Origin of the sequence: Mucilaginibacter sp. OK268, from assembly GCF_900103125.1 — a bacterium.
In the GTDB taxonomy this organism is placed as follows: Bacteria; Bacteroidota; Bacteroidia; order Sphingobacteriales; family Sphingobacteriaceae; genus Mucilaginibacter.
In genome coordinates this window covers 519042-634384 of the sequence record NZ_FNJV01000002.1, presented here as the reverse complement: position 1 = coordinate 634384, position 115343 = coordinate 519042, and the positions used below count along the sequence as shown (strand labels likewise).

The window sequence follows — 115343 nt, the reverse complement described above, 5'->3', positions numbered from 1 at the left end:
GTCGTGGGTTCGAGCCCCATCATTTACCCCATTTCTAAAAAGTCTTTTTACAGTAGTAAAAGGGCTTTTTTTATGCCCTGAGGGCTGTTTTTTCGATAAGATTCTAATTCGTCAGTTGAATAGACATTCCAGGGAGCTTGATCACCGCGTTCCAGAAATACAGGGAAAGCAATTCCTCTACACTTTGATCATATTAAAGGATTGAAGTTAAAGATGCTTTTAGATTCGACATTACACAAACTGGTGCTCCGAGTGGCCCGGAATTACCTGGCCAAGGCCTTCGGAACCTCCAATCAACTGTTAATACCTTTGTTTTATGTAGTATTGCACAAAGGCCCCTTTATAACCAACATGGCAAGTGAGGGGCAATTTGCTTTGGAATCAATTGTTTTGGCAATTACAACAGGTTTTACCTGGCAATGGAGTTCAATAGTTAATTAGTTTTATTTTTTGTTTAATATAGTTGTGAATGAGTTTTTGTTGATCCCACACTGCACGGGATTTAAGCGCTCGGAGGAACAATTAAGTCTTTTAATGGCTACGCCTCAACGGCAAGGAGATGCAAAAAAAACTTATGCCCGCATTCAAAACCTGGGCCGTGTGCGGGTGGTAGTAAGATAGCAGTAAGAACGACTCAAAATCAATTAGCAAAACATGAAACCTATCAAATTAAAAGTAAAATAATGAAAACAAGACTAATGCTAGTTACGCTAGTTGTATTAAGTATTATACTGGCAACACACATTATGGCTTCTGGACAAACAATTGCCAAACATCGCCTGATTGTCATTACAGACATCGGAAACGAGCCTGATGATTTTATGTCGATGGTCCGGTTAATGCTATATACAAATCAAATCGACGTTGTAGGACTCATCGCTTCAACATCCATTCATCAATCAAAAAAGGTTAGCCCAGAACTCATTGAAAAAGTCATTCGTAGTTATGAGAAGGTGCAACCTAATCTTCTAAAACATGAACCCGGATTTCCGACAGCGCAAAAATTATTAAGCCTGGTAAAAAAAGGCCTTCCGGTTTATGGGATGGAAGGCGTAGGAAAAGGCAAAGATTCGGAAGGTTCGGACTGGGTGATCAAGATGCTTGAAACGAATGACAGCCGCCCCTTATGGGTGACTGTTTGGGGCGGCCCGAATATACTGGCGCAAGCACTCTGGAAAATCAGGGAGACTAAAAGTGAAGGGGAAGTAAAAAGATTGATAAGTAAGCTCAGAGTATACACGATTTCGGACCAGGATAATTCGGGGCCATGGATACGCAAGAATTTCCCTGATCTGTTCTACATTGCAAGCCCGGGAAATTATTATGCGGCTACATGGTCGGCCATCTTAAGTGTATTTCCCGGCGCCAACAACGAAGTGGTCAGCAATGATTGGCTTATGCGAAATGTCCAGCAGGGACATGGGCCGCTCGGGGCAATCTATCCGGATGTGTCCTTTGGCATGGAGGGTGATACCCCATCCTGGCTCTCGCTGATTCCCAATGGACTGAACAACCCGGAGCATCCAAACTGGGGAGGTTGGGGCGGACGTTATGAATTTTACAAACCACCCTTTGACCCCAAGATGAAATGGATTGTTCCGCTGGAAGAAGAGACGAGACCATTTTGGACAAATGCCGAAGACGAATATACACCTTGGGTGCAGGGCAAATGGGGAAGAGCCGTTGTAAAAGACACAGGTACATACAAAGACAATCATGTAACGATTTGGAGATGGAGAGAAGAAATCCAGAATGATTTTGCGGCAAGAATGGCTTGGTGCAATACGGATTATAAAGCTGTCAATCACCCACCGGTTGCGAAACTCAATATGCCTGAACAGCTCACGGTAAAATCCGGCGAGACATTTAGTCTTGACGGCAGCGCATCCTATGACCCTGACGGAGATGCCCTGAGTTTTCATTGGTTTCAATACAGGGAAGCGGGAACATTGCATAATACAATAGCGGTCACTCCGGCAGAAAACATGTCTGTCATTACAGAATTAAAAGCGCCAGAGGTAGGTAGTCTCCAAACTACTCACTTCATCTTGAAGGTTACCGATAAAGGAACGCCCCGGCTAACCCGATATAAAAGAGTAATTGTAACCATTCTTCCAAAGCAATGAACGATAACAACATGGTATTTTTTACAGCCAATAACAGTCGAAAAGGTGAGGGTGAAAAATTTCATTTCAACTTGGGGTCTCAAAATGTTCGGAAATGTTTATTTCTATTACTATAACCCATTTGATCATTCGGTTAACCAAGTAACTAATGGGCACCTGGAAACGGGTTCGTTGATTAGCGGAAACTGGGTTTTAACTGAATTTAGATTTAATTTAGAGTTTAATATTTTTCTCGCCTAAACTTCCAATTCGTCGTAATTTTTCAATGAATTGGTTCGAAAAAACGCCACTGTGGGGAGCAACTGAAAAAGCACTTACATCACGTTCGATGTAGGTGCTTTTCGCTTTTAAGGCCATTTTGATTGGTAAACACATCGCTCCAACCGTATTTAAAAAAACCTCGTCATAGACGGTGACCGCCAAAACGGTCCAGCCCCTGGCATATGTAATTGGCTAGGGCCTGTCGGAATACGTCCGCAATGTAACACGATGTATGTATGAGGAGGAACGCACGGATAAGAGGATACACATATTCCACTATACAGTTCAACACACGCGGCACACGTGCGCTAGCAATGGGGCATTAATTCATTGACGGTATTGCTCCTATTTGTTGTAACAAATTTAGCAAATCAGGCTGACCAAATTCTTCAATGATTTGATCATTATGAAATCTGTAGAAATTTACTGCTTTTACTTCAATAGTTCTGAACGTAGCTGGCACACCAAAGAACGGCCCATTGTGTGTGCCACGCATGATAAAACGTGCGGCTATCTTATTATTTTCCGCTACCATATCTTCAAGTTCCCATTGAATATCAGAAAAACCTGAACGCATCATGTTGATTATATTCAGATATCCAGTTGGTCCATATAGTGGCTCTGTTTGGCTCGGTACAAAGAATTTTGCCTCTGCTGATATGAGTTCTTTACTTAAAACCTCGCTGGCTGTATTGATGAATTCCACAAAGAATTTCATCAACCGTTTATTGTTTTCTGTTGACATTTAATTTTTTATTTCGGAACAAATATCGGCTGTTCTTTATAAAACAACCAATAAGATATCTTAAGAAATACTCTTAAAGTACTTTAAGAATTTTTACGGGCAAGTCCCTTTCTGATCGTGCTTAGGAATTCGGGGGTAATACCTAAATATGATGCGATTTGCGTATTTGGAAGTATTTTAGAAAGACCCTGGTATTGATCCAGAAACAACAAATACCGATCTTCGGCTGTAGAGCTAATATTTTGTAGTACTCTATTTTCCAGTTCGATATACCTTTGCTCTATAATTACTCGAAAGTTATGGTCGATAGTGTGATATTTTACATATAACTTTAGTAGATCGCCATGTTTAATCTGCAATATAACGGTTGACTCTATTGCTTCAATATATAATTTACTGGGCTGCTCTGCATAAAAGCTACTTAAATCTGTAATCCAAATTTACCTATAAGCATGGGTAACATAATTATTGAACTTAAGGTTCGGGCATGACTTCGGGAAAATTTATAGACAGGCAAAAGAGATTTTAGAACGGAATTATCCGTTTTTGAAATGCTTGTTAACTGAGATTTGAGCACAGTCAGAGTCCTTTAAACTATTCAAGATCGAAGCCAATTTATCACCTTTAGGGTTTAGAAGTTCGCTTAACTAACGTGCATTTATCAGCATTGATCTAACAAAGGATAGTATATTTACGGGAAATCATACCATATTGTATCTATGAATCCTTTTATACTTGCTCTTAAAGCCCGAAACCTGATGGTAGAGATTCACCATCATTCGGCCTATCAGATCGTCTTGTCGAACGACACGCCTTTCAATTCGACGATCAGCGGCATGCTTTACGAGCGTATCCACGGCTTTCTCATTAAACCGCAGGTGCCGCATTTTTGCGCAGCTGAAAAAGGCACATTGAACGTTTTAAATATAGAGCCTTACTCGAATATTGGTTTAGAACTGGCCGGCAGATTTAAAAAAAATGAGGAATATATTGTATTTGATTCACCATCTGAAACCAATGCTTTTTTTCAGACGCCCAAAGTCAGTTTAGCTATCAGCCAAATAGTTGATGCGTTGCTCGCTAAATTACCGGCTACGGCTTATGATGAAAGAGTTGCCAAAATAGTGGACCATATCAAATCCAACTATTACGAGCAAAACATCACGCCGCAAACATTTGCCGATATCGTTTTTCTTTCGCCCTCGCGTTTAGCGTCACTTTTTAAACTACAGACTGGCAGTAGCCTATCCAAGTATTTATTATGGACAAGGTTGCGCCAGGCTATTTATCTTACGCTTTCTGACAAAGAAAGAAGCCTCACCGAGATCGCTTATGATACTGGCTTTTACGATTTACCTCAATTCAATAAGTATATGTATGAGATGTTTGGCATGCCACCTAAAGCTTTGAAGAACAATAGTGACCTGATCGAAATTTATTAGTCTTAATTTGCTAATACTCGATTGTTATCTGTGGCACCTTCATTTGGAGGTGCCACAGGCATTTCCAACAACAGTGATTTGATACAAGTTTCCTGATCAGGCTGTTCGCAACTTTGTGATATCATTTTAAACAATTAAAAATAATATCATGAAAGCAATAGTGTATCAAAAGTTTGGAACCGCGGATGTGTTGCAAGCTGTAGAACAACCAAAGCCTATTATAAAAGCAGATCAGGTACTGGTCAAAGTAAACGCATTTTCTATCAATCCAATGGATTGGAAGATTCGCAAAGGCGAAATGACCCTGATGTCCGGTTCAAAATTTCCAAAGCACACCGGCACGGATTTCTCCGGTATCGTTGAAGAATTTGGATCTGCTGTCATTGGCCTAAAAAAAGGCGATGAAGTTTTTGGGGTAGTAAAAAACATGATGAAAGAAGGTGTATCAGCCGAGTATGTTGCCGTAACAGCTTCACTTGTCTGGAAAAAGCCCGCTAACATCAGTTTTGCCCAGGCCGCCTCCATTCCGGTGGTTGGAACTGCTGCCGTTACCGCATTAGAAAAAATGGGTAATATCAGTTCACAAACCAGCATTTTGGTCAACGGCGCTACGGGAGGGTTTGGTATGTTCGTACTGCAATTATTAAAACACCGGGGCGCAAACCTAACCGCAGTGACCAGCAGCCAGGGAGCAGCATATGCGAAAAAATGGGGCGCAAACTCCGTGAAAGATTACAAAAAAGAAAATGTGCTTTCTCAGAAAGCCACTTATGACATAGTTATCGACTTATCAGGCAAAATGGGTTACAAAACGGCTAAACAAATCATGAAGCCTAAAGCCATTTTTTTGAATCCTACACCAAAGCCAATTGAAATACCGCTTTCGCTATTAGGTAATATATTTAGGGGTAAAAAACATGTAGTTATTCTTTCGAGCCCAGCTACTAAATACACCGATGTTCTGCTAAGTGCCGTGAAAAATGGGCTGGAGATCGAAGTGAACAAAGTATTTCCATTTGCGCAGTACAAAGAAGCTTATGAATATGCTGAGCGTGGTGGTTACATTGGTAAAGTAGTTATTGAGATCGATTAAGATGCTGACCAAGATAGATAACACCATCAAGTATGGTAAGCAGCACGGTGGCTTTGGCATTCAGATTTTATATCCCGGGCTTATCCGGCCTGAATTACACGATACCGGCTTGTCAACTATAGGAAGAATAGACCATGCTCGGATCAACCCGGGAACGCTGATTCCCATGCACCCGCACAGGGATGACGAAATACTTACCTATTTACGTAGTGGCCGGGTGAAACACTTAGATTCCGAAGGTCACACTGGTACCATTTCCAATCAAAATTTAATGTTGATGAATGCGGGTGCCAGTTTCTATCACGAAGAGCGGGTGCTGGAGGAAGGCGGCGTTTTAGAAGGCCTGCAAATATTTATCCGGCCGGAAACTACCGGTTTACCATCCCGGGTTCAATTTTACAATTTGCCGGAAATTTACAGTGAAAACACTTGGCGTACAATAGCCGGCAAAGGCGATGATTACCCATTGCAAATCAGAAGCAATACCTGGCTCATGGATATGCGATTGGAAAAGGGCGAAGAGATCATTTTGCCAGAAGCACCAGCTGAAAATTGCACCTTCCTGCTTTATGTATTTGACGGCAAAATTAACATCAATGATACGACCCTGGCCACCGGGGAAAGTGCTTTGATCGAAAACGAAAGCCCAACATTCCGTGCAGCGGAAACCAGTGACATCCTCTTATTCGTTATCCAAACATATGCGGTTCATTTTGACGGAGGCATGTACAGCGGCAATCTCCACGGATAATCAGAACAGTGATTTGATACAAGTTTGTCACGCGCGATCAGCGCACCTTTGTATCGCAATCAAATAAAACATCATCAAATGACAACGCAACAAAACCCTGAAATAACGGTGGTCGTGATCATCGACTCACCCATTGATCAAGCTTTTAATTATATCGCCCCGGTCAATTTAGTGCACATCTTTCGCGGGAACGCGATAATCCCGGCGATCATTGACACCAGTGTCAAACAAGGCTGGAATAAAGCCGGGCTGCGAAGAACAGTTTATTTTGCTGACGGGTCAACCTCCCAAGAAAGCCTGCTCACTATAAACGCGCCAATGTCATTTTCCTACAAGAATGAGCACTTCACTTCGAAAGTTCTTTCGGCTCTCCTGAAACGACTGGAAGGTGCATGGCTGTTCACCGATCTGGGAGATAACAAAACCAAAATCGAATGGACCTACCGGGCCGTACCTACCAATTTTTTTGCCAGGATGTTCGTAAAATTAGTGCTGATGAAAGCAGTGCATGCTATGCTGAAAGACGCCTTGGCGATCATTAAAAATGATTTGGAGAGCGGCCAACTGGAAAACGGAACCACCTGGAAGCAGAATTAAGAACAGTGATTTGATACAAGTTTTAGGTTTTCAATCACGACATCTTTGTATAGTAATTAAACAAAAACAACATTTAATCATACTACCATGAAAAAGAAAATAGTCATACTCGGCGCCACCGGAACAGTAGGCAGTAAAATATCCGAGATCCTTTTAAACGAAGGACATCAGGTAACCCTGATCGCCAGGCACACAGACAAGTTAGAAAAACATCGCGCTTTGGGTGCGGAAATTATTGCTGGCGACATTACAGATGTGCAAACACTAACCAACGCATTCAGTAACGCCGATAGCGCATTCATCTTATTGCCTGACAATGTTAAGGCGGAGAATACCAGGGCTTACCAACGGATGGTTACCGGTACGCTGATCAAAGCCATCGAAGATTCCGGCATCAAACACATTGTCAACATGAGCAGTCTTGGCTCGCATATGCACGAGGGCAACGGGATCATGGCGGGTACCGGCGAACAGGAAGTCAGGTTAAATCAGTTGGACGGTGTTAATGTATTGCATATCCGTTCTGCCTATTTTATGGAAAATTTCCTGAGAACAATAGGCCTCGTTAAGAATAAGGGTATCAATGGTACAGCAGCGGCCGGTGATCATGCCATACCGATGGTGGCTACTCAGGACGTGGCAAAGATAGCAGCCGGACATTTAGCCAGCCTCGACTTCAGTGGTAAAAGTGTGCAGGCGGTGATGGGGCCAAGAGATTATACCTACAGGGAGTTTACCACCTTGATAGGCAAAGCTATTGGCCAGCCTGAGCTGCCTTATGTGCAGGTACCCGTTCAGCAGATCAAGCAAACCTTTTTAAGCAACGGCTTTTCAGAAGATTTTGTCGATAACCTGCTTGAAATGGGCACCGCGATTAAAACCGGCTTCATGAATTATCAAAAAAGAGAGGTTTCAACGACTACGCCAACAACGGCAGAAGATTTTGTCAACCAGGTTTATCTGCCTGCCTACAATTTATAAAACAATACATAATTAGTAACATAAAAAATTAAAATCATGAAATTATTGGGAAAAGCAACTTTAGGAAAACTAACCTTAAAGAACAGCATGGTGATGTCGGCTATGACCAGGAGCCGGGCTGACTTAAACGGTGTGGTAGGCGATACGACCGTTCAATACTATACGCAAAGAGCCAGTGCCGGGATGATGTTTACTGAGGCCATCCGGATCAGTGAGGAAGCTACCGGCAGTCCATTAACGCCGGGGATCTATGCCCCTGAACAGATCACTGCCTGGAAGAAAGTTACCCAAGCCGTTCATGCGCATGGCGGCCTGATCGTTGCCCAACTGTGGCATACCGGTCGTGCAGGTCATTCTATTGACCGGAATGGCAAATTACCGCTGGCTCCTTCTGCACGACCGATCACAGGCGCGCAGCATTTCACGTCACAAGGTGCGAAGGACTATGAAACGCCTCAGGAAATCACCGTTGCAGAGATCCAACAAACGATCAGGGATTATGGGCAGGCTGCCAAAAACGCGATCGAGGCCGGCTTTGATGGAGTAGAATTGCATGCAGCAAACGGTTATTTACCGAGCCAGTTCCTGGCAGAAAGCGCCAACCAAAGAACCGATGACTACGGAGGCAGCATTCCCAATAAGGTCCGTTTCGTGCTGGAGGTGATGCAGGAACTGATCGATGTGGTTGGCGGCGATAAAGTTGGCATAAAACTTTCACCTTTCCACCCATATGGTGATATGGTTTTGGATGATCCCACCGGAACCTACACTTATTTAATTGAGGAATTGAATAAACTCAACTTCGCTTATGTGGAGCTGATGAAGCGCAGCCCATACTTTCCATCGCCTGCTCACTATCCGGCGGATGATGAAATTGCTTTATTCGGCAGTAGAATAAAGCAAACCGTTATTGCCAATGCAGGTTATGACAAAGCATCTGCTGAAACAGAATTGGAAAAAGACATCGCCAAACTCGTTTCATTTGGCACGCTATTTTTAGCCAATCCTGACTTGCCGAAACGTTTTGAGTTAGATGCCGAACTCAATCAGCCTGACAGGGCGACAATGTTTGGCGGCGGCGCGCAAGGTTATATTGATTATCCATCTTTGAATAATTAAGACATGAAAACAGCATTAGTTAGTATTGTAGAACTGATCAGCCAGACCCCGGTTATAAAAACGATCATCATGATTCAGAATCCGGTAATGGCTGGCTGGTATTGATCACACGGGAGGAACTTGAAGAGTTTATCAGACGAATAGGGGGCAGCTCGTTGTTTCACTACAAAAGGATCCAGCCTCATCTACTGTTTCGGCAAACGCAGTATAATACTTACATAGATGAGGATGACATGAAATTTCTTGCCGAGGAATTTAAACTCCCTGATTTAGCTTAATGATAGTCAATATAACAGTACTTTCAAGAAAATCTCTAACACCTCATTTAAAACAGAGGCATTAGAGATTTTGACAATTAGTGAAATGACTTAATTGCTTTATATTTATCTTATATTTTCACAAATCCCCATTGCTGATTACGGCCTCCAGAGTAGGTCCATTGTTCAAGTGCACCGCCATTATTGAGCGAAGATGCTGCAACATCCAAAACTATTCCGCTGTTTGCATTGATAATTTTATAATATCCGTTGTCGGTTATCTGAATCGACCATTTTTGGTTTGCACCGCCGTTGTAATCCCATAAATCTACCTGCCCTCCATTACCTGTGCCAAAGCCATACATTTCCAAACATTTTCCGGTGGCATGCATAGGGGTTAACCGGTAGTAACCGCCTCCCGCATCTTCAATTTTAAATTGCTGGTTTGCGCCGGCTAAATATTCCCATTGGCCGGCCGGCGATTGATTTGCAGTACCCCAGCCAGCAATTTCCAGGGCTTTAAAGCTGTTCCTGTTATAAATCTGGTAAACTTGCCCAACCTGGATGGTTGATGATGTACCGTTTTGCGCGCCTTGTGCCACCGCGGCTAAACCTTGCTGGTCGGCAACTCCGTTGGTTTGCCTGTTAATAAGTCTGAACGCATTATTTCCCTGCGATCCATCATCAAAATAAAATGGAAGCAAGCCATATTTCAACGCCTGATGTGTAATGTAATTAATATAATAAGCCCTGCCGGCCTGATGTAAAGTTAATGCATCGCCCGTAAGCGTTTGAAACCTGCGGATAGCGCCATATTCTCCCAATATTACCGGGATACCTTTATCAATGAACTTTGTCTTCATGAGCGGAAATTCCGCGGGGGCATCTGACTCGTCGCCTGAGGTGGCATTTCGTGAAGCATCGGTTGTAGAGTGGTATCCATTGCCCCAATAATAGGCCATATTGCCCCAGCTTGCGTCGGCGGTTAAACCGGCAAAATTAAAGGGAGTGTAATAGTGTACTTCAACCATCAGGCGGTTGGCGGCTGGATCGGTGGGAAGGGTATTCATTAAAGTATTTGAGTAGTCGATATTTGTAGATGGACCCTGGATAAGCAGCACCCGGTAACTGTTGTGGCCACCGGTTGATCTTACCGCATTAACAAATGTTTGATGATAAGAAAGCAGCACCCCCATCCCTGTAGCATCTGATACAGCGGGTTCATTGGCGCTAGCAAAAATCACATGCTCGTCAAAACCACGCATTTGGGTCGCTATCTGTTCCCAAAAAGCCTTTTGTTTGGCATTAACTGCTGCCTGTGCGCTGGTAGTACAATTGTTCTCCAGCCACCCGCCATCCCAGTGTATATTTAATATTACGTACAAATCATCGTTAACGCAATACTGAACAACCTGCTTAACCCTATCAAGCCAGGTTTGCTGAATTTGGGCCGTGGTTTGATTAGCATACTGGTCCCAGCTGCAGGGGATACGAACGGCGGTGAAACCGCTTCTTTTAACCTGATCAATTAGCGCCTGGGTTACCGTAGGGTTGCCCCAGGCGGTTTCGCCGCCTATTGCCTCCAATGTGTTACCAATGTTCCAACCTAACTGGAACTTTGCAGCAAGCTGAGTTGCCGTACTGGAAACGCCGGTTTGATCGGGTGGTAGTGGTGAAATGTTGTAACTCGGATAACTGGTGGCTGTCAGCGTTTTGGTGCTCGTTTTAGCAAGCGGTTTAACGTCCGGAGAAGCGATTTGTTGCTTCGTGCATCTTGTCAATGCCGGGATTGCAAGAATGCATAAAAAATAGCTTAAAGTTTTCTTCATAAAAAAATTGGTTAGGTTGGCGATATTTAAATCTGCCGCTATTAATAAATTGGTTAATTGCGTGTGAAAGTGTCAGACAGCGAGGCAGAACGAGGATATATTTGTCATTACCTTTGAGGTTTATATAGCTATTGGTATAGGCAGTTGTGTTGATAACTGCCTTTAGCCAACGAGGTATAAAAAAAAATAATAATAAGGCAGTAGCCATTCCGCATAAGGCGGAGTTTAACATTAGTTTCATTTTTCGATAGGATAAAACGGGCCTGAACCGGTTTATTAGTTTAATTGGTTAATCTTGTTTTTCGATGCAGAAGGACAATTAATGAAATCAATGCAATTAAAGTCAACATAATACAGCGGTTGGAGCAACGGGCATGTTTTAGTTAGCAATAGTTGAATTGGTACCAGGTTTATTAATTGATTAGTAAAACTACAGAAGAGATAATTTAATGATGGGAGATAAAAGTTAGAAAATAGGGTGTTAAATGTTAATTTATCAAAAAAACATGGAATCTATAAGGTTTTATATAAACAGCCACCTTATTTGAAATAAATTGATAAAAATGGTGTCGGAAATAAATGTTAATCATTTCAAAAACTGTGACTAAGGGCGTGTCGCTGCTTTTTTTAACCGGATGATCCGGATATCCTCCTAAACGACAACCTGTAACAAGCTTTATTTTACTGTAAGTTCAGGCATGGCCCGTACCATAGCATCGGCAGCTCGTTTGCTTCAGAGGCCGGTTATTTATCTTCTGGTGATTAGATAAGGAATTGCCACTTTTATCTCTTTAATTAGGAATTTATCTTACTTTTATGCTATCTAGGTGTACCGGCTTGCCAAGGGCCAGGCTCCTGATTTCGAAGATCTCAACTAAATTTTAATGCGTGTAAAACTTTATATTGTCGTTTCAGTGTTGTTTTTTGCTTACACGAACAATTTTGCGCAAAACAGCCAGTACCAGTTTTCACGGCTCAATATAAGCAACGGGTTATCTCACAACAAGGTTAATTGCATATTTAAAGATCCCAAAGGCTTCATGTGGTTCGGCACGGCTTCGGGCCTTAACCGTTATGACGGTTATACTTTTAAAGTATTTAAGCACGATGTAAATAATAAAAACTCCGTTAATGATGATTACATAACTAATATTTGTGAAGGCCCCGACAAAAAATTATGGGTAATAACCCCAGCTGGATATTCCTTTTATGACCCCGAAACGGAGCAGTTTAACAATGACGTATCGTCAGTGCTCCATGCTTGCAAACTTCCGGAGAATCCGTTCGTTTCCAAAATGCTCCACAACGGGAAAGGCGACTTCTGGTTTTTGTGTCCCGATTCAGGCCTTTACAGGTATAATGAGCTAAAAAAAACTGCCACGCGTTATTATCATCACCATAATTCCAACCCATCATTATATTCAAGTTCTATTACAGACATGGTGCAGGATGCAAGCGGCAATTTATGGCTTGCTTATGACGACGGCGTAGTAGAGCTATTGGATGTAAAACGTAATGCAATTACGTACCATACCGATATTTTTAAAAAAGCTGCCAATAGCAGGGGTAGAGACTACTCGATAACTATTGACAGTGAAGGCGATCTCTGGGTGTTTAACCCCAATATGGATTCCGGCATCTATTATTACAGCCGCCGTACGGGGCGGTTTCGGTACATCACAAAAGAATCGTCAGAAACACCGCTTACATCGAACAACATCACTGACATTATTCAGGCCGACGACGGTCTTATGTGGATCTCCACTGATCATGGCGGAATAAATTTATTGGATAAAAAAAGCGGAAAAATTACTTATCTACTGAACAGGGAAGATGACGCAAAATCGTTAGGACAGAACACTGTTGCGCTTTACAAAGACAACAAAGGCATTATGTGGGCCCGTACGCTTAGAGAGGGGGTAAGTTATTATCATAAAAATATTATCAGGTTCCCGCTGTACAGGCACTTTGCCTCAGATCCCCGGAGTCTTAGTTTTGAAGATGTTAATCAATTCGCTGAGGATAAAAACGGTAATTTATGGATTGGGACCAATGGAGGCGGTTTAATTTATTTTGATCGCAAAACAGGCAAGTTTACCCAGTATAAACACGATCCGGGAAACCCGAACAGCCTCAGCAGTGATATTATTGTAAGCTTATGTATCGACCATGATCAACAACTATGGATAGGCACCTATTTTGGGGGGCTGGATCATTTTGACGGAAGGAAATTTATTCACTACAAACATAATGGCAAGGTGCCCACGAGCATTGCTGATGACCGGGTGTGGAATATTCTGGAAGATTCATCAAACCGGTTATGGATAGGTACTTTTGCGGCAGGTTTGCAAATATTTGACAGAGACAAAAAAATATTTTCGCCTCCCTTTAAGCAAACGGATATCAGGTCGCTATATATATCCGCACTCTTTGAAGACACCAAAGGTAATCTCTGGGTAGGAGGATATTTGGGGATAGATAAAATATTAAAAAATGGACGTCGCGTTATACATTATAGTAAAAAGAAAAGCGACCCTAACAGTTTGATCAATGATGACATCCATAATATCACGCAGGACAGCCGCGGCCTGATGTGGATAGCAACAAGAGACGGACTGAGCATATTAAACCCTGAAACCAATCGTTTTATCTCGCTGACAAAAAAGGACGGGTTGCCCGACAACCAGGTTTTGAATGTATTGGAAGATAACAGGGGGGCCATGTGGCTAAGTACATCAAAAGGGCTGGGCCGGATAACATTGACACCAGGCAATGGCACCTATAAGTTTCAATTTGAAAGCTTTGATGAAACAGATGGCCTGCAGGGCAGAGAGTTCACTGTAAATGCAGCTTTAAAAACCAGTAAAGAGGAATTGGTATTTGGTGGCTCGCACGGCTTCAATATTTTTGACCCACAGAGTATACATACGAATATAGATGAGCCTAAATTAATTTTCACCGATTTTCAGCTATTCAACAAAAGTATAGCAGCCAATGAAGAAGTTGACGGCCATGTCGTATTATCTAAAGCAATTTCGGCCACACAGGAAATAACGCTGAACCACAGCGAAAATGTGTTCACCATTGAATTTGCCGCCTTAAATTTCTTTAACCCCAATAAAATAACGCATCAGTATATGATGGAAGGTTTTGATAAAGGGTGGCTTACTGCAAATAATGCTACCCGGAAAGCTACCTATACTAACCTTGACGGAGGCGATTATACTTTTAAGGTACGGGCTATTGGCCAGGAGGGAAAATGGAAACCCAGCTATATAAAATTAAAAATTAAAGTATTGCCCCCGTTCTGGAAATCTACTTTAGCTTATGTTATTTACCTGTTGCTGATAACCGGGACTCTCTTTTTTATACGCCGGCGCGGAATACAAAAAATAAGAAGGCAATTCATAGCAGAGAAAGAAAAATTCATAGCAGAGAAAGAGAAACAGGAAGCAAAATTGATAATTGAACAAGAGCGGCAGGAGATTAAGCGAATGCAAGATCTTGATCAACTGAAAACTAAATTTTTGACCAACGTAAGTCACGAGTTCAGGACACCGATTTCGCTGATCATGGCACCGGTCGAAAAAATGCTTACCCGCGCTGATCAGGAACAGAAACAACAGTTGGGCATGATTGGAAAAAACGCCAGGCGATTGCTGAACATGGTAAACCAGTTGCTTGATTTTAGGAAGATGGAAGTTCAGGAGTTGAAACTACATAGCCAGCCGGGAGATATTGTGAAGTTCATCAACGAGATATATCTTTCATTTACTGATATCGCTGAACAAAAAGAGATTAATTTTATTTTTGATACAACGATTGATTCGCTGTTTACTGATTTTGACCATGATAAGATAGAAAGGATATTGTTTAACCTGCTATCAAATGCCTTTAAATTTACACTGCCCGGCGGGCAGGTAAGCGTCTTGCTTAATGTAGATAGCGAAACTGGAGACACCCCATTTGAAATTAAGGTGATTGATACCGGTATTGGTATTCCGCATGAAAAACAAGATAAAATTTTCGAACGTTTTTTTCAACACGATATTCCGGAGTCGATGATTAACCAGGGCAGCGGCATCGGCCTTGCAATTACGCATGAGTTTGTGAAGATGCATGGGGGAGAAATAAAGGTTGAGAGTGAGCCTGATCACGGCAGTTGTTTTATCATCAAACTGCCGTTTGTTATCTATAATGATCGGGATATGGACTTGCCATCAGACGATGATATTGATTGCGATAGCGCAAACGAAATTACTCATAATGTGGGTAAAACTATCGTCAAACAGCCGCTATCAAATAAAAGGCAGGTAGTTCTTTTAGTGGAGGATAACGATGACTTTCGCTTTTACCTGAAAGACAATTTAAAAGATGTATTTTTTTTAATCGAAGCTTCGAACGGGAGGGAAGGCTGGCAAAAGGCGTTATCGCAACACCCGGATATTATTGTAAGTGATATCAGCATGCCTGAAATGACAGGAATTGAATTGTGCAAAAAACTAAAGAATGACAAACGTACCTCGCACATTCCCGTTGTACTGTTAACCGCGTTAACGGGTGACGAAGACCAGATAAAGGGCTTGGAAATTGGCGCGAATGATTACATGACAAAACCATTTAATTTTGAAATATTGCTTTCAAAAATCAAAAATATCTTAACCCTTCGGGACACCTATAAACGCACGTACAAAAAGCAGATAGATGTGCAATTGCAGGAAACTCCTTTACAAAATGAAGATGAAAAACTGTTAAGGTGTATTGTTGAATATATAGAATCCAATATAATAAACGAAAGCCTTTCGGTAAAAGAATTAAGCCGCAAGATGAATATGAGCCGGGTATCGCTTTATAAAAAAGTTTTAATGCTTACGGGAAAGTCGCCTGTTGACTTTATCCGTTCTATAAGACTTAAAAAAGCCGTGTATTTGCTTGAAACCAGCCAAATGACGATCAGTCAGATTGGCTATGAAGTTGGCTTTAATTCGCCCAAGTATTTTACAAAAGCATTTAAGGATGAGTATAACATCCCTCCCTCCACCTATGTCAGTTCAATTCGCCAACAGAAACTGGAAGAAAAGAACAGTTAATTAAATTTAACCAATTTATTGATAACCCCTTCTTGTCCGCGTTACCACAGCCAATTAGTTCCGATTTGTTGTCATTTAAGTCAGAACTTCGCGAAAAAAATAAATAAATATGAAAGCGGAGTAGTTTTTAATATGTTAAAATACTGATTTTGAGATTGTTGTAAATTGGTTAACATTTTGGGCTGTATTCATTATCAAATTCGGTATTCCTTTCTTTTTAACAATCATAGTTTCATTCCCCAGAATATAAGTTCAAAGTAATGTGTTTAAAGATGTTGCTTTTAAACAATGTTCCACCAATAACCAATTGGACCAACAGTTAACTTTTTTGAATTAATAAACATGTGTCTGACTGCAACTGAAGTTTTTTAACTGATTGTTCGGGTAGTCGTTTCATGTGAAGAAACTAACAGTAAGTAGTTTCCAAAGACTGTTTTTGGGTATCGGGCGATCTAAAAAGATATGATAACAAAATAAATTATGAATGAGAGAAAAACCAATTAATTACTAACCAAACCAATGAACCAATTATCAAACCTTAAAATCCTTTTAAAAGATGGATAAAAATTTACAAAGAAGAATGAAATACCAGATTTCATTATTTATCACGGGCATGTTTCTTTATTTTTCTGCCCATGCACAAACCGTAAATATTACGGGCAAAATAACAAGCTCCGACGATGGTGCGCCAATACCCGGAGCAAGCATTAAAATTAAAGGGACGGGCCTCGGGTCTATATCCAGTATTGACGGTAGTTATTCCATAGCGGCCGAACCCGGCAAGGTGCTGGTTTTTAACTTTTTAGGCTATTCGCCACAGGAAATAACTGTTAAGCAAGCTGGCGCAATTAATGTCACCCTCAAATCAACATCCAGCAACTTAGACGAGGTTGTTGTTGTTGGCTTTGCTAAGCGAGCAAGAAAAGATATTACTGGCTCAATAAGTTCCATATCGGGTAAAGAATTGAACAAAACCCAACCCACCACGTTTGACCAGGCCCTGCAGGGTAAAGTTGCAGGTGTAGTGGTCCAGCAGGTATCGGGCCAGCCCGGTGGCGGCGTATCTATCCAGATACGTGGCGTGTCTTCAATAAGCGGCTCAAATTCGCCATTGTACGTCATAGATGGTATCATTATTCCACCAGTGGGTGATCCTGGTAGTGGTTCTAATCCATTAAATGCCATCAATCCTTCCGAAATTGAATCAATAGATGTATTGAAAGATGCTTCAGCAACAGCCATATATGGTTCGCAGGCAACCAATGGCGTAGTTGTTATCACTACAAAAAGGGGGAAAGCCGGAGCGCCGCAGATAACTTATGATTTCTATGCCGGTTACCAGGAAATACTAAAGCGGATGCCTACAGTGAATTTGCAGCAGTTTGCTACTATCATTAATGCCCGGGGTATTGTCTGGGGCTTTGATACCAGGCCCCAATTTGCCAACCCTCAATACCTGGGCCCCGGTACCGACTGGCAAAAAGAATTATTCCGGAAGGCTCCGCAGATGAATCACACACTTACAATAAGCGGCGGAGATGCCAGAACCCAATATTTATTATCAACCTCGTATTTTGACCAGGACGGGATAGCCATTGGATCTAATTTTAAAAGATACTCGTTAAGGCTGAATTTAGATAACAAAACCACTAATTGGCTAAAAATAGGTACCAGCCTTCAGTTGGCGCATGTTGATGAAAGTGTAAATTCAACCTCAGGTAATGTAATTGCCACCGCGCTAAGCATTAGCCCTGATGTTCTGGTAAAAAACCCTGATGGTTCCTATGGCGGCGTTACAGACCCCGCCGGTTGGGTAGCACCCATTGCCAACCCGGTGGCATTAGCCCAAATTGTAAAAGACCAGAGAAAGAACAATCAGATATTCGGCAATCTGTACTCCGAAATACAGTTTACCAGAGATATAAACCTGCGAAGTGAACTATCCGGTAATTTCGAATTTAATACGGAAAATAGGTATTCACCAACTTATAGTTTTGGCAAAGGTAGTGTCAGCCGTAATAACGGTTCCTCAAATGCCGGCCAAAATTTTTATATAGCAATACGCAATTTTTTAACTTATAACCATAATTTCAAAAAACTTCATGTTGATGCCTTAGCGGGGCATGAATCGCAGGAGGGAACTTTTGAATATCTTTACGGTGCGCGAAGGAATTTTGCTTCAGACAATGTGCAAGCCCTTAATGGCGGGGATGCCAGCACGGCCACAAACTCGGGCGATAATTCACAATCAACCCCCAATGGCGGCAATGCACAGGAATCCTGGTTCGGCCGTCTCAATTTTTCCTGGGATGACAGGTACCTGCTCACCGGCAATATACGGAATGATGGTTCTTCAAAATTCTCCCCCAATAATCGTTGGGTTACTACCTATTCGGGTGGGTTTGCCTGGAAAATTAACAACGAGGCTTTTTTAAAAGGCGTAAAATCTATCAATGAATTGAAGCTGAGGCTTGGTTATGGGCTTACTAACAATCAAGGTATAGACGGCAATAGTTTTGTAACCCAACTTACATCGGTGCCTAACAGCCTGTCGGGTACAGCGCAGTTTCAAAGCAATCTGGCAAATCCGGATGTGAAGTGGGAAAAAACTGATTATTACAATGCCGGGATCGACGCATCGTTCTGGAATGGGCGGTTAGGTTTTTCAGTAGACGTTTACGACCGCGAAACACACGGCCTTTTATTACGGGTGCCGCTTCCGGAATACTCTGGTACCGTAGATGGTTGGGGGCCGGGGGCTATGAAATCGCCTTTTGCCAATGTCGGCTCGCTAAGTAACAAAGGGGTTGATTTCCAAATCAATTCTACCAATATTATTTCTAAAAATTTCAGTTGGAAATCTACTTTTACCATATCGCGGAACATTAATAAAGTGACCAGTTTAGGTGCAGGTGGAGACATGGCCAACTTAAGCCAAAAATCGTATACAATTAATGATATAATCGAAAAAACAGTAGTAGGCCAGCCCATTGGCGAATTTTATGGCTATATATTTGACGGGATATTTTCAAAGCCAAGTGATTTTCTAACACATGCCCGGCCTACCGACGCTAATGGTAACCCTTATCCAATTTCTTCGGCAGGTGGGGGGATCTGGTACGGCGACCGTATGTTCAAGGATTTGAACGGCGACGGTGTTATCGACTCAAAAGATCAAACCTTTTTGGGCTCCCCCATCCCCAAATTCCAGTATGGTATCAATAATACATTTAACTACAAAAATTTTGACCTGAATATTTTCTTCAGCGGCAGTTATGGCAACAAGGTATTCAATCAAATAGCCATACAGGAAACCGATCCGAGAGGTCAGGCCACTTTTTTCACATCGATGTTAAATTATGCGAAATTGGCTCTGGTAGATCCCAAAGGCTCTGCAACCGATGTTAACAATGTATATGTTACCAACCCCAATACAACGGTTGTAGGACTGAGAAATGATAATACCAATACCAATAACCGACCTAATAGTTTAATGATTGAGGATGGTTCATTCCTGCGATGCAAAAATATCACCTTAGGATATCGCATACCAGAAAGCCTTTTATCCAAAATATCTGTGCGGTCTGTTAGGGTATATGCCAATGTATCCAACTTATTTATAATTACAAAATATAAAGGCATGGATCCTGAGATAGGTTCGTGGAACCCGCTCCAGGCAGGTTGGGACAACGGTTATTACCCGCAGCCAAGAGTATTCACTTTAGGTGCAAACATAACCTTGAAATAATAAAACGATTATCGATTTAAAATATTTGTTTATGAAATCAATTCACAAAATTATCACCATCCTGCTATGTGTTGCCGCAATAGCCGGATGTAAAAAGAGTTTTTTGGACCGCCCGTCCAACTCGCAGATCAGTGCTAATACTTTTTACAAAACCACTTCCGAATTACGGCTGGCTACGGCAAGCCTGTACGCCGGTTCAGAGTGGTTTCAATGGAACACTCAGGGCTACATACCACTTGGCGACGTATTGGCTGGTTCCGCCAGCTTTCCGTATAATGGCGATTTGGTACAGCTTTTTACACGCACTATTACCGCCCAAAATGGCCTTGTAACAAATGGTTGGGTTGGGTTGTACAATGTTATAGCGCAATGTAATACCGTTATCAGTGCCATACAGCAACAGGCATCTTCGTCAATTTCGGCAACAGACAAAAATGCTGCCATAGCTGAGGCAAAATTTATTCGTGCCGTTGCTTATTATCACCTGGCGGTGTATTGGGGGGCTGTGCCCATTGTTGAAGATAACAGTAAACTAATAAAAGATCCGCTGCTTCCTCGCAACATTGTTTCGGATGTGTATAAATTTGTTACTAAAGACCTGACTTACGCAGCGCAAAACCTTCCAAAAACAGATGAAAAAGGCCGGGTAACTACCTGGTCGGCGCAGGGAATGCTGGGCAAAGTATATTTGACGATGGCAGGTTTAGGCAAAAGTGGCAGCCGCGACCAGGCCTTGTTGGACAGTGCCAAAAAGTATGCAGGCAATGTGTGTAAAAATAGCGGGCTAAATTTGTTTCCCAGCTATTATGACCTTTTCAAGGTGCAAAACAACGATAGCCCTGAATCATTGTTCGCGCTCCAGTGGGCCGGAGGTGTGGGTTATGGTATTGGCAATGCCCTGCAACAATATTTTGCGCCAGATGGTAAAGTTACTCCTCAACAACAAGGTGGATGGGAGGGCATAGCGCCAAGCTATGATTTATACCAGATGTATTCGGCTAAGGATACGGTAAGGCGTAAAGCTACTATTGTGCTTACCGGAGATTTTTATCCCGAATTGAATCAAGCCGGTGGTGGTTATACGGCAAAAAATACAGGCCTGAAAAAACACATTGTTGGCACCGAAAAAGATAACAACTTGCCAACAATGGATTCTTGGTCATCTCCCGAACATAATGCAATTCTTAGATTGGCCGATGTGTATTTGGTATATGCCGAAGCTATTTTGGGTAACGATGGTACTACAAGCAATGGTGATGCTCTAAAGTATTTCAATGCTGTGCGGGCAAGGGCCGGCGTGGATATTGTGACTGCAATAACCCCGACTTTACTACGCACGGAAAGAAGGGTTGAACTTGCTTTTGAAGGGCAATATTGGATAGACCTGGTTAGGTATTCTTATTATGATCCAACTAATGCGGTGAAGTTTCTTAATGATCAGGATCTTAATCACGGTCGGATTTCGTTTACTTATGATCCTAAAACGAAGATAGCCAGAAGGGATACTATTGCTCCGCCAGTTACGCTTCCGGCAACTATCGCTTCATTTACGTTGCCAATTCCGTCATCTGAGTTAACCACTGACCCTAAATTGGCGCAGCCGCCGGTACCCTATTATTAATTAAAATATTAAAAATATATTGTTATGAAAAAGAAATCATACTTAAGCTTGTATTTTTTGTCACTTCTTTTGATGATAGTGGCCTTACTGCCAGCTTGTAAAAAGAATGCAGATGTCGGCAGCAGTGCTCCTCCGGTTATTACGTCTATTAAAAGTTATGTAGCCTCACCAAATGACACGGTTTTACACAGCGCCGTGGCAATGGGCCAATGGATAGTAATAACCGGGCAAAATTTGCAAAATGCAACACAAATTTATTTTGATGGAGTTTCCGCCTCTTTTAATGGTGCTTTATTTGCCCCCGGCAGTGCTGTTGTGCAAATACCTAACATACAGTATGCAAAAATTGATACTGCTAAGCTATATACTGTAGACTATAAAACAACAGCCGGCTCAACAACGTTTTCTTTTAAATTAGGCCCGGCGGCACCTGCTGTTTGGACAATTTCCAATATATATGCCAACCCGGGTGATTCTGTTTATGTTTATGGCGCAAATCTGTTTTTCGTTCGAAACTTTTCATATAGGGGTACAGCAATCCCGTCGTTTAAAACAGACACTAACGGGACTTTTATTGGATTTTTGATGCCGGCTGCAACGACCAATGATCGGGTATTGGTAACCACCAAAATCGGTGCGGTGAATTTTAAACTAATTGCGACCCCGGTCATAGCAGGTATTTCCAATGAAAATGCCAACCCGGGTGATTCGGTTTATATTTATGGTAGCTATCTTAAAGGTGTTCAAAAGCTAACTTTTGCCGGTACGCCGGTTACTTCTTATAGTTCATCAAAAAATGGGAGTTATGTTGGCTTCGTTTTACCAACGCTAACGCAAAGTGGGCCGGTATCTGTTACTACAGAGTTTGGCACAGGTACTACCGTGTACAATGTGCACGATCTTGTGCATGGTATAATTGCCAATATGGAAAATGATAAGTGGGGTATGATAGGCTGGGATGGGGGAACCCAAAGTACTGGCAACCCTGCTAATGCTCAATCGTGGCTGCCATACAATCCTGATTTTCCCGGAAATACTTCAAACTTTGCTGTGCTAAAAACCAATATTTTGCAGCCTGGAGAAGGCTATGGTGATGGTTGGCCGCCTGATTATCAACTTGCCTTTGATAAGGAGCAATGGATACCGCAAGCTAATTTGGGCGATTCTATTCAGAATTATGCATTAAAATTTGAAATAAGTATTCCGAAAGCATGGAATGGAGGTGCACTTAATATTAAAGTTAACGGCAAAAATACATTTATTTATCGTTGGGAACCATGGCAAAGATCCGGGACTACTACTACGGTAGCCTACACTACAAAAGGTTGGATGACGCTGACGGTTCCTTTTACGGAGTTCCGTAAAACAGATCTTGATCTGGGCGATGGCAAAGGTGTTGCAATGACACAATTTTCAGATATACTGGATAGTTCAGGAAATGGTACATGCTTTATATGGTTACATAACTATGGCGGTTTCAATACAGCAACCGGCTTTTATGGCGCTGTTGATAACTTGAGAGTTGTAAAAATTAAATAAGCTAAAGCCCCACGGCAGCATATCGGCGTGGGGCTTTTCAACTGATTAAAAAGATTAAGACAAAAATGAAAAAAAACAAATTTTTTAAATCCTTAGTATTTCTTACTACGATTATTGCCCTTTTAGCATGCAAAAAGGCGAAAACTCCGGACCCGCAACTAACAGTTAGTGCACCCACCATAAATTTTACAGGGGATGGTGGAAGCCAGGACATAACCGTTGCAGTTAATGCCGATTGGAGCGTCGACAACCCTGCTTTTTCTTGGTTGCAATTAAGTACAACATCAGGCAAAAGCGGCAGCACTGTTATTCATTTGACAACATTATCACAAAATGCTACAACGGCATCCCGCTCTGGTATTTTATTCATAAGTTCTTCCAATGGCCAGGCAAGGAGGGTGATAGTTTCTCAGGCCCCCACCATATACCCAAGTTATAATACAATCCCGATAGCGCCAGATATGACTGGAGTGACCAGTACTGCCGTGCAACTGGCTGCAAAAATGAGTACTGGAATGGGAATGAATTTTGGCAATACCATGGACTCCCCGAACGACGGTGATTGGGTGTCTGGTAAAATTACCGATGCGCAGGTGAAATTTGTAAAACAAATAGGTTTCAGTGCTGTACGGATTCCCATGAACTGGGTTTGGACCCATTTAAGCGATCGGAAAACGGCAAGAATTGACCCTGCATGGCTTGCGAGGGTGAAAGAAGTGGTTGGATATTGTGTGAATAATGGTGTGTATGTGATAGTAAATGCTCACGCGGATCTTGGCTGGCTGGAAGATAATGTCAATGCCATAAAGAAAGATTCCGTTAATGCAATGCAAAAGGCGATTTGGGAGCAGATTGCTACAACCTTGCGTGATTTTGACGAGCACCTTATATTTGCCGGCACGAATGAAGCCAAGGCTGATAATGCCGAGCAGATGACCATACTCAATGGTTATCACGAAACATTCATCAAAGCAGTTCGCTCTACCGGAGGCAGGAACGCCTATCGGGTGCTGGTTGTTCAGGGGCCTCACACTGATATTACTGACACCCATGCTTTGATGACTACTATGCCTCACGACCCGGTACCTAACAAGTTGATGCTCGAGGTGCACGACTATACGCCTTTTCAATTTACTCTAATGGATGCAGATGCAAGCTGGGGCAAGATGGTTTACTACTGGGGGGCTGGGAATCATTCAACTATTGAGCCAGACCGCAACGCCACCGGTGAAGAGGAGGACGTGATCGCTGCTCGAGACCAATTGATGAAACAGGATTTTGTTGATAAAGGTATCCCTGTGGTGCTGGGTGAATATTCAACCGCGAGGAGAACTGACCCCAACAAGCCTATGCCTAAGGATACGTTGATGCACAACAGGTCTGTGGATTACTGGACAAAATATGTGACCAAAACGGCTAAAACGAATGGTATGCTGCCATTTTTTTGGGAGGTAGGGCAAATGTTAGACAGGGCTAATAATGTGGTAAAGGACCAGCGTATGTTTAATGCCCTCGTAGCTGGATATAAAAAGTAATGTTGGATTAAAAGCATTACTGGAACTGCGGTACTGTGAACGGGTTAGACAGTACCGCTTTCTGCTTGACGTATGTGATTGGTATTGATTGTGAAAAGATAAATTAAAATAACAAAAATGAACAATGTAATAATATGAAAAAGGGTCACGGTATATTTTTAGGCTTACTATTGTTGGCCCCATTGCTTTCTTTTTCCTGTAAGAAGAAAGGGATTGAGCCTCAATTCACTGTTTCTTCTGTGCAAATTGTTTTTGAGTCGGAAGGAAGTAATTCTGATGTTTCTATCACTACAAATGGTAATTGGACAGCGACAGCCAACGTCTCATCTCCATGGTTCACCATAAGTCAGTCATCGGGAGGCCCGGGAAATGTTACGCTTAAATTAATTGCGAACGCTAACAACACGGGGGCTGGCCGCGAGGCGATAGTGACTATCACAGCTTCGAATGGTGATACCAGGCAAATTCAAGTTTCACAGCCAGATAATCAAGATCTGGAAGCAAAATTCGCAAAAGTTTCGCCGAAACTTCTCACCAATAATGGGAATCCTTTATTAGATTTTATGTTTACCGCCGACCCAACAGCTATAGTATACAATGGAAGAGTTTATGTGTATGCCACAAATGATAATCAACAGTTTGAGAAGGTAGGAAAGGATGGGAAAAATACTTACGCGTATATCCGTTCACTGGTCATGATGTCTTCCGCTGATATGGTTAACTGGACTTATCATGGCGTCATAAATACTGCAAAGCTGGCGCCATGGACTTTTACGTCCTGGGCGCCTTCCATTACATCCAGACTGGAAGTAGATGGTAAGACGCACTTCTATTTGTATTACTCCAATAGCGGTGCTGGCTCAGCCGTGCTTACTTCCACCTCTCCCGTTGGCCCTTGGAAAGACCCATTAGGAAAGAACATAGTCGACCACTCTGTCCCCGGTGTGGATGTCGATGTTCCATTCGATCCAGGAGTTGTGATTGACGGTCAAGGTACAGGCTGGCTGGTTTTTGGAGCCGGAACGCCTAAAACAACATATATGCCGGATAATGCCAGAATCGTCAAATTAGGAGCAGATATGATCAGTTTGGCAGGCAATATTTCTAAGATACCCGCTCCTTATTTTAATGAGGCCAGCGACCTTAACTTTATCAATGGAACCTGGGTTTATAGCTATTGTACAAATTGGGATGCACGCACTGTATGGCCTTATAGCAATATTGCTAAACCAACCGCATGCAACATATCTTATGTGACGAGTAAAACACCCTTAGATCCAAATAGTTGGCAATATCGCGATAATTACTTTAAGAATCCTGGCGAAAACGTGGGTGATAACGTGGGGCCTTTGACAAACAATCACTCTCACTTATTCAAGTTTAACCAGAAATATTATTTTGCTTACCATGCCATGTATTTACAGGATTATTTTAACACTACGGGTGGTTTTCGTAATGTGGGTATCGAAGAAGCACCGGTGGAAGAAGGCAATGGTGTGAATATCCCCATGGTCAACGCAACTTTTAAAGGTGCGTCACAAACTAACCTATTAAATCCATTCGTTCTGCAGCAAGCAGAAACCACTGCAGGCACTTCGGGGCACGTCCAGTTCGATACTACTAGTGTTGTGGGTAATATGGTTGCCAAAGGACAAATTGATAAACAATGTCTCATGGTTCGGGGAGCCGATTTTAACAAACAGATTCCTGCCAAATTCGAAGCTCGGGTGAAAGGAACAGGTACTATTGATGTTTATGTAAATAATCTTAAAGGCCCTGCTCTTGTTTCCCTTATGTGTGATGTGAAGGACTGGACTACGCTCTCAAAGAAAATAGAACTGAACATACCTAAAGGAGTGGGGAATATCTATTTTGTATTTTATGGAGAGGGTTTTTTGTTTGATGAATGGAAATTTTATTAAGTCCGGTTGCTGGTTTATTGATGCTATTTATAAGTAGATGTTCGATCCAAACGGGCTGTTACTGCCGATTCGGTGAAACCGTTAATCCTTTCTTGGGGGAGCCAGGTAAGGTGCTTGATCAGCGTATGATGGATGCCCTTAAAGCAGGATATAAACAGTAATGTTGGATTAAAGCTTTTTCTGGAATAGCGGTACTGTGAACATATTAGACAGTACCTTTTTCTGATGAGCTAAACTTTAAAAAATTAAATAAGAGAGAGTTTAGTTGTTTATAAGTAGATGCCTGGGGCCCTTACCGAGAGGTCCCGGCATTTTTTAACTCTGACAATTCTGTTTTCAACATGACGGAAATCAACAGTGATCTATTTGAACACATGACGGTTGCCGCGGCAAATGATACCTGGCTAAAAAAGACGATATGGGAAATCAAATTATTTCAAAAGCGCCGGAATTAGATGAAAGTGAAATTAAAGCTTTGATAGAGAATTTTGATACGATTGGGGTGTTGCTTAAGGAGCACATTACCATCTTCAGTAACCCTATCGTAACGCAGGAATCTAAAAAAATGTGTAACGAGGGCCTGGTTCTTATTAAGAAGTTCACTCAAAAATGTTTAGAACATTATGGGATGCGTTACCTTTCAAAATAAGATTTCAACTACATGCTATGTGGAATATAGGCAGGCTCGCTCAGTTAAACAGGGAACAAGTTGAAAAATTAAAACAAGAAAATGGCTCGCCTTAAAGCAGGGCCTGTTGAAAATTACAGCCGCAAATAAAAAGCATCGATAAAAAGAAAAGAAATAATATTTATATGAAATATACCATTGCCTGTTTTATGGCATTTTGCGTGGCCGGCGGAGTTTCGGCACAAAATAAAAGTGAGGTTGCGCTTAAAGCGAAGATCAATGGCATCGTCAGCAAAATGACACTGGAAGAAAAAATAGAAATGCTTCATGGAAACGCGCTATTTTCTTCCGCAGGTGTAAGTCGTTTGGGTATCCCGGAGCTTACGTGCGATGATGGCCCCTTGGGCGTACGCGAAGAGATAAAGCGTTTTGATTGGGCGTCGGCTAACTGGACAACCGATTCTGCTACATTTTTACCAAATGGTTCGGCAATAGCGGCCACCTGGAATCCCGTAATGGCCAACCGGTATGGCGTAGTTATAGGGGAGGAAGCCAATGCCCGTAAAAAGAATGTGATGCTTGCACCGGCATTCAATATTTGCAGGATGCCCCTTTGCGGCCGTACCTATGAATATTATTCGGAAGATCCCTATTTAAACAGCCAATTGGCCGTTCAATCTGTAAAAGGAATTCAAAGCCAGCATGTAGCAGCCTGTATAAAACATTTTGCCGCCAATAACCAGGAACTTAACCGCGATAGCGTAAATACGATAGTTGATGAAAGAGCTTTGCGCGAAATTTATTTTCCGGCATTTAAAGCAGCCGTACAGCAGGGTAATGCTTACACCATTATGTCGGCCTACAATAAGCTGAATGGTTATTGGTGTTCCGAGAATGACTATTTATTGAATAAAGTGCTGAAAAACGAATGGGGCTTTAAAGGGGCTGTCATTTCAGACTGGGGCGGTGTACACCATACCGTTGCAGCGGCCAACAACGGGCTGGACATTGAAATGGGATCAAGCGGACCGTATGATCAATGGTATTTTGCCCAACCCTTACTAAAAGCTGTTAAAGAAGGCCGGGTTCCGGTAAAAACAATTGACGATAAGGTACGCAGGATTTTGTGGGTAATCTACCACACCTCCATGAGTACCAATCATCCCAAAGGATCAATTGCTACGGCGGCGCATGCCAAAGCCGCCTATGATATCGCCTCAGAATCCATTGTTTTGCTTAAAAACGACAACCATTTGTTGCCTTTAAAAGCGGGTAACATTAAAAGCATCGCCGTCATCGGCGATAATGCCGTCCGCACATTTGCTTTGGGCGGGTATGGCGCCGGTGTAAAAGCTAAATATGAGGTTACCGCGTTGGCGGGCATAAAATCAAGGTTCGGCAAAATAGCCAGTATTAGCTTTGCCCAGGGCTATAAAGCAAACTACCTGGCAAGTAATAGTGACGAACAAAATCGTGGTTATGACCAACCTGATCAAAAACTGATTGACGAGGCGGTGGCGCGTGCAAAAACCAGCGATGTTGCCATTTTATGTATCGGTTCCAATCGTGAATATGAAAGTGAAGGTCATGACCGTAAAAGCCTGGAACTGCCTTTTGGGGAGCAGGCATTAGTTAACGCGGTTAGTGCAGTTAACCCGAATACCATTATTGTGATAATGGCCGGCGCACCGTATGATCTGAATGACATCAAAAAAAACAACCATGCGGTTGTTTGGTCGTGGTTTAACGGTTCAGAAGCCGGTAATGCACTGGCCGACGTATTAAAAGGTGTTGTAAACCCATCAGGCAAATTGCCATTTACTTTTCCAGTATCGTTAAAAGATTCTCCCGCTTTCGCTTTAAATACTTATCCGGGTAAAGGCGCTACGGCCGAATATAAAGAGGGCATACTGGTTGGATACCGCTGGTACGATACCAAGAAGATTCAACCGGAATTTCCTTTTGGTTACGGGCTCTCCTATACTGATTTTTCTGTCAATCATTTTTCCGCTGATAAAACAACTTATGGGAAAAATGAAACCATCCGAGCGAAATTCACCATCAAAAATACAGGCAGCCGTTACGGTGCCGAGGTTGTGCAATTGTATGTAAGTGATCCGGTTTGTTCTGTTTTGCGGCCTGAAAAAGAGCTTAAAGGATTCAAAAAGATATTTTTAAATCCCGATGAAACAAAAATAGTAGAACTGGATGTAAAGGTTAGTGATCTGGCATTTTATGATGAAGGAAAAAAATCATGGAATACCGAAGCCGGTGAATACATTCTTCAGTTAGGTAATTCATCACGCAATATTTCAAAAACAGTAAAAATCCGGGTTAAATAAACCCATTTCAGCAGTGTGAAGTTTATGGAAAATCTGTGAACTGGACATACAGGTTATCAGGAATACCGATAAACTCAGAAATAGTTTTCAGTGGAAATGGCCTGTTGGCCTTGTAAATAAGTGTAAGAAAACAATTAATAATATTGACTTTGACGAAGAAAAAAATATTACCCATTTCAGGTTTGTGCCTGTTCCTGTTCACAGCAACAAATTTGAAAGCGCAAAACCCAATTATCCAAACCAGGTTTACTGCCGATCCGGCACCCATGGTGTACCACGACACCGTATTTTTGTATACAGGCCACGACGAGGATAAAGCTACAACGTTCACGATGAATGATTGGCACTTATTTTCAACCATAGATATGGTGAATTGGACCGACAGGGGCGCACCGTTATCGTTAAAAACATTTTCATGGATAAAAACAGATGCCTGGGCCGGCCAGTGTATTTTTCGTAATGGTAAATTTTACTGGTATGTGCCAATGAACCGGGCTGACGGCAAAGGTATGGCTATTGGGGTAGCCGTTGGCACAACACCCGAAGGGCCATTTATTGATGCCATTGGTCATCCCTTAACTTATACTGGCCTTGGCGATATTGACCCTACGGTATTTATAGATACCGATGGCCAGGCTTATCTGTATTGGGGAAACCCACAGTTGTTTTATGTGAAATTAAATCAGGATATGATCTCTTATTCAGGAGAGATACAAAAAGTCCTGCTTACAGAGCAAGGGTTTGGGAAACGTACCGGGGATTCCAACCGTTTAACCCAATACGAGGAAGGGCCCTGGTTTTATAAACGAAAAAAAATGTACTATATGGTATATCCTGCCGGTGGTGTGCCGGAGCATATAGCTTATTCTACCAGTACCGGGCCAACTGGTCCGTGGGTATACCGGGATACACTTATGCGCATTATTAAGAAAGGCGGCACATTTACAAACCACCCTGGGATGATAGATTACCATGGTAAATCATACTTTTTTTATCATAACGGAGCTTTACCGGGCGGAGGGGGCTTTACAAGGTCGGTTTGTGTTGATCAATTTACTTATCAACCTGACGGTACAATTCCTATGATCACCCCTACTACCGAAGGCGTGATCAAAGCAGTAAGGAACCTGGATCCTTTTGTTCGTCAGGAGGCTGAAACAATAGCCTGGGAATCGGGTGTTAATACCGCAACAGGTAATAATGGAATGTACGTAACAAATATAGATAGTGGTGATTATATTAAAGTGCGAAGTGTGGATTTTAAAAGTGACCCAAATGCATTTTATGCGAATGTGGCAGCAAATACTGATGGAGGTATAATAGAGATACGCATTGACAGGTCTGACGGTTTCTTACTGGGCACTTTATCCATAAAAAACACAGGCGGTTTGGAAATATGGGGAACCCAATCTGTTGCGGTAAACAAAGCAAGGGGTATTCATGATGTATACTTTGTGTTTAAAGGTGGCCAGGGGCATTTGTTTAATTTCAACTGGTGGAAATTCAATTAGAAATAAATAAGGGGGCTTAAGAATTCAATTAATGTAAAGAATAATCGAAGTCGATGGATTTCGGCTTCTGTGGCACGATGGGACGGGACAAAATCTTAAAATAACTATGTTTTTAAAAAAGGAGAGTCTTTTAGTCATGGTCGTGCTTTTAGCAGGTCAATATTCTACCATTGACAATTTTAATAAAGCATGATGACGCAATGTTGGTACAGATGGATTAATGAATTTGATAAAGTTAGGCTACCCCGTGAAAAAAACGATGCGCCGGAGAAAATACTGGATTTCAGGTGTTTTATTTCAGACGAAGTTAACCAGTTTGCCAATGTTTGAGTGCATTACGAATAATGCAAATACCCCGTTGGCTCTATAAAATAAGTGTAAAAAACACAATAAATAATATTAAATTTCACAATGAAAAAGTTATTACCCATTTCAAGTTTGTGCCTGTTCCTGTTCACTGCAACAAGCTTAAAAGCGCAAAACCCTAAGCTTACGCTTGATTTAACTAAACCCGGCGCAAATGTAAGTCCGCAACTGTATGGGTTGATGACAGAGGAGATCAACCATTCGTACGATGGGGGCTTGTATGCCGAGCTGATCAAAAACAGGATATTTAAGGACAACCCAAATACGCCGGAAGCCTGGAGTGTAATCAAGGAAGGTAGTGCGAAGGCCACAATTCAATTAGTTGCCGCAAACCCCAACTATGTACCTGCAGATGAGCGGCGCCATGCAATTAATGGCGCGTTAACAACCTGTTTAAGACTATTGGTGGATACAGGCGGTGGCCGTGCCGGTATTGCAAATGAAGGTTATTGGGGCATACCTGTTTTGCCTAATACAACTTATAACGCTTCTTTTTATATTAAAGGTATGGAAAGCAAGCCGTTGACCGAGCAATGGGCTCCCGCGCCTAAAACTGCAGTTCCGGTAATTGCTGATAACACGGCCGGGCCTATAACCGTAAGTATAGAAAGTAATGACGGTAAAACAATATATGCTTCGGGGACTATTAATTTGGTAAAAAGCGCCTTTTGGAAAAAATATGAACTTAAATTAACAACCGGCGCTGGCGTTAAACCAACAACTGACGCCCGTTTTGTTATTTCAACAAACCGTACCGGGGTTTATTATTTTAACCTCGTCTCGTTATTTCCGCCAACTTATCATAATCGCCCGAATGGGAACCGGATAGACCTCATGAAATTATTGGCTGATATGAAACCCCGCTTTTTACGTTTCCCCGGTGGTAATTTCCTTGAAGGCCCAAAATTGACCGATGCATTTCCGTGGAAGACTACTTTGGGACCGCTTGAGGGGCGGCCCGGTCATACCGGCTCATGGGGTTACCGCCCGACTGACGGAATGGGCTTACTTGAATTTTTAGAATGGTGCGAAGACCTGAAAATGGAACCGCTGCTTGCCGTTTATGCCGGCTATTCACTCGATGGCGACCATGTAGACGCAGGCCCGCTTTTAAAGCCATATGTAGACGATGCGCTTGATGAAATTGAATATGTTACGGGCGATGTAAGCACGTACTGGGGCGCTAAGCGTGCGGCAGATGGGCACCCGGCGCCCTTTAAACTCAGCTATGTGGAGATTGGTAACGAAGACGGGTTTGACGCGTCTGGCAGTTACGACGGACGTTTTGCCCAGTTTTATGATGCCATTAAAGTCAAATATCCTAACCTTCACTGTATTGCAAGCATCGGCGGTAAGGACTGGCTTGGGACCAGGGGTAAATTAACCATTCGCAAGCCCGAAATTGTAGATGAACATTACTACCGCAATGCCTGGGGGATGGAAGAGGATGCAGCACATTATGATAACTACGACCGCAATGGATATAAAGTGTTTGTAGGTGAATGGGCAACAACGGAAGGCATGCCCACCACCACTTTGAATGCCGCCCTCGGTGATGCCGCCTGGATGACGGGCATGGAACGTAACTCAGACCTCGTTATCCGCTCATGCTACGCGCCTTTATTTGCAAATGTAAATAAGGCTACCGCAACCGCGCCGAAAGCATGGCAATGGGAGTCAAACCTGATAGGTTATGATGCTTTAAAAAGCTTTGGTTCACCCTCGTACTATGTACAAGTAATGTTTAACAGCTATATCGGCAATAAAGTAGTGCCAATAGCGGGCGCCAATATACCAACCCAAACGCGGCCTGCCACCAAGCAGGACAGCGCGGCGAACAACATGCCCAAACCTATACCAGGCATGTTTTATGTAGCTACCCAGGACACCAAAACGGGGAAACTTTTTCTTAAAGTAGTAAATGCAACAGGAAAGCGGCAAAAGGTTGATATTGATTTAAAGGGGGCCGGAAATTTATCATCAGAGGGTACCCTGGTAGTCATAAAAGGTGACAAACCCGAAGATACGAACACGATCAGCGACCCCAAAAAAATAGTTCCGGTTACCTCCAAAATAAAAGTGGCCGGCGCCAAATTTACAAGGACTTTCGATCCATATTCAGTAAGCATGCTTCAAATAAATACATTAACTAAATAATTAAAACCAGGTAAGAATACCAGGACAAAAAAAACAAATGTCAATATGAGAAATGCGATATACAGGTTATGGATGACGACCTTAATTATCACGCTTTTTGCGCCGTGTTTATACGCACAAAAAGCCACTAATCCTATTATTTATGCAGATGTACCAGACATATCAATAGAACGTGTAGGCAATAGCTATTACATGAGCAGCACAACGATGCACATGAGTCCCGGTGTACCGATTATGAAGTCGAACGACCTGGTGAACTGGAAGACAGTGGGTTATGCTTATGATACATTAGCAAACATTGACGCAATGAATCTCACAAATGGAAAAAATGCATATGGGGAGGGTTCGTGGGCAAGTTCTATTCGTTTCCATAATGGCACCTATTATGTAAGCACATTTTCTGCAAATACCAATAAAACGCACATTTACAGCACTAAAAATATCGAAAAAGGCCAGTGGAAAGCCAGTTCATTTACCCCCGACCTGGGTGATCACTCCTTGTTTTTTGATGATGACGGAAAAGCGTATATGATTAGCGGGAGCGGAGATTTAAGGTTAGTTGAATTAAAGGACGATCTTTCCGGTATAAAACTCGGCGGAACGGACAAAATTATCATTAAAAAAGCAAACGTGCCTTCGGGCGGTACCGGCCTCGGTCCGGAGGGCTCTCAGCTGTTTAAGATAAAAGGCAAATATTATCTTTTCAATATTACATGGCCACCGGGCCACGTACGCACTGTTATCATACACCGGGCAGATAAAATCACCGGCCCGTACGAAGGGCGAATTGGCCTCCAGGATCTGGGTGTGGCGCAAGGCGGATTGGTTGAAGCGCCAAATGGAGCCTGGTATTCTTATTTGTTCCGTGATTATGGCTCGGTGGGCCGTATTCCCTATTTGGTACCTGTAAAGTGGGTGGATGGATGGCCCGTTTTGGGCACCAATGGCAAAGTGACCGATACACTCGACCTGCCGGCCGGTAAAGGTTTGATCCCGGGCATTGTTGCTTCAGACGATTTTACCCGTAAAAAAGGCGAACGTACATTACCGCTGGTTTGGCAATGGAACCATAACCCGGATAATAGCTTGTGGTCTGTTACCGCGCGGAAAGGGTATTTACGACTCACCACCGGCAGGATCGACACCAATTTCCTGACGGCACGAAATTCATTGACACAACGTACTATCGGCCCGGTATGCTCCGGGACAGTTTCGCTCGACATTTCTAACATGAAAGATGGTGATTTTGCGGGTTTGGGCCTTTTGCAAAAAAATTACGGATTGGCTGGTGTCAAAATAACCGGGGATAGCAAAGCTGTCGTCATGATCAATGCAAGCACTGGAAAACCTGTAGAAGCACAAAAAATCCCCTTAAACCAAAAAGTAGTATACTTTAAGGCGGAATGCAATTTTACGAACAGAAAAGACGTGGCCAATTTTTTTTATAGCCTGGACGGGAAAACGTGGATACCATTGGGTACACAATTAAAAATGGCCTATACCTTCCCGCATTTCATGGGCTATCGTTTTGCTTTGTTTAATTATGCTACAAAAAGTATAGGGGGATCGGCTGAATTTGACTTTTTTCATATAACAGATTCCATTTGATATCAATATTTTTTTTAATGGGAAGGTAGTTCACTATTGGGCGGGAAAACCAGCCTGTTCGACCGGTACATCATATATAATGTACACACACACATAAATTTAGAATAATAATGAAAATCAGAAAGAAAGTATTGCAGGTAACAGATCTTTTTGCTGCAGCGGGGGCACAGGCTCATAACCCGAATATACAAGCCATTTATACAATCGAGCAGCGCATCCTATCAATAATAAATTAAAAATGAATACAGCAAGTAAAAGCATATTTACTCTTGTCTTCGTTATTGTCTTCAGCTTAGTAAGCACGGGTACTCTTTCCGCACAAACTGTTTGGTTAGATCAACTGGATCTCAGTACAGCTTCACAGGGCTGGGGCATACCTAAAAAAAACAGGTCGGTTGATGGCAACATTATGACCATTGCAGGCAAAACTTTTGAGCATGGCTTCGGCACACACGCAGAAAGTTCTCTTTTTATTCAGCTCGATGGTAAGGCAAATTCGTTTACCGCGCAGGTTGGCATTGATGATGAAGTGAAACAACATCAGCCCGCCGTAGAGTTTATTGTATATGGCGATGGAGCGAAGCTTTGGTCGAGCGGTGTAATGCATGCAGGCGATACTGCCCGGCCATGTAATGTGAAACTTTCGGGTGTGAAAAAACTTGAGCTGCGCGTGACAGAGATAGGACATAACAATCATGCCGACTGGGTGGATGCAAAATTTGAGGCGGGTGGTGTAGAAAGTTTTGCTACTTATTATCCTGTCCCAAGTGAGCCCTACATTCTTACCCCTAAGCCATCGGCAAAACCGAAGATCAATAGCGCAAGCGTTTTCGGCGTGCGCCCGGGCTCGCCGTTTCAGTTCAGGATACCTGCCACCGGAGACCGGCCAATGACCTTTATGGTTACCGGCTTGCCTCAGGGACTAAAGCTGGATCAAAAAACAGGACTTATCACCGGTAAGCTTGTAACAGCCGGCACTTACGTTATTCAATTGAAGGCAAAGAATGCGAAAGGTATAGCCGAAAAAAGTTTACGCATTATCTGTGGTGATAAAATTGCACTTACCCCGCCAATGGGTTGGAACAGTTGGAATTGTTTTGCTGGAGAAGTTTCTGCTGAGAAAGTTAAGCGCGCTGCGGAAGTAATGGTGAAAACCGGACTTGTAAATTACGGATGGAATTACGTAAATATTGACGACTACTGGCAAAATAACCGCGATTCGAAAGATCCTTCCCAGCAAGGTAAGTTCCGGGACGAAGCTGGTAATATAGTTCCTAATAAAAGGTTTGGAGATATGAAATTTCTGACAGACTATGTGCATGGCTTAGGTTTAAAGATCGGCATTTATTCCAGTCCTGGGCCCTGGACCTGTGATGGCGGTGCCGGCAGCTATGGTTATGAGAGGCAAGATGCCGAAAGTTATGCCAAATGGGGTTTCGATTACCTGAAATACGATTGGTGCAGCTATGGAGGAGTGCTAAATGGAATACCTGATAACGACCCAAACAAAGTAGTCTCTATATCTTACAATGGAGGTTATCAATTGTCTACCGCCGTCAAACCATACAAACTAATGGGAGATTATATCCGTCAGCAACCCCGAGACATTGTTTTCAGCTTGTGTCAGTACGGAATGTCGGATGTTTGGAAATGGGGCGATTCGGTAGGTGGAAACACCTGGCGTACAACGAATGATATAACAGACAACTGGTCCAACGTTAAAAGTATTGCATTGGCTCAGGATCAGTCTGCAGCCTGGGCTAAACCCGGTAACTGGAACGATCCGGACATGCTGGTTGTAGGAACAGTAGGCTGGGGTAGCCCGCATCCCACCTCACTTAAACCAGATGAGCAGTATCTTCACTTCAGCCTTTGGAGCCTTTTCTCTGCGCCTCTGCTAATTGGTTGCGATATGGAAAAGCTGGATGCTTTTACCCTGAATTTATTAACAAACGATGAAGTGATTGCTGTTAATCAGGATGCTCTTGGCAAACAGGCTACCTGTGTTCAGACTATCGGAGATCTGCGCATTTATGTAAAAGAATTGGAGGATGGCAGCCGTGTAGCAGGCTTTTGCAATTTCGGTCTGGAGAAAGTGGATATCTCTTACAAGGATCTGAATAAACTTGGCATTTCAGGAAAGCAAAAGGTACGTGATCTTTGGCGTCAGAAAGATATTACAACAATCCATGCGGACAAAGAGGCTCTTTCGGTGAAGGTTCCGATGCATGGAGTAGCTCTGTACAAATTTACGCCGATTAAATAGCAGGATAATGTCTCTTAACCTGAGCTCGATTAATAACTATGTGGCCGAATTTGACTTTTTTCATATAACAGGTTCCATTTCCCCGGAAAAATAAAGCGCATTAAATTAACACTTAACCATTTTTTATGAAAAACTCTAAATTATTTATTAGGCATCCTGACATTAACAAGATGCAGTAAGCAAGAAATTAATGATTTAAGCGTAAAACCAGTTATTACAAACACTAATAAGTCGTTCGACGCAACCAGTTACGTATTATTTACAATATAAATCTCCGATCGATGACCATAACTTGGAAAATTTTAACTTTTTTAATAGTATTTAGTTTTTGTACATCTGTAAAGGCGCAAAACACGAGTGTTGCGCTAACCCCCCCCATGGGATGGAACAGTTACAATTGTTACGGTATGACGGTTCATGAGGATGAGGTAAAAGCAAATGCTGAATACGTTGCGCAAAACCTGAAGGCGCATGGCTGGCAATATATAGTGGTGGATTTTTTATGGTCCTTTGATAGCCGAAGTGGCGACCCGTTTCAAAAAAGACTTAAAGATGGCTCATATAGCCCCTGGCTGGCAATGGACCAATGGGGGCGTCTAACCCCTGATACAAATAAGTTTCCGTCGGCATTGGGCGGTAAAGGGTTTAAGCCATTGGCTGACTATGTCCATTCGCTGGGGTTGAAATTTGGTATTCATGTAATGCGTGGCATCCCACGCCAGGCAGTATGGGCAAAATCACTCGTAATGGGCACTAATGGCATAACTGCTGATATGATAGCCGATACTAATTCAAAATGCACCTGGAATAACCACATGTATGGCCTGAATATGGCTAAACCCGGTGCGCAGGCATACCTTAATTCAATATTGAACTTATATGCCGGTTGGGGCGTTGATTTTATTAAGGTCGATGACTTATCAAGGCCTTATAGCACTGCGGAGGTTGAGGGCTACCGCAAGGCAATAGATAATTGCGGAAGGGCCATCGTGTTCAGTACATCACCGGGGGCTACGCCTGTTGATAAAGCTGATAACGTAAAACAAAATGCTAATATGTGGCGGGTGGCCGATGACTTTTGGGACGAGTGGAACGCCGTATTGCAAATGTTTAATTATGGCAAACAATGGGAAAGCGTTGGCGGGCCCGGCCATTGGCCCGATTGTGATATGATACAAATAGGCAAGTTGTCAAAACGGGGTCCTGTAGGTGACGAGCGTTATAGCCGTTTTACAAAAGACGAGGAGTATTCGCATATGACATTTTGGACCATCTTCCGCTCCCCGTTAATTTTAGGCGGCAACCTGCCCGAAAACAGGGAACAGGAATTGAAACTATTTACAAACGATGAGGTGATAGCCGTTAACCAACATGGGACCGAACCGCGCCAGTTATACCAAACCACTGATGCAATGGTTTGGTATTCGCACGTGCCCGATAGCAAGGATATTTATGTCGCTTTATTCAATCTGGCGGCACAGCCGCAGGATGTGGATGTAAACTTTGCCCAACTTGGCCTGGAAGGAAGGGTAGCCGTTCGGGACCTTTGGGAAAAAGTAGGTGTAGGTACCTTTAAAAAAGGATATAAAAAAACAATCAATACCCATGGGGCCGCTTTGTTAAAACTATCGTTGCTTAATTAAAATTATCTTAGCGGTAATACATGCTCCTGCATTGGGTGCTGGCATTATGATATAGGGTTGTATGAGCGTAATGGGCTATCGTTTTGCTTTGTTTAATTATGCTACAAAAAATATAGGGGGCGGCTGACTTTGACTTTTTTCATATAACAATAACAGGTTCCATTTCCCCGGGAAAAATAAAGCCTATTAAATTAACGAACAACAATATCAGAGTTCAAGCTATTCGAATAAAACAATGAAAATAAACAAACGGATATTATTAGCGTTTTTTACACTGTTCCACTTTTTTCAAACATCCGGTTATGCCCAGGTAACTTTGCCAAAAGTGTTTGGCGATAATATGGTTTTGCAAAGAGACATAAAAATTCCTGTTTGGGGTAACGCAACTCCAGGTTCCTTGATTGTTGCAACGCTTGGTAAAGTAGGTGCAAAAGCAAAAACTGATAAAGACGGCAAATGGATGTTGCATTTTTCGAAGTTTAAGGCAGGTGGCCCTTATGATCTCAAAATTTCTGAATCAGGAAAGCCGGAATCCACGATCAAACTAAAAGGGCTCCTTATCGGAGATGTTTGGCTGGCATCGGGCCAATCCAATATGGAATGGCAGGTACAGCAGGCGCGGGATGCTCCAAACGAAATCGCCAAAGCCGATTTTTCGCAAATTCGCTTTCTTTTGGTAGAACATGATATTAAGTTTGCTCCTCAATCTGATTTTTTAGCTGGTAAGTGGAAACTATGCGACACAAATAATGTAAAGCAGTTCTCTGCCGTAGCCTATTATTTTGCCCGTAAAATACATAAAGAACAAAACGTTCCGATCGGTATCATTCAAAGTACCTGGGGTGGAACGCCGGTACAGGCATGGACAAGCCGGGAAATGCAGCTTACATCGGCTGCTACCAGGGCAAAAATACTTGCTGGTGATACGCTGACTCAAAACAATGTTGTAAAAGATAGCCTGGATATGATACGTTTTTGGGACATCGTTTATCATCCACAGAATAATACTGATAAAACTGTTCCCTTACCGGAGTACGATGATTCTGCTTGGGCTGCAGTTGAGATGCCCCGCCTGATTAAAGATTTTGGAATTGGAAAATATGAAGGGATGATGTGGTTACGCAAAAAAATTGTGTTACCCCCATCTTTTGCAGGAAAAAACTTGGTGCTGAATATTGGTCACCCTGAAATGAATTACTCACTTTATTTTAACGGTACCGAAATATGCAAAACGGTTTGGAACAGCAATTCAAAGCAATCCTATACCATTCCTGCCGACCTGGTTAAAAACGGGGAAAATACCATTGCTATAAGAATGGCTATGCTGTGGGGCGGCGGCGGATTGAACCCCCCGGCCGAAAATATTTATATTACAGATGGTTATTCTAAGATCTCTTTAGCAGGGAAATGGTTGTATAAAATAGATGTTGAATCAGCCCTTCCTAAAATCCACAATTATCAAAATTACCCTGCGGTGCTGTTTAACGCCATGATTAATCCGTTAATTCCTTTTGGGGTCAAAGGATTTATCTGGTACCAGGGCGAGGCAAATGATACGGAGGCTTACCGTTATAGGGAATTATTCCCTATGCTGATCAACGATTGGCGACAACGCTGGCATCAGGGTAACCTTCCTTTTTTATACGTTCAGTTGGCTAACTTCAAAAAAGAAGATCCGCTTCCTGCTGAAAGTGAATGGGCTGAACTCAGAGAAGCGCAAACACTAACACTGTCACAACCCAATACCGGTATGGCTTGCATAATAGATATCGGCGATGCAGGCAGTATTCATCCGACAAATAAACAGGAGGTAGGACGCAGGCTGGCGCTGATAGCGGAAAAAAAAGTATATGGGAAAGATGTTATCGCCTCGGGGCCTATGTATAAAAACTTCGTTATCAAAGGGAAAGATATAGTCATAAGTTTCACCGAGACCGGTTCGGGACTTGCAACCCGCGATGCAGCTTCACTAAAGGGATTTGCGATTGCCGGAGATGATAAAAAATTCTATTGGGCATCGGCCATGATCGAAGGAGATAAGGTGATAGTTAGTTCGGATAAGGTAAATATACCCGTAGCCGTACGTTACGCGTGGGCCGACAACCCCGTTTGTAACCTTGTTAACAAAGAAGGGCTGCCGGCCATGCCCTTCAGAACAGATGAATGGAAGGGAATTACGCAAAAGTGATGTTGAGGCGATTGAAAAATGTCGCCGATGGGTTACATTTAAATTGGCCATCTGGTGTATTTATTATCGGTATAATACCTGTTACTAAATTTGTAATATGAAAAAAAAAACAATACTTAAAACTATCGTAATCGCCGGCCATTTTATTGCCGTTATGCTTATTTGCAAGCCGGCTTTTTCACAATATATCGGCCAGTATCAAATAGAAATGACCAACCGGTCTGAAATCACCGCAAAGGCACAAAGCTTTAATTTACAGGATGTAAGGTTATTAGACAGTCGTTTCAAACAAAACATGGAACGCGATGCCAAATGGATGTTGAGCATTAGTAACGCAAGCTTGTTACATACCTGGCGGTTAAATGCCGGTATCGCATCCAATGCCAAACCCCTGGGTGGATGGGAATCACCAAATTGTGAGTTACGTGGACATACTATGGGTCATATACTTTCGGGGCTTGCGTTGATGTATGCTTCAACAGGAGAGATAGTTTACAAACAAAAAGCCGATTCGTTGGTGACAGCACTTGCCGAATGCCAGCAGGTTTTGGATGAAGGTGGTTACCTAAGTGCTTTCCCAAAACAATTTATCAACCGGGCAATTAAGGGTGAGTGGGTGTGGGCACCTTGGTATACGGTCCACAAAGTGATGGCAGGGCTGACCGATATGTATCTGTATACAGGCAACAAGCAGGCTTTGGATATTGCAGAAAAGATGAGTGGATGGGCTTTTCATAAACTTGAGCCTTTAACGCCTCAACAATTGGCCACAATGGAAAAAACTGAGTTTGGCGGAATGAGTGAAGTTGCCTATAATTTATATGCCATAACAGGAAACAAGAACGACAAAAGATTAGCAGAACTTTTTTATCATCACGCTATTCTGGACCCTTTGGCAAATAAGGAAGATAAACTCGCGGGGTTTCACGCTAATACCCAAATCCCTAAAATAATAGGTGCGGCGCGCGGATATGAACTTACACACGATGACACGCTAAAAACGATTGCTGAATTTTTTTGGCAGACGGTTATCGATCACCATACGTTTGCAACCGGCGGTAACAGCGATCAGGAATTTTTCTTTACGCCCAATCAAATCTCGAAACATATTACAGCCACCACCACCGAAACCTGCAACACCTACAATATGCTAAAACTGACTCGTCACTTGTTTACCTGGACAGCAGACGTAAAGTATGCAGATTATTACGAGCGTGCTTTATATAACCATATATTGCCATCACAAGAAGTGGAGACTGGTATGGTAACATATTTACAATCATTAAAGCCTGGTTTGTTCAAGACCTATAGTTCACACGACAACTCCTTTTGGTGTTGCGTTGGCACCGGTTTTGAAAATCATGCTAAATATGCTGAAAGTATTTATTACCATACGGATAATGGCATTTATGTTAACCTGTTTATTCCATCGGAATTGAACTGGGGCGAGAAAGGCTTTAAAATTGTTCAACAAACCCGCTATCCCGAAGAAAGTGTAACTAACCTTACCGTAAAGGAAGCGCCGTCGCGTATCCCGTTTTCGTTATATATCCGATATCCGCATTGGGCAACGTCTGGTGCAAAGATTACAATAAATGGTAAAGTGGTTAAAATATCAGAAAAACCGGGCAGTTATATTGAGTTAAAAAGGGTATGGAAAACCGGTGATGAAGTGGCTGTTAGTTATCCTATGTCATTGCGACTGATTCCAGCAAACGATAATGCAAAGGTGGCCGCAATCACTTACGGCCCATTGTTGCTGGCTGGAGATATGGGTACCGGCGGAATAAACCCGCCTGCTCCTTTTGCCAGGGACCAGCTGGAATTTGTAAAATATAATATCCCTGAAGATGTTATCAGTTCGGTAACTGTAAAAAAACGAAAATTGACTGAGTGGCTAACACCATTGGCGGGGAAGCAGCTTACATTCGAAACGAAAGACGTGGCGGCCAGGCCCATTACTTTGATTCCTTATTACCAGATTGATAAACAGCGTTACGTACTCTATTGGAATTTGAAATGACCGAACTACAATTATGAAATGCTGGTCTCCCATTTTACATTCGCCTGAAATGACAAACAGAAAGAGCCTTAGACAGGGCCAAACTAGTTAAATTTAAGCAATAATTCCAAATCTTCCACGAAGAGAATCGATTCTAGCCAGATCGCGGCTGCTAAAGTCTACATTTTGCTAAAAGAATTTACTCTATTTTTTTCTTAAGTCATGTTTGAAGAAAAATGAATTTGCTATTTTTGATTAATCGATTATATCATAGAGGTAGATACAATAGGATATTTAAGTCTGTTTGTTTTATAATATGATTTAGTTGGTGGTCAAGTTGCTGTAAGATAGAGACTTAAAAAAAATATACCGTGGGTTTGTGGTACCGAGGGTCGTGGGTTCGAGCCCCATCATTTATCCGGATTTTTAAAGGCTGTCTGAAAAGATAGCCTTTTCTTGTTTCATGATATTGATTAATAAGTAATTAGAATGTTAGGGGAGCGGTTCGATGTTTTGATCATGAAACGGTGGTTTTATATAAAAAATGTGATTCCGGATAATAGGGGTTGTTTTTTGGGATCCGACCGCCGTTAGGTTGCATTTTGCCAGTTGATACCTCAAAAGCGCTTTTTTAAGTCTTTTTGAGGTATTAAATCCAACAAACGTTTGTGTAATGATTTGTTTATGATAATGCTATACAATTCCACAAACGTTAAATAAGAATTATTCTTATTTGAATTAAAGTGGCTATATCTTCAGGTAATCTGCAAATTAAGGAATCAAAAATATTTTGACAAAAAACCTATTGAATATAAAAGCCGTTTTGGGGACTCGTTAAAGGCCGATATTTTAAAAAGTTAATCGCTTTCTTTAATTATTCACTAATCCATCTATTAAATAGATCATTATTTGTTGCCGTGTTTTAATATCCGTCAAACAAACGTTTGTGTTAAAATTGGGGGCATCTCTGCTTGGTTCGTAGTTCCTGGCATATATATCTTTAGAAACCAATTTTTATAAAACCAATAGTTATGATGCAAAAAAGCGTGGAGCAATCCGATATTTAAATCATTAAATGTTTGATTGGCGAGTAAAGCCCAATTAAACTTTAATTAAATTGTCGGCATAAATAAATTCTACAAAAAAACGATTTTGTTTAATCGGCTTGTTATTGATGCTTTTAATATTAGGTTTTGCCCTGGGTAAAGGTTACAGAAAAAGGGGCAGATAATGGTCAAACATTGCGGGAATGTGTGTTGTCGTTAAGGGGATTTTAGTTAGTCCGACGCGCTGACTATGGCCGCAGAGACAGAAAAATTAAAAAGTACAAGGCTTGTAGTTAAAACAATTGCTGAGAATAAATAGGGAGATGGCTGAAAGTGATTTAACAAATAATAAATAAGAATTTTATGATACGTAGTTTAATTGTATTTGCGATTACTTTAATTTCACTTAATGCTACAGCTCAACAAGCACTCAGACCGGTAGATTATGTTTGTCCTCTGGCCGGTACCCAAACCAGCCGTTGGTTTTTCTTTAATACCGCGACCAGACCTTTTGGTATGGTAAATCTCAGCCCGGATACTCGTTTAGGTGGTGACTGGAATAACGGATATCTCTATGGAGATACAACAATCAAATGTTTTAGTCATATTCATTGCTGGCAATTGTATGGACTGGCAGTAATGCCATTTACCGGAACGCCCAAAGGCCATTTAGGGACAAACGCATATGAGTCTGTATTCTCTCACAACCACGAAACGGTTCAGGCAGGTTATTATAGTGTAGACTTAAAAACATATAATGTGAAAGCCGAGTTGACTTCTACAACCCGTGTGGGAATGCATCGCTATACTTTCAGCAAAGATTCAGTACCTGGGATATATTTTGATTTGTGCGCTACCCTAATGGATAAAATACAATCGGCAAATCTGCGAAAAGTTTCAGAAACGGAACTGGAAGGCTCCGTGACTATGGCGCCTACGTACCGTCGCCCGAAACCGTTTACAGTGTATTTTACAGCCCAATTTTCCCAATCGATAAAATTTTTAGGTAAATGGAGGAAAGGGCAGATTGTAAGTGAAAGTGCCGATACCATTTCAGGCAAAGATATAGGAGCCTGGGTGAGGTTCGAGAAAACCACACAGCCAATTTTGATGAAAGTAGCACTTTCATATACCAGTATTCAGGCATCTCGTGCTAGTATGGTTGCCGAATTACCTCACTGGGATTTTGACCGTGTGGTACACGAATCGCAAGATGACTGGAATGCCTGGTTGAGTCGGATCGAAGTGAGCAATGAAAATCAGGACATGAAGAAACGTTTTTACACAGATCTGTGGCATGCATTACAGGGACGCCGTATCATCAGTGATGTTGATGGAGCTTATTCCGATAACACTGGGGCATCAACCCGGACAAAATATACTTTGAAAGATAATCATGGCAAACCTTTTCCGCATTACAATTTCGATGCATTTTGGGGAGCCCACTGGAATCTGTCGCTGCTGTGGGGATTGGCTTATCCAGAAGTGGTGGACGGTTTTTGCAATACTATGCTTGATCTGTACCGCAACGGAGGCTTGATACCGCGTGGACCTTCAGGAGGCAATTACACTTTTGTAATGATCGGAGATGTGGCTTCCCCTTTTATGGGATCGGCTTACCAGTTCGGAATCCGGAACTGGGATGCAGAACTGGCTTATCAGGGACTTCGTAAAAATGCTTTTCCGGGCGGTATTCGCTCGCATGCCGGTTATGAGCACGATATGAAAAATCCACGGGGTGGAGGGATAGATTATTATGTTAAAAGAGGTTATGTACCAGAAGGTATCGAGGGGGAGGGCATGCACAAGGATGGTGCCGCGATGACACTGGAATACGCCTATCAGGACTGGTGTCTGTCGGAGTTTGCGAAAGCATTGGGCAAGAAGACAGATGCAGAATTATTTGCTAAACGTGGTCAAAACTATAAAAACATATGGAATCCGGCTACTGGATACATGCATCCGAGAAATCTTGATGGAATGTGGATAAAAGATTTCGTACCGGTGTCGCACAATAAGGAGTTTAATACCCTTGGGTTTTGCGAATCAAACAGCCAGAATTATTCACACTATGTCCCTCAGGACCCCAAAGGTTTGATTGAACTTTTCGGAGGAGAAAAGAAATATGTGGCCAGGTTAGATTCCCAAATGATAAAAGGGGAGGGGCAGCGGTTTATGGTTCCTCATGGCCAGCACGGAACAGCTTATGGTGATTTTGAAAATGAACCTGCACTGGGTATTCCTTATATGTTCAACTTTGCCGGACGTCCAGATTTAACCCAGAAATGGGTACGCACTATTAAATCTGCGTTGTTTACGAATATTACTCCTGAGGATGGTTATCATGGCGACGAAGACCAGGGTATGATGGGAGCTTACAGTGTAATGATGGCGATTGGCTTGTTCGATTTTCAGGGTGGAGCTGCCTTAAAACCAACTTGGCAGCTAACAGCTCCCGTATTTGATACAGTGAAGATACATTTGAACCAGGATTATTACAAAGGTGGAACTTTTACGATCATGTCGTCCAGGAAAGATAAAAATGATTGTTATATCAAATCGGCTACATTAAATGGTGAACGAATGAAAAAACTTTGGTTTTATCATAGTCAGTTGGCTAATGGTGGTGAACTGAAATTGGAATTAAGCGACCAACCGGCAAAGAACCCATAGTAATATTTGAAAATGAGAGTAAAATTATTGACAACCTGTGTATTGCTGATGTTGGCATTGATGCTTAATGCTCAGTCGAAAAAGATTTATCCCCCAAAAGAAAATTTACCATAAGGGATGGATTGATTTCAACAAAAATGGAAAAAAAGATGTGTACGAAGATCCACAACAACCTATCGAAAAACGGGTTCAGGATTTGCTTGGTCAGATGACACTGGAAGAGAAATCATGCCAGTTGGCTACGTACTACTATGGTCGTGGCGAGGTATTAAAAGATAGCTTACCTACAGCTGCCTGGAAAGACATGATCTTTAAAGATGGGATTGCCAATATTGATGAACATATCAATAATACCCCGAAGATAAAAGAAAATGAAACGCTCAATAATAATGCAGCCACTATCGCCGAAGTGCAGCGTTTCTTTGTGGAATACACAGCACATGCATGTATAGCTTCTGTAATCAGGGCTCTGATGTACTGACAGAGTTCAAGTTGCACTGGAAAGATGCGCACAGTTTTAAGAATATAAAGATGCTCGAACGGAATGGTAGCTGGAAATGGATAAGTTTTACCGTTGATCAGGATAAGAAGAATATGAACCCGATAATCAAATTTGATTGTGATCTGGGGGTAATGCAATGGTTGATATTAGTAGTATCCAAATAAACTGCATAATCAGGAATATTCTCTTCTTTTAAGAATACTCTACATTTTAATTTAGCGGATAGTGTATTTTTACTAATTCTGATTATCAGGGTATAAATTTAATAGTGATTTGAGGGATATACTGACTTCTATCACGTAATGGAATCGAATTCCTTAAATAGCTTCTTAAGAACATGAACTCTTCAAGTTAAGAGAAAATAGTTGCATTTACCAGTGCCGACAATTTAGACAAAAGCCTAGAAAAATTGTTCAATTGCACCTCAATTTCTGATTTAGTTGCAGATATATTTGATAATTAAAATTTATTGTTAGGGCATAATAATTTTTGAAAAACGGCCTATTTTGATCAATTCTTCTACAAAACGGTGCGGATTTTGCACAGTTATTTGCCCCAAGTTTCAAAGGCTGTCTGAAAAGACAGCCTTTTTTGTTTCATAATATTGATTAATAGGTAATTAGAAGTTCGGGGAAACGGTTCGATGTTTTGATAATAAACAGTGGTTTTATACAAAAAGTGTGATTGCGGATAATAGAGGCTGTTTTTAGGGTTCGAACTCCGTCAGGTTTCGTTTTGCCAGTTGGTGCCACTATTAAAACAATGTACTGCTGCTATTTAAACAGCAATGAATTAATAAATAATTAAGCGTAATTATTATCTATCTCGCAAGCTCGGCTTACCTCCTGCACAGTTGCAGGCGCATCAAACCTGAACAAACCACTTAAGCCCCGCTCTAACCTCGAAGCCCGGATAGCAGCCTTAACAGCGAAAAATACAGATGCTGCTAATACCAATGGAGGTTCCCCAATTTCCTTGGCAGACATGATATCCGTAGGGCTTTCCGGAACATTCACCGAGTTTCTTGGGAAAAGATGGACGTTCAGTTCGAGGGGGATGCTGGTAGTTGCCGGTGGTTTGTAGGTCCAAGTGTTTAACGTATTTAATCGCCCTGCATCGGGGCCATCCGGCTCAAATACCAATTTTTCAGAAAGTACATAACCAATGCCCTGCACGAAAGCCCCTTCTACCTGGCCAATGTCAATAGCCTGATTCATGCTCCAGCCGGCATCATATACGATATCAGAACTCAATATTTTGGTTTCACCAGTTAGTATATCAACCTCAACTACAGAGCAAGCCGCAGAATAAGTAAACCCGCTGAAAGAATCAAATTCGCCGGGCACACCAGTCTTACTACTCTCGTAGCCTGGTATTATGGGTTGCTGGTCATATGTTTTATAGGTAATATTGGGGAAAGGCACCTCGCCGCCATGGATGGGGATATTTAAACTACAGGTTAAGCTAACCCTGTTTTGATAAGCCATTGCTACCAGGTTTTGCCAGATAATGGGGTGTCGTCCGCCTCTCTTAGGCTTCGCCTGCCAGCCAGCTGCTCCATAATTCCAAAAGTCAATCCCCTGATTTCCACACCAGTCGTCGCCCTTGATTTTTAGCATTTCGTATCCAAACTCTGTTATACGGCTTCTCAACTGTTCGCATACACGCTTAACCGCTTCCGCGCTGTAGGTTGTTCCGGTTGAAGCCCCGGTACTGGTTGGATTGGTAACGATACTGGTTTTAGGGCTTTCAATCTCGATGAGCGTCATGGGTACATTCAAAATATAGGAGGCTACCTGGCGCACCTGCGTCAGCAAACCCTGCCCCATTTCTACACCACCCTGATGAATAATAATACTTCCATCCCCCTGGTATACCGAGATCATAGCGCCTGCCTGTTCAAGCATAGTTAGGTTATAACCCGAGCCATATTTCACCGGCATAATAGCTATCCCTTGCTTACGCCATTTATTTTTTTGATTAAATTCTTCAACATCCGCAACTTTTATATCGTAATTACAAACCTGTTTCAGATATTTCCAAACATCCTTCATATAACAATAAGAAAGTGCCTGGCCAAATGGTGTGACATCGCCACGGTCATACAAATTTATCCTTCGTACTTCTTCGGCAGTCATGTTAATGGAGAATGCCGCGTCATCAATAGCATTTTCCATCATCACTTTACCCTGCACATCACCAAAAGCCCTGAACGCGGTTGAAGGAGCGGTGTTGGTACGGCAAACATCAATCTGCGTCTGGAAATTGGCAATGCGATAGGCATTATCTGACCGCGTAATAATACAGTTGGAAACAATGAATGAACAATCATAAAATGCGCCGCCATCGCCCCACATCCGGTTCAGGAAGCCCCTGATCACACCCTTGTTTGCCGGTGTTGTTTCGCCCTTGTCTATGGCCACCTGGTATTGGGCATAATAGGCGTGACGTTTACCAATCATACCGGTATCCTGTTCACGGGTAAGCGCCAGCCTGACAGTTTTTTTCAGGGCTTTTGCAGCAACAGCGGTTGCCGCGGCCACAAAACGAGTTTGCTCTGTTTTACCACCAAAGCCGCCGCCAACCGGTGGTACTTGTATGTCAATGCTATTATATTGTGCTCCCAGTGCTGATGCAATGGTGCCGTGAATAGTCATGGGGCTTTGAGTAGACGATTTGAGCACCATTTTGCCACCGTCTGTAGGTTCGGCTATGGCAGCCTGAGTTTCCATGTAAAAGTGTACCTGGCCACCTGTAAGCTGTGTTCCTTCAACAATCTGGCAAATATTCCCATCTACCGTCCCGGTTCGGTTAATTATCTTTTTATCAAGTGCATCTTTTTCATTAATCCAGGTCAACTGCGTGCCGGGCCTGGTAATACGCCATATATGCGAATTAAAGCTGGCTGTAGTAGGCCAATCGGGATAGACATTACCATGAGCCAGAGCGTCATCGATACTTAAAACAGGTTTGTTCTTCCAGCTTTTAGGATCAGGATCTATTTGAACTGCTGTGTAGCCAACGCAATTGTCGGCAACATACTCAGCGATTACGCCTGCATCAAGCTCGGTTTTTGCTCCTACCAGTGCAATGGTCTGACCAACATAATTAACCTGATCAATAGCAAACACAGGCTGATCAGATCCCATGCCCTGCATATTGGTAGCACCATTTTTGAAGGCTTCACTGGTCACCAGGTCAATGAAGTTGGAAAATGTTTGCGAAAGATGGTTACGCAAATCGGCCGTATTTGCACGTCCCTTTTTCCCGGGAATAATGAAATGGTAATCAGCCAGTGCACGCCTGCTTTGTACCAGCGCCCCGTTTACTGTATTGGGAGGGACTGGCAGTTCATGCGTATAATGTAACTGACCAGAGGCCTGTTCCATCGCCGTAAATTTAACGTAAGGCTGCGCTACCGGTGCCCTGAATCCCTGCGGTTCATAAAACTGCAGACCATTACTAACAGGCCACCTACCCCAGGTAATGTCACCGCTCGATCTTAGGTGCGGCGGCACGGAGCCTCCTTTTTCAAGTAAGGCTTTCACAATTGCTTTGTAAAGGAACGATGCGGTTAACTGCTGTTTATAGGCTTGGGTAAAGCCTTCATTAGGAAGGTCTTTCATCCTGGGTGCCCATTGTGATAATATCACACCAACCTCGCGGTTAAGAGTTTCGACGAGGAAAGGTATCTTTTCCATCGATAATACCGTGTTTTGCAGCATAACCTCTGTGCTCACGGCCCTCCATGGAAATGGGGCCAGGCCTCCAAATACGATTGCGGCGTGGGTTACTTTAAGATCGGTTCCTAACCTGATAGTGCAGCTTGAGTTAACGATGCTATGGGCATTTACATCTCGCAGCGCAACCTTTTGCGCCAGCTGAACATCATTAGTATCTCCAAAAGGTATATAAACAGATATCAGGATCATCCTTGTTGCCAGGTCAGGATGATTTTTAATGATGACTGACAGGTCATCAATATATGCAGTGGTAGTTTGCCCGTAAAAATTATCGGGATCAATGTATTCAATTTGGGCGTAACATCCCAAAAGCGCGGTCATTAAATCTGATGGAAATGGCTCACCTGTACCTGCAGCAATATGTTTAAAAACCAGCATGGCGTTGCCACCCACGGTTGCAGCATTTCTTACAATCCTTCCGGCTGTACGTTGTGCCATAAAAAGTACAGCTCCCCATGGCATAGTCTCCCGATCCCTGCCTTCAGGTATATTAACCGGATATTTCTTTAAAGCCCGCTCCAGGGTATCAATCAAATGGCTATAAGTTGTACCCGCACTTACTTTTATGCCCTTGGCATCAATAACCGGGGAGAAATTTAATTCCTGCACATGACTGATATCGATCAGGCTCTTTGCATCCAGGAATTCTTGCTTGTATATACCATAAGATGTATTGGCATTTACGATATGAGGTTTGTCCTGCTTGTAAGTTTTCCAGTAGTTAATTAGTTCGCCAAGCGAAACAGGACTCAGCCATCGTCTTTTATCATTTGACACCGATACAGCCGGTGCAGGTTGTTTAGCTTCCAGCGGAAAGGGAATAACGATGAATGGTGCCGCTAGCTGTTGTAGTACTGCCTCATCGCCCAGGCATTTCATACGATCTATTTCGTCCTGTTCTGTCCAGTCTGACGCAAAGGTTTTCATCCCGGTAAGTATAGGCCGGTAACCAGTACAACGGCAGATATTTCCGTCAAAGATAGCTTCGATCTCTTTTTTTGTAGCCTTTGGGTTATTGAAAATGAACTCAGACATGTTCATGACAAAGCCAACGGTACAATAACCACATTGTGTGCCGTTGTTCATAGCCAGACGATGCGCCACAGGATTCATACCCATGTGGGTGAGTTCTGATGGGTGTTGTGAAGTAGCTGTTTGCAGCAAGAGGCTTGGTGATGCAACCGTGTTTTCTGCCTTTTCAACGGCCATGGCTACTTCAGCTCTTTTGGCTTGCGCCTCGTCATATGCCTGTAGTACCTCGGTTGGTAAGGGGAGGTCTGCAGGGCGAGCCGCACGGCTGGATACCTGGGTTTGCGTAAGAAATTCGGGGTTAGGCCGTCGTGCACCGCCCGTGCCTTCAACGGTTGTAACAACCATGCCGTCAACCGCGATCAGCGGTCGAAGACATGAATTGATGGCTCGGTGATTTTCTTTTTTTTCTTTCTCATCCCAATCTGAGAGGATCACGGTACAACCACCGCAACCACCCTGCCCACATGGTTTTTTGGGTCCGGCGAGATTAACCTCGGGCGACCGCAGGTAATCTATTAATAAGGTATCGACGGCCGGGTCCTGTACAACAACTTGCCGGCCGTTCAAAAAGAAGGATATGGAATTACTCATGGTGATATCAGCTTTAATTAACTACGGAGTACGGTTACTTAAAAATTGCCCTGGTTTTCAGGCAGTACATTTGCTTTCTGTCTCGGACCTGCCTTTTTGAGTATCCGGGCTCTTTTAAATGGTACCCCGCCGCGTCTTACGACATGCTCAACACCAGAAAATTGATTGGCATAATACCCGCCTATGTTTTTATTTTTCCAATCCCAGTAGTAACCTAAGGCCAGTGATGTTTGTAAAGAGAAATCGTTTGACAAGGCTTGTTTAGGATTATAAGCCGTGCCACACCTGAAATTCTGATAGTATTTTATCCAGGCCGGATCGTTCGTTTGTGTAAGATGGCCCATAGCTCCATTTGCCAGTGTATCACCGATAAAGGCCTCATCAGGTACCAAGGCTGCTACTTGTGGAAACTCGGCAGTTTGGTGACATGACATACAAGAGGCTGTATTCAAATCAACCGGTCCATCAAGCCTGCCTCCCCATCCAAGATGCTGTGGTGGAAGGTCAGCCGAGGCGTTGATGAAGGTTTCTTTCAGCGTATCGTTAATCATGGTTTTAATGACCGGGTAAGGATTTATCCAGTTAGTCTTATATTGTGGATCATTTCCAAACTGTATACCCACCGGAACGAGGTTTTTCACTCTTTCGCGCATGGTTTTACCATTATTCAGATTACCGTTATAACAGAAGTTACCAAATATCCACCCGGTGCCATACTTTTCGGCCCTTTTATCCCGTACCATAATATCCATTTGTATCAGGTGTACCTTTTTGACAACCCTGTTAACACTATCGGCAAATGTGGGTGTGATGTAAGCGTTTCTTTCGTATGAATCTTTAAGATAAGGTACATCTGTAGAATCCAGGTCCGTATATAGCAGTTTAAATATAACTGTGCCCTCAGGAAAACCTCCCTTAGGTCCCTGAGTAACAAATGGATCAGGATCGTTAGCAGTATCCCACATCTTATACAGTATATGACCAGCAAAATCATTATAAAATCCAAGGGCATATACTTGTCCGGGGTGTTTTTGCTGGGGGGAGAGCTGGTATGGGTTAATAGGAGCTTCTTTGGCCAGGCCGTTAAAACCTTCGGAAGCAAGCGGGCCATAATGCAGCCATGGCATGTGATACCAATTATGCTTTTTATTATCCTGTGCCACGAAATTAGCTTCAATCATGCCATCAAAGCAATAATCACGGGCTGCCATCAGCCATTCTTTCCATCTGCTTTTATCATCAAACGGAATTTTAAAGAAATCGGGAATTTTATCCTCACCGGCTAGGGTTTTTGGATAGTCCTGGCTTAGTTTGAAAACTTTTTGGCCTGGATACTGCTTGATAAACTGGTTTATCGGGATCATGGCCCCGAAATCCGGAAATGTGTTTTTATTCTCTTCAGTGCTTCCTGTGTGTTCGCCTTGTTGGCCATCCGGGGCTGAACAGCGAGCTATAATAGCGATCATAAAAATGGATACAACGATCCAAAGCATACGGTGTTTGTTCATCGTTTTTAAGGATTAGGCAGGTTTAAATATTTACGTTTAAATTATGTTATATAAATATAAATATCAATTACGCTTATATAATACTTTTAATTAATATGAATAAAATGAATTAAAAATTAATATAATATCGTTATGTTTATATAAATATAACGATATTAAGCAATGGTAAATTGATATTTAAGACATTAATAATACTATGAATTGAAAAATATAGTACTGTAATATTATTAAGCTATTTTATGTTATTTAGATGCATGGAAGAATATTAGGTAGGCTATTGAGTGCCAGTTGTAGATTGATATAATTTTACCGAACAGAAAAAATTAATAACAAATCAAGGTGGTGTTAATAGATAATCAAGGACGAAATGATATCAATCTTTATAGATGATATAAATAGTTAAAATAAATACGAATATTTTATTGTTTGTATCGATATATTTGATAATGTATAACGTATGATACTTTAAATCATTCATTTCTCCTTAATCTTACCAATGAAAAGAAATCTACAAAAAAGTTTTATCGCACTAGTGGGATGTTTTTTTTGCATTATAAACCTATATGCGCAAACGAATTCGCCGCGACCGAAATCTACAGTAAAGGACACAACAACACTGGATAGCGTAGTGATAAGGGATAGTAGATTTAAACACTTGCTAGATGTTGATGGAACCTATCTGTTTGCAGGGAAAAAGACTTTTTCAATTACTCCGGCGGCAGGTAGAGCCAACCTGGCCAACAGCACCATTCGTACCATATTTGCCACTATTCCAGGCGTAAATGTTTGGGAAATGAGCGGCAATGGTTTTCAAGTTAATATTGGAACACGTGGTACGGATACGCACCGCTCCAATGAAACCAATGTTCGCCAAAATGGCTATAATACCAATTCCGACCTGTTTGGTTACCCTGAAGCGCATTACATCCCCCAGTTTAATGCTGTAAGTCAGATCCAGATCGTCCGAGGGGCTTCGGCGTTGCAGTTTGGCAGCCAGTTTGGCGGGATGGTAAATTACAAGATCAAGGAGGGTGATAGTACGAAGGTTTTCGGCGCGGAAAGCGAACAGACTGCGGGCTCTAATCATTATTTCAACTCCTTTAATTCCATTGGCGGCCAAAGTGGTAAATGGAATTATTACGGTTATTATGCACAGCGATCAGGTGATGGCTGGCGGAATAATTCACGTTTTAACGGGCAGTGGTTTTATGGCAGCCTGAAGTACCAGTTTAATGATAAAGGAAGTATTGCTCTGCAATTCTCAAGAGTTAACTTTTTTGAACAGGATGCAGGCGGTTTAAACGATGCGCAGTTTAATGCCAACGGTCGTCAATCCACCCGCACCCGTAATTATTTTGATCCTGAAATCAATATCCCGGCTTTGTTATTTAATTACAAATTGAGCGCCCGCACCAAACTGGAAGTGACTTCGCATGGCATTATTGGTCAACGCAACAGCGTGCAATTTTTAAATAACCCTGGCGTAGCAGATACGGTGAATAAAAAATTAAACAATTATAATCCCCGCCAGGTTGATCGCGATTACTATTATGGTTTTACCACCGAAGCCCGTCTGCTCACCCAATACAAACTGGGTAACCTATATAGTACATTTACCTCAGGGTTGCGCTATTTTACAGAACGCACCATGCGCAGGCAAAAAGCAACCGGGACTACCGGCTCTGATTACGACCTTACCGTTGTTAAGCCCTATGGTATCGATTTGCATTTAAGTACCCATAATTATGCCGCCTTTGCAGAAAATACCTTCCAAATTACCCCTGAATTTACGATAACGCCAGGAGCCCGTTTTGAGATCATTAACACTAGTCTTAACGGGGTGATAGATAATGCGGTTGATCATGTATCTTATGGCAACAAACGTAATTTCCCGCTTTTTGGCACCGGGCTTCAATACCAGGTTACTCACAGTAGCCAGGTCTACGGAAATATTTCCCAGGCTTACCATCCATTCGCTTACGCTAATATTATTCCTGGTAACGATTTGGCCATTGTAGATCCTAATCTAAAGGATAGCCGTGGTTACAGTGCTGATCTGGGATACCGTGGTAATATTGGTACTATATTTAATTATGATTTTGACTTGTACTATGTTTATTATGGTAAAAGAATAGGTAATCTTACAGAAGTGAATGCTGCAAAACAAACCTATATTTATACCACTAACATAGGGAACGGTGTGGCTAAAGGTGCAGAGATTTTTACAGAAGTATCTTTAAGGCAGGTATTTGACCGGTCTGCTGCCAGTGATATCCGCCTGTTCAACTCATTCTCCTATGATCATGCGCGTTATACCAGCGGATCAATTACCGCGGGTGCAACCAATATCAGCTTAGTAGGCAACTGGCTGGAAGGGACACCAACATGGATAGACCGTGCAGGCTTAACCTATTTAGACAAGCACATTACTACCACCCTGCAATTTAGTTATGTTGGCAAAAATTTTACTGATGCCAATAATGCCATTTTTAATCCAACGGGTTTAAGTGGCATTGTGCCTGCTTATCATGTTTTTGACTGGGCGTTTGATTATAGCTTTTTAAAGAAGTATCACATTTTTGGCAACCTTAATAACGTGCTGAATGCTAAGTATTTTACGCGCAGGATAACTATTTTACCCGGTCCGGGCATTTTACCCGCTGATGGCATTGGCTTCAATGTCGGCTTCGGTATTAAAGTATAAATAGAAATTGCTATGCAATGTAGAATGTTTGTTTCAATTACATGATTTTGCTCAGTTTTTCCGATTTTTTCATAGCCCAATTTAAGGTTTAAACAGAGTTTTTTTCAATTTGCTAAAGATGGAGGAGGATTCGCCCGCTGCCAGAATAATAAGGTCTATTATTTAATTACTGTGGATGACAGTTGTTTTATATTTCAACGACCTTCCATTCCTTTCAGAAAACACCGCTTTTATTTCTGCGATGATCGACAGCGCGATCTCTTCGGAGGTTTCGGACCCAATGTCCAGGCCAACTGGTCCATGAATCGTTTCCAGGTTCTTTTCGGTTATAGCGGTGCCGTTCGCCTCCAACTCATCCAGCATACGTTCCAGTTTCTTTTTTGGGCCTAAAATTCCGATATAAGAAGGATGTAAGGGCAAAAGCTCTTTCAAAAAAGCGGTTTCGTAATTATAATTATGTGTCATCAGCACAAAGGCCGTCCATTCATTTATTTCCAAACTATATAAAATTTCTTCAGGTTTAGCGACCACTATCTTTTTGACCGATGAAAAGCGTTCAACAGTCGCATAATTTGGCCGTCCGTCAACAACAGTAGTCTTCCAGCCCAATAAGGCTGCGAGCCTAGTTAACGGGATAGCGTCATTGCCAGCACCGACAATAACCAGAGAGATTAACGGTTTTACGTATTCCACAAATGCGGTATAACCCTGGTAGGCAGTAATAGCTGAACGCTGATTGTCCAGTGCATTTTTTGCATCTTCTAGTAATTCATTTTTGTAAGGCAAAATTTCCAGCCAGTTCCAGAGGGTTTTGCCATCGGCAAGGTATAAACAGGATCCAGGCTGAGGCGCTTTCCGGTTTTCGATAGAAAATACAGTTACAAGTACAGAATAATTCCTTGAGGCTATTGCAGCCTTCAATAGCGTTATCGGATTGGTTTGTGTATCATTTATAGGCTCTATCAAAATATGTATAATGCCATTGCAGCCCAGGCCAACACCAAGTTTGGCATCGTCATCATCCATCGTATTGTAAGTAACCAACAGCGGCTCCTGCTGCAATATCACCATCCTGGCTTTACGTAAAGCATCGCCCTCCAGGCAGCCACCGCTGATAGCGCCGGTCAATTGCCCATCTTCTGTGATCAGCATCCGTGCACCAGCCCTGCGGTAGGCAGAACCCTCCACAAGTACCACCGTGGCTAATGCAGTCTTCTTTTCCTCTTTTACAGCTTTTTCATAAGCTGCTACGATATCGATGATTTCTTTCATACTTAAATCAGCCTGTCCATTGCTTTAATTTTAATAGGTAACCACAAAGTAAATAGATTGATTTAGACAGTATTTAAATTAAATGGGAGTTTTCTAATCCTTTTGCCGGTTAAATCATAAATGGCATCTGTAAGTGCCGGAGCGAAAGGAGGGAGGCCCGGTTCCCCCACACCACCGGCATCTGCTGTGTTTTCCATAATATGGACTTCCACAGGTGGCATGTCACTCATCCGTGGCATCAGGTAGTCGTAGAAATTCTTTTGTTCTACTAATCCGTTTTTGAAAGTGATCTCATGAATAGCAGCTGCGCCAAGGCCCATTACGATAGATCCTTCCACTTGCGCTTTGATGATATCGGGGTTCACATACCAGCCGCAGTCCATCACCGCCCAAACCTGGTCAATCTTAACTTTTCCATCGGTATGCCTGGAAACTTTTACAATCTGGCCTACCATAGTTTCGAAACACTCCGTGATAGCTACGCCAAACCCTTCGTTCTTTTTCCTGGATTTCCAGCCTGAAACTTGTTCCATTTTATCGATCAAAGCTTGGCAGCGCTCATCTTTTAAATATTTCCTTCGAAAGTCGAGCTGATCCTGTTCTGCTAAAACAGCCATTTCATTGATGAAGCTTTCATAGGCAAAACCATTGGTAGACGCATAAACCGACCGCCACCACATGTTGGGCAGGGGCATTTCGTAAGGAACGTCTGCAAAGCTGATATTCTTAATATTGTCAAAATAAGGTTTTAAAAATCCTTCTGTAGTGCTACCATTTGCCTTATCTCTTTTGTTATTATTCCAGTGATCTATATTTTGACCAGCCATTTTGAATTTCAAAGCGCTGATTTCGCCATTTTCAATCGATCCTTCTCCTCGGTAAGAGATCCCGGCACGATAAGGCCCCTGTGTTAAATCATCTTCCCTGGTCCAAACTACCTGCACCGGTCCGCCAATTTGTTTGGAGATGGCAACCGCTTCGTGAGTATAATCCAGAAAAGCTTTGCGCCCGAACCCACCTCCTAAAAAGGTCATATTAACAATTACTTTATCCTTTGGCATCTTGAATTTATCACTAATATCACCCTGCACCCAATCGGGGGCTTGTATGGGGCCCCATATTTCTATTTTGTCGCTTTGATAATGGGCAACGCAATTCAGCGGTTCCATAGCGCCGTGCGATTGATAAGGCGTCTGGTAGATCACGTCTATCTTTTTTGAGGCTTGTTCTATGATTGGATCAGGTTGGCCTTGCTTTTTAAAAGAAAGTCCTTCTTTCGTTTTAAGTAGTTCCTCGTGGGCTTTATAGATATCGCTGGTGTTCACATGCTCAAACCCACTATCATCCCATTCAACGCGCAAGGCTTTTCTGCCCTGCATAGCTGCCCAGGTCGAATCTGCTATAACGACCACCCCATCACGAGTGGTATTAAAAACAATCATTTGCACCTTAAATACCTGCTTAACACCAGGAACTTTTAAAGCTGCCGAACCATCAAAGCTTTTTACTTTGCCGCGTAACCTTGGGTTGCGTTCAACTGCCGCATAAAGCATTCCCGGTAACCTTTTATCCAAACCGAAGATGGCCTCCCCATTGGTTTTCATAGGAGTATCAAGCCGTTGAAGCGGCTTGCGGATCAGTTTATAGTCTGATATTTTTTTGAGTTTAACCTCCTGGGGGGGCGGAAGTTTTGCTGCTGCTGTTACCAATTCACCATAATTGAGTTTCTTCCCGGAAGGTTTGTGGATCACATGACCCGACTCTGCATAGCATTCATTTGCAGAGGCGTTCCATTGGTTTGCCGCAGCTGTGATCAGCATCTCGCGTGCGGCGGCACTTAATTTCAGCAGGTTTTTATAAGATCCCCTGATGGTGGAGCTTCCACCGGTGATCTGACTTCCGTATTTCGTAGGACTGCCCTGTGCAAATATCACGTTGATATCTTTCATGTTGACTTCCAGTTCTTCAGCGATAATTTGCGGTACAGACTGATAAGAACCCTGGCCCATTTCTGCGCGGTGATCGGTTAAGGTAACTTTTCCATCCGTGTCAATACGGATCCAGGCATTAAATTCAAAACCTGATTGGTCCGTAGCTGACATTAACTGTTCCTTTTTTGCGTTCGCAGGAAAATAAAAGCCTAAACAAAGCGCGGTTCCTGCAAGGCCGGATGCCCTGAGGAAATTTCTTCTTGATATTGCGTTAGTTTCCATAATGGCTACTTTATTGCTTTTAAATCTATTTTGTTTTGATTGAAGGAGCATATGCGCCTTTGGCGATCCATAAACGTACCTGTGCGGCGAAGGCCGGCCTGCTCATTGGTGGCAGGGTACGGCCATCTCCCGGATGCCAAGCCCAGCCAACCAGATCATCCTTTGCCATGTGGTCTATCAGTTGTGCTTTGGTCCTTCCACCGTTTTGTTTAGGATCAAGTAGTTGAAGTGCCAATTGACGCGGCGTACGCCCCTGGAATACCATGCGCATGTTAGCAGGTGGTAAACCCCATTTTGGATTTCCAGGTGGCATATGTAGCCCGGCGGTATTTTCTGCCTGATGACAGTTGCTGCAGCGCGCAGCATAAAGCCCCTTTCCGTCGACTCCCCGTTTAACATTCATGGTATGGATATGGTTGTCATCACCTTGTAAAGGCGATTCTCCGGAAGGATGACAATTCATACAGCGGGAGCTCATCAGTACTTTATAAACAGACATAAAAGCTTTGACAGAACCTACGCTGTCCCTAGGTAAGGCAGGGTAATTAGCCGGGGTTACGGGTTCGGCTCGAAAGGATAACATGACAAGACTTGCTATAAACAATATGCCCGTAATCACGATTATCTTTTTCATATTTTGGCTCCTTCCCGCTGTATATCGGCAGCTTTATGAATCGCCGCGCGTATGCGCTGGTAAGTACCACAGCGGCAAATGTTACCGGACATGGCATCATCAATATCCTGGTCGGTAGGGTTGAGATTTTCGCGAAGCAATACCGCTGCGGACATCAATTGGCCCGACTGGCAATAACCACATTGCGGAACGTTCATTTCGTTCCATGCCAGTTGTAAAGGATGGTTGTTATTTATAGAAAGCCCTTCAATAGTGACAATGTTTTGCCCCGCTGCCCGGTTTATTTTAGTTACGCAGGAACGTACTGCTTCGCCATTCAAATGAACAGTACAGGCACCACATTGCGCCGCACCACACCCGTACTTTGTGCCAGTAAGGCCGATGATATCTCGTATTACCCATAAAAGCGGCATGTTTGGGTCAGCATCTACATCGTGATGTTGGCCGTTGACAGTAATGTTGATCATAAGCAAATAATTAGTTAAGTAAATTTAATCTAAAAATTCTAATATAAATATTAGTTGAATTATGCTTTTCTGATAAAAATATATTCAAATAGAAAGTTAGGTTTTTCAAACGGGTTTTAGCTCAACCTTTTAATTTAAGGGATTGTGTGTTTTTATTGATCCTTATTAGCAGGATATTAATTTAACAACAAGATCGATTTAATACACCTGTTAGCGCCATTCTGTTCCATCGTGAGGATTGACGAAAAAATTGCTGCTACTGTTTCAACCCCGGATCAAATGAGAATTGATTGTTGCTAACTGAATTTCAAAATCAAAACCGTCTCCTTTATTTGCTTCTAATAGTCATGATAGTAGGATAATGCATTAAAATAGCACGTTTGTCCATTGTCAAACCCATAGTTGGGCAATAATTTTAGCAGCAATATTTAATTTGTTTGTACATATAAACAAAACCATTTTAATCATATATTTATTGTGTAAATACAAGTGCCCTTTATTTATAAGTGTCAATAAATAGCTGATTAGAGAACCAATTATAAACCTATAATGATGTGTTTTCCTTAAACCTGTTTGAAAATTGGAGCAGATGAACCTGTTTAGTTTATCTGACCTGATTAAAGAGAAAACCTCTGATAGTAATTATTATTTAAACCACCCTTACTACCAAATTGATGATGAATTGGAAGGCGTATTTTTTGGGGGTCTGGTGTGCTGGCTGCATGTTATGCCTGTTTTCTGCTTGTAATCATTCAAGATCGGACCAGGCTGCTGAGGAGCAAGTTCCGGACGTTATAAGCTATAACTTTAACATCAGACCTATTCTTTCTGATAAATGTTATAAATGCCATGGACCTGATGCCAGTAAACGGGAAGCCGGTCTTCGGCTTGATATGCCGGAAAGCGCCTATCAGGCTTTAAAAGATAACCCCCAAGCTCATGCGCTTGTACCCGGCGAGCCAGATCTGTCGGAAGTTTACAGGCGTATTTCAACACAGGACACCACCGAGTTGATGCCGCCACCTGCGTCGAATTTGAAAAGATTGTCAGCTTATGAAGTTGATCTGATCAAAAAATGGATAAAGCAAGGTGCCAAATATGAAAAGCACTGGGCTTTTGTGCCTCCTCAATTGCCTGCAGTACCACAAGTAAAAAACACAGCCTGGCCCAAAAATCAGATCGATAATTTTATACTGCAAAAACTGGAGCAAAAAGGTATCGATCCCAATCCTGAAGCTGACAAGGAGCGCTTGCTTAAAAGATTATCACTTGACCTCACAGGTTTGCCACCCAGTTTGCCCATGATGGATGCGTTTTTGGCCGATAAAAGCGCAAATGCTTACCAAAAGATGGTCGATCAATTGATGCAAAGTCCACAGTATGGCGAAAAAATGGCCCTGCATTGGTTAGACGTAGCCCGCTATGCCGACTCGCATGGTTACCAGGACGATAATTACCGTACCCAATGGCCCTGGCGCGATTGGGTGATCCACGCTTTTAATGAGAATTTGCCTTACGATAAATTTATTACCTGGCAGTTGGCGGGAGATCTGATGCCCAATTCTACGCAGGAACAATTGCTCGCCACCGGTTTTAACCGTAACCATAAAATAACAGAAGAGGGCGGCGTAATTGATGAAGAATACCGGGTAAGTTATGTAACCGACCGAACCAATACCTTTGGTAAAGCTTTATTAGGGATCACACTCGAATGTGCCCATTGCCATGATCATAAATACGATCCTTTTTCGCAGAAAGAGTATTACCAGGTATATTCCTTTTTCAATAATGTGAAAGAGGTGGGCATCCAGTCGACAGTAGGAGGGCCTGAAACCTATGCCAAACGCCCGATGATGCAGATCAGTAATGAAGATGTAAAAAAGGTATTGAACTTTATAAACAAGCAGGATACGGCAAAACTCATCGTATCAGTAATGGGCGATAGTGACAAAGTGCGACCAACCTACATCCTGAAACGCGGCAACTATGATGCGCACGGTGATGAAGTTGAACCGGGAACTCCAAAATCCATTTTACCTTTTACCGGCAGCTATCCCAAAAATAGGCTTGGACTTGCGGAGTGGGTGTTTAATAAGAATAATCCACTTGCTGCCCGGGTATTTGTTAACCAGATCTGGCAGGAATTTTTTGGTAAAGGTATTGTTAAAAGCTCAGGTGATTTTGGAATGCAGGGCGATCTGCCCTCACATCCCGAACTGCTCGACTGGCTGTCTGTCGATTTCAGGGAACATGGCTGGGACATCAAACGGCTCGTCAAACAGATCGTATTATCAGCAACTTACAGGCAATCAGCCGCACTTACACCCGAAAAAACAAAAACGGATCCCGAAAATACTTACCTGTCGCGCGGGCCTCGTTACCGCCTGCCTGCCGAGTTTGTCCGCGATTTGGTACTGGCCAGTAGCGGGCTATTAACGCGTACCATCGGGGGGCCAAGTGTTAACCCTTATCAGCCACCGGGTCTTTGGGAAAATGCCACCTCGGGCCGCGGCATACTGGCTAATTACAAACAGGTACATGGCCCTAATCTCTACAGGAGAGGAATGTATACGCTGATCAAACGCACGGTACCGCCAGCGTCACTAGGTATTTTTGATGCCAGTAACCGCGATCAATGCGAAGTAAAACGATTGCGTACCAATACACCGCTCCAGGCATTGGTCATGTTGAATGATCCTACCGTATTGGAAGCATCGAGGGTATTAGCAGCCAAGTTATTACAGGATAACAGCTCAGCATCTGCCAAAGTTACCAAGGCATTCAGGCTGATCATGTGCCGCCACCCGCAAGAAAAAGAGTTGACTATATTAACTGCTTATTATGCAGATGAGTTAAAGACCATGAAAAAAGCAGACGCGGAAAAATTACTAAGTGTTGGTGAATATCCACTTCCTGTTAATGCCGATAAGATAACGCTGGCCGCTATGATGAAGGTGGTTGACACCATTTATAATTTAGAAGAAGCCATAACCAAAACCTGAGTGATATGGAAAAAGATTTTTTAGAGAGCAGACTCAATATTAACAGGCGCAGGTTTCTGTCCAGACTTAGTTTAGGTATAGGTAGCGTGGCATTGGGCTCTTTGCTTATTCCTGATTTGTTTAGCGGTGCCGGGGCCGAAAGCGAGGCCGATTTTATTCCGGGCATACCCAATTTTGCCCCTAAAGCCAAAAGGGTGATCTATCTTTTCCAGGATGGTGCGCCTTCACAACTGGAATCTTTTGATTATAAACCAAAATTGAGGGAAATGATGGGGCAGGAGCTGCCTGCATCGGTTCGCGGTAATCAGATCCTTACGGGAATGACCGCCAAACAAGCCTCTTTTCCGTTGGTGGGTTCCTTTTATGATTTTAAACAATATGGTGAATCGGGTGCCTATGTAAGCGATTTGTTCCCGCATATTGGTAAAATAGCCGACGATATTTGCATCATCCGCTCCATGAATACGGATGCTATTAATCACGATCCGGCACTTACCTTTTTTCAAACCGGTGCGCAGCAGGGTAACCGACCCAGTATGGGCTCATGGGTAAGCTATGGCCTGGGCAGCGAAAACAAAAATCTGCCTGCCTTTACCGTATTGTTATCCAAAGGTAAGGGGAATGGTCAGGGTGTATACTCCAAGTTATGGAGCAACGGATTTTTAGATTCTATTCACCAGGGTGTACAGTTTAGCAGCGGCGAAAATCCTATACTTTATTTAAATGATCCTGATGGCTTAAACCGGCACGAGCGCAGGAAGATGCTGGATAACCTGGCGGCCCTCAATGATATCAATTACAAGGCGTTTGGCGATCCTGAAATAAACGCTAAAGTGCAGCAATACGAAATGGCCTACCGTATGCAAACCGCCGTTCCGGAAATTATGGATGTATCCAAAGAGTCGGACGATATTGTGAAGATGTATGGGCCCGATTGTTTGATTCCCGGTACTTATGCGGCAAACTGCCTGCTGGCGCGCAAGCTATCAGAAAACGGTGTACGTTTTGTACAATTATACCACCAGGGCTGGGATCAGCATTCCAACTTACCGCAGGAAATGGCCGGCCAGGCCAAAGATGTTGACCAGGCTTCAGCAGCATTGGTTACTGACCTGAAACAGCGCGGTTTGCTCGATGAAACGCTGGTGATCTGGGGTGGTGAGTTCGGCCGCACCAATTACAGCCAGGGCAAACTGGAAAAGGCCAATTATGGCCGCGACCATCATCCCCGTTGTTTTAGTATATGGATGGCTGGCGGCGGTATCAAACCAGGTTTGGTATATGGTGAGTCGGACGAATTTGGTTATAACATTGTAAAAGACCCGGTGCATGTACATGATTTTCATGCTACCATCCTTAACCAGTTAGGCATCGATCATAAAAAGCTAACCTTTAAAAGTTTGGGCAGACGTTACAGGTTAACAGACGTGGCCGGTAATGTGATCAAGGGAATAATTGCATAAGGAATACCAATTACAAATGGAACGAAGAGATTTTATTAAACATACCACCGCTTTATCGGCCGGTTTTTTTATAAGTAAAGATTTGCTGGCTCAAAACAGCGGGCCTATTTATGGTCATGGTCATATGCGGTATCGCATGGATAAAAATTGGAGCAAGGCCGATTCGCAAAAGAACCCGGTGAATGATTGTCACGAGATGGTGCAGGATGCCCGGGGCCGGATATTATTACTCACCAACGAAACCAAAAATAACGTACTCATCTATAATAAATCGGGCAAGCTACTGGATACCTGGGGGCATGGCTTTCCAGGTGCTCATGGTTTAACCATAGTGAACGAAAACGGCAGCGAGTTTTTATTCATTACCGATACGGTAAAACACCAGGTGTATAAAACCACATTGGATGGTCGTATATTAATGACCATTGACGTGCCCCTGGAAACAGGAGTTTATCATAAAGCCGAAGAGTTTGTACCTACCGAAACCGCGATTGATACCAACGGCGATTTTTTTATTGCTGATGGTTATGGTGCACAGTATATTACACACTATGATAAAGAGGGTAAGTTGAAAGGAGTTTTTGGAGGCAAAGGGGAGGGGGACGAACATTTGGATAATGCCCATGGCATTGTGATAGACAGGCGCCAAAGTACCCCCACCTTATTGATAACCGACCGAACCCGCAATTGCTTTAAACGCTTTAGCTTGGATGGGAAATTGCTGGAAGTGATCAAACTGCCTGGCGCATGTGTATGCCGCCCCGTAATTAAAGGTGATTATTTATATGCCGCTGTATTACGGTCGCCGGATCTGGGGCATGAAAATACCGGATTTACTACCATATTGGATAAAAACAACAAAGTAGTATCCAATATAGGCGGTACCGAACCGGTTTATCAGGATGGCGTTTTGCAGCCTATGGCGCAGGCCGAAAAGATATTTTTAAATCCGCATGATGTATGTGTGGATAACGATGAAAACCTTTATGTAGCCCAATGGGCATCGGGTAAGGTGTACCCTTATAAATTTACAAGAGTTTAAACTAAAGCTTTACTGCTTATATACCGGTTATTTGAATGAGGACCAGCCACAAAGGTTTTGCCGAGGGATTATTATTTGCGCTAAATATTTTCATTGTTGTTTTATTATGTGCTGGTGATAGCCTGGCTATACCTCAATGGTTGCAACCCGTTGGTCGCTTGCACCCTCTTATACTGCATTTTCCGATAGTCATACTCCTGTTGGCAATGGTGATGGAGTTCTTCCGTTTCAGACCCGAGTTTGCGAACGAAAAACTATACCAGCGTTTTACTACCTATTTGCTGGTATTGGGTGCGCTCTTATCTTCGCTCACGGTAATTATGGGTTTATTCCTTTCCCGCGAACCCGGGTACGAGGGAGGTATCTTACAATGGCATAAATGGTTTGGCGTAAGCGTAGCATTTGTAGGTTATGGCATTTATTTGTGGCGCAATACATCTGTCTATACAGCAATCATAGCTAAAACAGGGGCCATTGTCATTGTAATCTGCCTTATATTTGCTGGTCATTTTGGAGCCGATCTTACCCACGGCGAAGATTTTATATTAGCCCCCATCCTCCAAAAAGAAAATCGCAAAGTACCCATAGAACAGGCGCTGGTGTACCGGGACGTGATTGCGCCCATTTTTGAAACGAAATGTCAGAGTTGCCATAATGCTGATAAAATGAAAGGCGGTTTGATGTTAACCACTGCTAATGCCATACTCAAAGGCGGCAAAACAGGTAAGTTGTTTATTGCCGGGCAACCGGGTATTAGCTTATTATTACAGCGTGTACACCTGCCCGAGGATGAAAAAAAGCACATGCCCCCAGTCGGCAAACCCCAATTAACTGATCAGGACAAGATGCTGCTGTATCTTTGGATAAAGAATAACCCTGATTTTAAGAAAAAAGTGATCGAGCTGCCGGCGACAGACTCCCTGAGAATGTTAGCGGCAACACGGTTAAAACCAGCAGAAAGTACTGAGGAGGTTTATGATTTTTCGGCCGCTGATGATAAGGATATTAAAAAACTCAACAATAATTACCGGGTTATATATGCCCTGGCCAGCGCGTCACCGGCATTGGCCGTTAATATTTATAACAAAAGCACTTATTCCGTAAAAGTTTTGGATGAGCTTGAGCCCATTAAAAAACAGATCGTTATACTTGATCTCAATAAAATGCCGGTAAAGGACGGGGATCTGAAAACGATTAGCCGTTTTGAAAATCTGCGTCAGCTTAATCTTAACTTTTCTGACATTAACGGTAGTGGTTTAAAAGATTTGGCATCGCTCAAACATCTTAAAACCTTATCATTGGCCGGAACTAAACTTAACCCAAACCTGATTGGGCAAATTATAGCGATCAAAAGCCTAACGGAACTGGCCATTTGGGATACGGGATTAAAACCAGGTGAGATACAACAACTACAGGCAGCCCATAAAAAGATCAGACTGCTGAGTGGCTACAAAGATGACGGCAAACCCTTAAAGCTGACCAATCCACAGCTCAAAAACACAAGCCAGATATTCCAGCAATCATTTCAGTTGCAATTGAGCAACCCTATCAAAGGGGTAGATATGCGTTATACTACGGATGGCAGCGTTCCGGATAGTATAAAATCAGCCGCTTATAAACCAGGTATCTTGTTTACACAGAACACCGTTTTGCGTGCCCGGGCATTTAAAGCAGGCTGGCTGGGGAGCGATACCGTACAATTTAATTTTTACAAGAATACTTACACGCCAGATAGCATTAGCTTTTTAGCACCCGCCGACGGAAAATATACTGCCGATGGGGCTAAGACCATCATTGACAAAGAACTTGGTGGTACCAACTTTGGCAATATGAAATGGCTGGGCTCGCAAAAAGACATGGTTATGCTGATGCTTTTCAAAAAACCAATCGCATTGCATTCGCTCACGTTGAATACCATACGCAATATAGGTAGCCAGATATTTTTACCAGCTGAGATTGAAGTTTGGGGCGGAGCCGATGAACACCATTTAAAACTATTGACAAGCCTGAAAACAGCCACCCCACAGAAAAAAGATCCTGTTGCTGCCATTAATCTGGAATGTAAAATAAAAACAACCGGGAATATATCCTGCATCAAGCTGGCAATTAAACCGCTTCAGAAGGTGCCAGACTGGCATCCTGCAAAGGGAAAGCCAGCTTGGGTTTTTACAGATGAGCTGTTTTTAAATTAAGAAGAGGGGATAGTTCCGTATTATTCATGTAAGGAGGATTTGAATATTGGGGCGACATGTAAAATTTCCGACACCCCGTTGGAAATGCACCTTTATTCCTGAAATATAGTTTACTTTCATGCCAAAACATGTATGGGTAACTCAGTTACAAAAAATATGAACCTGACATTATGAAACAAATGATATTGACAAGTATTGGCTGGCTCGGTGTGATTTTATGCACAGTGGGCTATTTACTATTAAGTACAAAAGTGATAAAGGCAGAATCGCGCAGTTTTCAATTATTAAATATTGCAGGTGGACTGTGTTTGGTAGCCACAGCTGTTGATAGTAATGATATGCCCAATGCAGTGGCTAACCTGTTGTGGATGTTTATTGGAGTTTATGCATTAGGCCGTCAGTTAAGAACTCAAAGTACGGTCAGAGTGGAATGAATGACCCATTCCCAAAATCTGATAGGCTTTGTTTTTATAATACTCAAGCCTTTCTGCATAAGCCTTTTTATCATTTTCCAGGGAAAGATAGAAATAAGCTCCATCTACCAGTACAAAAATTAAATCAGCTGCTGCTTTAGGGGCCGGAACGTTTGTTAACTGCATTTCGTTGCATCGCTCAATCATTGAGGCAAGTGCCAGACGAAGGGAATCCAGTATGGTCTTATATTTTGCTTTTATTTTTTTCTCCCTGAAGGCCAAAGCATAAAAAGTATAAAAAAGTCCATCATCAAACAGCAAGTTCCATTTTTTAGAAAAAAGCATTTCAATTGTCTTTTGCAGATCTGCAAGCGTAACCGCTTCCTCATTTTTAATGGTATAGATCAGTAGATATCTTTCGAGTATATGGTCTATCAAGGCATAGGTAAGATCCTCTTTTGTTTCAAAATAATGACTAACAAGACTCGGATTAATATCCATCACCTTTGCTATTTTGGCTATAGAGGTATTTTCATATCCCTCTTTTTTAGCAACCTTATAAAAGGTCTTTATAATTTCTAATTGTCTTACCTCTTTAAGGCTCTTTCTACCCATATTAATAATATCTGAATAATATCCGAAACAGCCAAACTACTCAAAAGAAATCTTATTTTGAAATTTTATAAATTGATTGGTTGTTCAATTAATTTATTAATTTAACGCTAACCTATTGGTAATATGATAACCAGACCTTAGCCGCGCTTCAGATAGTACCACATACAGAAATTAAACTCGCTAAATCTTAATTCAATTATGAAAAAAAAATTACTATTGATCTTCTTCATGTTCTTTGCAGCAAAAAGTTTTGCTCAAAATATCACCGTAAGCGGTTTGGTTTTGGATGCGGAAAGCAAAGGGCCTCTTCCTTCGGTTAATGTTAACGTAAAGGGAACAAATCAACGCACCGCAACAAACTTACAGGGTAATTACTCCCTTAGTAATGTAAGCCCAAATGCAGTTCTTGTTTTTTCTTTTGTAGGATATAAACAGGAAGAAATTAGTATTAACAGGCAAACACAAGTAAATGTGACCTTAACTCCCGACTATGGTAATCTCAACGAGGTTGTAGTAGTAGGGTTTGGCGCTAAGAAAAAAATAAACATTGCAGGCGCTATCGATCAAATTTCGGGTAAACAGCTCGAATCGCGCCCGATATCGAATGTAATGCAGGGTTTGCAGGGTATTAGCCCCGGGCTAAATATTATATATCCCGGAGGTGCTCCTGGTACTGTTCCTACAATCAACATCAGGGGTTTTACATCTATCAACGGTGGTTCGCCACTAATTGTAATTGATGGCATCCCTGCAACAAGTAACGATGATATGCTGCGGTTAACACCATCAGATATTACATCTTTTACTGTATTGCGTGATGCTGCGTCGGCAGCCATTTACGGAGCCAGGGCTGCTTTTGGAGTAATCCTGATCACAACTAAACAGGGGGCTGTCGGTCATCAACTTATTAGTTACAATGTGCTAACCTCATGGGGAAAACCTACGGTATTGCCGCAACCTGTAACCGATCCTTATATCTACTCAAGGGTGCTCGAAACCTCTACAAATAATACGCCATGGGATTATGTGAATTATAGCGATGAGTATTATAAATGGGCTAAAGAAAGATCAGATAACCCATCGATTGCCGATACACGGCTAAATCCTACAGACCCAACCAAATGGGAATACATGGGGAACAACAACTGGTATAAATATTTTTTTAACAATGCCAGCTTCTCACAAAACCAAACATTGACACTTTCTGGAGGTGCTACGGTAAATAACACACCTTTAACCTATTACCTCTCTGCAAACTATACCAAAGAAAATGGTCTGAATAAACTTTCGGATGATTTTTGGGATCGGACCGGTTTAAGATCAAGGCTGGGTTTTTCGCCTTTAAAATGGCTTAAGGTAGATAACAACCTCAATATTTACCAAACTAAACGTGCCCAGCCACTCAATAGTATTACAAATATTTATTACCTGCAACCAACCGACGTAGCTAAAAATCCGGACGGTACCTGGGCTAACACGGGCGCCGGCAGGCTTGCAGCTCAATTAGTTGATGGTGGAAATAACCTGCAAACCATGTTTGGGTTTCAGAATATTACCAGCGCAACAGCTACGTTCCTAAATGGAGATTTACAGGTAAACGGTGATGCTTCATTTAAAAGAGAGTTGTGGAAATACCATTCTGATGCAAATACCTATAATATTGGATATGGGCCAAATGATACCAGGCAGGAAGGCGGTACAGGCTCTGTAAGCGAAAATAATGGCTACCTGTATAATAACGCCTTTAATTTATATACTACGTATAAAAAAAACATCGGCGACCATTTTTTTAGCGCAATGGTTGGATACAACTCCGAGGATTACAACTATTCAACTATCAATGCATCAAAAGATGGGCTCATATCATCTTCCTTACCTTATCTGGCGCTCACCAGCGGTACTGCATCAGTAGGAGCAAGCTATTCAGCTTATGCTACCACCAGTGCATTTAGCAGGCTAAACTATACTTATAAAGGTCGGTATATTTTAGAGGGTACCGGCAGGTATGATGGTTCCTCGCGCTTTCCCACAGCAAGGCGTTGGGGCTTTTTCCCCTCAGCGTCCGCCGCCTGGATAGCAAGTGCTGAGGATTTTTTCAAACCATTGGCCCCTGTGGTATCTACATTTAAATTGCGCGCATCGTATGGAAACCTCGGTAACCAAAATGTGGGTGATTTTGGCTACATACAATCATTACAAACAGGCGTTTCGAATTATTTAATAGGAGGGAATAGTCAAACCCCGATTATTAAGGGGGCTCCGGGATTATTAGTTGATCCCAATACTTACACCTGGGAGCGGGTATCTACCTTTAACTTGGGTACTGATATAGGTCTTTTTCAAGATAAATTCCTGGTGGGCTTTGATTATTATATCCGTAATACACGGGGGATGCTTACCGGTGGGCAGGAATTGCCGGGCGTGCTTGGTACATCTGTGCCAAAACAAAATGCAGCAGATTTAAGAACAAGAGGCTGGGAGCTATCTGTAACCTATCAGGACAGGTTCATTTTGGCATCTAAACCTTTTAATTTCTCGGCAAAAGTATTCCTGTCCAATTCTGATTCGGAGATCACCAAATTCCAGAACGACCAGAATCTTTTTTCTAATTACCGCGTAGGACAAAAAATTGGTGAGATATGGGGGCTGCAAAACGATGGCTTATTCCAGAACCAGGCCGAAATAGCCAAGCTGGATGAATCAAGTATTATACCCTGGGGCGCTTTAAGCATTGTTCCGGGCTGGCCTAAATACAAAGATCTGGATGGTAATCATAAAATAGAAACAGGCTTAAGTGCAAATGATCCAAAAGACTTAAAAATTATTGGCAACAGCGCCGATCATTATAGTGTTGGTGCCAATTTAAATATGGATTGGAATGGTTTTGATCTCTCTATATTTTTACAAGGCGTATTAAAAAGAGATTTTTATCCGCACAATTATTTGTTCTGGGGACCGTTCCAGCAGCCTTACGCCAATATATACCCCTGGAATCTTGATTACTACCGGGCCACCGCAGATGCGCCTGATTTAAGAGCCCAGCATTCGAAATCTTATATCGCGGCAGGTTTGGCCGATGCCAATACAAACTCTTATTATCCCGTGCTGCAATCATGGCTGGCTGATGCTAATTATGGTTCCGGCTTAGATATTCCGCAATCCAAGTACCTTTTAAACGGCGCTTATTTACGAATTAAAAACGTTTCTCTGGGTTATACCTTCCCGGTGAGATTAAGCAGGCACTTAAAAGTAAGCCGTCTGCGGATATTTGCAACCGGCGACAACCTCTATGAGTTTTCGGCTATAAAGAAATATATAGATCCGGAGGCTGTAAATCAGGGCGCAAGTGCAATGGCTTATCCATTCCAGCGTAAATATGCATTTGGTATAAACTTAGATTTTTAATTATTACGCGATTTAACAATCATTAAAAAATTGTCATGAAAAAATATACTATATATATCCTATTTATTGTACTTGCATTCGCCGCATGTAAAAAGGATAGCCTCGACCGTTTCCCGCAAACTTCTATCTCGCCAAATCTTTTCTTTAATACAGAAAATGACCTTGCATTATACGTTAATGGTCTGCTTTCGCTACCAGACAGAAACAGTTACCTGAATGATCAAAGCAGTGATAACGTTGCCACAACAGCTAACGTGGAAGTGAAAAACGTAATGGCAGGCAGTGCCAACCCACAAAACATTACCACTGGCTGGGACTGGGGCAGGTTACGTGATATCAATTACTTTTTAGAAAACTATAATAAGGCCAAAGTTACCACGGATATAAAAAGTCATTATGTAGGCTTGGCCAGATATTACCGGGCAATGTTTTACCTTGATAAGGTTAAACGTTTTTCTGACGTGCCGTGGTATTCACATACTTTAAATCCAGGGGATAAAGAACTACTCAATCCACGTGACCCAAGAGCTTTAGTTATGGATAGCGTAATGGCTGATCTGGACTTTGCGTATAAGCATGTTAGGGAAGATGTTGCTACAGGTACGCCCGGGAAATGGTCGGTAGCTGCATTTTATACGCGTACAGCGCTTTATGAAGGCACTTATCGTAAATATCATGCAGAGCTAAACTTAGTAAGTAGTGCAAATGGTTTTCTTGAAACCGCCGCTAAAATAGCGGGTGATGTCATGGCATCAGGAAATTTTAACATTTATAACACAGGAAAGCCCGATCAGGATTATGCTGCTTTGTTCAACAGCCAGGATCTGACTACGAATAAAGAAGTTATTTTAGCTAATATTTTTGACCAGAGTAAGGGTAGGAGCCAAAATGTTAATGGAGTGGTCTTTGGCGATTATGAGCAGGCCCCTGCCAAAGATCTGATCCAAACTTACCTGATGAAGGATGGCAGTCGTTTTACAGATCAGCCAAACTATGATAAAATGAGCTTTGTAAAAGAATTTGAAAACCGGGATCCACGGCTTGCCCAAACCATGGCATACCCGGGATGGATCAAGGTTCCGGATACAAAGCCATACATCCAGAGTTTAAACAAAAATTTTACTGGCTATCACCAATTAAAAGGATACGTAAACAGCACCGATGCTGCTACTTTAAATGGGGTGGATTTTCCGGTGTACCGTTATGCAGAAGTGCTGCTAAGCTATGCTGAAGCGCTTGCCGAATTAGGTACCTTAACGCAGCAGCAATTGGATGCGTCTGTAAACCTGATTAGGAGAAGAGCTGGTTTGCCAGATTTGAATATAGCACAGGCAAATTCCTCTCCCGATGTATTGTTACAACAGCAATTCAGTAATATCGGATCAAACGCCGGGGTGATCATAGAGATCAGAAGAGAGCGCAGGGTGGAATTTGCATTTGAAAATACCAGGTATGATGACCTGATGCGATGGAAGGCCGGAAAGTTATTAGCCAAAAGCCCGGAAGGAATGTATTTTGCAGGTTTGGGGAAATATGATTTAACTGGAGATGGTATAGAAGATATTATTTTGATAGACAGATCTTTAACCATACCGGCCGAAGAAAAAAAGGAAAAGAACTCATTAGGCGTAAAATTAAATTATTACCGCACAGGTACCATAGGTTCTGATGCTACCGTGTATTTAAAAAATGTTAATACAGGCAGTTTTATTGTAACCGAATCGGCGGTACGTGATTTCCAGGAACCTAAATATTATTATCGTCCAATTCCACAACAGCAGGTAATATTAAACCCCAACCTTAAACAAATATTTGGCTGGTAACAGGGAATATTAATCTTATTTGATGAAATAAAACAAAATGATGAAACTAAACAGAAGATCTTTATTAAAGGCAGCAGGATTAGCCACAGGCATAGTGGTAACCGGCGGACTGCCTGCTTTTGCTTCCATAAATGATCAGGAAAAAAAGAAAGGTAAAAAACTAGCGCTTACCGTGGCACATATTACCGATGTGCACATCAGGGAAGGAGATAACGCACCGGAAAGATTTAAAAATTGTTTAAAACAGATCATTACGAAACACAAGCCCGATTTTTTCTTAAACGGTGGCGATTCTATTAATGACGCGTCTTATGATAATGTAAAACATGACCAGGTTATCCAGCAATGGAGTATTTGGGATGAATGTATAGCACTGCTTGATAAATATGAAGTGCATAGCTGTATCGGTAACCATGATCCATGGTGGAAAGCCCCTTCTAAAGAGGATGAAATGTACGGAAAAGAATATGTGGTTAAACGATTGAAAATTCCGCACCGGTACTATAGTTTCACCAAAAAGAACTGGCATTTTATTATACTCGATGGCAATAACAACAATATTTCTTTAGATCAGGAGCAGTTTAACTGGCTGCAGGATGAGCTGGAAAAAATACCCGCGTCTGCACCCACTTTGCTCATGTCGCATTATCCTATTCTTGGTACTACGCAGGTGCTGGTTGGTGGTGGCCATTCCGATTGTAAGAAGTTAAAAGATCTGTTTTATAAACATCGCGACAAAGTAAGGGTTTGTTTAAGCGGGCACAACCATTTGTCTGATCAAACCCATTACAACGATGTTTTGTATTGCTGCAATGGGGCCATGAGTGGTTTCTGGTGGGGTAAAGGTGATGCTGAATCGGCCGGGCCCGGTTATTATCTGGAAACGCCGCCGGGTTATGCCATGTTGAAACTGTATGAAGATGGTACCGTTGAAAATGAATATTTCCCGCATTCTTATTAACAAGGGGGCAATATCCTGTTTATTTTTACAATTTATATTTGTCTTTTAGCGCCAGCAATTTTAATATCATGGTTATGAAAATTTGGTTTATCTGTAGTTGCCTGTTATTTACTACCACTACGCTTGTTGCGCAAAGGGTTCAGCTTCCCAATGGTTGGTTTCTTTCACCAGCGGGAAGCTCCATCCCCTTAAGCAGTGATCTGCCACTCAATATGGCCATTGCGCCGGATGGGGTTCATGCAGCAGTAACCAACAACGGCAATGGGCGCCCAACAATTGATCTGATCAATTTGAAGGAGCAAAAACTAGTGGCTACTATAAAGGTAAAAGATGCCTGGCTGGGCCTTGCCTTCAGTAAACATTATTTGTACGCCTCTGGCGGTAATGATGATATTATTATCAGGTATCAATTTACAGGAAAAAGCCTCATCAATAAAGATACCCTTGTATTGGGCCGCCCATGGCCAAAGGATAAAATAAGCCCTGCCGGTATTACTATAGATGAAAGACACGAGCGGCTTTATGTGGTGACCAAAGAGAACAATTCCTTGTATGTATGCGATACTAAAACAATGAAAGTGTTAAACAAGGTTGCACTATCTGCAGAGGCCTATACCTGTATCCTGAATCCGGGAAAAAGAGAGCTGTATATTTCTGCATGGGGCGGTCATAAGGTATGGATCTATGATACCCAAAATAACCTATTAAAGGATTCTGTAAATACAGGAGATCACCCTACAGATCTGGCTGTTGACGCAAAAGGCAAGTGGCTTTATGTTGCTAATGCCAACACTAATTCCGTATCTGTTATTAATCTTACTTCCCATGAAGTAGTTGAAACGCTTCATGCAGCATTATCACCCGATGCGCCAATAGGCTCTACCACAAACAGTGTTGCCTTGTCTGCCGATGGAAAAACCCTTTATATTGCCAATGCAGACAATAACTATCTTGCCGAATTTGATGTAGCTAATCCAGGTAGCAGTTATTCTCTGGGATTCATCCCTGTAGGATGGTATCCTACCTGTGTGCGTACCTGGGGCAATCAAATCCTGGTAACCAACGGAAAAGGTATGTCCTCCATGTCTAATCCATATACAGTTGATAGAAAACCATCACCCAACGATGCGAAATATAAAAAGAGCAATAGCAGCGTCCCGATGAAATATATTGGGAGCATGTTCAAAGGGACTTTATCTATAATCCCAGCCCCGAAACTGGAGATGCTAAGCAAGTATACCAAACAGGTTTATGAAAATACACCCTATTCTAAAGAACGGGAGCTGGCTCCTTCAGGCGAAGCAGGGAATCCGGTTCCTCTTAAAGTTGGTGGTATTTCTCCAATTAAATATGTATTCTATGTGCTGAAAGAAAACCGCACCTACGACCAGGTTTTGGGCGATATGCCGGAAGGTAATGGAGATAGCAGCCTTTGCCTTTTTGGAAGGAAAATAACGCCTAATGGCCATCAATTGGCGCAGGATTATGTATTGCTTGATAATTTTTATGTAGATGCCGAGGTAAGTGCCGATGGCCATAACTGGTCGATGGCTGCTTATGCTACTGACTTTGTAGAAAAGAACTGGCCTTACAATTATGCAGGCAGGGGTGGTAATTATGACTTTGACGGAAGTCGCCCGATTGCAAACCCAACGAAGGGATTTATATGGAATTACTGCCAGCGCGCAGGCGTTTCTTTTAGAAACTACGGGGAGTTTATGGATACAGGTAAACCAACACTCAGCCTGCTTCGGGAAAATGAACATTATTGCAGGCAGTATCCGGGCTGGAACCTGGCTATACAGGATATACACAGAGAAAAGATTTTTGAGCATGACTTTGATTCATTGGTGACGAAACAAAATGTTCCACATTTTAATACCATCTATTTGCCAAATGATCACACCAGTGGCCAGTCAAAGGGGGCATATAGCCCAATAGCACAGGTTGCGGATAACGACCTGGCGCTTGGAAGATTGGTGGAGCATATATCACATAGTTCCATTTGGAAAGAGTCGGTCATTTTTGTTTTGGAAGATGATGCCCAGGACGGTCCGGACCATGTTGATGCCCATCGTTCCGTTGCCTGGGTTATAAGCCCCTTTGTTAAACGCCATAGCGTCAACCATACGATGTACTCTACTTCGGGAATGCTTCGCACTATCGAATTGATCCTTGGACTGCCTCCTATGAGTCAGTATGATGCTGCTGCTACTCCCATGTGGAATTGTTTCCAGGCTACCCCTGATAATACTGTCTATAAAGCCCAGGATGCTATTGTAGATATCAATCAACGGAACACCGCATGGAATAAGGAAGCCAAACAATCAGCATTATTTAACTTTGCCAAAGCAGATGCGGTTCCGGACCGACCGCTAAATGAAGTTATCTGGAAAGCGATAAAAGGATCACAAAGCCGAATGCCTGAACCACGAAGGAGCGCCTTTGTAAAGTTATCCTCAATTAAAGATGACGATGATTGAGCTTGGTAGTGTGCTGTAGCTGTTAGTTCCGGTGGTATTTGCCGGAATAGCTTATTTTGTTTATAACAACAAGAGTGGTGGTAGCGATACATTAGGCTGGCTCTGTAATATGTAATAAAGGACAGCATGGCTTTACTACTATGCTGTATGAGTTTATATTATCGTCAGTTGCAGGAAACGGGGCAAATTTTGGTGGCCCCGGTAATAATATTGGATTCAGGAACCTCACCACATCGTTTGCCATGCTGTCAGGCTGTTTTGTACTATTGCAGGGGGATAACGAAAAAGGCGGATAAACTCGTCCGGTAACTAATCCTGTCCGGATAGAAACTTTCATCAATGAACCGCGTATGGAACAAATTTACATGGAATGGTACACTCAGGTTTATGATTATGGCTTACCCGTTTATTTCTTTTAAGATATGGATCATTCCGGCGGGATAGCTTGCAACTTGCAGCGTATCAAAGTCTGTTTTTAAATTTGGCACCACAACTTCGATACTCTTTTGTTTAAAATATAATACATTGCCATCCAGGTCGATTTTTAAAGGATTCTCAACATCATTATTCTCCAAAATCATTTTCAGCAAATGGCTGCTTTTGCTTAATTCCAAAACAGATTGACCAACGAGCGATTTTTCGCCCAGCTTTAGAATTTTATTGGCTTGATGATTAATAAATAGTATTTCCTGTTTTTCATTGATTCCGAACACCACGTCCTGCATTTCCTCAATCAGTATTTTTATCCGTAATTCTGCCGCGATTATTTTAGTAAGATCAGCGTTTTCCTGCTCGCCAAGATTTACAATCATTGTATTAAATGCCCCGGCTAATTGGGTAAACTCCTCACTCGTATTAAATTTAAGCCGGGTGTCATAATTTTTTCTACTAACCTGATCAAGTCCATCTGTCAGTTCACGAAGCGGGTTCAGTATAAACCCGGGGAAATTAACAATTAAAATAAAAAGGATTAAAAAGGTAATAAATGCCATACTCCCCAGGTATAAGGTCGCCTTGCTTACTGTTGAATGGGTGTATTCATTTTTAAGCTCAATTGCATGCATATTTAGTTCCTCGATCCTTTTCAGCTGTAGGCGTGCACTTCGTTCTGCTTGTTGCTTTTGATTTAAATCTGACAATCTATCAATGAGCAAAGTGAAGGCATGTCGTAAGCTGTCGGTTGCTTTTTTTTCACCAGGCTCTGTAATATTATTTTCCTGTTTCTGAAGGGCCAGATCAAATGCGCCTGACGCGCGCGACATTAATGGCAAATCATTTTCATCCAAAACCGATCTCATCTCCCGGGTAAATGTTAATGTTTTATAATTGTTTTTTAAGGTAACATTTGAAGTTTCGGATATTATTTTGATATAATAAACAGAGATAGCACCAAAAATCATCACAACGATAAATAAAAGGCCGAATCCCCAAAGGAGCTTTTTTTTGATTTTCATAACTATACAATGAGTTGGTTAAATCGGTTTCATACTTTAGTTAGAGAAGGATTGTATAGTTAAAGATAATTAAAAATATCTCCCTTTGCTCTGCCTTAAGAACTTAAAGCCTCGTGGGTGCATTAATTGCTCAATCGGAACTAGGTGATGTATACGGAGCGGCCTCCTACCCAAAGTTGAACAAAGCTTATGTTACTTATTGGAAAAACAGCATACCGATATATCTTTCAGCCCCAATTGGAAAAAGTGGCTATTTGTCATGCATTGCAGTTACACCGTTATAGTCGCCCGCACGCTTGTGTTAGCGATGTAGCGTTTGATAAACTAGGTGCTTATTAAAGCTTAAAATTGGGTTTACATGGTTTACACTTTTTATGGTTTATATTTATGTATTTAATTGATAATCAAGTTATTAATAATTATTTGTGTCGTTTTTTGGGTTTACACTGTAAACCATGTTTGGGGGCACCTGAGCTTGCTTCTGACTCAACTTTATAAATGTCTTATTCAATAAATCGTAATAGTCATAATTCTGAGGGGCGTGGGTTCGAGCCCTATTGTTTACAGGGTTGGAACGCCCCGCTACCGCAAGCGTCCCGCTTGTGGTAAATGTGCAAGGTCTTCAGTTACTTGGCATGAGGGCCACAAGCGAGACGCTTGCGGTAGCGGCGAGTTCCAAAATGTTTAACTTTATTTAAAATGCCTCTGTTTTATATTAACTTAGATATAGCTATTAGTTATATATGCACTACAGAGAATTCTGCCCGAATAGTTTTCTGAAAAATTATGTACAATGTTACTTTGTATGTGAAACGGATACTGCTGTATTTACCCAGGATAAAGTTTTTGCGACGGGTTTTATCGAGGTCATGTTTAATTTGGGGGCGGACGGTCCACAACAACTCATCAATGGTGATCTGATAACCCAGCCCGATGTACAGTTATGGGGCCAAACCATCCAGCCCTTCACTTTTACTTCTTTCGGAAAGCATTCCATGTTGGGCATCCGGTTCTTTACACATACAGCGGCTTGTTTTTTCAATGAACGGATAGAAGAATTTAATGATCAGGTAATTGATTTTAAAGATATAGGCGGTAAAGAAATCGCTTTGTTACATTCCAAATTGTGGGAAGCCAAATCTATCGATCAAAGAATTGAATTAATAGAAGAATTTTTACTGCGAAGGCTTTCTCTTTTCCTGAATAAATACACCAGGTTAGCGCTGGTAAACAGTATTATGCATGATTTATGCAAAGATGATTTTTTTGAAAATATTAACTCAGTCGCGTCCCGATACGGTGTTTCATCCCGCTACCTGCAGAAAATATTTTTAAATTATTCCGGTCTCAGCCCAAACTTGTTTACTAAGATAGCCCGGTTTCAAAAAAGCATTCAGCTTGTTGCAGTCAAAAATTCATCACTTACTACAATAGCACATCAATGCGGCTATTTCGATCAGTCGCATTTTATAAAAGACTTTAAGTTTTTTACCGGCTCAACACCTTCCCAGTTTTCTCCGGAAAGCTCAACCGATCTTTTTGTAACCCTCTATAATTGATTGTTCCGTTTTTTACAATTTATACTCTTTTTCAGGGGGTAATTTTGCTTTCATTATTTATTCAATTAATTAAAGGATCATGAAACAAAACAACCTAATAACGGCAATCGTATGTATAACCCTCTTTTTCGTTTATGATAATTGCCAGGCTCAAAGTACTACTACTGGTTTAGTTGCAGTTAAAAAGGCGATTGAAAATATCAATACGCTTTATTTTAACCTGTTCGTAAAAAACGACAAGTCTATTGTCAATCTTTATACCGAAGACGCATGTTTGTTAGCTCCAAACACGCCTCCCATATCTGGCAGAAAAGCGCTGAAAAAAGATTTTGAAGACACGTTTGCAGCGGGAAAAGTTAAAGGTGTGAAGTTTAAAACTGGTAATGTTTACGGTGACAGTAAGGAATATGTAACTGAAGAAGGTACCTGGCAGGTTTTTGACCTGAAGGGAAAACTTCTGGACGATGGTAAATACTTGAAACTGTGGAGACGAACAAAGGCCGGCTGGAAAATATTCAGAGATCTGTTTAACAGCAATCACAAGGTGCAGTAACGATGAAATCAAGACCTGAATAATTTCAGATCGGTTAGAGATAAAAGAGGATAAAATCATTATGATTTTATCCTCTTTTTATTTTGTGTATCCCCCAAATGCCTCTCCTGATCTATCAAATGAGCTATTCAACCGATGAATTGTTCAAAAAAGCCATAAACCGCGTTGATTTGGCAACTGAGCGATAGTTTTATCCAGTTTGTCGATATGTTTTTTCATCTGGTCTATTGCGTTTTACAGCTTGCTTTATTGACCGTTACTTTGAGTATCAAATCAATAGATAACAAAAAAAATTAAATATTTAAGATCATGAAAAAGTTAATCCAACTAACAGCATTATTTTTAGTACTAAGCACCGGTTTGTTCGCTGCCACTGCTAAAGGAAAAAACGACGAAAAAACTACAAGCAATACTGTCACCATTCAAGGCAAAACCAACTTCGGTATCGAGGTTAAACTTAACAAGAACGCCGCTGCCAAAACACTGGTTCTTATTAATGACAGCGACGATAATGTCTTATATAAAGGCAAGATTACTTCGGTTGCAGGAAACAGAAAAGTATTTCGGATTGGAGCACTTGAAGATGGAAATTATACCATAACCGCGTTAACCGGTTTAGAAATTGTTAAAAAGCAAATTCATGTTTACGTTGAAGATGGTAAAAAAACATATCTGATGATGCAATAAAGCAGCATCCCGGAAACATCCTTGCTCCGTATGTGTGAGATCATCCCGGGGCAGATTTTTAGTTGATGTCATTATTTGAATAATGATTTGCGTTCCGGGGTGAGAACCGGAGCGCATTTTTTAATTACAGGTTACATATCGTTATATTTAAACCTAAATCAAAAAGATGCCCAAAAGCAGCGTAAGAAAATTTTTACTCTCCATACATTTTTTAACGGTTATAGGACTACTGACAGTGATACTGTTACCATTGTCTTTTCCAGTATCGTTCCCCTTAGTATTTTGGGTAGACCAGGTAAATAAGTTTGTATTATGGTTGGGTTTGTTCTATTTAAACCTGAAAATACTTGTTCCTAAAGTTTTGTACAAGGGGCATAATGTCCGCTTTTTCGTCTTTTTATTGGCTGCGATTTCTGTCATTCTGATTATTGATAATCAATACGATCGGGCCGTTGGGTTGCATCAGGCAATTGAAAAGGCTATCAACAAAAACGGCGGCTCAACTGTTTTGACTGCAGTAGATTTTGGCCTGATCATTATTAGCCTGATGGTAGCAGGTGTAAGTACTATAGCGGGTGTAAGCAATAAAATCAGGAATGACCAGTTTCAAGTTCAAAATGCAGAAAAAGAAAAGGTTACTGCTGAATTGTCTTTTCTGAGAACCCAAATTAACCCTCACTTCTTTTTTAATGTGTTGCATACTATTTATGCATTAACGGAGACAGATACTGTAAAGGCCCAGGAATCTATTTATACCCTTTCCCACATGATGCGTTATGTATTATATGATACAAAAAACGGTACCACAACGCTCGATAAAGAGGTCGCTTTTATTGAAGACTACGCCAGGCTGATGCAGTTGAGATTAACAGAAAAGACGCAGGTTACCATTAAAAAAAACAGCATTTCCAGAAGTACCCAGATAGCTCCTATGCTATTTTTACCATTTGTAGAAAATGCATTTAAACATGGTATCAGCAGCGTATATCCCAGTAATATTGATATCGATATCTCTGAAGTGGGATCTGTTTTAAATTTAGAAGTCCGCAACTCAATTTTTTTAGAAAAAGCTGATCACATGGAAGAAAGTAATGGTATCGGCCTGACTAATACCCGGCGACGGCTGGATCTGCTTTACCCCGGTAAATATGAATTAAAAGCAGGAAATGATAAAACTCCCAACCAATTTATTGTTCGGTTAAAACTCGATCTCCAATGATAATTAACTGCATAGCTGTAGATGATGAGCCGATAGCTTTAAACCTGATCGCGTCTTACATTGCACAAACTCCTTTTTTAAAGCTGGCTGCCAAATGTTTGAGTGCGGTAGAGGCCTTAAAGGTAATACATACGGAACCTGATATTCAGTTGATTTTTCTGGATATCAGAATGGCTGATTTAAGCGGCATGGAGCTTGCCAAAATACTCGAAGCATCTATGAGAAGAAAAACCCTGAGGGTTATTTTTACCACCGCTTATGATCAGTATGCGCTGGAAAGCTATCAAGTAGACGCGTTGGATTATCTTTTAAAGCCGTTTAGCTTTGTCGATTTTTCAAGGGCTGCAGCAAAAGCTTTGGACTATTTTGATGGTCTGGAGCATGGCGGCGGTAATGTGGTTATGCCGGTTAATAAAGTCGATCTGCCTCAAAAAGACTATATCTATTTAAAAGTGGAATACCAGGTGGTTAAGATTAACCTGAATGATATTTTATATATTGAAGGGCTGAAGGACTATGTTAAAGTATATCTTGCCGATGAACCAAAGCCCATCCTTTCGCTTAGCAGTTTGAAAACATTGGAAGAAAAGCTTCCCGCCGATAGATTTCTGCGGTTACACCGCTCTTTTATTGTGTCTCTTAATCAAATTAAAGCGGTAACCAAAAACGCTGTACAGATCCGTGAAACAACCATTTATGTTTCTGAACAATACAAAGAAATATTTTTAAAATTTCAGCGTAAATGGATTTGAGCAGATATGTATGCTGAAGTGGCTGGCTTCTGACACGCTTAGAGGTAACACCTAGGCTATCTTGTGGAAAATTGGGTTTACATGGTTTACACAATTACTGGTTAATATTGATTTAATTAATTGATAATAAACTAATTAAATGTATTTTTCTATCATATCATGGGTTTATATGTAAACCATCTTTGGGGGCATTGCCAGAGTAATAGCCCATGATTAGACATGGAGAATAAATGGTGTACAAAAAAGAGGGTGTCACCCTGAGCTTCGTCGAAGGGTAGAGCGTAGAGGCCCGCGCACCATGCTTCGACGGAGCTCAGCATGACAGCCTTTCAGGCAAATGGCTAATGATGGACTATTACTTCCATGAGAGTCTCTGGGGAGCCCTCCATATCATTTAACCACATAGGTATTATCCAAAGTGTTGACATCCAAAATCTGCTGTTAAATATTTCATGGTAGATATTTAGCACCATGACACATTTAACAGCAGATTACCTTGACTGTAAACGGGGAAATATTATACTTTTATAAAAGCCATTGCAAGATTCAATGTTCCTTTTTTGTCAGGTTTTGCATTATCGCTTCTGCTACCTCGAAAAAAGTATCCAGTTTTTCTTCGCTAATGCCGGTATTGGCCAATTCATTTACCTGTTTTATTTTTGTTTCGATAAACGGAATGGACACTAAGGCATGAGGAGATAAAGAGATATAGTGCTGACGCCTGTCGGCCGGGTTGGTTTTCACTATCAGCATCTTTCTTTGCTCCAGTGAAAAAACAATACTCACCACTCTCGATTTATCAACATGCAATAATTCGGCTAATTTATTCTGTGTGATCGGCCCTTTTTGTTTGGCCAAAATTAACAACACCTCAAAATGATGATTTACCTTGATAGATGATAATTCCTTGGCGAGGTTCTTATTGTATAAATAATTGATCAGTCTTAAATTTTCTGATATCAGCTGTGTGTGTTTCATCAGAGTAAATTGTTTTTTTAATGGTGATGAAGCTATCATGAGCCGGTTTACTCATTCCGGTTTGTGAACTTTAGCTCATGATGGTTTCATAGATCGCTACACTATTTGTTATTATCCTTTGCTGTTTGCTTGTCATAGTTGTGTTTTTCATTCGCTTCGGCAATATCATATTCCAATTCGGGGTCAATATTCTGTGCCTCTACTTTTCGGGCCTTTTCCATTAATTCTTCATGATGTTCCTGCAAATAAGCCAGTTGTTTTTTGCCGTAAGAGAAACGGGTAAATAAAACAAAGAGCACCGGCACAATGAATATGGAAATGGTTGACGATGCTATCATACCGCCCAAAACAGTAATTCCGATAGTATTCCTTGATTCAGCACCGGCTCCTGTTGCCAAAACGAGTGGTAATACCCCTAAAATGAAGGCTAAAGAGGTCATGATGATGGGACGCAGGCGTAAGCGTACAGCTTCAAGAGTCGATTTGATCAATTCCTCTCCCCGGTCGACCCTTATTTTGGCAAATTCAACAATCAGGATCGCGTTTTTTGCCGAAAGCCCGATCAAGGTGATCAATCCAATCTGTGCATATACGTTATTGGTGATCGTAGGCACTATGGTAAGCGCCAGGATAGCGCCAAAAGCACTGATGGGAACCGCGAGCATGACTGAAAAAGGCACCGACCAGCTTTCGTACAACGCAGCCAAAAACAAGAACACAAAAACGATGGAAAAAAGGAAGATATACACCGTGGTTGAGCCCGCTTTGATCTCCTCATAACTTAAACCCGAGAATTCATAAGTATAGCCACGTGGTAATGTTTTTGCAGCCAATTCTTTTAACGCTTCGATAGCCTGACCGCTGCTATAACCGGTAGGTATAGAGCCATCAACTTCGGCCGAGCGGAAGATGTTAAAGTGCGTTATAAGTGGTGCCGCTACGATGGGTTTATAACTGATCACCGTACTTAAAGGCAACATTTGTCCGGCAGAATTGTGCACATAGTACTTGTTCATATTGGATATAAGGGCACGGTAAGCGGTATCGGCTTGTACAACCACGTGGTAGGTACGGTTATATAAGGTGAAGTTATTGACAAACAAACTACCCATATAGGCTTGCATGGTTGAAAAAACATCCGAGATATTAATGCCCAACTTTTCACACTTTTCACGGTCGACATTAAGCTCGTAGCTGGGCGTATGTGCCGAAAAATAGCTATAAGCGCCTGCAGTGGCGGGATTGGCCTTTGCCGCTGCCACAAACTTTTTAACCACTTTTTCAAAAGCATAAATATCGTCGGTGGTGTTGCCTTGTTCGATCTGCATACTAAAGCCGGCTGCCTGACCAATACCCCTGATAGGCGGGGGTTGAGCCACAACCACATTGGCGTTCTTGATACCCGCTTTGGCAATTTTTTGTTTGATCACATTCATGAGTCCGGGCACCCTGGTATTCGGGGTGGTACGATCATCCCAGGGGGTGAGCATACAAAACATGGATCCATTATTGGAGTTGGCACCGCCATTCAATATGTTAAAACCAGATATAGCCGTATAATGCAATATGCCAGGCGTTGAGGCTACTATTTTCATCAGTTTCTCCATCACATTAACTGATTGAATAGTTGATGATGCCTCGGGTAATTGGTAGGTTACATATAAACGTCCGCCATCCTCTGCGGGTACAAACCCTGATGGTTTAAGCCTGAACATGATATAAGTACCTGCGCAAATACACACCAGTATGATCACAATATACCGGGCCCCTTTAATACTGCGGTGAACACCATTGGTATACTTGAGGGTTGCTTTTTCAAACACATGGTTAAAGCGATCAAAGAACTTGGTGAGCCAGTTTGACTTTGCTGTTACGGGGGGAGTAGGTCTTAACAGCAAAGTACAAAGTGCCGGTGTTAATGATAATGCAACAAAAGCCGAAAGCATAACCGATATGGCGATGGTGATAGCAAATTGCTGATACAAACGACCCACAATACCCGGAATAAAACCTACCGGTACAAACACCGATGCCAGGATCAATGCTATCGCGATCACAGGCGCCGCGATCTCTTTCATGGCCTGGTAGGTAGCTTCTTTGGGCGACAAGCCCTTTTCATCTATATAATGCTGTACCGCCTCCACCACAATAATGGCATCATCAACCACAATACCAATGGCCAGTACAAAGCCAAACATGGTTAACGTGTTGATGGTGAACCCAAGCGGTATGAAAAATATAAAGGTCGCCAGAATGGACACCGGGATAGCCAGTATAGGGATCAGCGTTGAACGCCAGTTTTGAAGGAACAGGAATACCACAATGGCCACCAAAGCCAATGCTTTAACCAAAGTGCCTATCACTTCCTGCATCGATACCTTAATGATGGTTATCGATTCAAAGGGAACCACATAATCCACATCTTTTGGAAAGGATTTTTTTAATTTGGCAAGTGCCGCATAAACATTTTCGGCGGTTTGCAAGGCATTACTTCCCGGCGATTGATATACCTGTATAGTCGATGCCCGGTTTCCATCCACAAAGGCGTTGCTGGAGAACGTGAACTTGCCCAGTTCAACCCTGGCCACATCTTTCAGGTAAACCAGCTGACCGGTTCCTGGGATGCTCTTCACCACGATTTTTTCATAGTCCGAAACTTTATTCAGCATCCCGTTCACCAGGATACCTGTTTCAAAAGTTTGTGACGATTGTTGTGGCGGAGCGCCGACTGAACCCGCGGCAACATAAACATTTTGCGCATTTAGCGCAGCTGTAACATCTGCCGGAGTTAAACTGTAAGATGCCATTTTATCCGGGTTCATCCAGATCCGCATACTGAAATTATCAGTACGTGCACTAACATCGCCTACACCAGGAACACGGAGTATTGCATCCTGAATAAACGTATTGGTATAGTTATCCAGGAAGGTAATATTGTGAGTTTTTTTAGGCGAGTAAATTGCGACCAACATCAATTGGTCGGGATTACTGGCACGTACGGTTAGTCCTAATTTACTTACCACCGAAGGTAATAGGGGAGCGGCTATACCAACCCTGTTTTGAACGTTAAGGGCCGCGATATGTACGTTGGTGCCTATTTTAAAGGTAACCCTTATACCCATGCTGCCACTGTTGGTATTGGTGCTGGTCATGTATTCCATACCCGGCGTACCATTTACCTGTTCTTCAATGGGAGTAGCTAAATTTTGCTCAACTGTTTGAGCATCGGCACCGGTATACGACCCGTTTACCGACACGCTTGGCGGCGATATATTGGGATATTGATCAACCGCAAGGTTGAACAGGCAGATTAATCCAGCAATCATTAATACTAATGAAATAACAATTGCGGTTACCGGCCTTTTTATAAATGTATTTGAAACCATCCTTATTAGCTTTTATGTAATTCACGGGATTTTTCAATCTCATATTCCAGTTCCGGATCAATATTTTGGGCTTCAACTTTTCTTGCTTTTTCCCGCAGGTTTTCTTTATGCGTTTGCAGGTATTCGAGCTTTTCTTTACCGTATGAAAAACGGGTTATCAATACAAAAAGCACCGGGACGATAAATATAGCCAGCGTTGAGGCCGCGATCATACCGCCTAAAACGGTAAAACCAATGGTTCTTCGCGCTACCGCGCCTGCACCTGTAGCCAATACCAAAGGCAATACACCCAAAACAAAGGCAAGCGAGGTCATGATGATGGGACGTAAACGAAGACTTACGGCTTCCAATGTTGATTTGATCAGCTCTTCGCCCATATCCACCCTCACTTTGGCAAACTCCACAATCAGGATCGCGTTTTTGGCCGCGAGACCGATCAACGTGATGAGACCAATTTGGGCGTATACGTTATTGGTTAAACTCGGCACCAGGATCAGCGCAAGAATTGCACCCATAGCACCTACCGGTACCGCCAACAGTACGGAAAATGGAACCGACCAGCTTTCATACAAGGCTGCCAGGAACAGGAATACGAAGGTGATAGAAAAAAGGAATATGTAAATAGTAGTTGAACCCGCCTTTATTTCCTCATAACTCAAACCCGAAAATTCGTATTCATAGCCCTGTGGCAAAACTCTTTTGGCCAGCTCCTGCATAGCTGCAATGGCTTCGCCGCTACTATGCCCGGGAGCCGAAGACCCATCAACCTCCGCGGTGCGGAAGATGTTGAAATGCGATATCAGTGGCGGCGCGTCAACAGGTTTGTAACTGATGAGCGTACCCAGCGGAACCATGTCACCAGCCTGGTTACGTACATAGTATTTATCCATATTGCCCACCACCTTTCTAAAGGCCGTATCGGCCTGTACCACCACGTGAAATGTGCGGTTGTAGGTAGTAAAGTCATTGATATAAAGGCTACCCATATAAGCCTGAATAGTGGTAAATACGTCAGCAACATTTACACCTAATTTTTCGCATTTCTCCCTGTCTACCGTTAAACTATAATTAGGCGTATGAGCAGTGTAAAAGCTGAATGCTTTGCTGATGACCGGGTTTTTATTGGCTTCGGCAACAAAGTTTTTCACTACTTTTTCAAAATCCTGCAGGTTATCCGAGGTGTTACGCTGTTCTATCTGCAAACTAAAGCCTACGGTTGTGCCAATACCCGGAAGCGGGGATGGTTGTATAACCTCTACGTTGGCATCTCTTATACCGGCGTCGTTAATACGTTTTTGTAACTCGCCGATAATTCCTGGCACCTGTTCGCTGGATTTACTGCGCTCGTCCCAGGGGGCAAGCTGGCAATAAATGGTACCGTTGTTGGAGTTACTGGCGTTGGTCACCACGTTGAGGCCTGACAGGGCCGCATAGTGGGCTACACCCGGCGTCGATCCGATAACTTTCATCAATTTCGACATCACATCAACAGATGCTGCGGTAGAAGATGCCGGTGGTAGTTGAAAGGTCACGTACAGGTTTCCATCGTCTTCAGAAGGAATAAAGCCCGATGGTTTATGCTGAAACATAAAATAAGTCCCAACACAAATACACACCAAAATGATCACCACAAAACGCGATGCTTTGATACTCTTTCGCACACCTTCGGTATAACTGGCCGTTACCCGATCAAACCAACTGTTAAACTTAAAGAACCATTTATTGATACCTTTTGCTTCTTTATCAATATGTGATGGTTTCAGTAATAGGGTACACAGTGCCGGCGTTAAAGAAAGCGCGATAAATGCCGATATGATCACCGATATGGCGATGGTAATGGCGAACTGCTGATATAAACGCCCCACAATACCTGGGATAAAGCCTACCGGAACAAACACCGCTGCCAATATTAACGCAATGGCTATTACCGGCGCCGAAATATCTTTCATGGCCTGGTAGGTAGCTTCTTTGGCCGACATGCCGTCATGATCAATATAATGCTGCACGGCTTCCACCACAATAATGGCATCATCCACCACAATACCTATGGCCAGTACAAACCCAAACATAGTTAAGGTATTGATCGTGAATCCTAAGGGGATGAAAAAGCAGAATGTACCAAAAATAGATACCGGGATGGCTAGTACAGGGATCAGTGTCGATCGCCAGTTTTGCAGGAAAAGGAATACCACAACGGCTACCAGTGCCAGGGTTTTTAATAGAGTAGCCACCACATCTTCCATAGAAACTTTAACTACGGTAACTGATTCAAAGGGTACCCGGTATTCTACATCAGACGGAAAATTGGTTTTCAATTTGGCCAGGGCCGCATATACACCATTGGCGGTTTCCAAGGCATTGCTGCCCGGTGCCTGGTAAATCTGTAGATAAGATGCCTTATGCCCATCGACAAAGGAGTTACTCGAGAAAGTGAATTTACCCAGTTCAACCCGGGCAACGTCTTTCAGATATACCAATTGACCTGTTGCGGGTACTGTTTTTACAATAACTTTTTCGAACTCCGATACTTTACTTAAGCGGCCATTAACCAGGATACCCAACTCATAGGTTTGGCTTGATGCCTGCGGTGGCACACCTGCCGTACCGGCTGCTACCTGCACGTTTTGGGCATTAAGCGCGTTGATCACATCCTGCGGGGTTAAACTATAAGCCGCCATTTTATCCGGGTTCATCCAGATCCGCATACTGAAGTCATCGGTAAACCGGTTGATACTGCCTACACCGGGTACGCGCAATAAAGCATCCTGTATAAAAATATTGGTGTAGTTATCCAGAAAGGTAATATTATGCGTTCCTTTCGGAGCATAAATAGCCACCATCATCAGCATGCTGGGATTAACCGCCCGCACGGTAAGGCCAAGACGACTTACAACGGCTGGTAACAGGGGAGTAGCAATACTTACCCTGTTTTGAACATCAAGTGCGGCAACGTCAATGTCTGTTCCCATTTTAAAGGTAACATTCATGCTCATTTGCCCGTTATTGGTGTTATTACTTTGCATATATTCCATGCCTGGAGTTCCGTTTACCTGTTCTTCAATAGGGGTGGCCACGGTTTGTTCAACGGTTTGCGCATCGGCACCGGTAAACTGACCGTTCACCTGTACAATAGGCGGCGTAATATCCGGATATTGATCTATCGGTAAAAGCAGTATACTTACTGTACCGGTAATAATCAGTACAATGGATATAACTATAGCAGTTACAGGTCTTTTAATGAAGGTATTAGCAATCATACAATACTTTGTCTAAAAAATTTCAGATTGTGTTTTTTGGCCACGCTGTTAACGTCCGCCTTTACCACCTGCTGATGGTGCAATCTTATTAGCAGTGGTGATCCGCGAGCCATCATGTAATAGCTGCACACCATCAACAATAATCCTTTCACCGCTGTTAATGCCACTTTTAATGATCATGTTAGGTCCTATAGTTTGACCAACCTGAACCTTTTTTTGTACGGCTATCAGTTTCTTTACCTTTTTTATAGCGGAGTCGGCACCGGCTTTAGGGTTATTCATCAGGCTGTCCTTTGCGGTATATACAAAGTACTCGCCCATTTGCTCAACCACCGCTTTGCCGGGAACTAATAACTGCGGACCTTTCTCCTGGTTATGTACCCGTACTACGCAGCTCATACCAACCCTGAGCATGCCTTTAGGATTGGGGAACACCAACCTGATGGTAATAGAGCCAGTTTGTGAGTTAACCGCACGGTCTATCACCGAAATTTTTCCGTTTACCGGATAAAGTGAGTTATCGGCCAGTAAAATGGTGAAAAGCGAATCAGTAGTTTGATGTTTGTTTTGCTGTAGCAGTTCAAAACGGGGCAGCTGTTTTTCATTGATCACAAAATCAACAGCCATAGGGTCATCTGTAGATATCGTATTCAACACCGTAGATCCACTTGTAACCACATTGCCCAATTTTACCTGGCTAAAACCTATGGTGCCATCAAAAGGGGCGTATACGGTTGCATAGTTTAAATTTGTTTTGGCCGTCTTTACCGCCTGATCTGCCGATTTAACCTGGCTCTGCGCGTTTTGCAGGGTAATTACCGCGTGGTCATAAAGTTGTTTGGCAACAGCATTATACTTATTCAGGTAATCATACCGGTCGGCATCCTGTTGTGACTGTACCAAAGTACCTTCGGTTACCTTACGGTTTGCTACCGCGGCATCATAGCTGTCCTGGTATATACGTCTGTCGATTTCGTACAGCTTCTGACCTTTTTTTACATGAGTGCCTTCTGTAAAAAATATGCCTGTTACAGCACCCTGTACTTGCGGAAGCAGCGTAACCTGGCTAAGCGCGGCAGTGGTTGAAGGATATTGATCATAATACAATACATGCTTCTCCTTAACCTTAAATAAGTTAACAGGAACTTCAGAATTAACGGGTGGTTGCTTTTTATTGCACGCTGCCAGAATAATAAGGCTTATAAAAATGGCATTTAAAAATACTCTTTTCATTGAGTTTGTTTTTTATATTAATAAGTAATATCTCCCATTGCTTTTTCCAGGTCAATTTTGCTCGACAGTAGTTGGAATAGCGAATTGGTGTAATTTATTTCGGCGGTAATTAAATTCGATTCGGCGGTTATCACATTCAGATAAGCCACAATACCTTGTTTATATTGAAGATCGACCACAAAGTATACCCGTTTGGCCATGGCCACATTTTTCTGCTGAACATTAAAGTTGTAAAGGTTACTCCGGTAATTGGCCAATCCGGTTGCATACTCTTTATGTAATTGCAGTTTAAGATCTGCTTCGTCCCAACCGATCAATTGTTCCTGCAAATGCGATTTGTGCAAATTATGCAGACGGGCAAAACCGGTAAATATGGGTATGCTCACCGACAAGCCTACCAGTGAACTTGGGTAGGCTTTGGATAAGAGATTCGGAAAATTATTGTTCGCGAACTGCGCACTGTAGTTAAAAAATCCGGATACAGTAGGCAAAAACTGGTACCTGTAATAGCTGCTTAACTGAAGTTGCAGGTCTTTCCGTGTTTTGATCTGTTGATACTCTATCCGTTTTTCATATTGTAATTGCCTGGTGGTATCAATCTGGATGTCGCTCATCATTTGTGCTGTATCAATACTTACATTGAAATCCTTATCCGGCTCATAACCCATCAACTGTTTCAAGGCTGCGTATTGAGGGACAATGTTTTCATTGGCCTGCTTCAACTGAGCCCTGGAATTATTAAGGGTAATGGTAGCCTGCAGATAATCTGTTTCGTCTACAATACCACCCTTGTATTGATGATAAGTATCGCGAAGATTTTTACCCAGACGGGTGGTGTCCTCTTTTAAAACATTGATTTGCTGCAGTGTAAGCAATACATTATAAAACGACTTACTCACTGCCGATACCAGGAATATTTTGGTGCTATCGGTTACTTCCTGGGCTTGTTTAACCAGTAGTGGGGCTGTTTTAGCCGCATATAATAAATTAGGACTTACTATGGCTTGTGTAACAGCTAACTCAGGAATAAATGTATTGGAATAGCTCGACCGGACATTAGTGGTTGAGCCGGTGCCCGTACCTGTACTGCCTGTGCTGGTGCCGCCGGTACCTACACCGGTTGATATATTGGCGTTAGATTGCTGTATATAATGGATCAGGTTACCATTGGCATTGGCCTGGGGCAACCATGCCGACAGATTAATGGAGTTGGTTGTTTTGGCTATATCCACATTAATCAGCGATTTATTGAGCGCTGATTGATGGATCATGGCATAGTCAATACATTGTTTTAGCGTCAGATACTGATCAGTGCTGTTGCCTGGATTTGTGGCATTCGGTATAACAGGAAAGCCAACTTTATTGGTGTCCGGGATATTATCCGGAACGGGGTACGATTTGGGTTTAGGTTTACCGTTTTGCGCATGAACGCTCAACGATAAAAATAACATACCCGCGAGTACAACGAAAGGGTTGCGGTTTATATTAAACTGTATTTTATTCATTTCAAAACATGTTGTTTGTGTTTTTCAACACATCCGTATTTAGTTTTATCAGAAGATGTTCCGATCGATAATTTTTTCTACTTGTTTTTTGAATAACAAATTTTAAAAACCAGATGAACGAGTTGAGATATGGCGCGTTATTTCCCAGAAAAACGGAAACACGGACGTATCAGGAATTGAAATTTCTATAGCTTAGTAGTTTCAATCAATTATAGCAGGAAATAGCAGGAGAGGGTCAGATTCTAAGCGTACACAAGCTCAGATAAGAGTTCGTTGATCGAATGCCTGGCTGACTTAAATAAGTGTTGCGCTTTTTAACTAAAGTCAGTGAGATAAGGCTGCCTAAAAAGAAAGATAAAATAAGTGCAAATGTCTTATTAGGAGGAGTTATTAAAGCTTTGCGGTTATTTTCTATACCTCGTTGAAATAATATCCTTGCATTACCGGCACTATGATTTTTATGAAGAAGATCAATACTTGAAGATGACAAGCGTTGATAATTTGAAGTATAAAATCTGGGCTGAAACACGATATGAAGTAAAGAAACAGCCTGAAATACCACTAATAGTGATAAAACAATATATTTCTTAAGAATTTCTTTTCGCGTTTTCACGATGCATTTATTTACAATGTAAAAATACAGTTTTAACTATCAACTGTTTTGTAATTATTTAGATACAAAAAATAATAACTAAAATATGATTAGTTATCGTTTATAAAATGAGGTGTTTTATTATGATGGTTATATTAAACGTAACAATCAATTTGATGCTTTATAACATTTTCCTGATCAATTCTCCCAAGATCCTGAAGCTTTGCTCTACCAAATCATCAAAAGGTATCCCGAAGCTGATGCGTATAAAGTTGGTGAATCTGGCATCAGTAGTGAATATTTGTCCGGGAGCAATACTAATGTTTTGGGCTATGGCTGCCTGATAAAGCTCCAGTGCGTTGATCTTTTTATGGAGTTCAATCCACAAAGTATAACCTCCCTGGGGCCTACTTATCTTGGTATCTACCGGAAAATGTGTTGTGATGGCCTGTGTATACCTTAGGCATTGGGTATGTAATGCTTTACGGAGCTTGCGCATGTGCAGATCACACCGGCCGGTTTCAAAAAACAACGCTATAGCTGCCTGGGTAGGGGTAGCCGAGGTGACGGTATGCATCATTTTGATATTGATGATCTGATCCCTGAACCGACCAGGTATGCACCATCCAACCCGGTAGCCAGGTGCAATTGACTTGGAAACAGAAGAACATAACATAACCCAACCTGCTGTATCAAAGCTTTTGCAGGTACGCGGCCTGCTTTTACCAAAGTAAATTTCCCCGTAAATATCATCCTCTATTAAAGGAATTTGTTTACTGGTTAATAAAGTAACCAGTTGTTGTTTACGATTGTCGGGCATACAGCTGCCCGCCGGATTACTAAAGTTGGGTATAAAGAGGCAGGCTTTAATGTTTGCTTCATCTATAGCCTGAGCCAAATATTGTATATCTACTCCCTCATGTGGATCCACCGGGATCTCCAAAACATTCAGGCCAAGACTGAGCATTACGTTAAATATACCAAAGTAAGTGGGGCTTTCTATGGCTATAGTATCCCCTGGCCGGGAGATGGCCCGCAGGCAAAATACCAAAGCCTCCATACAACCGTGGGTAGTTACTACATCATTTTCAGTAATATGGCCACCCCAGTTAAAGGCGTTCTTAGCTATCTGTTTACGTAAAGAAATGTTCCCCTGCTTATTCTCGTAATTGGTGCCGGCTGAAGGAGTTTTACGCATGGCTTCCATCATGGAGCGGCTGAGCTTTGATACTGGTATCAGGCTTACGTGAGGGGCAGATTGAGATAAGCGTAAAACACCTTCTTCGGTCATGTTAGCATAAACCATAGATATCATCTCACTTACATCGGTTTGTTCCAGGTTTTTTATAGGCGGTTTACCGTCCGGAAGCCTGGTTAGTTGCAACGGAGAAAACCGAACATAATAACCAGATTTTGGTCTGGCTTCAATCATGCCCATATTTTCCAGCTCCACGTAGGCTTTAAAAGCTGTACTGATACTAATGTTCTGCTCCCGACTCAATGCGCGAACGGAGGGTAGCTTATCGCCGGTTTTGAGCAAGCCATCTTTGATCTGTTTTTCAATACGCCCGGAGATTCTGGCATATAAAAATTCATTATCGGTAGAACTGGTTGCTGTGTCCATGTATGTAATCTGTTATGGCCAAATTTAATAATTCTGCATCTGTTTTGTTATTAATCTGAGCTTTTACTTTGTATGATAAAAATTATACAATTACTTGCTATGGAAATTACACCACTAAGCCCACAGGAAATACTGCAGTTAAGGGCTGAAACTAAAGGAACTACCGAAAGAATACATTTCAACAATGCTGGCTCTTCTTTACCACCCGATGTAGTTGTTGAAACAGTGATCAGCTATTTACAGGAAGAGGCAACCCATGGCGGTTACGAAACCGAAGATAAGTATGCAAAAGAAATGGAGCATACTTATGATCTGATTGCAAAGCTCATCAATGCCAACAGGGATGAGGTTGCGGTTATGGAGAACGCGAGTATGGCCTGGGGGCTGGCATTTAACGGTATTGTTTTTAATGCGGGCGATGAGATCATTACCTCGGAGATGGAATATTTAAGCAATTTAATGGGGTTTATAAATGTGCAGAAAACCCGTGGCGTAAAGTTGATGGTGATACCAACTGATGAGCAAGGTAATTTCTCAATGCAAGCGTTAGAGAATGCTATTTCGCCCAGAACTAAACTGATCGCCATTACGCATATTGCATCAACAGCTGGTACTATCATCCCGGTTGTAGAAATAGGGAAGATAGCACGGAAGCATCAGATTTTATACCTGGTTGATGCTTGTCAGAGTGTAGGGCAGCTTCCGGTTGATGTAAAAGAAATAGGTTGTGATATGCTCGCGGTTACCGGGCGGAAATATTTGCGGGCACCCCGTGGAACTGGTTTTTTATATGTACGAAAAGAAGTTCAGGATAAATTGAAATTAATACTGATGGATGGCTTCACCGCAGAATGGGTTACAGAAGATGATTATGAAATAAGAAACGACTGCAGGCGCTTTGAGCTTACAGAAAAGAATCGGGCTGTTTTTTTAGGTTTGAGTAAAGCCGTTGAATATATATTAAATATTGGTGTACAGCGTACCTGGCCGCGTATACAACAGTTGGCTACTTCGATGCGCGGGCAATTGGAGGGAATTGAAGGAGTAACAGTTCATGATAAAGGCGATCAGCAATGTGGTATCATAACTTTTTCAGTTCGGGGGATGGATAGTGCCACCGTAAAAAGTAAAATGGCCGAAAACCGGATCAACGTATCGATAGGTAAAGCTAAATCAACGCTCATTTATATGAACAGATATCAGTTAAGCAGTGTAGTGAGGGCCTCAGTGCATTATTACAATACCGAAGAAGAGATAGATGCCATGTGCCGGGTATTAATAAATATCATGATGACCTTAGCGTGCATCGCATAAGTACGAACTAAATTTAAACATCAGACCCTGTTCCGCTAATTGCCGGGGCAGGGTTATTTTTATAAAAAGAGAGTACTACCCCGGCTAGTTGTTCCCAGTTGCTGATAATCATATCCAGCCCCAGCATACCAGCAATCATGGTATAAATTTGAGCCGGGCTTTTACCGTTTTGACGCAGGTAACGTACAGAGGTAGCCCCTGCCGATTTGGATAGTTTCTGGTTCAGTTCATCTGTAAGCAAAGGATGGTGATAAAAAGTAATATGCTGAAATTCGTTTTTGCCAAGGGCCAGCGCCAGTTCATGCTGAGCCAGGGTAGACGACCAAAGGTCCTGCCCGCGAATGATCAGGTCGACCCCATAATGCAGGTCATCTATTACCGAAGTAAGCTGATAGGCCGGAAATCCATCTTTTTTCCTGACCACAAAATTTTGCATCTCAACGGGTAAAACGGCGGTCACTGGTTGATCATTATAATCCCGAATGGTTAACTCACGATTATTATAAGTATGCAAACGCCATGCGGCATCTTTTGTATCCAGGGGAATTTTACGGTCAAAGCAAGTACAGGCTTCTTTTTCAAGCTGTTTACGTGAACAGGTACAGGCAAATAGCAATCCATTATCCCTTAATTGTTCAATAGCCTCCGAATACAGCGTCAGCCGGTGCAGCTGCGAATAGTTATCCTTAAATTCTTCGGCATTACGCGGCCCTTCATCATGGGGTATCTCTAAAAAATTCAGCGTGTCAAAAATGTCCTGTATATATGCTTGTTCTGCACGGGCCTGGTCCATATCATCTATTCTCAACAACACTTTAGTCCCGTGTTGTTTCGCCAATGCCGCTGTAAAAGCAAATGACAATACATTCCCCAGGTGCAAAAAACCACTTGGAGTGGGCGCTATGCGGGTTTTGTTAAAATGGATAGGCTGAGCCGACATTTATTTTATGAACTTTATACACTAACTTCATCCAAAATAATACAAAAAACCTGTTCTGGAAAGAAAATCCCTATCCCTTATTATTTGTTGCAACTATTTGCCTGAATATAACGTCTTCTAAAAAACAATCGAATTATGAAAAGAAAAATCTTTATCCTGTTTGTATCAGCTATAACCATGCTGACCTTAAATACCTTCGCTCAAAGTGGGCAAAGCAGGTCTGTATCTGGCTTTAACAGTATTGAATCGGGAGGCCCGTTTAATGTACATGTTAAAATTACCGGCACCGAAAGCGTTAGGCTTGATATTGATGACGATGTGGTCAATGATGTTAAAACCGAAGTAGAAGGCGGTGTTTTAAAAATAGGTTTCCGCCATAATTTTTCGTTACGCAACCACAACATCAAGCGGGGCGATATTTATGTTACCGCCAAATCGCTTAGCGCCCTGGCCAACAGCGGATCGGGTAACCTTGATCTTGACGGCGTATTAACCGGTCAAAATGTATCAGTTATCTTAAGTGGATCAGGCAATATGCGTGCCGCCGTAAAAGCATCCACACTGGAGTCGCGCATTAGTGGCTCAGGTGGTATTAACCTTAAAGGTGGTACCGATGCTGCAGAATTTCGTATCAGTGGTTCCGGAGAGATCAATGGTAAAGGCTTAACTACCGAAACGCTTACTGCTACCATTAGTGGTTCAGGCGGTATATCAGTAGTCGCCAATAAAACCGTATCCGCACGTATTACCGGCTCAGGAGGAGTGTCCTATTCTGGCAATGCTACCATAGCCGAAACCAGGTACACAGGTTCGGGCAGGGTTAATCATCTGAACTAATCTCTCTTAGTTTATAGAAACAGAAAGACCGTTGGCATGGCGCTAACGGTTTTTCTGTTTTTGAATAAACCGGTCAAGTTAACCGTATTCTCAGTGATGGGCAATTGTCCTTACCTCAACAGTGTTGCCTTCGCCCTGCAAAACCGGGCAGCCTTTTGCAAATTCAACAGCTTCATCAACCGTATCGGCTTTTACAATAATATAACCGCCAATGGTTTCTTTAATTTCGCCGAAAGGGCCGTTGGTAACCGTTTTATTGGTGTGTACAACCCGGGCATCGGCAAAGGGTAAGCCAGTGCCGCTTACAAATTTATTTTTGGCTGTAATGGTAGCTATCCAGTCCATGGTTTGTTTCATCCAGATCTGTATTTGTTCTGGTGAGGCCACTTTTTGGCCGTCTTCATGTCTGAAAATTAATGCATACTCTTTCATTTTCTTAATTTTTAAAGGTTATCTGATCAATGAATTATACCACCATATCAAGCGAGTTTTAATTAATTGGACATCAATAGCTAAATTTTTGATTTTATGTTTTAAGGTACTATATATTAGTATATTAGATATAGATTGTCATCCAGAAAAACCTTTAACCTATTCACTATGTACAGCAATTACTATCTCCATAAAATTATTTTAGTGACTGGTGGCGGCTCAGGTATGGGTCGGGCATTATGCGAAAAGCTGGCCGAAATTGACGCTACAGTGATCTGTACCGATATCAATACTCAAAATGCCGATGAAACTGTGGCCATGATAACGCGGAACGGAAAAAGCGCTGTAGCCCGTAAACTGGATGTTGCCCAACTACCCGATTTTGAAGAGGTGATAGGTGACATTGTCAAAGAACATGGCCGCATTGATATGATATTCAATAACGCGGGGATAGCTATAACCGGCGAATTGCGCGACATCAGCATCGATCAGTGGAAAAAGGTACTGGACATCAACTTTTATGGTGTGCTCTATGGTTCGCAGGTGGCTTATCAGCATATGATAAAACAAGGCTCGGGCCACATTGTCAATACTTCTTCACTTGCCGGCGTGGTGGCCTATATCCCTTTAATTACGCCTTATAGCGTATCCAAACACGCGGTTGTAAATTATACCCGTTGCCTGCGACAGGAAGCAAAGCTGTTTAATATTAAAGCAAGTGTGGTTTGCCCCGGATTGATTGACACGCCCATCATCACCGCCTTACCTGCCGTTAACGCCAAGCCCACCTGGAACCAGGATTCCATAAAACAGCTGGCGCCCGGAATGCCGGCACGTGATGCGGCGGATCATATTTTAAAAAGTGTGGCACAAAATAAGGAGATCATACTTTTTCCACGCATGGCTGTTACCCTATATCTTTTTACCTGCTATATGAAAGCGGCTTACCTCAAAGTGGCATTTAATCTATTGAAGAATTTCAGAGAGAATTACCGGATCAATGATCGTAGCTAACTATTCGCGTAATTTTCCATTCGTTGTTTTTGTATTGCCATACGTGTAAAAATTTCATCAGGCCAACTACTTCCTTGCCATTTTCGGTATGGGTAAACCGGTGCATACCAACTTCGATAGCGCCAAAATCTTTGATAGGATAAACTTCCAGGCTGCCTTTTACCAGCTCTCTTTTCATGCCGGAGTCTTTGTTTTGCGCAAACATTTTTTCAAAGTTGATCATGGTCTGGTCGTAATAGGTCAAACCACCCAGGTCATGGTAAAACTCTACATTATCCGCGAATACCTTTTTTAGCGCGGTCATATCATGTGCGTTAAAAGCATCGAAACAAACACTGTCCATATGTAAAATGGTGTTGTACAGTTGCTGGTCAAAATGTTTCTGGGTGGTTTGGGCCTGTGCATTATTGCCTAAAAATGTACAGGATAGTAAAAAAGTTATAGCTATCAGGAAACGGTATATTGGTGTTTTCATGGTTTTTATTTTACTGATGACGATCTGTAATCCTATACCGTTACAAAAAATCATTGATTGATGAGCAGTTTCCGGAAGGCAATACTATCGCCCCTGAATATATTAAAATCAACTTTTTGATTGATGCCGTTAATGCGCGCTTTATCAGAGTGCTGCCAAAACTGCCAGTTGGTTCTGTTACTGATGTTTAACACCGGCTGGTAGTAATGCGCTATCCAAAGGGTATAATCGTCAAAGTAGCCTTTCAGGTAATCCTGGTAAAAGCTGATGTTAGTATAAATAATGGGTTTAATCCCAGTTTTATTTTCAATCTGGTTTACAAACGATAGCAGTTGCTCGCGCATTTTGGCCGGCGGCGTTCTGTAAAGCTGCTCTACATCAACCACCATGGGCAGATCACCTTTTTCCATTTTTACGGTTTGCAGAAAGAACCGGGCCTGCCAGATACCGCTTTTTTGCGGCAGAAAGTAGTGATACGCCCCGCAAATGATCCCTGCTTTAGGCGCCTCGCGCCAGTTGCGCTGAAAATAGGGGTCGACACTTAAAACGCCTTCTGTGGCTTTGATAAAGGCAAAAGTAATGTGCACATCATCATCATTCATAGCTTTTACCTTTTGCCAGTTTATTTTGCCCTGGTATGATGATACATCGATGCCGTGGACGGTAAAGCCCGAGGGTATACGCACATTGAAGTTTTTGTAGGTGCGGTAATTTGTATTCTCTCCTATATCCAGTATCCAGCGCCAGGTAGCGCTAAAGCTCCGCAAAACATAGCCATAATAAAAGGGCGAAAGCAGGATGAGTAACAGTGCGACTATAGCTATGCGCCAGTATATGGTAGTTTTTTGCTCCTTTTTCTTTTGAGCCACGGTTTTTCTTTTAGCAGGAACTTTCTTTTTCACCGGGGCAAAGGGATTTGGAATTTCAGTAACTTTTTTTTCGGTAGGTGGCACGGGCGCAAATTTACAAAAATGCTGGTATGCCCCGGTAATTCCGCTATAATATATTCAGCGGGTTATTTTTGATATGCGCTATTTTAAGCTGGAACATCTGGGCCATTTTACCCGCGCGCCATTTGGCCTCATCCGCTTTTTCGCCCTGGAACAAGTTATCTATCGTGGCGGAGAACAAGTTAAGCCAGGCCTCAAAGTGTTGCTCATCCACCGGTAAACGGGCATGGGGCGGAAAAGGCGCCCCGTTGTAGGTATATTGTTCCAGCAGTACGGTTTGCCAAAAGGTATACATTTTTTCGAGATGCGGCAGCCAGTGCCCGCCCAGGCGTTCGGTAAATATGGGGGCCAGCAGGGCATCATCAGCTACATGTGTATAAAATGTATCTACCAGTAGTTTGATATCATCCAGCGTGGCTATGTCGTGTTTGGGTTCCATGTTTTACTGGTTACAAAGGTGTGGTTTTGGATCGACAGATATTTAATGATGAAGTAATTTTTGACCGTTTCATTTTTTCTGATGTTGAAACCATCGCTATCTCCAAAAACTTTTTAAACCTTAAATTTTAACACTTTTCTGCTCAAAAGCGGGGCTAAAACCACTCAAAATCGCTCGAAAAAACCTCGTTTTAACACTTTTTAACAAATTTTAACACGATTTTGATGCGTTTTGAAAACTTTAAAAAGTATTATGTTGTTGATAATCAAATTATTGTATATCAATTGGTCGGTTTTTGGCCTTGTTTTGTCCTTAACTAAACAGCCCGATGCCCTTGATAAAGGGGCACCGGGCTGTGATTTATACAATATACGAAAAATTATGGAGATACGCACACCATAATGATAAGGTCATGCCGAACTTGTTTCGGCACCCCATAAACAAGGTGTTCAATATGCTGGTTAACCTTTCCTGTGGGATCCTGAAACAAGTTCAGGATGACTTATCTGATTATGTTAACCAACTATGCCTTGCTGCTTTACCTATTTCAAATACTTATCCAGGTAACCGCTTTTTTTCAGAAACGCTGTATAGTCTTTAATATTCAGGATATCATAGATAGCCTGTTTTTTATCCGTTGCCTTAGCATAATAGTGGGCGGTGATCTGGTAGCCCATCCAGTAACCCAGGTCATTGGGGCGGTCATCTTTTTTGGATGTTCCGTAAAGCCAGTCGTTGCGCTCAGTACCGTTCATCAGGGAAACAAACTCTTTGCAAAGGCGGTCGGCGTGTGCATTACCGTAGTTGTTCGCAGCATCGTCGCCACGTGTTCCGGATATCAGTTCGCCTATAAAATCGGCACTGCCTTCTATTATGCTTTGCTGCAACAGGGTAGGGTTTTCGCCAGATAAGTTTTGTTGAAAATGGATCAGCTCATGGGCCACAATGCCCGGCAGACCATCAATATTATTTTGCATTTCGGCACCAATAAATAAACCCTGATCGCCGGATGTTCCGCCCGAATTATAGGCTCCGATCACAAAATAAACCGGCGGGAATTTGGCCTGTGGATACAAATATTTCAAAGCATAAAACGTGCTGCGGCACTGCTTTTCCTTTTCTTTTATCCGCAGGGTGTTGGTCCTCACTTTTTCATAATCGGCCTGGCGCTTTTTAACCATTTTGTACAGGTTATCGGCACTCCGGATGCGGTAGGGTGTAAAACCCTTTACGCCATCGCTGCCAATGTCGATATATTCTTTACCGAAGATGTTTACGGAAGTGTCTTTTTTATAATGGTCAAAAGCTTTCCAGAAATTATCGATATCGGCGGTTACAAAACGGGCGCTGTCGGGCAAATTAGAGAAATTGCTTTGCGCAAAGCTGTGTGCATAAAAAGTGAGCAATAGAGCCGTAAGGATGATGGGTTTAAGATGTTGACGCATGGTTAGATAATAGTTTTGTATGCAAGACGCAATAAAAATAAAAAAGGTTGCAATTTTTTGATCAAATTATTTAAAGCATCTTTTTTCTTAACGCGTCATTGCGAGGTACGAAGCAATCTCTATGCTATACAAGGCGAAGATGAATATCGTAGAGCGCTCAATTGCCGCTGGGGCTGTTACTTTGTCTTGATACAAAGTAACCAAAAATCAAGTCAGCCGAAATGCTTCTTTGCGCACAAGGCTTTTGCCCTGCAAAGCCGACAGAACCACGGGCTGCTAAACCTTACCTCCACTTAGTTCGCTCATATCCCCGCTTCAGATAAGGTTCGCTATGGCACAGGCCACCATTGTTCTGCCCGCTTTCATCCGAAGCTTATCTGCTGACGGGGAAGGAAAAGTAGTTGTGTTCAATCAGTAATTCCTAAACCCTAAAAACCATGGTTCAGACAATTGCCCGAAGCTAATCCACTACCTCAAAACTCAATAGTTATCTTATGACTTTCTATAGATAAAACAATTCTTATATTTGTAAGGTAAACTTACAAGTTTACTTAATGAATCATGACAGAGCAAAAAGATATCCTGCTGGCTTCTGAGCTGCGTACCGTGGTAACACGGCTGATCAAAAAACTGCGTAAGCAATCATCCACTGCCGATAAACTATCGCTTACCGAGCGATCGATCATCGCGCTTTTGGATAAGCATGTGGAATTGCTGCCCAATGAACTGGCCGCGATGGAAAAGATCACCACGCAAAGCATGTCGCAAATATTGAGCAAGCTGCAGCAAATGGACCTGATCAAGAGACGTATTTCTGAAACGGATAAACGCAAGGCCATCATCACCCTGTCGGATCTTGGTCGCAGCCTGCTGTACCAGGTGCGTAACGAGCGCAACGAATGGCTCAATAAAGCCCTGGAGGCCACCTGCACCGCAGAAGAAAAAGCGCTGCTTAAACAGGCCATAGGCCCCTTAACCAAATTAGTTGATTTTGATTGATCCCCGGTGAATGGGGGGAATATGAGTAATGAATATAAGCACATTTAATGCCTTTAAGAGCCGCAATTACCGGTTGTATTTTGTCGGACAATCCATATCGTTAGTTGGTACCTGGATGCAGAAAACCGCGGTAAGCTGGGTTATTTACTCCCTTACCCACTCGGAGTTTATGCTGGGGGTTACGCTGTTTGCCAGCTTGTTCCCATCGTTTTTATTTTCGTTTCTGGGTGGTGTAGTGGCCGACCGTTATAACCGTTATCGTTTACTGCTGCTCACACAGGCTGCATCCATGATACAGGCGTTGTTGCTTACCGCGCTGGTATTCTGGGGGCATTATGTGGTGTGGGAGATCATCGCGCTAAGTGCTGTACTGGGTCTCATTAACGCCTTTGATGTACCCGCCCGGCAATCGCTGGTGTACGAGATGGTGGATAACAAAGCCGACTTGCCCAATGCCCTTGCGCTGAATTCTTCGATGGTTAATTTGTCCAGACTTATTGGTCCGGGTATAGCCGGACTGGTGCTGGAAAAATTTGGCGATACCATATGTTTTGGGGCTAATGCCTTCAGCTTTATAGCCGTAATAGGCTCCTTACTGATGATGCGCTTACCCAAAACGGAATCCAAAAAACACGATAAAAATATATTCTCCGAACTGAAAGAAGGTTTTGTCTATATCAGCAATACGCCGTCCATCAAATCCATACTCATCATGCTGGCTGCCATCAGTTTAATGGTATTGCCCTTTAGTACGCTGATACCCGTATATGCCAAGGATATTTTTAAGGGTACGGCATCCACGTTTGGGGTTTTGGATAGTGTAATAGGTCTGGGCGCGTTTTCGGGCGCTATTTATCTGGCTTCGCTTAAACCCGGCCATAACCTGAAAAAAATATTGGCGGTCAATACACTGATATTCGGCGGCGGACTGGTGATCTTTTCGCATATGCCCAGTTATCCACTGGCCCTGCTGTTCGCGGCGGTTACCGGTTTCGGGATGATGTCGCAGATCACCATCAGCAATACGCTGATACAAACTACGGTAGCGCCAGATATGCGCGGCCGGGTGATCAGCTTTTATGCCATGGCATTTTTTGGGATGCAGCCACTGGGTGGCCTGCTGGTAGGTTCGGTATCGCAATGGATAGGCACAGCCGATACCGTGATGCTGGAAGGTATAGTAGCCATCATCATCGGTATACTGCATTTCCGTTTCCTGCGCAAAACCAAACTTCAGAAAAATACCGTGCATACGCTGGAGCAGCAACCTATTAATACGCTTAGTTGAGTTAGAATCAAGAGTTAAGAATCAAGATATAAGACAAGCTCTTTGCTGCTTTTGCTACCGCAAGCGTCCCGCTTGTGGTATTTAAGATAGACTACGTACAGTTACCAGCACGATGACCACAAGCGGGACGCTTGCGGTAGCGGAGGAGACACTTGCGGTAACGGGGGGCTTTTTATTGAAGTTTATTTATAAATTTAGCTTCAGTTTATAGCTGAACGGCTTTCTATTGAAAAATAAACATGTCGACATTAAATCAACTTTTTACTCATTTTGAAAATTATCTTCCGCTTGATGATATAGAAAAAAAAGAACTGAGCGATCGCGTAATGGAACGAAACATTAAACGTCGGCAATTTATTTTACAGGAAGGTGATGTTTGCCGGTATTATACCTTTGTAATTTCCGGCTGTTTTAAAATGTATGGGGTTGATAAAAACGGAACCGATCATATTATTCAATTCGCATCAGAAAATGAATGGATCGCGGAGATGGGCAGTTTTTACTCCAATAAAGCCAGTCGGCTTTATATTGAGGCAATGGAGCCCTCGGTGGTTTTGCAGATAGAAAAATTGGATCTGTTTTACTTGTACAGCAACTTCCCCAAATTTGACCGGAACTTCCGTGTGATCAACGAGAATAAGGTTATTGATTTGGAGAACAGGATATTACAAAATATCAGTTCCACGGCAGAAGAAAGATATCAAAGTTTTTTAGAACAGTACCCTCAGCTTGCTAACCGGGTACCCAATACTCAAATTGCCTCCTACCTGGGTATCACGCCCGAATTTTTAAGCAAGATCCGTAATAATATCGCCAAAAAGTAATTCACCCTTAATCTACATTAAGGATATTTCTTAAACTTGTTTGTTGGTAGCTTCCTCTTTTGCTCCTCACCTTTGTGTTGTTATTAAAACAATGAACGGTTGAAAAATTAATGCGTATTATGAAAGCAGCAGTAACCCCTAAAGCAGGTAGCCCCGAGGTAATTGAAATACAGGAAAAACCAAAACCCGAAGTAAAACAAGGCTGGATCCTGATCAGGATCAAAGCGTTTGGCATCAACAGATCGGAGATATTTACCAGGCAGGGCCATTCGCCCAATGTAAAGTTCCCCAGGATACAGGGCATAGAGTGTGTAGGCGAAGTAGAAGAAGATGCTTCCGGAACTTATCAAAAAGGGCAGAAAGTAGCGGCTCTCATGGGCGGCATGGGGCGTGATTTTGACGGGGGCTATGCCGAATATGCTGCAATTCCTTTAGAAATTACTTTCCCTTTTGAAAGCGATTTGCCCTGGAATGTGCTCGGCGCTATACCTGAGATGTTCCAAACCGTATCCGGATCGCTTACCCAGGCTTTGGAAGTTGAAAAAGGAGAAACACTATTAATTCGCGGCGGAACTTCGTCTATCGGGATGCTGGCCTGTCAGCTGGCTAAGCATTATGGGCTAACGGTGATAGCCACCACCCGAAACCCGGATAAAGCACAGCATTTGAAAGCTAATGGCGCCGACTATGTTTTAATAGATGACGGTGAGGTTAGCAGCAAACTGAAAAACTTATTTCCGGAAGGTGTTGATAAAGTGCTTGAACTCATTGGTACAGTAACACTCAAAGATTCATTGAAATGTATCCGGATTAAAGGTGTGGTTTGTATGACCGGGATATTAGGTAATGAGTGGACGATGAAAGAGTTTACCCCGATGGGCGATATTCCATCATTAGGCCGGTTAACGATTTATGGTGGAGATGCAGGCAATTTAAATAAAGATCTGCTCCAGGATTTTATTAATACCGTGGCTAAAGGAGAGATCAATTTAAACATTGATAAGGTATTTAAACTGGATGAGATCGTAGCGGCTCATACCTATATGGAAAGTAACCAGGCTAAGGGAAAAATAGTAGTGGAGATATAAACTCTTGCAGGAGCTAAAAGGGGAGACAGCCCAGCCAATTAATTTTTTATATTTATCATACAAAGTTTAACCCCTTAAAAAATGATAAACGGTAAAAAAAATTGGTATCAAAGGCATACGGACTCGCTGGCTTTTGGTCAGCGCCTGGCTGATTCTGTGGCAACCGGCATGGGCTCCTGGCGATTCATCATCATTCAAACCATTATTGTGGCCGTGTGGATGCTGCTCAATGTTGTGGCTATTATTGGCCACTGGGATCCGTATCCCTACATTTTATTAAACTTATTATTCTCCACCCAGGCGGCCTATGCCGCGCCGATTATCATGATGGCCCAAAACCGTCAGAATGAACGCGACCGTGCCCAGGCCAATGAGGATTTCCATACCAATGTGGAAGCCAAAAAAGAAATTGAAGAATTACAGCTGCGCCTAAACGCCATCGAAACAGATAAGCTCGATAAAATTCTGGCCCTGCTCGAAAAGTTGGATAAAAACAGTTGAATACTTCTTTCACCCTTTAAATGAAAAACCGATGTCTGATGTTGTTTTTAATAAACTGAAAAAAATAATTGATAAAATATTGGGTATTGAAGACGGCAGGATAGTAATAACTCCGGCCACCCGATTTGATGATTTATGCATGGATAACTATGAAGTTATGGAGATCCGGGTACAAATTGAGATAGATTTTGATATCAGCATTCCGGAGGAGGAGCTGGTGAAATTTGTTACAGTTAATGATATGGCAGCCTACCTGGATAAGCAATTAACCCGGTAACTTAAGTTGGCCAGGCATACTACGGCCTAACCGCCCAGGCCAGGCCATCGGCCCCGCGTATATCAATATGGCCGGTTACGGTTAAGGTTTTGAGGTCTATCACGGCTACGTAATTGTCGCCGGTACAGCCAATAAAAGCGCGTGATCCATCAGGGTCTACCAGTATACCTGTAGCGCTGTGGCCGGTATTTACACGCTTTAATTCCTGGTGCGATGCCGCGTCATAAATGAACAGATCGCCGGTCCTGAGGCTGGTGATCAGTACACGCTTGCCATCCGGCGTAAACTGGAGCCGGTTTGCACCTACTGCCTTTGCATCGATATTGCTGGTTAATTTTTTGGTAGTCAAGTCGATGATAGAAATGATTCCGTCGGTGGCACCTGCGGTCCATAGTTCACGGCCATCGGGCGATACATCAAAGCCTTCAGATCCCTTAGCCACCGGGATAACGGTTTGTACCCATTCATGATAAGCCGGAGGTGTAGAGTTGTCCTCCAGAATGCTCACCGTTGCTGCATTAACGTTGGTAGTATAAACCTTTTTTCCATCGCGGGTTACATAGATCATGTGGGTCCGGTCCTCTCCGGTCCCCATGGCCCAATCGAATTTAGCGGTTGCCGGATCGTAGCTTCCAACTGCTTTAGAGCCCTCTGCCGAGAACCACACTTTACCGTTGGCAAAGGCTAATCCATGCGGCCCCATCAGCGGCTTGGTATCCAGGGATGGCAGGGGCTTTTGCGCCACCAGGTCGATCACGCTGAGTTCGTGCAAACTCCCGCCACCATAGATCGAAACATAAGCCGTTTTTCCATCGGCTGAAGCGATAACCTCATGCGGATCGGAACCTACCGGGAGGCGCGTGATAACTTTCAGGCTAACCGGGTCAATGATGGCCAGGATATGATCTCCTTTGGAAAGCGCGAGCAGGGAACGTGCAGGGGTTGATTGCGCGGCACATCCGGTTGCAGCAAAAATTAAGGGGACTAATAAAAAGCTTAGGGCCAATAATTTGAGCAGGCTGAATTTTACGATTTTAAAGATGGGGTTGTACGCTGCTTTGTTCATAGGATTTACAGATTGAAGAAACAGGTAATAATTTGTTGATCTCGTATTTATCGGAAAGTTACCATAATTATATGATTCTTAACGCTGGCTACCTTGCAGTTGCCGAAACCATAGTAATGCTTTTAGTATATTAGATGCCTGATAAGTATGGCTTTTATGGATAAAGAAGCACTCACCACATTTCTCCTGGACAGCAACCTGGTTTCCTTATCCTCGGCCCAGGAAATTGTCAGGCAGTTTAACCACAAAGTCATTTTTAAAAATCAATTTCAACTAGAGGCCGAAAAAATATGCGACCAATACCTGTTTCTTGAAAAAGGTTATATGCGCACATTTGCACATGATACCGAAGGTAATGAGGTTACCACCGGTTTTTGTTCGCCTGGCCAGATCATATTGGAGGTTTCGTCTTTTTTTAATCGTACCCGGTCAAAAGAAAATATCCAGGCGTTAACAGATTGCGAGGGCTGGTATATCACTTATGAACAGCTCAACCAACTTTTTCACGCTCTGCCGGAGTTTCGTGAGTTTGGCAGATGGACACTGGTAAAAGGGTTTTCTCAGTTGAAAAACCGGATGTTGTTGATGATCACCGAAACAGCCGAAGAGCGTTACGCGCATCTGTTAAAAACCAATCCCGAGATATTTCAACAGGCGCCTTTAAAAAACATAGCCTCATACCTGGGCATTACCGATACATCGCTAAGCCGGATCCGGAAAGAATTTTCGAAGAAATAGTAAAGGGTTTATTTCTTGTCAATTGGTAAGATGCGATTGCTGAAGGCTAAAAGCTAAAAGCAATTGATTACAATCCCCGCTACCGACAGACATCCCGGTAGCGGGGAGTATCTTCAGGATGCTTAGTTAGCCGGCACAACGAGCGGTTTTCCTTTTTCGACCACATAGGTGGCGAGCTCCCTGGCTATGCCTGTGCCAACATTTTTGGCCGAATGGACTGTACCGGCAGGGATAAACAGTACATCACCGGTCTTCAATGTCACTGGCGGCTTGTCGGCTACCTGGTACTCCAGTAAACCTTCCAGTACATAAATGATCTCTTCGCCAGGGTGCTTATGCTTAATGGCCGGGGCTCCCGGTTCAAAATCGATTCGTGCCTGTACGGTCTCGTATCCGGCGATGCTGAGATCATGACGTTGCAGGTCGTTGCGTTTAACGCCCTGCTGCTGCGCTGAGGCGGAGGTTGAGATAGTTAATAAGGTTAGTGCAACTATAATAATGATGCCGGCAAGGATGTCTTTTTTCTTTTCCATGGTTTGAGTTATTGTTTTATGATACTAAGTTGTGCTTAATAACGCCTCCATTCAACCGCTAAATAGGGTAAATGGACAATAGGATAGCCGAAATGGGCATACACCGCCCTGAAAATTTTCCGCATTCATAAAAATAAAGCCCTTGTTACCCGTATGTTATCTTTTTGCAATTAATTGCAACATTTTGCATAATAATGAAATTTGTTAAATTTTATTGCATATTATTGCAGTGTAAAATTCAAACACCTCTTAAAATTTGCATGATGAGCGATCTTAGAAAAGCCAGAATAGCCAATTCGTTAATGTTTTTAGTTTGTGGTTTGGGTGTAGCCAGCTGGGCGCCGCTGGTGCCTCTGGCCAAAACAAGGCTCGGTCTGGATAATGGCAGTCTTGGCCTTTTATTATTGTTTTTTGGTGTTGGCGCCATGATCACTATGCCGCTTACCGGTAAGCTGGTTACCTGGTTCGGTAGTAAAAAGGTTATTGTGGTTTCGGGTACTTTGATCGCTGCTATATTGCCTTTGTTGCTGATCCTGGATCATACCTATCAGATGAGTATATGCCTGCTCATCTTCGGGGCATCCACCGGGGGTATTAATGTAGCTATGAACGCGCAGGCCATCAAAGTGCAACGATCGTACGGCAAACATATCATGTCATCCTTTCATGGCTTATACAGTATAGGTGGTTTGGTAGGTTCCCTGGGCTTTGGATTGCTACTTAAAGCGGGCCTGGATGCCATGTCAACCATCATTTTTATATCTGTTTTGCTGGTGCTGATCACTTATTTACAATTCTCCCGTTTAATGAGCGATGACGCTTTGGAAACACCTGAGAAAACCAATAAAGGTTTTACACTGCCTTCGGCCGCCTTGCTGATATTGGGTGCTATCTGTTTTATATCAGCCCTGGCCGAAGGTGCCATGTTGGATTGGAGCGCCGTTTTTTTAACTGCTAACCGACATCTAAGTATCGAATTTGCAGGCGTAGGTTACGCCATGTTCTCCGTGTCAATGGCTATTATGCGTTTAACAGGCGACAGCGTTATAGCCGCCGTGGGAAGACTAAAGGTGGTGGTATGGGGCAGCATCATCGCCTCAGCGGGATTGATGCTCGCTGTTTGTTTTCCGTATGTGAGCTTGGCCCTGGTGGGTTTCCTGATGGTGGGCTTAGGCTGCGCCAATATCATCCCCATTCTGTTTTCAACGGCGGGTAATATGCCAGGGCTTGCGCCGGCTTACGCACTTCCGGTGGTTACTTCTATGGCTTATGCCGGTATCCTGGCTGGTCCGGCGCTTATCGGTTTTATAGCGCAATTGCTCACACTGCCGCTGGCACTGGGTGTTATCGGGATATGTATTTTATTTGCCGGCCTCATCTTTAAAATAAGTGACGGCAGGATTAAAACCAGCCAGGCGCAAAAGGAGGTGGAGGAAGTAGTCTTTGAATAACTAAAACCCGTATATTTATATATCATAAATAAACCAAATGGATACTCAAGCCATCGCTTTGGACTGGATAGATGCCTGGAATAAACGGGACATTGACCGGATCATGACGCACTACACCAACGATATTGTATTTTACTCGCTCACCGTTATCAAAAGGTGGAATATTGCCGATGGTAAGATCATCGGGAAAGAAAACTTAAGGGCGCATTTCTTGAAAGGCCTGGAGCTGGCCCCCAATCTGTATTTTGAGTTGATAGACGTGCTGAGCGGAACCGACGGCATCACCATTATTTACAAACGGGAAACCGGCGCGATGGTAGCTGATGTAGCTGTTTTGGACGAAAACGGCAAGGCTACGCTGGTAAAGGCTTACTACGGGCAGGCGAGGTAAGCTCTAATCTGTAAAATACAAGATGCTTTCATTATGGATATTTGGAAGATTATTTTTCGGCTAAAGCCCCCCAAGCACTTTTTATTATCCGCCCCATAAATGGGACGGCAATGAATAGGAAAAAATTGATTTACCCTTCATTGCCGTTGGTTTTAACCAACGGGCTATAATTAAGCGGTTATGGGCTTTAGCCCAAACCTGTATTTAATTTTTATTTTGATTCTTCCAAACATGCATGCTTATACTACCTTCTCATAAAAATTCTCTACTTGCTGCATGGATTGCTTTTGGTATTGAAGGGGGGAACAGCCGGCAAACTCTTTGAACGAGCGTATAAAGTGCGATTGATCGGCATAGTCGTTTTCATAGGCCAGGTCGGTAAGGCGGTCAT

General features: G+C 42.4%; 82 protein-coding genes and 1 tRNA gene (2 of these 83 cut by a window edge). 57 read left to right on the top strand and 26 right to left on the bottom strand.

Annotated features, from left to right (window positions below; all coding sequences use genetic code 11):
* From BLR84_RS08450 to BLR84_RS08440, 3 genes are all read left to right on the top strand, one after another.
* Window positions 1-31: transfer RNA gene (locus BLR84_RS08450), tRNA-His, on the top strand (it extends 46 nt beyond the left edge of the window).
* 182 nt (window positions 32-213) lie between these two features.
* On the top strand, window positions 214-441 hold the full coding sequence (locus BLR84_RS08445) for a hypothetical protein (protein WP_090466845.1): 228 nt from the start codon (window positions 214-216) through the stop codon (window positions 439-441).
* 242 nt (window positions 442-683) lie between these two features.
* Window positions 684-2126, top strand: coding sequence for a DUF1593 domain-containing protein (locus BLR84_RS08440; RefSeq protein ID WP_090466843.1), 1443 nt, complete (start codon window positions 684-686; stop codon window positions 2124-2126).
* A gap of 583 nt (window positions 2127-2709) precedes the next feature.
* On the opposite strand, the gene BLR84_RS08430 is transcribed toward BLR84_RS08440, so the two are convergent.
* The gene (locus tag BLR84_RS08430; RefSeq protein WP_090466840.1) at window positions 2710-3132 is read right to left on the bottom strand and encodes an ester cyclase; all 423 of its coding nucleotides are present in this window, start codon (window positions 3130-3132) and stop codon (window positions 2710-2712) included.
* A gap of 719 nt (window positions 3133-3851) precedes the next feature.
* On the opposite strand from BLR84_RS08430, the gene BLR84_RS08420 reads away from it, so the two are divergent.
* The 6 genes from BLR84_RS08420 to BLR84_RS08395 all read left to right on the top strand — a co-directional run bounded on the left by BLR84_RS08420 (window position 3852) and on the right by BLR84_RS08395 (window position 9115).
* Window positions 3852-4574 carry a helix-turn-helix domain-containing protein gene (locus BLR84_RS08420; RefSeq protein ID WP_090466836.1) on the top strand — a complete coding sequence of 241 codons (723 nt, stop codon included), beginning with the start codon at window positions 3852-3854 and terminating at the stop codon, window positions 4572-4574.
* 148 nt (window positions 4575-4722) lie between these two features.
* The gene (locus tag BLR84_RS08415; RefSeq protein WP_090466834.1) at window positions 4723-5667 is read left to right on the top strand and encodes an NADP-dependent oxidoreductase; all 945 of its coding nucleotides are present in this window, start codon (window positions 4723-4725) and stop codon (window positions 5665-5667) included.
* A gap of 1 nt (window position 5668) precedes the next feature.
* Window positions 5669-6418 carry a pirin family protein gene (locus tag BLR84_RS08410; RefSeq protein WP_090466832.1) on the top strand — a complete coding sequence of 250 codons (750 nt, stop codon included), beginning with the start codon at window positions 5669-5671 and terminating at the stop codon, window positions 6416-6418.
* A 78-nt stretch (window positions 6419-6496) separates the two neighbouring features.
* Window positions 6497-7015 (top strand): SRPBCC family protein, encoded by a 519-nt coding sequence (locus BLR84_RS08405; RefSeq protein ID WP_090466831.1) that lies wholly within the window; start codon window positions 6497-6499, stop codon window positions 7013-7015.
* An 87-nt stretch (window positions 7016-7102) separates the two neighbouring features.
* A complete protein-coding gene (locus BLR84_RS08400) occupies window positions 7103-7996 on the top strand; it encodes an NmrA family NAD(P)-binding protein (RefSeq protein WP_090466830.1) in 894 nt (297 codons plus the stop codon).
* A gap of 36 nt (window positions 7997-8032) precedes the next feature.
* Window positions 8033-9115, top strand: a complete 1083-nt coding sequence (locus BLR84_RS08395; protein ID WP_090466828.1) for an alkene reductase — start codon at window positions 8033-8035, stop codon at window positions 9113-9115.
* A gap of 388 nt (window positions 9116-9503) precedes the next feature.
* Here the strand turns inward: BLR84_RS08395 and BLR84_RS08390 are convergent, their stop codons facing one another.
* On the bottom strand, window positions 9504-11201 hold the full coding sequence (locus BLR84_RS08390; RefSeq protein ID WP_176852000.1) for a cellulase family glycosylhydrolase: 1698 nt from the start codon (window positions 11199-11201) through the stop codon (window positions 9504-9506).
* Between the two features lie 884 nt (window positions 11202-12085).
* On the opposite strand from BLR84_RS08390, the gene BLR84_RS08385 reads away from it, so the two are divergent.
* The 20 genes from BLR84_RS08385 (at window position 12086) to BLR84_RS30355 (ending at window position 47752) form a co-directional block, all read left to right on the top strand.
* Complete coding sequence (locus tag BLR84_RS08385) at window positions 12086-16291, top strand: hybrid sensor histidine kinase/response regulator transcription factor (protein WP_090466826.1); 4206 nt, start codon at window positions 12086-12088, stop codon at window positions 16289-16291.
* Window positions 16292-16871: 580 nt separating this feature from the next.
* A complete protein-coding gene (locus BLR84_RS08380) occupies window positions 16872-20039 on the top strand; it encodes a SusC/RagA family TonB-linked outer membrane protein (protein ID WP_255366887.1) in 3168 nt (1055 codons plus the stop codon).
* Window positions 20040-20070: 31 nt separating this feature from the next.
* Complete coding sequence (locus BLR84_RS08375; protein ID WP_090466823.1) at window positions 20071-21660, top strand: RagB/SusD family nutrient uptake outer membrane protein; 1590 nt, start codon at window positions 20071-20073, stop codon at window positions 21658-21660.
* A gap of 24 nt (window positions 21661-21684) precedes the next feature.
* The gene (locus BLR84_RS08370; RefSeq protein WP_143013869.1) at window positions 21685-23199 is read left to right on the top strand and encodes a glycan-binding surface protein; all 1515 of its coding nucleotides are present in this window, start codon (window positions 21685-21687) and stop codon (window positions 23197-23199) included.
* Between the two features lie 65 nt (window positions 23200-23264).
* Window positions 23265-24734 carry a cellulase family glycosylhydrolase gene (locus tag BLR84_RS08365; RefSeq protein WP_176851999.1) on the top strand — a complete coding sequence of 490 codons (1470 nt, stop codon included), beginning with the start codon at window positions 23265-23267 and terminating at the stop codon, window positions 24732-24734.
* Window positions 24735-24868: 134 nt separating this feature from the next.
* Window positions 24869-26656 carry a family 43 glycosylhydrolase gene (locus BLR84_RS08360; RefSeq protein WP_090466819.1) on the top strand — a complete coding sequence of 596 codons (1788 nt, stop codon included), beginning with the start codon at window positions 24869-24871 and terminating at the stop codon, window positions 26654-26656.
* 418 nt (window positions 26657-27074) lie between these two features.
* Window positions 27075-27305: a hypothetical protein gene (locus BLR84_RS08355; protein ID WP_090466817.1), complete on the top strand. Its 231-nt coding sequence runs from the start codon at window positions 27075-27077 to the stop codon at window positions 27303-27305.
* 164 nt (window positions 27306-27469) lie between these two features.
* Complete coding sequence (locus BLR84_RS08350; protein WP_090466815.1) at window positions 27470-29626, top strand: glycoside hydrolase family 3 C-terminal domain-containing protein; 2157 nt, start codon at window positions 27470-27472, stop codon at window positions 29624-29626.
* A 149-nt stretch (window positions 29627-29775) separates the two neighbouring features.
* Window positions 29776-31137, top strand: a complete 1362-nt coding sequence (locus BLR84_RS08345; protein WP_255366886.1) for a glycoside hydrolase family 43 protein — start codon at window positions 29776-29778, stop codon at window positions 31135-31137.
* Window positions 31138-31326: 189 nt separating this feature from the next.
* Window positions 31327-31467: a beta-galactosidase gene (locus BLR84_RS29665; RefSeq protein WP_143013868.1), complete on the top strand. Its 141-nt coding sequence runs from the start codon at window positions 31327-31329 to the stop codon at window positions 31465-31467.
* An 81-nt stretch (window positions 31468-31548) separates the two neighbouring features.
* Entirely contained in the window at window positions 31549-33660 is a 2112-nt protein-coding gene (locus BLR84_RS08340; RefSeq protein ID WP_090466813.1) for an alpha-L-arabinofuranosidase C-terminal domain-containing protein, read from the top strand.
* A gap of 45 nt (window positions 33661-33705) precedes the next feature.
* Window positions 33706-35268 (top strand): glycoside hydrolase family 43 protein, encoded by a 1563-nt coding sequence (locus tag BLR84_RS08335; RefSeq protein WP_090466812.1) that lies wholly within the window; start codon window positions 33706-33708, stop codon window positions 35266-35268.
* 110 nt (window positions 35269-35378) lie between these two features.
* Window positions 35379-35504 (top strand): hypothetical protein, encoded by a 126-nt coding sequence (locus BLR84_RS30360; RefSeq protein ID WP_255366885.1) that lies wholly within the window; start codon window positions 35379-35381, stop codon window positions 35502-35504.
* A 2-nt stretch (window positions 35505-35506) separates the two neighbouring features.
* Complete coding sequence (locus tag BLR84_RS08330) at window positions 35507-37534, top strand: NPCBM/NEW2 domain-containing protein (RefSeq protein WP_090466810.1); 2028 nt, start codon at window positions 35507-35509, stop codon at window positions 37532-37534.
* A 377-nt stretch (window positions 37535-37911) separates the two neighbouring features.
* Window positions 37912-39177 (top strand): glycoside hydrolase family 27 protein, encoded by a 1266-nt coding sequence (locus BLR84_RS08325; RefSeq protein ID WP_176851998.1) that lies wholly within the window; start codon window positions 37912-37914, stop codon window positions 39175-39177.
* A gap of 235 nt (window positions 39178-39412) precedes the next feature.
* Window positions 39413-41365, top strand: coding sequence for a sialate O-acetylesterase (locus tag BLR84_RS08320; protein WP_090466807.1), 1953 nt, complete (start codon window positions 39413-39415; stop codon window positions 41363-41365).
* Between the two features lie 97 nt (window positions 41366-41462).
* On the top strand, window positions 41463-43388 hold the full coding sequence (locus tag BLR84_RS08315) for a glycoside hydrolase family 127 protein (RefSeq protein WP_090466805.1): 1926 nt from the start codon (window positions 41463-41465) through the stop codon (window positions 43386-43388).
* A 1388-nt stretch (window positions 43389-44776) separates the two neighbouring features.
* The gene (locus BLR84_RS08310; protein WP_090466803.1) at window positions 44777-47086 is read left to right on the top strand and encodes a GH92 family glycosyl hydrolase; all 2310 of its coding nucleotides are present in this window, start codon (window positions 44777-44779) and stop codon (window positions 47084-47086) included.
* Between the two features lie 151 nt (window positions 47087-47237).
* Window positions 47238-47567 (top strand): hypothetical protein, encoded by a 330-nt coding sequence (locus BLR84_RS29975; protein WP_176851997.1) that lies wholly within the window; start codon window positions 47238-47240, stop codon window positions 47565-47567.
* Window positions 47568-47617: 50 nt separating this feature from the next.
* A complete protein-coding gene (locus BLR84_RS30355; protein ID WP_255366884.1) occupies window positions 47618-47752 on the top strand; it encodes a hypothetical protein in 135 nt (44 codons plus the stop codon).
* A 639-nt stretch (window positions 47753-48391) separates the two neighbouring features.
* Here BLR84_RS30355 and BLR84_RS08295 read toward each other — a convergent pair.
* Window positions 48392-52954 (bottom strand): molybdopterin cofactor-binding domain-containing protein, encoded by a 4563-nt coding sequence (locus BLR84_RS08295; RefSeq protein WP_090466797.1) that lies wholly within the window; start codon window positions 52952-52954, stop codon window positions 48392-48394.
* A gap of 38 nt (window positions 52955-52992) precedes the next feature.
* The gene (locus tag BLR84_RS08290; RefSeq protein ID WP_090466795.1) at window positions 52993-54462 is read right to left on the bottom strand and encodes a hypothetical protein; all 1470 of its coding nucleotides are present in this window, start codon (window positions 54460-54462) and stop codon (window positions 52993-52995) included.
* Window positions 54463-55117: 655 nt separating this feature from the next.
* Between BLR84_RS08290 and BLR84_RS08285 the strand changes: the two genes are divergently transcribed.
* Window positions 55118-57166, top strand: a complete 2049-nt coding sequence (locus BLR84_RS08285; RefSeq protein ID WP_176851996.1) for a TonB-dependent receptor family protein — start codon at window positions 55118-55120, stop codon at window positions 57164-57166.
* 162 nt (window positions 57167-57328) lie between these two features.
* Here the strand turns inward: BLR84_RS08285 and BLR84_RS08280 are convergent, their stop codons facing one another.
* The 4 genes from BLR84_RS08280 to BLR84_RS08265 form a co-directional block, all read right to left on the bottom strand.
* Window positions 57329-58438 (bottom strand): XdhC family protein, encoded by a 1110-nt coding sequence (locus tag BLR84_RS08280; RefSeq protein WP_090466791.1) that lies wholly within the window; start codon window positions 58436-58438, stop codon window positions 57329-57331.
* A gap of 62 nt (window positions 58439-58500) precedes the next feature.
* On the bottom strand, window positions 58501-60651 hold the full coding sequence (locus BLR84_RS08275; protein WP_090467674.1) for a xanthine dehydrogenase family protein molybdopterin-binding subunit: 2151 nt from the start codon (window positions 60649-60651) through the stop codon (window positions 58501-58503).
* 25 nt (window positions 60652-60676) lie between these two features.
* Window positions 60677-61285 carry a c-type cytochrome gene (locus BLR84_RS08270; protein ID WP_143013867.1) on the bottom strand — a complete coding sequence of 203 codons (609 nt, stop codon included), beginning with the start codon at window positions 61283-61285 and terminating at the stop codon, window positions 60677-60679.
* Window positions 61282-61752 carry a (2Fe-2S)-binding protein gene (locus BLR84_RS08265; RefSeq protein WP_090466787.1) on the bottom strand — a complete coding sequence of 157 codons (471 nt, stop codon included), beginning with the start codon at window positions 61750-61752 and terminating at the stop codon, window positions 61282-61284. Before BLR84_RS08265 ends, BLR84_RS08270 begins: the two co-directional genes overlap by 4 nt.
* A gap of 677 nt (window positions 61753-62429) precedes the next feature.
* On the opposite strand from BLR84_RS08265, the gene BLR84_RS08260 reads away from it, so the two are divergent.
* From BLR84_RS08260 to BLR84_RS29660, 5 genes are all read left to right on the top strand, one after another.
* The gene (locus BLR84_RS08260) at window positions 62430-64754 is read left to right on the top strand and encodes a PSD1 and planctomycete cytochrome C domain-containing protein (protein WP_090466785.1); all 2325 of its coding nucleotides are present in this window, start codon (window positions 62430-62432) and stop codon (window positions 64752-64754) included.
* 5 nt (window positions 64755-64759) lie between these two features.
* Complete coding sequence (locus BLR84_RS08255; protein ID WP_090466782.1) at window positions 64760-66217, top strand: DUF1501 domain-containing protein; 1458 nt, start codon at window positions 64760-64762, stop codon at window positions 66215-66217.
* A gap of 16 nt (window positions 66218-66233) precedes the next feature.
* Window positions 66234-67259 (top strand): NHL repeat-containing protein, encoded by a 1026-nt coding sequence (locus BLR84_RS08250; RefSeq protein WP_090466781.1) that lies wholly within the window; start codon window positions 66234-66236, stop codon window positions 67257-67259.
* Window positions 67260-67294: 35 nt separating this feature from the next.
* Window positions 67295-69451: a DUF2231 domain-containing protein gene (locus BLR84_RS08245; RefSeq protein WP_090466779.1), complete on the top strand. Its 2157-nt coding sequence runs from the start codon at window positions 67295-67297 to the stop codon at window positions 69449-69451.
* A 170-nt stretch (window positions 69452-69621) separates the two neighbouring features.
* A complete protein-coding gene (locus BLR84_RS29660) occupies window positions 69622-69885 on the top strand; it encodes a CBU_0592 family membrane protein (RefSeq protein ID WP_143013866.1) in 264 nt (87 codons plus the stop codon).
* Here BLR84_RS29660 and BLR84_RS08240 read toward each other — a convergent pair.
* Window positions 69853-70479 (bottom strand): TetR family transcriptional regulator, encoded by a 627-nt coding sequence (locus tag BLR84_RS08240; protein ID WP_090466777.1) that lies wholly within the window; start codon window positions 70477-70479, stop codon window positions 69853-69855. The genes BLR84_RS29660 and BLR84_RS08240 overlap by 33 nt on opposite strands.
* Before the next feature lie 198 nt (window positions 70480-70677).
* On the opposite strand from BLR84_RS08240, the gene BLR84_RS08235 reads away from it, so the two are divergent.
* The 5 genes from BLR84_RS08235 to BLR84_RS29655 all read left to right on the top strand — a co-directional run bounded on the left by BLR84_RS08235 (window position 70678) and on the right by BLR84_RS29655 (window position 79447).
* Window positions 70678-73884 carry a SusC/RagA family TonB-linked outer membrane protein gene (locus tag BLR84_RS08235; protein WP_090466775.1) on the top strand — a complete coding sequence of 1069 codons (3207 nt, stop codon included), beginning with the start codon at window positions 70678-70680 and terminating at the stop codon, window positions 73882-73884.
* Between the two features lie 35 nt (window positions 73885-73919).
* Complete coding sequence (locus tag BLR84_RS08230) at window positions 73920-75707, top strand: RagB/SusD family nutrient uptake outer membrane protein (protein ID WP_090466773.1); 1788 nt, start codon at window positions 73920-73922, stop codon at window positions 75705-75707.
* 37 nt (window positions 75708-75744) lie between these two features.
* Complete coding sequence (locus BLR84_RS08225) at window positions 75745-76668, top strand: metallophosphoesterase family protein (RefSeq protein WP_255366883.1); 924 nt, start codon at window positions 75745-75747, stop codon at window positions 76666-76668.
* Between the two features lie 74 nt (window positions 76669-76742).
* Entirely contained in the window at window positions 76743-79151 is a 2409-nt protein-coding gene (locus tag BLR84_RS08220; protein ID WP_218128265.1) for a bifunctional YncE family protein/alkaline phosphatase family protein, read from the top strand.
* 107 nt (window positions 79152-79258) lie between these two features.
* Window positions 79259-79447, top strand: coding sequence for a potassium-transporting ATPase subunit KdpA (locus tag BLR84_RS29655; RefSeq protein WP_255366911.1), 189 nt, complete (start codon window positions 79259-79261; stop codon window positions 79445-79447).
* A gap of 102 nt (window positions 79448-79549) precedes the next feature.
* Here the strand turns inward: BLR84_RS29655 and BLR84_RS08215 are convergent, their stop codons facing one another.
* Complete coding sequence (locus BLR84_RS08215; protein WP_090466769.1) at window positions 79550-80605, bottom strand: HAMP domain-containing protein; 1056 nt, start codon at window positions 80603-80605, stop codon at window positions 79550-79552.
* A gap of 743 nt (window positions 80606-81348) precedes the next feature.
* Between BLR84_RS08215 and BLR84_RS08210 the strand changes: the two genes are divergently transcribed.
* From BLR84_RS08210 to BLR84_RS08190, 5 genes are all read left to right on the top strand, one after another.
* On the top strand, window positions 81349-82164 hold the full coding sequence (locus BLR84_RS08210) for a helix-turn-helix transcriptional regulator (RefSeq protein WP_090466767.1): 816 nt from the start codon (window positions 81349-81351) through the stop codon (window positions 82162-82164).
* A gap of 79 nt (window positions 82165-82243) precedes the next feature.
* Complete coding sequence (locus tag BLR84_RS08205; protein ID WP_090466765.1) at window positions 82244-82717, top strand: YybH family protein; 474 nt, start codon at window positions 82244-82246, stop codon at window positions 82715-82717.
* Window positions 82718-83026: 309 nt separating this feature from the next.
* Window positions 83027-83404 carry a hypothetical protein gene (locus BLR84_RS08200; RefSeq protein WP_090466763.1) on the top strand — a complete coding sequence of 126 codons (378 nt, stop codon included), beginning with the start codon at window positions 83027-83029 and terminating at the stop codon, window positions 83402-83404.
* A gap of 166 nt (window positions 83405-83570) precedes the next feature.
* Window positions 83571-84623, top strand: a complete 1053-nt coding sequence (locus BLR84_RS08195; RefSeq protein WP_090466761.1) for a sensor histidine kinase — start codon at window positions 83571-83573, stop codon at window positions 84621-84623.
* On the top strand, window positions 84620-85375 hold the full coding sequence (locus BLR84_RS08190; RefSeq protein WP_090466759.1) for a LytR/AlgR family response regulator transcription factor: 756 nt from the start codon (window positions 84620-84622) through the stop codon (window positions 85373-85375). Before BLR84_RS08195 ends, BLR84_RS08190 begins: the two co-directional genes overlap by 4 nt.
* 546 nt (window positions 85376-85921) lie before the next feature.
* Here the strand turns inward: BLR84_RS08190 and BLR84_RS08185 are convergent.
* The 7 genes from BLR84_RS08185 to BLR84_RS08160 all read right to left on the bottom strand — a co-directional run bounded on the left by BLR84_RS08185 (window position 85922) and on the right by BLR84_RS08160 (window position 97950).
* Window positions 85922-86353, bottom strand: coding sequence for a MarR family winged helix-turn-helix transcriptional regulator (locus BLR84_RS08185; protein WP_176851995.1), 432 nt, complete (start codon window positions 86351-86353; stop codon window positions 85922-85924).
* Window positions 86354-86454: 101 nt separating this feature from the next.
* Entirely contained in the window at window positions 86455-89739 is a 3285-nt protein-coding gene (locus tag BLR84_RS08180; protein ID WP_090466754.1) for an efflux RND transporter permease subunit, read from the bottom strand.
* A gap of 5 nt (window positions 89740-89744) precedes the next feature.
* On the bottom strand, window positions 89745-92996 hold the full coding sequence (locus BLR84_RS08175) for an efflux RND transporter permease subunit (protein WP_090466752.1): 3252 nt from the start codon (window positions 92994-92996) through the stop codon (window positions 89745-89747).
* A 48-nt stretch (window positions 92997-93044) separates the two neighbouring features.
* A complete protein-coding gene (locus BLR84_RS08170; RefSeq protein WP_090466750.1) occupies window positions 93045-94229 on the bottom strand; it encodes an efflux RND transporter periplasmic adaptor subunit in 1185 nt (394 codons plus the stop codon).
* A gap of 17 nt (window positions 94230-94246) precedes the next feature.
* Entirely contained in the window at window positions 94247-95734 is a 1488-nt protein-coding gene (locus tag BLR84_RS08165) for a TolC family protein (RefSeq protein WP_090466748.1), read from the bottom strand.
* Between the two features lie 235 nt (window positions 95735-95969).
* Entirely contained in the window at window positions 95970-96347 is a 378-nt protein-coding gene (locus tag BLR84_RS29650) for a hypothetical protein (RefSeq protein ID WP_143013864.1), read from the bottom strand.
* A gap of 160 nt (window positions 96348-96507) precedes the next feature.
* Window positions 96508-97950 (bottom strand): aminotransferase-like domain-containing protein, encoded by a 1443-nt coding sequence (locus BLR84_RS08160; protein WP_090466746.1) that lies wholly within the window; start codon window positions 97948-97950, stop codon window positions 96508-96510.
* 72 nt (window positions 97951-98022) lie between these two features.
* On the opposite strand from BLR84_RS08160, the gene BLR84_RS08155 reads away from it, so the two are divergent.
* Window positions 98023-99264 carry an aminotransferase class V-fold PLP-dependent enzyme gene (locus tag BLR84_RS08155; protein ID WP_255366882.1) on the top strand — a complete coding sequence of 414 codons (1242 nt, stop codon included), beginning with the start codon at window positions 98023-98025 and terminating at the stop codon, window positions 99262-99264.
* A gap of 13 nt (window positions 99265-99277) precedes the next feature.
* On the opposite strand, the gene BLR84_RS08150 is transcribed toward BLR84_RS08155, so the two are convergent.
* Entirely contained in the window at window positions 99278-100204 is a 927-nt protein-coding gene (locus BLR84_RS08150; protein WP_218128262.1) for a glutamate--tRNA ligase family protein, read from the bottom strand.
* 135 nt (window positions 100205-100339) lie between these two features.
* On the opposite strand from BLR84_RS08150, the gene BLR84_RS08145 reads away from it, so the two are divergent.
* Complete coding sequence (locus BLR84_RS08145) at window positions 100340-101041, top strand: head GIN domain-containing protein (protein ID WP_090466744.1); 702 nt, start codon at window positions 100340-100342, stop codon at window positions 101039-101041.
* A 90-nt stretch (window positions 101042-101131) separates the two neighbouring features.
* On the opposite strand, the gene BLR84_RS08140 is transcribed toward BLR84_RS08145, so the two are convergent.
* Window positions 101132-101473 (bottom strand): YciI family protein, encoded by a 342-nt coding sequence (locus BLR84_RS08140; RefSeq protein ID WP_090466742.1) that lies wholly within the window; start codon window positions 101471-101473, stop codon window positions 101132-101134.
* A gap of 168 nt (window positions 101474-101641) precedes the next feature.
* On the opposite strand from BLR84_RS08140, the gene BLR84_RS08135 reads away from it, so the two are divergent.
* Complete coding sequence (locus BLR84_RS08135) at window positions 101642-102487, top strand: SDR family NAD(P)-dependent oxidoreductase (protein ID WP_090466740.1); 846 nt, start codon at window positions 101642-101644, stop codon at window positions 102485-102487.
* On the opposite strand, the gene BLR84_RS08130 is transcribed toward BLR84_RS08135, so the two are convergent.
* From BLR84_RS08130 to BLR84_RS08115, 4 genes are all read right to left on the bottom strand, one after another.
* Window positions 102471-102962: a nuclear transport factor 2 family protein gene (locus BLR84_RS08130; protein ID WP_090467667.1), complete on the bottom strand. Its 492-nt coding sequence runs from the start codon at window positions 102960-102962 to the stop codon at window positions 102471-102473. The two genes, BLR84_RS08135 and BLR84_RS08130, sit on opposite strands and share 17 nt — an antisense overlap.
* 50 nt (window positions 102963-103012) lie before the next feature.
* The gene (locus BLR84_RS08125) at window positions 103013-103864 is read right to left on the bottom strand and encodes a glycoside hydrolase family 25 protein (RefSeq protein ID WP_255366881.1); all 852 of its coding nucleotides are present in this window, start codon (window positions 103862-103864) and stop codon (window positions 103013-103015) included.
* Between the two features lie 94 nt (window positions 103865-103958).
* Complete coding sequence (locus BLR84_RS08120; RefSeq protein ID WP_090466739.1) at window positions 103959-104351, bottom strand: group III truncated hemoglobin; 393 nt, start codon at window positions 104349-104351, stop codon at window positions 103959-103961.
* Window positions 104352-104893: 542 nt separating this feature from the next.
* The gene (locus BLR84_RS08115) at window positions 104894-105796 is read right to left on the bottom strand and encodes a gliding motility protein GldB-related protein (protein ID WP_090466737.1); all 903 of its coding nucleotides are present in this window, start codon (window positions 105794-105796) and stop codon (window positions 104894-104896) included.
* Between the two features lie 561 nt (window positions 105797-106357).
* Here BLR84_RS08115 and BLR84_RS08110 point away from each other — a divergent pair.
* The 6 genes from BLR84_RS08110 (at window position 106358) to BLR84_RS08085 (ending at window position 110773) form a co-directional block, all read left to right on the top strand.
* Window positions 106358-106795: a MarR family winged helix-turn-helix transcriptional regulator gene (locus BLR84_RS08110; RefSeq protein ID WP_090466735.1), complete on the top strand. Its 438-nt coding sequence runs from the start codon at window positions 106358-106360 to the stop codon at window positions 106793-106795.
* 28 nt (window positions 106796-106823) lie between these two features.
* Complete coding sequence (locus tag BLR84_RS08105) at window positions 106824-108083, top strand: MFS transporter (protein ID WP_090466733.1); 1260 nt, start codon at window positions 106824-106826, stop codon at window positions 108081-108083.
* Window positions 108084-108322: 239 nt separating this feature from the next.
* Window positions 108323-108907: a Crp/Fnr family transcriptional regulator gene (locus tag BLR84_RS08100; RefSeq protein ID WP_090466732.1), complete on the top strand. Its 585-nt coding sequence runs from the start codon at window positions 108323-108325 to the stop codon at window positions 108905-108907.
* A gap of 119 nt (window positions 108908-109026) precedes the next feature.
* Window positions 109027-109995, top strand: coding sequence for a zinc-binding alcohol dehydrogenase family protein (locus BLR84_RS08095; protein ID WP_090467663.1), 969 nt, complete (start codon window positions 109027-109029; stop codon window positions 109993-109995).
* An 81-nt stretch (window positions 109996-110076) separates the two neighbouring features.
* Window positions 110077-110496, top strand: a complete 420-nt coding sequence (locus BLR84_RS08090) for a DUF1003 domain-containing protein (protein WP_218128261.1) — start codon at window positions 110077-110079, stop codon at window positions 110494-110496.
* 31 nt (window positions 110497-110527) lie between these two features.
* Window positions 110528-110773, top strand: a complete 246-nt coding sequence (locus tag BLR84_RS08085) for an acyl carrier protein (RefSeq protein ID WP_090466730.1) — start codon at window positions 110528-110530, stop codon at window positions 110771-110773.
* Between the two features lie 19 nt (window positions 110774-110792).
* On the opposite strand, the gene BLR84_RS08080 is transcribed toward BLR84_RS08085, so the two are convergent.
* Window positions 110793-111839 (bottom strand): YncE family protein, encoded by a 1047-nt coding sequence (locus BLR84_RS08080; protein WP_218128259.1) that lies wholly within the window; start codon window positions 111837-111839, stop codon window positions 110793-110795.
* 156 nt (window positions 111840-111995) lie between these two features.
* On the opposite strand from BLR84_RS08080, the gene BLR84_RS08075 reads away from it, so the two are divergent.
* Window positions 111996-112577, top strand: coding sequence for a Crp/Fnr family transcriptional regulator (locus BLR84_RS08075; RefSeq protein ID WP_090467656.1), 582 nt, complete (start codon window positions 111996-111998; stop codon window positions 112575-112577).
* Between the two features lie 122 nt (window positions 112578-112699).
* On the opposite strand, the gene BLR84_RS08070 is transcribed toward BLR84_RS08075, so the two are convergent.
* Window positions 112700-113110 (bottom strand): cupin domain-containing protein, encoded by a 411-nt coding sequence (locus tag BLR84_RS08070; protein ID WP_090466729.1) that lies wholly within the window; start codon window positions 113108-113110, stop codon window positions 112700-112702.
* Between the two features lie 263 nt (window positions 113111-113373).
* Here BLR84_RS08070 and BLR84_RS08065 point away from each other — a divergent pair, with 263 nt between their 5' ends.
* On the top strand, window positions 113374-114561 hold the full coding sequence (locus BLR84_RS08065; protein WP_218128257.1) for an MFS transporter: 1188 nt from the start codon (window positions 113374-113376) through the stop codon (window positions 114559-114561).
* A 37-nt stretch (window positions 114562-114598) separates the two neighbouring features.
* Window positions 114599-114952: a YybH family protein gene (locus BLR84_RS08060; protein WP_090466726.1), complete on the top strand. Its 354-nt coding sequence runs from the start codon at window positions 114599-114601 to the stop codon at window positions 114950-114952.
* Between the two features lie 239 nt (window positions 114953-115191).
* On the opposite strand, the gene BLR84_RS08055 is transcribed toward BLR84_RS08060, so the two are convergent.
* A protein-coding gene (locus tag BLR84_RS08055) for a helix-turn-helix domain-containing protein (protein WP_090466724.1) crosses the window boundary here: on the bottom strand, window positions 115192-115343 show its end. 664 nt of this gene lie beyond the right edge of the window; 152 of the gene's 816 nt are visible here — the last part of the coding sequence; the start codon falls outside the window, past its right edge; it ends in the stop codon at window positions 115192-115194.

What these genes read in the sequence shown, in the direction of transcription:
- BLR84_RS08445 (WP_090466845.1), top strand. Translation starts at nt 214, where the DNA reads ATGCTTTTAGATTCGACATTACACAAACTGGTGCTCCGAGTGGCCCGG.
- BLR84_RS08440 (WP_090466843.1), top strand. Translation starts at nt 684, where the DNA reads ATGAAAACAAGACTAATGCTAGTTACGCTAGTTGTATTAAGTATTATA.
- BLR84_RS08430 (WP_090466840.1), bottom strand. Translation starts at nt 3,132, where the DNA reads ATGTCAACAGAAAACAATAAACGGTTGATGAAATTCTTTGTGGAATTC.
- BLR84_RS08420 (WP_090466836.1), top strand. Translation starts at nt 3,852, where the DNA reads ATGAATCCTTTTATACTTGCTCTTAAAGCCCGAAACCTGATGGTAGAG.
- BLR84_RS08415 (WP_090466834.1), top strand. Translation starts at nt 4,723, where the DNA reads ATGAAAGCAATAGTGTATCAAAAGTTTGGAACCGCGGATGTGTTGCAA.
- BLR84_RS08410 (WP_090466832.1), top strand. Translation starts at nt 5,669, where the DNA reads ATGCTGACCAAGATAGATAACACCATCAAGTATGGTAAGCAGCACGGT.
- BLR84_RS08405 (WP_090466831.1), top strand. Translation starts at nt 6,497, where the DNA reads ATGACAACGCAACAAAACCCTGAAATAACGGTGGTCGTGATCATCGAC.
- BLR84_RS08400 (WP_090466830.1), top strand. Translation starts at nt 7,103, where the DNA reads ATGAAAAAGAAAATAGTCATACTCGGCGCCACCGGAACAGTAGGCAGT.
- BLR84_RS08395 (WP_090466828.1), top strand. Translation starts at nt 8,033, where the DNA reads ATGAAATTATTGGGAAAAGCAACTTTAGGAAAACTAACCTTAAAGAAC.
- BLR84_RS08390 (WP_176852000.1), bottom strand. Translation starts at nt 11,201, where the DNA reads ATGAAGAAAACTTTAAGCTATTTTTTATGCATTCTTGCAATCCCGGCA.
- BLR84_RS08385 (WP_090466826.1), top strand. Translation starts at nt 12,086, where the DNA reads ATGCGTGTAAAACTTTATATTGTCGTTTCAGTGTTGTTTTTTGCTTAC.
- BLR84_RS08380 (WP_255366887.1), top strand. Translation starts at nt 16,872, where the DNA reads ATGAAATACCAGATTTCATTATTTATCACGGGCATGTTTCTTTATTTT.
- BLR84_RS08375 (WP_090466823.1), top strand. Translation starts at nt 20,071, where the DNA reads ATGAAATCAATTCACAAAATTATCACCATCCTGCTATGTGTTGCCGCA.
- BLR84_RS08370 (WP_143013869.1), top strand. Translation starts at nt 21,685, where the DNA reads ATGAAAAAGAAATCATACTTAAGCTTGTATTTTTTGTCACTTCTTTTG.
- BLR84_RS08365 (WP_176851999.1), top strand. Translation starts at nt 23,265, where the DNA reads ATGAAAAAAAACAAATTTTTTAAATCCTTAGTATTTCTTACTACGATT.
- BLR84_RS08360 (WP_090466819.1), top strand. Translation starts at nt 24,869, where the DNA reads ATGAAAAAGGGTCACGGTATATTTTTAGGCTTACTATTGTTGGCCCCA.
- BLR84_RS08355 (WP_090466817.1), top strand. Translation starts at nt 27,075, where the DNA reads ATGGGAAATCAAATTATTTCAAAAGCGCCGGAATTAGATGAAAGTGAA.
- BLR84_RS08350 (WP_090466815.1), top strand. Translation starts at nt 27,470, where the DNA reads ATGAAATATACCATTGCCTGTTTTATGGCATTTTGCGTGGCCGGCGGA.
- BLR84_RS29665 (WP_143013868.1), top strand. Translation starts at nt 31,327, where the DNA reads ATGATGACGCAATGTTGGTACAGATGGATTAATGAATTTGATAAAGTT.
- BLR84_RS08340 (WP_090466813.1), top strand. Translation starts at nt 31,549, where the DNA reads ATGAAAAAGTTATTACCCATTTCAAGTTTGTGCCTGTTCCTGTTCACT.
- BLR84_RS08335 (WP_090466812.1), top strand. Translation starts at nt 33,706, where the DNA reads ATGAGAAATGCGATATACAGGTTATGGATGACGACCTTAATTATCACG.
- BLR84_RS30360 (WP_255366885.1), top strand. Translation starts at nt 35,379, where the DNA reads ATGAAAATCAGAAAGAAAGTATTGCAGGTAACAGATCTTTTTGCTGCA.
- BLR84_RS08330 (WP_090466810.1), top strand. Translation starts at nt 35,507, where the DNA reads ATGAATACAGCAAGTAAAAGCATATTTACTCTTGTCTTCGTTATTGTC.
- BLR84_RS08325 (WP_176851998.1), top strand. Translation starts at nt 37,912, where the DNA reads ATGGGATGGAACAGTTACAATTGTTACGGTATGACGGTTCATGAGGAT.
- BLR84_RS08320 (WP_090466807.1), top strand. Translation starts at nt 39,413, where the DNA reads ATGAAAATAAACAAACGGATATTATTAGCGTTTTTTACACTGTTCCAC.
- BLR84_RS08315 (WP_090466805.1), top strand. Translation starts at nt 41,463, where the DNA reads ATGAAAAAAAAAACAATACTTAAAACTATCGTAATCGCCGGCCATTTT.
- BLR84_RS08310 (WP_090466803.1), top strand. Translation starts at nt 44,777, where the DNA reads ATGATACGTAGTTTAATTGTATTTGCGATTACTTTAATTTCACTTAAT.
- BLR84_RS30355 (WP_255366884.1), top strand. Translation starts at nt 47,618, where the DNA reads ATGCTCGAACGGAATGGTAGCTGGAAATGGATAAGTTTTACCGTTGAT.
- BLR84_RS08295 (WP_090466797.1), bottom strand. Translation starts at nt 52,954, where the DNA reads ATGAGTAATTCCATATCCTTCTTTTTGAACGGCCGGCAAGTTGTTGTA.
- BLR84_RS08290 (WP_090466795.1), bottom strand. Translation starts at nt 54,462, where the DNA reads ATGAACAAACACCGTATGCTTTGGATCGTTGTATCCATTTTTATGATC.
- BLR84_RS08280 (WP_090466791.1), bottom strand. Translation starts at nt 58,438, where the DNA reads ATGAAAGAAATCATCGATATCGTAGCAGCTTATGAAAAAGCTGTAAAA.
- BLR84_RS08275 (WP_090467674.1), bottom strand. Translation starts at nt 60,651, where the DNA reads ATGGAAACTAACGCAATATCAAGAAGAAATTTCCTCAGGGCATCCGGC.
- BLR84_RS08270 (WP_143013867.1), bottom strand. Translation starts at nt 61,285, where the DNA reads ATGAAAAAGATAATCGTGATTACGGGCATATTGTTTATAGCAAGTCTT.
- BLR84_RS08265 (WP_090466787.1), bottom strand. Translation starts at nt 61,752, where the DNA reads ATGATCAACATTACTGTCAACGGCCAACATCACGATGTAGATGCTGAC.
- BLR84_RS08260 (WP_090466785.1), top strand. Translation starts at nt 62,430, where the DNA reads ATGAATTGGAAGGCGTATTTTTTGGGGGTCTGGTGTGCTGGCTGCATG.
- BLR84_RS08255 (WP_090466782.1), top strand. Translation starts at nt 64,760, where the DNA reads ATGGAAAAAGATTTTTTAGAGAGCAGACTCAATATTAACAGGCGCAGG.
- BLR84_RS08250 (WP_090466781.1), top strand. Translation starts at nt 66,234, where the DNA reads ATGGAACGAAGAGATTTTATTAAACATACCACCGCTTTATCGGCCGGT.
- BLR84_RS08245 (WP_090466779.1), top strand. Translation starts at nt 67,295, where the DNA reads ATGAGGACCAGCCACAAAGGTTTTGCCGAGGGATTATTATTTGCGCTA.
- BLR84_RS29660 (WP_143013866.1), top strand. Translation starts at nt 69,622, where the DNA reads ATGAAACAAATGATATTGACAAGTATTGGCTGGCTCGGTGTGATTTTA.
- BLR84_RS08240 (WP_090466777.1), bottom strand. Translation starts at nt 70,479, where the DNA reads ATGGGTAGAAAGAGCCTTAAAGAGGTAAGACAATTAGAAATTATAAAG.
- BLR84_RS08235 (WP_090466775.1), top strand. Translation starts at nt 70,678, where the DNA reads ATGAAAAAAAAATTACTATTGATCTTCTTCATGTTCTTTGCAGCAAAA.
- BLR84_RS08230 (WP_090466773.1), top strand. Translation starts at nt 73,920, where the DNA reads ATGAAAAAATATACTATATATATCCTATTTATTGTACTTGCATTCGCC.
- BLR84_RS08225 (WP_255366883.1), top strand. Translation starts at nt 75,745, where the DNA reads ATGATGAAACTAAACAGAAGATCTTTATTAAAGGCAGCAGGATTAGCC.
- BLR84_RS08220 (WP_218128265.1), top strand. Translation starts at nt 76,743, where the DNA reads ATGAAAATTTGGTTTATCTGTAGTTGCCTGTTATTTACTACCACTACG.
- BLR84_RS08215 (WP_090466769.1), bottom strand. Translation starts at nt 80,605, where the DNA reads ATGAAAATCAAAAAAAAGCTCCTTTGGGGATTCGGCCTTTTATTTATC.
- BLR84_RS08210 (WP_090466767.1), top strand. Translation starts at nt 81,349, where the DNA reads ATGCACTACAGAGAATTCTGCCCGAATAGTTTTCTGAAAAATTATGTA.
- BLR84_RS08205 (WP_090466765.1), top strand. Translation starts at nt 82,244, where the DNA reads ATGAAACAAAACAACCTAATAACGGCAATCGTATGTATAACCCTCTTT.
- BLR84_RS08200 (WP_090466763.1), top strand. Translation starts at nt 83,027, where the DNA reads ATGAAAAAGTTAATCCAACTAACAGCATTATTTTTAGTACTAAGCACC.
- BLR84_RS08195 (WP_090466761.1), top strand. Translation starts at nt 83,571, where the DNA reads ATGCCCAAAAGCAGCGTAAGAAAATTTTTACTCTCCATACATTTTTTA.
- BLR84_RS08190 (WP_090466759.1), top strand. Translation starts at nt 84,620, where the DNA reads ATGATAATTAACTGCATAGCTGTAGATGATGAGCCGATAGCTTTAAAC.
- BLR84_RS08185 (WP_176851995.1), bottom strand. Translation starts at nt 86,353, where the DNA reads ATGAAACACACACAGCTGATATCAGAAAATTTAAGACTGATCAATTAT.
- BLR84_RS08180 (WP_090466754.1), bottom strand. Translation starts at nt 89,739, where the DNA reads ATGGTTTCAAATACATTTATAAAAAGGCCGGTAACCGCAATTGTTATT.
- BLR84_RS08175 (WP_090466752.1), bottom strand. Translation starts at nt 92,996, where the DNA reads ATGATTGCTAATACCTTCATTAAAAGACCTGTAACTGCTATAGTTATA.
- BLR84_RS08170 (WP_090466750.1), bottom strand. Translation starts at nt 94,229, where the DNA reads ATGAAAAGAGTATTTTTAAATGCCATTTTTATAAGCCTTATTATTCTG.
- BLR84_RS08165 (WP_090466748.1), bottom strand. Translation starts at nt 95,734, where the DNA reads ATGAATAAAATACAGTTTAATATAAACCGCAACCCTTTCGTTGTACTC.
- BLR84_RS08160 (WP_090466746.1), bottom strand. Translation starts at nt 97,950, where the DNA reads ATGGACACAGCAACCAGTTCTACCGATAATGAATTTTTATATGCCAGA.
- BLR84_RS08155 (WP_255366882.1), top strand. Translation starts at nt 98,023, where the DNA reads ATGATAAAAATTATACAATTACTTGCTATGGAAATTACACCACTAAGC.
- BLR84_RS08150 (WP_218128262.1), bottom strand. Translation starts at nt 100,204, where the DNA reads ATGTCGGCTCAGCCTATCCATTTTAACAAAACCCGCATAGCGCCCACT.
- BLR84_RS08145 (WP_090466744.1), top strand. Translation starts at nt 100,340, where the DNA reads ATGAAAAGAAAAATCTTTATCCTGTTTGTATCAGCTATAACCATGCTG.
- BLR84_RS08140 (WP_090466742.1), bottom strand. Translation starts at nt 101,473, where the DNA reads ATGAAAGAGTATGCATTAATTTTCAGACATGAAGACGGCCAAAAAGTG.
- BLR84_RS08135 (WP_090466740.1), top strand. Translation starts at nt 101,642, where the DNA reads ATGTACAGCAATTACTATCTCCATAAAATTATTTTAGTGACTGGTGGC.
- BLR84_RS08130 (WP_090467667.1), bottom strand. Translation starts at nt 102,962, where the DNA reads ATGAAAACACCAATATACCGTTTCCTGATAGCTATAACTTTTTTACTA.
- BLR84_RS08120 (WP_090466739.1), bottom strand. Translation starts at nt 104,351, where the DNA reads ATGGAACCCAAACACGACATAGCCACGCTGGATGATATCAAACTACTG.
- BLR84_RS08115 (WP_090466737.1), bottom strand. Translation starts at nt 105,796, where the DNA reads ATGCGTCAACATCTTAAACCCATCATCCTTACGGCTCTATTGCTCACT.
- BLR84_RS08110 (WP_090466735.1), top strand. Translation starts at nt 106,358, where the DNA reads ATGACAGAGCAAAAAGATATCCTGCTGGCTTCTGAGCTGCGTACCGTG.
- BLR84_RS08105 (WP_090466733.1), top strand. Translation starts at nt 106,824, where the DNA reads ATGAATATAAGCACATTTAATGCCTTTAAGAGCCGCAATTACCGGTTG.
- BLR84_RS08100 (WP_090466732.1), top strand. Translation starts at nt 108,323, where the DNA reads ATGTCGACATTAAATCAACTTTTTACTCATTTTGAAAATTATCTTCCG.
- BLR84_RS08095 (WP_090467663.1), top strand. Translation starts at nt 109,027, where the DNA reads ATGAAAGCAGCAGTAACCCCTAAAGCAGGTAGCCCCGAGGTAATTGAA.
- BLR84_RS08090 (WP_218128261.1), top strand. Translation starts at nt 110,077, where the DNA reads ATGATAAACGGTAAAAAAAATTGGTATCAAAGGCATACGGACTCGCTG.
- BLR84_RS08085 (WP_090466730.1), top strand. Translation starts at nt 110,528, where the DNA reads ATGTCTGATGTTGTTTTTAATAAACTGAAAAAAATAATTGATAAAATA.
- BLR84_RS08080 (WP_218128259.1), bottom strand. Translation starts at nt 111,839, where the DNA reads ATGAACAAAGCAGCGTACAACCCCATCTTTAAAATCGTAAAATTCAGC.
- BLR84_RS08075 (WP_090467656.1), top strand. Translation starts at nt 111,996, where the DNA reads ATGGATAAAGAAGCACTCACCACATTTCTCCTGGACAGCAACCTGGTT.
- BLR84_RS08070 (WP_090466729.1), bottom strand. Translation starts at nt 113,110, where the DNA reads ATGGAAAAGAAAAAAGACATCCTTGCCGGCATCATTATTATAGTTGCA.
- BLR84_RS08065 (WP_218128257.1), top strand. Translation starts at nt 113,374, where the DNA reads ATGAGCGATCTTAGAAAAGCCAGAATAGCCAATTCGTTAATGTTTTTA.
- BLR84_RS08060 (WP_090466726.1), top strand. Translation starts at nt 114,599, where the DNA reads ATGGATACTCAAGCCATCGCTTTGGACTGGATAGATGCCTGGAATAAA.